General features: G+C 52.7%; 102 protein-coding genes and 1 riboswitch (2 of these 103 running past the window's edge). Of the genes, 31 read left to right on the forward strand and 71 right to left on the reverse strand.

The genetic code is table 11. The features are described from left to right. From AC0LWF_RS17035 to AC0LWF_RS17050, 4 genes are all read right to left on the reverse strand, one after another. On the reverse strand, positions 1-782 hold the beginning of the coding sequence (locus tag AC0LWF_RS17035; RefSeq protein ID WP_474652737.1) for a sensor histidine kinase. The gene continues 1000 nt to the left of window position 1, outside the view; only the first 782 of its 1782 coding nucleotides appear in the window; the start codon lies at positions 780-782; its stop codon lies off the left edge, out of view. Positions 783-816: 34 nt separating this feature from the next. After that, positions 817-1641: a carbohydrate ABC transporter permease gene (locus tag AC0LWF_RS17040; protein WP_474652738.1), complete on the reverse strand. Its 825-nt coding sequence runs from the start codon at positions 1639-1641 to the stop codon at positions 817-819. Positions 1642-1659: 18 nt separating this feature from the next. Then, on the reverse strand, positions 1660-2550 hold the full coding sequence (locus AC0LWF_RS17045) for a carbohydrate ABC transporter permease (protein WP_474652739.1): 891 nt from the start codon (positions 2548-2550) through the stop codon (positions 1660-1662). 102 nt (positions 2551-2652) lie between these two features. Further along, the gene (locus AC0LWF_RS17050) at positions 2653-4005 is read right to left on the reverse strand and encodes a sugar ABC transporter substrate-binding protein (RefSeq protein WP_474652740.1); all 1353 of its coding nucleotides are present in this window, start codon (positions 4003-4005) and stop codon (positions 2653-2655) included. A gap of 282 nt (positions 4006-4287) precedes the next feature. Between AC0LWF_RS17050 and AC0LWF_RS17055 the strand changes: the two genes are divergently transcribed. Next, positions 4288-4923 (forward strand): fumarylacetoacetate hydrolase family protein, encoded by a 636-nt coding sequence (locus AC0LWF_RS17055; RefSeq protein WP_474652897.1) that lies wholly within the window; start codon positions 4288-4290, stop codon positions 4921-4923. A gap of 497 nt (positions 4924-5420) precedes the next feature. Here the strand turns inward: AC0LWF_RS17055 and AC0LWF_RS17060 are convergent, their stop codons facing one another. After that, positions 5421-5813 (reverse strand): hypothetical protein, encoded by a 393-nt coding sequence (locus AC0LWF_RS17060; RefSeq protein ID WP_474652741.1) that lies wholly within the window; start codon positions 5811-5813, stop codon positions 5421-5423. 17 nt (positions 5814-5830) lie between these two features. Beyond that, entirely contained in the window at positions 5831-6397 is a 567-nt protein-coding gene (locus tag AC0LWF_RS17065) for an HD domain-containing protein (protein WP_474652898.1), read from the reverse strand. 105 nt (positions 6398-6502) lie between these two features. Here AC0LWF_RS17065 and AC0LWF_RS17070 point away from each other — a divergent pair, with 105 nt between their 5' ends. Continuing rightward, complete coding sequence (locus AC0LWF_RS17070; RefSeq protein WP_474652742.1) at positions 6503-7126, forward strand: GNAT family N-acetyltransferase; 624 nt, start codon at positions 6503-6505, stop codon at positions 7124-7126. A gap of 54 nt (positions 7127-7180) precedes the next feature. Here AC0LWF_RS17070 and AC0LWF_RS17075 read toward each other — a convergent pair whose 3' ends face one another. Both AC0LWF_RS17075 and AC0LWF_RS17080 read right to left on the reverse strand, forming a co-directional pair. Beyond that, positions 7181-7666 carry a hypothetical protein gene (locus AC0LWF_RS17075; protein ID WP_474652743.1) on the reverse strand — a complete coding sequence of 162 codons (486 nt, stop codon included), beginning with the start codon at positions 7664-7666 and terminating at the stop codon, positions 7181-7183. 49 nt (positions 7667-7715) lie between these two features. Further along, positions 7716-11363: an Npt1/Npt2 family nucleotide transporter gene (locus tag AC0LWF_RS17080; protein WP_474652744.1), complete on the reverse strand. Its 3648-nt coding sequence runs from the start codon at positions 11361-11363 to the stop codon at positions 7716-7718. Positions 11364-12064: 701 nt separating this feature from the next. Here AC0LWF_RS17080 and AC0LWF_RS17085 point away from each other — a divergent pair. After that, positions 12065-12775, forward strand: coding sequence for a Crp/Fnr family transcriptional regulator (locus AC0LWF_RS17085; RefSeq protein WP_474652745.1), 711 nt, complete (start codon positions 12065-12067; stop codon positions 12773-12775). Positions 12776-12933: 158 nt separating this feature from the next. Here the strand turns inward: AC0LWF_RS17085 and AC0LWF_RS17090 are convergent, their stop codons facing one another. Both AC0LWF_RS17090 and AC0LWF_RS17095 read right to left on the reverse strand, forming a co-directional pair. Next, entirely contained in the window at positions 12934-13086 is a 153-nt protein-coding gene (locus tag AC0LWF_RS17090) for a hypothetical protein (protein ID WP_474652746.1), read from the reverse strand. 90 nt (positions 13087-13176) lie between these two features. After that, positions 13177-13881 carry a pirin family protein gene (locus tag AC0LWF_RS17095; protein ID WP_474652747.1) on the reverse strand — a complete coding sequence of 235 codons (705 nt, stop codon included), beginning with the start codon at positions 13879-13881 and terminating at the stop codon, positions 13177-13179. A gap of 99 nt (positions 13882-13980) precedes the next feature. Here AC0LWF_RS17095 and AC0LWF_RS17100 point away from each other — a divergent pair, with 99 nt between their 5' ends. Continuing rightward, positions 13981-14289: a hypothetical protein gene (locus tag AC0LWF_RS17100; RefSeq protein ID WP_474652748.1), complete on the forward strand. Its 309-nt coding sequence runs from the start codon at positions 13981-13983 to the stop codon at positions 14287-14289. Positions 14290-14362: 73 nt separating this feature from the next. Beyond that, positions 14363-15073, forward strand: a complete 711-nt coding sequence (locus AC0LWF_RS17105; protein ID WP_474652749.1) for a DUF421 domain-containing protein — start codon at positions 14363-14365, stop codon at positions 15071-15073. Positions 15074-15107: 34 nt separating this feature from the next. Here AC0LWF_RS17105 and AC0LWF_RS17110 read toward each other — a convergent pair whose 3' ends face one another. Beyond that, positions 15108-15344: a DUF6953 family protein gene (locus AC0LWF_RS17110; protein ID WP_474652750.1), complete on the reverse strand. Its 237-nt coding sequence runs from the start codon at positions 15342-15344 to the stop codon at positions 15108-15110. A gap of 121 nt (positions 15345-15465) precedes the next feature. Between AC0LWF_RS17110 and AC0LWF_RS17115 the strand changes: the two genes are divergently transcribed. Next, positions 15466-16398, forward strand: a complete 933-nt coding sequence (locus AC0LWF_RS17115) for a prohibitin family protein (protein ID WP_474652751.1) — start codon at positions 15466-15468, stop codon at positions 16396-16398. A 107-nt stretch (positions 16399-16505) separates the two neighbouring features. On the opposite strand, the gene AC0LWF_RS28020 is transcribed toward AC0LWF_RS17115, so the two are convergent. Together AC0LWF_RS28020 and AC0LWF_RS17120 are read right to left on the reverse strand one after the other, a co-directional pair. After that, positions 16506-16694: a hypothetical protein gene (locus AC0LWF_RS28020; RefSeq protein WP_488656655.1), complete on the reverse strand. Its 189-nt coding sequence runs from the start codon at positions 16692-16694 to the stop codon at positions 16506-16508. A gap of 120 nt (positions 16695-16814) precedes the next feature. Then, the gene (locus AC0LWF_RS17120) at positions 16815-17105 is read right to left on the reverse strand and encodes a CD3324 family protein (protein ID WP_474652752.1); all 291 of its coding nucleotides are present in this window, start codon (positions 17103-17105) and stop codon (positions 16815-16817) included. A 376-nt stretch (positions 17106-17481) separates the two neighbouring features. Here AC0LWF_RS17120 and AC0LWF_RS17125 point away from each other — a divergent pair, with 376 nt between their 5' ends. Next, positions 17482-18048, forward strand: coding sequence for a MerR family transcriptional regulator (locus AC0LWF_RS17125; protein WP_474652753.1), 567 nt, complete (start codon positions 17482-17484; stop codon positions 18046-18048). A gap of 107 nt (positions 18049-18155) precedes the next feature. On the opposite strand, the gene pdaA is transcribed toward AC0LWF_RS17125, so the two are convergent. Next, entirely contained in the window at positions 18156-18956 is an 801-nt protein-coding gene (pdaA, locus tag AC0LWF_RS17130; protein ID WP_474652899.1) for a delta-lactam-biosynthetic de-N-acetylase, read from the reverse strand. Between the two features lie 141 nt (positions 18957-19097). Here pdaA and AC0LWF_RS17135 point away from each other — a divergent pair, with 141 nt between their 5' ends. Together AC0LWF_RS17135 and AC0LWF_RS17140 are read left to right on the forward strand one after the other, a co-directional pair. Beyond that, the gene (locus tag AC0LWF_RS17135; protein WP_474652754.1) at positions 19098-19688 is read left to right on the forward strand and encodes a DUF3238 domain-containing protein; all 591 of its coding nucleotides are present in this window, start codon (positions 19098-19100) and stop codon (positions 19686-19688) included. A 26-nt stretch (positions 19689-19714) separates the two neighbouring features. Beyond that, positions 19715-19930, forward strand: coding sequence for a hypothetical protein (locus tag AC0LWF_RS17140; protein WP_474652755.1), 216 nt, complete (start codon positions 19715-19717; stop codon positions 19928-19930). A 379-nt stretch (positions 19931-20309) separates the two neighbouring features. Here AC0LWF_RS17140 and AC0LWF_RS17145 read toward each other — a convergent pair whose 3' ends face one another. The 11 genes from AC0LWF_RS17145 to AC0LWF_RS17195 all read right to left on the reverse strand — a co-directional run bounded on the left by AC0LWF_RS17145 (position 20310) and on the right by AC0LWF_RS17195 (position 38615). Beyond that, a complete protein-coding gene (locus AC0LWF_RS17145) occupies positions 20310-23471 on the reverse strand; it encodes an alpha-mannosidase (RefSeq protein ID WP_474652756.1) in 3162 nt (1053 codons plus the stop codon). 4 nt (positions 23472-23475) lie between these two features. Then, the gene (locus AC0LWF_RS17150) at positions 23476-25785 is read right to left on the reverse strand and encodes a glycoside hydrolase family 3 N-terminal domain-containing protein (RefSeq protein ID WP_474652757.1); all 2310 of its coding nucleotides are present in this window, start codon (positions 25783-25785) and stop codon (positions 23476-23478) included. Between the two features lie 82 nt (positions 25786-25867). After that, positions 25868-27529, reverse strand: a complete 1662-nt coding sequence (locus AC0LWF_RS17155; protein WP_474652758.1) for a type 2 periplasmic-binding domain-containing protein — start codon at positions 27527-27529, stop codon at positions 25868-25870. 165 nt (positions 27530-27694) lie between these two features. Next, positions 27695-28594, reverse strand: coding sequence for a carbohydrate ABC transporter permease (locus AC0LWF_RS17160; protein ID WP_474652759.1), 900 nt, complete (start codon positions 28592-28594; stop codon positions 27695-27697). 14 nt (positions 28595-28608) lie between these two features. Continuing rightward, on the reverse strand, positions 28609-29514 hold the full coding sequence (locus AC0LWF_RS17165) for an ABC transporter permease (protein WP_474652760.1): 906 nt from the start codon (positions 29512-29514) through the stop codon (positions 28609-28611). 282 nt (positions 29515-29796) lie between these two features. Beyond that, positions 29797-32007, reverse strand: a complete 2211-nt coding sequence (locus tag AC0LWF_RS17170; RefSeq protein ID WP_474652761.1) for a helix-turn-helix domain-containing protein — start codon at positions 32005-32007, stop codon at positions 29797-29799. 96 nt (positions 32008-32103) lie between these two features. Continuing rightward, entirely contained in the window at positions 32104-33531 is a 1428-nt protein-coding gene (locus AC0LWF_RS17175; protein WP_474652762.1) for an alpha-L-fucosidase, read from the reverse strand. 34 nt (positions 33532-33565) lie between these two features. Then, positions 33566-34861 carry a glycoside hydrolase family 125 protein gene (locus tag AC0LWF_RS17180; RefSeq protein ID WP_474652900.1) on the reverse strand — a complete coding sequence of 432 codons (1296 nt, stop codon included), beginning with the start codon at positions 34859-34861 and terminating at the stop codon, positions 33566-33568. Between the two features lie 39 nt (positions 34862-34900). Then, entirely contained in the window at positions 34901-36679 is a 1779-nt protein-coding gene (locus AC0LWF_RS17185) for a glycoside hydrolase family 35 protein (RefSeq protein WP_474652763.1), read from the reverse strand. Between the two features lie 230 nt (positions 36680-36909). Next, positions 36910-37824: a GyrI-like domain-containing protein gene (locus tag AC0LWF_RS17190; RefSeq protein WP_474652764.1), complete on the reverse strand. Its 915-nt coding sequence runs from the start codon at positions 37822-37824 to the stop codon at positions 36910-36912. Between the two features lie 131 nt (positions 37825-37955). Next, positions 37956-38615 carry a glycosyltransferase gene (locus AC0LWF_RS17195; protein ID WP_474652765.1) on the reverse strand — a complete coding sequence of 220 codons (660 nt, stop codon included), beginning with the start codon at positions 38613-38615 and terminating at the stop codon, positions 37956-37958. A gap of 178 nt (positions 38616-38793) precedes the next feature. Here AC0LWF_RS17195 and AC0LWF_RS17200 point away from each other — a divergent pair, with 178 nt between their 5' ends. Beyond that, positions 38794-39255 carry a hypothetical protein gene (locus AC0LWF_RS17200; RefSeq protein WP_474652766.1) on the forward strand — a complete coding sequence of 154 codons (462 nt, stop codon included), beginning with the start codon at positions 38794-38796 and terminating at the stop codon, positions 39253-39255. Positions 39256-39381: 126 nt separating this feature from the next. Here AC0LWF_RS17200 and AC0LWF_RS17205 read toward each other — a convergent pair whose 3' ends face one another. Further along, complete coding sequence (locus AC0LWF_RS17205; RefSeq protein WP_474652767.1) at positions 39382-41295, reverse strand: beta-L-arabinofuranosidase domain-containing protein; 1914 nt, start codon at positions 41293-41295, stop codon at positions 39382-39384. A 198-nt stretch (positions 41296-41493) separates the two neighbouring features. On the opposite strand from AC0LWF_RS17205, the gene AC0LWF_RS17210 reads away from it, so the two are divergent. Next, complete coding sequence (locus tag AC0LWF_RS17210) at positions 41494-42345, forward strand: helix-turn-helix transcriptional regulator (protein ID WP_474652768.1); 852 nt, start codon at positions 41494-41496, stop codon at positions 42343-42345. A gap of 111 nt (positions 42346-42456) precedes the next feature. Then, positions 42457-45780, forward strand: a complete 3324-nt coding sequence (locus AC0LWF_RS17215; RefSeq protein ID WP_474652769.1) for a DEAD/DEAH box helicase — start codon at positions 42457-42459, stop codon at positions 45778-45780. Between the two features lie 58 nt (positions 45781-45838). On the opposite strand, the gene AC0LWF_RS17220 is transcribed toward AC0LWF_RS17215, so the two are convergent. Together AC0LWF_RS17220 and AC0LWF_RS17225 are read right to left on the reverse strand one after the other, a co-directional pair. Then, positions 45839-46222: a VOC family protein gene (locus AC0LWF_RS17220; RefSeq protein WP_474652770.1), complete on the reverse strand. Its 384-nt coding sequence runs from the start codon at positions 46220-46222 to the stop codon at positions 45839-45841. 61 nt (positions 46223-46283) lie between these two features. Continuing rightward, positions 46284-47465: a WD40/YVTN/BNR-like repeat-containing protein gene (locus tag AC0LWF_RS17225; protein ID WP_474652771.1), complete on the reverse strand. Its 1182-nt coding sequence runs from the start codon at positions 47463-47465 to the stop codon at positions 46284-46286. Positions 47466-47639: 174 nt separating this feature from the next. On the opposite strand from AC0LWF_RS17225, the gene AC0LWF_RS17230 reads away from it, so the two are divergent. Both AC0LWF_RS17230 and AC0LWF_RS17235 read left to right on the forward strand, forming a co-directional pair. Then, on the forward strand, positions 47640-48761 hold the full coding sequence (locus AC0LWF_RS17230; RefSeq protein WP_474652772.1) for a hypothetical protein: 1122 nt from the start codon (positions 47640-47642) through the stop codon (positions 48759-48761). Between the two features lie 96 nt (positions 48762-48857). Further along, positions 48858-49103, forward strand: a complete 246-nt coding sequence (locus AC0LWF_RS17235; protein ID WP_474652773.1) for a hypothetical protein — start codon at positions 48858-48860, stop codon at positions 49101-49103. Positions 49104-49153: 50 nt separating this feature from the next. On the opposite strand, the gene AC0LWF_RS17240 is transcribed toward AC0LWF_RS17235, so the two are convergent. Continuing rightward, positions 49154-49492 (reverse strand): hypothetical protein, encoded by a 339-nt coding sequence (locus AC0LWF_RS17240; protein WP_474652774.1) that lies wholly within the window; start codon positions 49490-49492, stop codon positions 49154-49156. Between the two features lie 392 nt (positions 49493-49884). Between AC0LWF_RS17240 and AC0LWF_RS17245 the strand changes: the two genes are divergently transcribed. Together AC0LWF_RS17245 and AC0LWF_RS17250 are read left to right on the forward strand one after the other, a co-directional pair. After that, a complete protein-coding gene (locus tag AC0LWF_RS17245) occupies positions 49885-50940 on the forward strand; it encodes a LacI family DNA-binding transcriptional regulator (RefSeq protein WP_474652775.1) in 1056 nt (351 codons plus the stop codon). A gap of 20 nt (positions 50941-50960) precedes the next feature. Further along, positions 50961-53357, forward strand: a complete 2397-nt coding sequence (locus AC0LWF_RS17250) for an alpha-L-rhamnosidase-related protein (RefSeq protein WP_474652776.1) — start codon at positions 50961-50963, stop codon at positions 53355-53357. A gap of 78 nt (positions 53358-53435) precedes the next feature. On the opposite strand, the gene AC0LWF_RS17255 is transcribed toward AC0LWF_RS17250, so the two are convergent. The 5 genes from AC0LWF_RS17255 to AC0LWF_RS17275 all read right to left on the reverse strand — a co-directional run bounded on the left by AC0LWF_RS17255 (position 53436) and on the right by AC0LWF_RS17275 (position 59118). Beyond that, positions 53436-54455, reverse strand: a complete 1020-nt coding sequence (locus tag AC0LWF_RS17255; protein ID WP_474652777.1) for a phosphotransferase enzyme family protein — start codon at positions 54453-54455, stop codon at positions 53436-53438. Positions 54456-54484: 29 nt separating this feature from the next. Next, positions 54485-55948: an RCC1 domain-containing protein gene (locus AC0LWF_RS17260; RefSeq protein WP_474652778.1), complete on the reverse strand. Its 1464-nt coding sequence runs from the start codon at positions 55946-55948 to the stop codon at positions 54485-54487. Between the two features lie 108 nt (positions 55949-56056). Further along, on the reverse strand, positions 56057-56938 hold the full coding sequence (locus tag AC0LWF_RS17265) for an ROK family protein (RefSeq protein ID WP_474652779.1): 882 nt from the start codon (positions 56936-56938) through the stop codon (positions 56057-56059). A gap of 85 nt (positions 56939-57023) precedes the next feature. Beyond that, complete coding sequence (locus tag AC0LWF_RS17270; protein ID WP_474652780.1) at positions 57024-57803, reverse strand: hypothetical protein; 780 nt, start codon at positions 57801-57803, stop codon at positions 57024-57026. Further along, on the reverse strand, positions 57796-59118 hold the full coding sequence (locus AC0LWF_RS17275; RefSeq protein WP_474652781.1) for a M48 family metallopeptidase: 1323 nt from the start codon (positions 59116-59118) through the stop codon (positions 57796-57798). Before AC0LWF_RS17275 ends, AC0LWF_RS17270 begins: the two co-directional genes overlap by 8 nt. A gap of 91 nt (positions 59119-59209) precedes the next feature. Between AC0LWF_RS17275 and AC0LWF_RS17280 the strand changes: the two genes are divergently transcribed. Further along, positions 59210-59368: a hypothetical protein gene (locus AC0LWF_RS17280; RefSeq protein WP_474652782.1), complete on the forward strand. Its 159-nt coding sequence runs from the start codon at positions 59210-59212 to the stop codon at positions 59366-59368. Positions 59369-59768: 400 nt separating this feature from the next. Here AC0LWF_RS17280 and AC0LWF_RS17285 read toward each other — a convergent pair whose 3' ends face one another. From AC0LWF_RS17285 to AC0LWF_RS17300, 4 genes are all read right to left on the reverse strand, one after another. Further along, the gene (locus AC0LWF_RS17285) at positions 59769-60854 is read right to left on the reverse strand and encodes a glycoside hydrolase family 172 protein (protein WP_474652783.1); all 1086 of its coding nucleotides are present in this window, start codon (positions 60852-60854) and stop codon (positions 59769-59771) included. A 254-nt stretch (positions 60855-61108) separates the two neighbouring features. Further along, on the reverse strand, positions 61109-62485 hold the full coding sequence (locus AC0LWF_RS17290; protein ID WP_474652784.1) for an ABC transporter substrate-binding protein: 1377 nt from the start codon (positions 62483-62485) through the stop codon (positions 61109-61111). 6 nt (positions 62486-62491) lie between these two features. Continuing rightward, positions 62492-64780 (reverse strand): bifunctional diguanylate cyclase/phosphodiesterase, encoded by a 2289-nt coding sequence (locus AC0LWF_RS17295; protein WP_474652785.1) that lies wholly within the window; start codon positions 64778-64780, stop codon positions 62492-62494. A gap of 257 nt (positions 64781-65037) precedes the next feature. Continuing rightward, positions 65038-66165: a tetratricopeptide repeat-containing glycosyltransferase family 2 protein gene (locus AC0LWF_RS17300; RefSeq protein ID WP_474652786.1), complete on the reverse strand. Its 1128-nt coding sequence runs from the start codon at positions 66163-66165 to the stop codon at positions 65038-65040. Positions 66166-66259: 94 nt separating this feature from the next. On the opposite strand from AC0LWF_RS17300, the gene AC0LWF_RS17305 reads away from it, so the two are divergent. From AC0LWF_RS17305 to AC0LWF_RS17315, 3 genes are all read left to right on the forward strand, one after another. After that, the gene (locus AC0LWF_RS17305) at positions 66260-66496 is read left to right on the forward strand and encodes a hypothetical protein (protein WP_474652787.1); all 237 of its coding nucleotides are present in this window, start codon (positions 66260-66262) and stop codon (positions 66494-66496) included. Positions 66497-66601: 105 nt separating this feature from the next. Next, entirely contained in the window at positions 66602-67657 is a 1056-nt protein-coding gene (locus AC0LWF_RS17310; protein WP_474652788.1) for a glycosyltransferase, read from the forward strand. Beyond that, positions 67650-67790, forward strand: coding sequence for a BclA C-terminal domain-containing protein (locus AC0LWF_RS17315; protein ID WP_474652789.1), 141 nt, complete (start codon positions 67650-67652; stop codon positions 67788-67790). Before AC0LWF_RS17310 ends, AC0LWF_RS17315 begins: the two co-directional genes overlap by 8 nt. 158 nt (positions 67791-67948) lie before the next feature. Here AC0LWF_RS17315 and AC0LWF_RS17320 read toward each other — a convergent pair whose 3' ends face one another. From AC0LWF_RS17320 to AC0LWF_RS17340, 5 genes are all read right to left on the reverse strand, one after another. Further along, positions 67949-68251 carry a thioredoxin family protein gene (locus AC0LWF_RS17320; RefSeq protein ID WP_474652790.1) on the reverse strand — a complete coding sequence of 101 codons (303 nt, stop codon included), beginning with the start codon at positions 68249-68251 and terminating at the stop codon, positions 67949-67951. A gap of 15 nt (positions 68252-68266) precedes the next feature. Then, positions 68267-68944, reverse strand: a complete 678-nt coding sequence (gene rnhA, locus AC0LWF_RS17325) for a ribonuclease H (RefSeq protein ID WP_474652791.1) — start codon at positions 68942-68944, stop codon at positions 68267-68269. Further along, entirely contained in the window at positions 68944-70179 is a 1236-nt protein-coding gene (locus tag AC0LWF_RS17330) for a sensor domain-containing diguanylate cyclase (RefSeq protein WP_474652792.1), read from the reverse strand. The genes rnhA and AC0LWF_RS17330 overlap by 1 nt, the downstream gene beginning before the upstream one ends. Before the next feature lie 262 nt (positions 70180-70441). After that, entirely contained in the window at positions 70442-70909 is a 468-nt protein-coding gene (locus AC0LWF_RS17335) for a chemotaxis protein CheD (protein ID WP_474652793.1), read from the reverse strand. A 133-nt stretch (positions 70910-71042) separates the two neighbouring features. Beyond that, positions 71043-72341: an NCS2 family permease gene (locus AC0LWF_RS17340; RefSeq protein ID WP_474652794.1), complete on the reverse strand. Its 1299-nt coding sequence runs from the start codon at positions 72339-72341 to the stop codon at positions 71043-71045. 87 nt (positions 72342-72428) lie between these two features. Next, a riboswitch (purine riboswitch) is annotated at positions 72429-72528 on the reverse strand. Positions 72529-72744: 216 nt separating this feature from the next. On the opposite strand from AC0LWF_RS17340, the gene AC0LWF_RS17345 reads away from it, so the two are divergent. Both AC0LWF_RS17345 and AC0LWF_RS17350 read left to right on the forward strand, forming a co-directional pair. Next, a complete protein-coding gene (locus AC0LWF_RS17345; RefSeq protein WP_474652795.1) occupies positions 72745-74376 on the forward strand; it encodes an SWIM zinc finger family protein in 1632 nt (543 codons plus the stop codon). Beyond that, on the forward strand, positions 74373-77519 hold the full coding sequence (locus tag AC0LWF_RS17350; RefSeq protein WP_474652796.1) for a DEAD/DEAH box helicase: 3147 nt from the start codon (positions 74373-74375) through the stop codon (positions 77517-77519). The genes AC0LWF_RS17345 and AC0LWF_RS17350 overlap by 4 nt, the downstream gene beginning before the upstream one ends. Positions 77520-77655: 136 nt before the next feature. Here AC0LWF_RS17350 and AC0LWF_RS17355 read toward each other — a convergent pair whose 3' ends face one another. The 5 genes from AC0LWF_RS17355 to AC0LWF_RS17375 all read right to left on the reverse strand — a co-directional run bounded on the left by AC0LWF_RS17355 (position 77656) and on the right by AC0LWF_RS17375 (position 80746). Beyond that, on the reverse strand, positions 77656-78150 hold the full coding sequence (locus AC0LWF_RS17355) for a hypothetical protein (protein ID WP_474652797.1): 495 nt from the start codon (positions 78148-78150) through the stop codon (positions 77656-77658). Positions 78151-78247: 97 nt separating this feature from the next. Further along, complete coding sequence (locus AC0LWF_RS17360; RefSeq protein ID WP_474652798.1) at positions 78248-78670, reverse strand: hypothetical protein; 423 nt, start codon at positions 78668-78670, stop codon at positions 78248-78250. A gap of 102 nt (positions 78671-78772) precedes the next feature. Next, the gene (locus tag AC0LWF_RS17365; RefSeq protein ID WP_474652799.1) at positions 78773-79621 is read right to left on the reverse strand and encodes a metallophosphoesterase family protein; all 849 of its coding nucleotides are present in this window, start codon (positions 79619-79621) and stop codon (positions 78773-78775) included. 2 nt (positions 79622-79623) lie between these two features. Then, positions 79624-79968: a DMT family transporter gene (locus AC0LWF_RS17370; RefSeq protein WP_474652901.1), complete on the reverse strand. Its 345-nt coding sequence runs from the start codon at positions 79966-79968 to the stop codon at positions 79624-79626. Next, complete coding sequence (locus AC0LWF_RS17375) at positions 79958-80746, reverse strand: HAD family hydrolase (RefSeq protein ID WP_474652800.1); 789 nt, start codon at positions 80744-80746, stop codon at positions 79958-79960. The genes AC0LWF_RS17370 and AC0LWF_RS17375 overlap by 11 nt, the downstream gene beginning before the upstream one ends. A 209-nt stretch (positions 80747-80955) precedes the next feature. On the opposite strand from AC0LWF_RS17375, the gene AC0LWF_RS17380 reads away from it, so the two are divergent. Then, positions 80956-81519, forward strand: coding sequence for a GbsR/MarR family transcriptional regulator (locus AC0LWF_RS17380; protein ID WP_474652801.1), 564 nt, complete (start codon positions 80956-80958; stop codon positions 81517-81519). Between the two features lie 9 nt (positions 81520-81528). Here AC0LWF_RS17380 and AC0LWF_RS17385 read toward each other — a convergent pair whose 3' ends face one another. Continuing rightward, positions 81529-82320, reverse strand: coding sequence for a polysaccharide deacetylase family protein (locus AC0LWF_RS17385; RefSeq protein WP_474652802.1), 792 nt, complete (start codon positions 82318-82320; stop codon positions 81529-81531). A 141-nt stretch (positions 82321-82461) separates the two neighbouring features. Here AC0LWF_RS17385 and modA point away from each other — a divergent pair, with 141 nt between their 5' ends. After that, positions 82462-83247, forward strand: coding sequence for a molybdate ABC transporter substrate-binding protein (gene modA / locus AC0LWF_RS17390; RefSeq protein WP_474652803.1), 786 nt, complete (start codon positions 82462-82464; stop codon positions 83245-83247). A gap of 28 nt (positions 83248-83275) precedes the next feature. Continuing rightward, a complete protein-coding gene (gene modB, locus AC0LWF_RS17395) occupies positions 83276-83938 on the forward strand; it encodes a molybdate ABC transporter permease subunit (RefSeq protein WP_474652804.1) in 663 nt (220 codons plus the stop codon). Positions 83939-84051: 113 nt separating this feature from the next. On the opposite strand, the gene AC0LWF_RS17400 is transcribed toward modB, so the two are convergent. Further along, a complete protein-coding gene (locus AC0LWF_RS17400) occupies positions 84052-85017 on the reverse strand; it encodes a substrate-binding domain-containing protein (protein ID WP_474652805.1) in 966 nt (321 codons plus the stop codon). 191 nt (positions 85018-85208) lie between these two features. On the opposite strand from AC0LWF_RS17400, the gene AC0LWF_RS17405 reads away from it, so the two are divergent. Next, positions 85209-86492 (forward strand): MDR family MFS transporter, encoded by a 1284-nt coding sequence (locus tag AC0LWF_RS17405; RefSeq protein WP_474652806.1) that lies wholly within the window; start codon positions 85209-85211, stop codon positions 86490-86492. A gap of 149 nt (positions 86493-86641) precedes the next feature. On the opposite strand, the gene AC0LWF_RS17410 is transcribed toward AC0LWF_RS17405, so the two are convergent. From AC0LWF_RS17410 to AC0LWF_RS17420, 3 genes are all read right to left on the reverse strand, one after another. Continuing rightward, the gene (locus tag AC0LWF_RS17410) at positions 86642-87688 is read right to left on the reverse strand and encodes a GGDEF domain-containing protein (protein ID WP_474652807.1); all 1047 of its coding nucleotides are present in this window, start codon (positions 87686-87688) and stop codon (positions 86642-86644) included. Positions 87689-87771: 83 nt separating this feature from the next. Continuing rightward, positions 87772-88461: a hypothetical protein gene (locus AC0LWF_RS17415; RefSeq protein WP_474652808.1), complete on the reverse strand. Its 690-nt coding sequence runs from the start codon at positions 88459-88461 to the stop codon at positions 87772-87774. A 37-nt stretch (positions 88462-88498) separates the two neighbouring features. Beyond that, a complete protein-coding gene (locus AC0LWF_RS17420; protein WP_474652809.1) occupies positions 88499-89404 on the reverse strand; it encodes an aldo/keto reductase in 906 nt (301 codons plus the stop codon). Positions 89405-89562: 158 nt separating this feature from the next. On the opposite strand from AC0LWF_RS17420, the gene AC0LWF_RS17425 reads away from it, so the two are divergent. Then, positions 89563-90405 carry a helix-turn-helix domain-containing protein gene (locus tag AC0LWF_RS17425; protein WP_474652810.1) on the forward strand — a complete coding sequence of 281 codons (843 nt, stop codon included), beginning with the start codon at positions 89563-89565 and terminating at the stop codon, positions 90403-90405. Between the two features lie 365 nt (positions 90406-90770). Here AC0LWF_RS17425 and AC0LWF_RS17430 read toward each other — a convergent pair whose 3' ends face one another. From AC0LWF_RS17430 to AC0LWF_RS17460, 7 genes are all read right to left on the reverse strand, one after another. Continuing rightward, entirely contained in the window at positions 90771-91220 is a 450-nt protein-coding gene (locus AC0LWF_RS17430) for a hypothetical protein (RefSeq protein WP_474652811.1), read from the reverse strand. Between the two features lie 19 nt (positions 91221-91239). Next, the gene (locus AC0LWF_RS17435) at positions 91240-92133 is read right to left on the reverse strand and encodes an ABC transporter ATP-binding protein (protein ID WP_474652812.1); all 894 of its coding nucleotides are present in this window, start codon (positions 92131-92133) and stop codon (positions 91240-91242) included. Further along, positions 92120-93118 (reverse strand): ABC transporter ATP-binding protein, encoded by a 999-nt coding sequence (locus AC0LWF_RS17440; RefSeq protein ID WP_474652813.1) that lies wholly within the window; start codon positions 93116-93118, stop codon positions 92120-92122. Before AC0LWF_RS17440 ends, AC0LWF_RS17435 begins: the two co-directional genes overlap by 14 nt. 27 nt (positions 93119-93145) lie before the next feature. Then, entirely contained in the window at positions 93146-93991 is an 846-nt protein-coding gene (locus tag AC0LWF_RS17445; RefSeq protein ID WP_474652814.1) for an ABC transporter permease, read from the reverse strand. Between the two features lie 4 nt (positions 93992-93995). Next, a complete protein-coding gene (locus tag AC0LWF_RS17450) occupies positions 93996-94946 on the reverse strand; it encodes an ABC transporter permease (protein WP_474652815.1) in 951 nt (316 codons plus the stop codon). A 71-nt stretch (positions 94947-95017) separates the two neighbouring features. Next, positions 95018-96682 (reverse strand): ABC transporter substrate-binding protein, encoded by a 1665-nt coding sequence (locus AC0LWF_RS17455; RefSeq protein ID WP_474652816.1) that lies wholly within the window; start codon positions 96680-96682, stop codon positions 95018-95020. A 218-nt stretch (positions 96683-96900) separates the two neighbouring features. Beyond that, positions 96901-97674 (reverse strand): C40 family peptidase, encoded by a 774-nt coding sequence (locus AC0LWF_RS17460; protein WP_474652817.1) that lies wholly within the window; start codon positions 97672-97674, stop codon positions 96901-96903. A gap of 273 nt (positions 97675-97947) precedes the next feature. Between AC0LWF_RS17460 and AC0LWF_RS17465 the strand changes: the two genes are divergently transcribed. Together AC0LWF_RS17465 and AC0LWF_RS17470 are read left to right on the forward strand one after the other, a co-directional pair. Then, complete coding sequence (locus AC0LWF_RS17465) at positions 97948-99726, forward strand: sensor histidine kinase (RefSeq protein WP_474652818.1); 1779 nt, start codon at positions 97948-97950, stop codon at positions 99724-99726. Next, positions 99726-100511: a response regulator transcription factor gene (locus tag AC0LWF_RS17470; RefSeq protein ID WP_474652819.1), complete on the forward strand. Its 786-nt coding sequence runs from the start codon at positions 99726-99728 to the stop codon at positions 100509-100511. Before AC0LWF_RS17465 ends, AC0LWF_RS17470 begins: the two co-directional genes overlap by 1 nt. Before the next feature lie 216 nt (positions 100512-100727). Here the strand turns inward: AC0LWF_RS17470 and AC0LWF_RS17475 are convergent, their stop codons facing one another. From AC0LWF_RS17475 to AC0LWF_RS17515, 9 genes are all read right to left on the reverse strand, one after another. Continuing rightward, positions 100728-102350, reverse strand: coding sequence for a type 2 periplasmic-binding domain-containing protein (locus tag AC0LWF_RS17475; protein ID WP_474652820.1), 1623 nt, complete (start codon positions 102348-102350; stop codon positions 100728-100730). 131 nt (positions 102351-102481) lie between these two features. Beyond that, positions 102482-103363 carry a carbohydrate ABC transporter permease gene (locus tag AC0LWF_RS17480; protein ID WP_474652821.1) on the reverse strand — a complete coding sequence of 294 codons (882 nt, stop codon included), beginning with the start codon at positions 103361-103363 and terminating at the stop codon, positions 102482-102484. A 19-nt stretch (positions 103364-103382) separates the two neighbouring features. Further along, positions 103383-104282, reverse strand: a complete 900-nt coding sequence (locus AC0LWF_RS17485) for an ABC transporter permease (RefSeq protein ID WP_474652822.1) — start codon at positions 104280-104282, stop codon at positions 103383-103385. Between the two features lie 87 nt (positions 104283-104369). Beyond that, positions 104370-106160: a type 2 periplasmic-binding domain-containing protein gene (locus AC0LWF_RS17490; RefSeq protein WP_474652823.1), complete on the reverse strand. Its 1791-nt coding sequence runs from the start codon at positions 106158-106160 to the stop codon at positions 104370-104372. A gap of 66 nt (positions 106161-106226) precedes the next feature. Next, positions 106227-106538 carry a 2Fe-2S iron-sulfur cluster-binding protein gene (locus AC0LWF_RS17495; protein ID WP_474652824.1) on the reverse strand — a complete coding sequence of 104 codons (312 nt, stop codon included), beginning with the start codon at positions 106536-106538 and terminating at the stop codon, positions 106227-106229. Beyond that, on the reverse strand, positions 106525-107838 hold the full coding sequence (locus tag AC0LWF_RS17500) for a DUF455 family protein (RefSeq protein ID WP_474652825.1): 1314 nt from the start codon (positions 107836-107838) through the stop codon (positions 106525-106527). The genes AC0LWF_RS17495 and AC0LWF_RS17500 overlap by 14 nt, the downstream gene beginning before the upstream one ends. A 221-nt stretch (positions 107839-108059) precedes the next feature. Then, complete coding sequence (locus AC0LWF_RS17505; RefSeq protein WP_474652826.1) at positions 108060-108572, reverse strand: acyl-CoA thioesterase; 513 nt, start codon at positions 108570-108572, stop codon at positions 108060-108062. Then, positions 108550-109323: a polysaccharide deacetylase family protein gene (locus tag AC0LWF_RS17510; protein WP_474652827.1), complete on the reverse strand. Its 774-nt coding sequence runs from the start codon at positions 109321-109323 to the stop codon at positions 108550-108552. Before AC0LWF_RS17510 ends, AC0LWF_RS17505 begins: the two co-directional genes overlap by 23 nt. Positions 109324-109504: 181 nt before the next feature. Continuing rightward, positions 109505-110542, reverse strand: coding sequence for a phosphodiester glycosidase family protein (locus AC0LWF_RS17515; RefSeq protein ID WP_474652902.1), 1038 nt, complete (start codon positions 110540-110542; stop codon positions 109505-109507). A gap of 293 nt (positions 110543-110835) precedes the next feature. On the opposite strand from AC0LWF_RS17515, the gene AC0LWF_RS17520 reads away from it, so the two are divergent. After that, on the forward strand, positions 110836-111117 hold the full coding sequence (locus AC0LWF_RS17520) for a hypothetical protein (protein WP_474652828.1): 282 nt from the start codon (positions 110836-110838) through the stop codon (positions 111115-111117). A gap of 20 nt (positions 111118-111137) precedes the next feature. Further along, positions 111138-111488: a spore coat protein gene (locus AC0LWF_RS17525; RefSeq protein ID WP_474652829.1), complete on the forward strand. Its 351-nt coding sequence runs from the start codon at positions 111138-111140 to the stop codon at positions 111486-111488. A 167-nt stretch (positions 111489-111655) separates the two neighbouring features. Here AC0LWF_RS17525 and htpG read toward each other — a convergent pair whose 3' ends face one another. After that, complete coding sequence (htpG, locus tag AC0LWF_RS17530) at positions 111656-113554, reverse strand: molecular chaperone HtpG (protein ID WP_474652830.1); 1899 nt, start codon at positions 113552-113554, stop codon at positions 111656-111658. A gap of 165 nt (positions 113555-113719) precedes the next feature. Beyond that, positions 113720-115343: the 3' portion of a methyl-accepting chemotaxis protein gene (locus AC0LWF_RS17535; protein WP_474652831.1), read on the reverse strand. 254 nt of this gene lie beyond the right edge of the window; only the last 1624 of its 1878 coding nucleotides appear in the window; its start codon lies beyond the right edge, outside the window; its stop codon occupies positions 113720-113722.

The following is a 115343-nucleotide window of genomic DNA, read 5'->3' on the forward strand; positions in this document are numbered from 1 at the left end:
ATGAGATTGCCATCATTCTCAACAACGACAGGCACGCCCCCATTGGGCCGAGGCAGGGTCGACATCCATTGATCATCCCAGGTCTGGGAGGTCGACGAGATCACTTCCCCGTTGCTCGACATCAGATAAACCTGGCTATGTACGCCGAGCTTCAAGTTTTCCATTGCATTCACGATCGCCTGCGAGCTCGTCTCGAAGAGAACAACGCCGACTTGGCGGTGATTGTTAAGGTCGTAGATCCGGCGCCCGAAAGCAAACACAGAGCGGCTCTCGACCTGATCAATGATGGAACGCTTATAAACCCCGAGCCATACCATACTGCCGCTGGACCCTTGAATTTCTTGATACCAGTGCGATTTGGTGTAGTCGGGGTCGATCACATTGGCATAATTGCCATAATTGTATACTTTCCCTTTATCCGTCAGGACATGAATGCCGATCAGATCTTCCTGCGAGAGGAAGACGGCGCCCAGAATATTCGTAATGGCCCGCTCATTAAAATAATCGACAGCAGGGCTGTCGACTGTAGGCGTGCTCATAATTCGGGAAAAATCATTGTTGCCGATGACAGATTTGGACATGCTGTCATAGCTTTTCAGAAGAAGATCGAAGAGACCTGCCGTCTGCGAGACGTTCTGCTTGGACAGGCCGCTTACCTTCTCTTGAAATTGTACTGTTGTCCGGTTGTAATACAGGATGCTGACAATAAGTACGATAGCTGACATGCTGATCAGAAACAGCACGAATAGCCGATATTGAATGGAATGAAATCCCCGTGACATGTTCGCTCTTCGCCCTTTCCTCCGGGCTTTGCGCTTATCCTTTAACCGCACCTGCAACCATGCCTTTTGTAATACGCTCCGAAAGGATGAAGTATACAAGAAGCACCGGCAATGCGCCTAGGATAAGGAAAGCACCAATTGCGCCATAGTTAACATTGTATTGGCTGACAAAAGTATATACGCCGAAAGGAAGAGTTTTCAATGCTTCTTTGGAAATGAATGTCGCTGCCATAATGTATTCATTCCAGATCGTAATGAACGTTAGAATACATACAGTCATAATCGGCGGTACCGAGATCGGCAAAATAATGCTGCGGAAGATCCGATACACGCTTGCGCCATCCATGAATGCCGATTCTTCGATCTCCGCTGGAATACCGCGCATAAATCCGCTCAGGATAAAGACGGCAATCGGCGTGGAGAACGTAATGTAAGGCAGAATCAGCGACCAGCGCGTGTTCAAGATGTGCATGTGTTTAAAAATAACCATGAGCGGCAGCAGCGTAGCCTGCATCGGAATCATCATCCCTAGCAAGAACACGAGCGTTACAACCGGGCCAAGCTTCCATTTGAACCGAGAAATGGCGTAAGCAACCATCGAGCTCAGGATGATAACGCACAGCAGCGTAACAGACGTTACAAGGATGCTATTGCCAAGGTATTGCAAGTAATGTCCGCCTTTATATGCGGCTTTATAGTTACCCCATTGCGGTGAGCTCGGCAGTGCGAAGAAGCTTGAGCCGAGAATTTCTTCATTCGTTTTGAGCGAGTACATGATCAGCCAAAACAATGGGTAAATTTGCGTAACGACAAGGATCGAGAGAAGCAGATACACGAGCCCTTTTTTAACACTTGCCATGATCTATTGTTCTCCCTTCTAGGTGTATCTTGCTTCGACTTTTTTGAAGACGAAATTGATGAAGACTGTGAATACCAAGCAGACAAACACGAGGAATGTCGCAAGGGCGCTACCGTATCCATACTTGAAGGATAGGAACGACATGTTGTACATATGTGTGGAGATCGTATCCGTCGCGTGCGCCGGGCCGCCGCCTGTCATAACCCATACAAGGTCAAACGCCTGCAGGGAACCGATGAACGATAGGATGATCGAGATTTTGAAGATCGGGATAACCATTGGGTAAGTAATATACCAGTCTGCTTTAAAGCCTTCAGCGCCATCAATCTTCGCTGCTTCATACACTTCCGTCGGAATGTTCTGCACGCCTGTGTATTGAATGAGCAAGTGATAGCCGAAATATTGCCATAGCGATACAAAATACAAGCAAAACATTGCAATCTTAGGCTCCGTCAGCCAGTTATGTGTCCAGCTGTCCAGCCCTAGCGATGTCAGAATGCCATTAAGCATGCCGCCCATATCAGTCGGGTTGTAGATAGTCTTCCAAAGTTGGCCGATAATAACGACCGACAAAATAACAGGTACAAAGTACAGAGAAACGAGCGTATTCGCTTTACGCACATAGCGGTTCATAAGTGCTGCTACAAACAAACAGATTGGAATTTCCAACATAGAAAATACCGAGTATCCAAGCGTGTGACGCACCGAAGGCCAGAAATTCGTATCGTGGAACAGCATCGTTTTAAAATTATCGAGCCCGATAAATTTCGCCTTATTGATGCTATCCCAGTCCAGCAAGCTGTCATAAACAGCTACAAGGATTGGTACGAACACGAGGCCGATGTAGAGAATCAGACACGGCAGGACGAAAACTGCAATTGTACGGGCCGGGACTTTTAAAACATTCACGTAGGTTGCCTCCTGAGTCGTTATTAATTGTAAAGAAAGCCGAATGCGGATGGAGATCAGCTAAGTGCCTCCACCCGCAAACGACTATTTGTTATTTAGAGCTTACTTGTTAGCGTCGTATGCCGATTGGTGCTCGTTAGCAACGTTCGCTGGGTCAACCTTTTGCACGAACATGTTTTGGATGCTGCTCAGGTGAGCTTGTGCAATTGCCGGTTTCATTGTGTTATCGAATGCAAGGTCGCCGCCTTTAACGTTCTTGAACAGGTCAAGTACTGCGATTGCTAGATCCGAGTAACCAGCTGCTTTGAAGTCGCCAGTCATGATTTGACCGCTACCTACTGCATTTTTCAGTTCGAACTGCTTCTTAGGCATTTCTGTCATGAAGTAGTTCAGGAAGTCTTTCGTTTCTTTCAGGTGTTTGCTGTTCGCGGAAACCGCGAATGCGGAACCTGGAGCAAGCATGTATTGGTCTGGATCGCCTTTGCCTTTAACAGTAGGGAATTTGAACACGCCTACTTTGCCAGCTACGGACGAAGCGTCGATTGCGCCAGTTTCCCATGTACCCATGATGTACATTGCAGCTTTACCTGTTTTGAAGAGGTTACCGCCAGTGTTGTAATCGACGGAAGTTGCGCCATCTGGGAATGCTTTTGCTTGAATCAGGTCTTGGAAGCTCGATACTGCATCAGTGAATGCCGGATCGTTAAATGTTTTCTTGCCAGCCAGTACGTCGGACAGGAAGCCCGGGCCGCCGTTTGTGCGAAGAAGAACGTTCATGAACAAGAATGAACCTGTCCAGGAGTCTTTCTCGCCGATCGCGATAGGCGTGATGTTCTTCGCCTTGAGCGCTTTAACGTCAGCTACGAGATCTTCGAATGTTGTTGGTGGAGCTGTAATGCCTGCTTGCGTGAACAGGTCTTTATTGTAGTAAACCACTTCGATGTTGTTACCGTCTGGCAACGCGTATACGTTGTTGTCGAAGCTGTAAGAGTCAAGAAGACCTTTTTGGAAAGTGTCTTTCAAGCCGTTCTGATCGAGCATATCGTTCAGTGGCGCGAGCAGGCCTGCGTCAACATATGGCTTCATTTGTGCGGACGGGTTCACGATTGTGATGTCCGGAACTTCTTTGGAAGCTGCTTGCGTCTTCAGCTTCAGTTTTTGTTGGTCTGTGTTCAGGGAATCCAGCTCGATCTTCACGTTCGGGTGGTCCTTCTGATATTGATCAACGATTGTGTGAAGCATTTTGTAAGAAGGTGTTTCTGGATCTGGGTAGATGTTCTGGAACGTAATGGTTACGTTCTCAGCAGCTGGTTCGTTCGTTCCAGCGTTAGTGCTGCCTGTATTCGTTGTATTGTTTGTGTTGTTTTCGTTTTTGCTTCCGCAAGCTGTTGCGCCAAGAAGCAATGCCGCCGCTGTAACCGCGACTGCAGTTGTTTTTAATGCTTTGTTAGCCATTTCTCTAATCCCCCTCGGGTTGGTATACGCTTATTATCATGCACTACGTCTTTACCAACAATGCGTGAAATTAGGGATTAAGGTTTGCGTTTTCAAGATCGATATAATTAAAGTGTAAACGGCTGTCGCCGTCTTTTTCGGCAAAAGCTTACGTTTCATGGAGACATTATAGAAATTAATAACTTGTGAACCTATTAATTTCTATAATTAAAAATGATGCTCGTGTTATGATAAAATATATAATTCACCAACCTATTTGGAGGAAAATAGAACATGTCATCGATGGATTCGATTCGCAACATTTACTGTGTGGGACGCAACTATGCCCATCACGCCAAGGAGCTTGGCAACGAAGTACCGGAGGAGCCGATGATCTTCTCGAAGCCGACGCACGCGCTGCATCCGGCAACTGGAAAGCTTGCGCTGCCGGGCTCGATCGGCGAGATTCATTATGAGCTCGAGGTCGTTGTACGTGTAGGCGCGAGCTATCGCCCTGGCATGAAGGTGGACGAGCTCATCGACGGCATCGCCCTCGGCATCGACCTGACGGCGCGCGATGTGCAGTCGAAGCTGAAGGAGAAGCGCCACCCTTGGCTGCTTGCCAAAGGGTTCGTCGGCTCCGCGGTGTTGACGGAGTTCACGCCTTTCGGCGGAGAAGCGGAATTCGCGGCATTAAATTTCAGTCTCGTTAAGAATGATGAGGTCGTGCAGCAAGGCTGCCCAAAGGATATGATCTTCCCGCTGCAGCAGCTGGTCGACTTCATCGGCTCGAACATGGGCCTCGGCGCCGGTGACGTCATCTACACCGGCACGCCGGCAGGCGTCGGCCCGCTCGCGGACGGCGACACACTGGAGCTGCGCATTGCCGCTGGCGGCAATGAAGTGACCTATGGTCCACTTTATGTGGACATGGGGTAGGAGCGCTGGAGGCGCTGGAAGTGCGGTAGTGCCGGAAGTGCGGTAGTGCCGGAAGTGCGAGTGCGTGAAAAAGCCGAGAGATCAGGATGATCTCTCGGCTTTTTTGGGTTATGTGGTCGCAGCGAATTTTGGGGTGCAAGCGGGGAAAAGACCGCTTCGAAGGGGCAGGCGATCTCTGAGAGAGGCTTGTTCCTCTCTCGCCGCGGGATACCCGCGAATCCAAGGGCCGAGAGGGGCTTTTTCCTCTCTTCGCATACGACCCACGTGCGGCAAGCTGGTTTGCTCTGCTCTGAGAGATCATATATGATCTCTCGACTGCTTTCCGGGTTAGTTTTGGAGCTGAGAGAGCATATTGGCTCTCTCAGTTCCATTTTCTCGCGGCGAGCGAGTTCGCTTTACGATGAGAGAACGTATATGTTCTCTCAGCCATTTTTCTGGTTAGTCTCGGAGCCGAGAGAGCACATTTGCTCTCTCAGCTCCATTTTCTCACGGTTAGCCTACCGCTGCTCAACCACCGTAATCCGACTAGGGATGTTCGCCAGATTCGTGCTGACAATCTCGACTTTATGTTCGGCATGCAGCGTCTCCAGCACCTCGGGCACGATGATTCGATACCGCTTTAGCTTTCCATCTTCTCGTAATACGTGAATGATCTTGCCTTCCTTGTTAATAATTCGGCCCTGGATCGTTCTCCGCGCTTCCGTCAGCAGATCAATCAGCAGCACGACAAGAACACCGAAGAGGACCAGGCTCACAAGAAAATAAATGAAGCCTATAAAAGCTGGCATCCACTCCTGATTCGTCGTAAATAACCGAAAGACCGCAAGCGACAATTGCAGGACACAAAGCAGAATAGAGACAAGCAACGTTTTGCGCGGCTTCAAATACATCCCCTCACTCCTGTCCGTTACGATTCCTTGAGAATTCCCTGATCCACTGACTTCCGCACCAGCTCCTGCGCATAATTCCACAGCTTATCCGAAGCATCAGCAATCTCCCGATTGCGATTAAGCACCTGACCGCTCGTTATACCGTACTTCAACCACGTATCGCCATCGTTATTGTAATTGTTAATGAGCGGCTGCAACCGATCGAGCGCGCTCGCAAACTTCGCTTCTTGACTCTCTTTACGTTCAAACTCCAGCCACAGTTCCATGAGCTCCGCCGCCTGCTCTTCTGGCAGCAAGCCGAAAATCCGCTTCGCCGCATTCAGCTCTCGCTCATGCTTATCCTCGTTGCCCTTCGTGTCGTACGCAAACGTATCGCCAGCGTCGATCTCAACCAAATCGTGCACGAGCAGCATCCGAATCACCTTAAGAAGATCCACTTCCGCATTGGCGTGACCTTGCAGAATTAGCGCCATCATAGCGAGATGCCACGTGTGCTCCGCGTCATTTTCGAGTCGATCTCCGCTCATAATTTTCGTCCTGCGTTCCACTTGCTTTAGCTTGTCAATCTCAACTAGAAACTCCATCTGCTTGCTCAGCTTGTCTTCCACAATGCCACTCCCTATCTGCCAATTCAAAGCCTACCTTGGTAGAATTTAGTACAGTATACATGATTGCGAGGCGACAGACGAATGGATGTAACGATGGAGAAAAATGTGACCCAAGGTGAGCGAACAGCAGAAGCCCTCCCGGCTGGCTATACGTTTAGATCTATAACGCGTGAAGAGGGCTATCTGTGGGAAAAGGTGATGGACGCCGCTTTCGGAGACTATCAGGCAGGAAGTTTCGAGAATGTGATGGTCTATAACTACTCGTATTTACCCGAGCGTGTGCATGTGCTGTTTGACGAAGCAGGCACACCTTGCGGAACAGCGACCGCTTGGAGCCAGCCTTGGCGGTGGGGCGAGAACGATGGCTTTATTATTTTCGTAGGCGTCATCCCAACACATCGAGGTAAAGGTCTTGGCACTGCAATGGTGCTGCAACTCTGCGATGTTATCGCGTTTAGAGGCCAGCAAGCCGTACTACTCGGCGTCGACAGCAACAACTTACCTGCGATCAAAAGCTATCTGAACGCCGGGTTCCGACCTCGATTAACCGCTGCAGATGAACAACAGAGGTGGAGCGAGGTTTTTCAGCAGCTGAACGTCGAGCCCGCCGTTTATAACACAGAACTGCGTCCGCCCATGGATAATCCGCATCCACCGCGTCCGTATTTATTGGATTTGCGAGTGCAGGGGCATACCGTTCAATAACAATAATAAAAATAAAGCCCACCACAGGATCACTCCCGCTGTGGGCTTTGTCGCTTATTCGTATAGCTCCAGCGACGCCAAGTTGATGGCGACCACTTTATCATTCTTCAGCTTAAAATCCAGCGACAGCTGCTTCGTCTTGTCGATATAGCCGATCGACTCGCCTAGCGTGTAATATGCATCGCCGTACTGTTTCAGCACTTGCTCCTTCGAGTCGCCGAGCTTCACGCCTCGTGCCGTTGCCGATTCTGGCCCGATCGAGTACCCGAGCACCTTACTATCAAGCGTTGTATACTGATAGCTCTCGTACATGAGGAGGAACGTTCTGCCTTCGTTCAGTGCCCTCTCCGGCTTGCCCAGCTTGTCCACAAGCTCCTTCTCGGTCATGCCGAGCTCCGCCGCGCCGCCCTTCTCCGCACTTAGATCGGTCGTGCTCACCTTATCGCTCACCGACAGCGGTGTCTCCGTCTTCCCTCCGCATGCAGCAAGCAGCACCACCAGACCGCACAACAAGACAACCAACTTCATAAACCGTTTCACCGTAAAACCCCACTCCTTCAAGACGCAACCGGCCACTAGCCAGCAAAATTTACAGCATGCCCCGCAGACGGTCCGCAAGCACTTGCATCATGCTTCTCAATACGCCGATATTTTGGAAGCATAGCGCAAAGACTTGGTCGCGGTGCAGCTGCAGCAGAAGCGTCCGACCTACCGCCGTACAGTCTGCTGAGCGAAGACCGCTGTCGATAACCGCCATCTCGCCGAAATACTCGCCTTCGCCAAGCGTCGCGAACGTCTCGCTGCCTTTATGAATACGAATGCTTCCTTCTATAATACCGTACAACGTATCGCCGTAATCATCAACTCTGCAAACCGATTCACCAGGTGCATACTCCACTTCTTCCACAACCTGCGCGAGCTTAATGACATCCTCCTGCGACAACCGCGCGAACAGCTCGATCTTCTGCAGAATCAGAACCCGCCGCAAAATCGTTTCACTTTGCATCAAATGCGCATTCGTCGCCTCAGTCTCCGCCGATTCCGCCGCTGCCGCCACCTCCTGCTCCGCTTGGGATGCAGGAGCCGCCGCCGTGCGCGCCAGCTTCGAGCGCAGCCGCCGCGAGAGCAGCCGCATCATCTCAAGCGCGATGCCCGTGCGGTCGAACATGACATCGTAGAACGCAGCCGAATCGAGCCGCAAGAGCACAAGCTCTTCTTCGGCAACTACCGTCGCCGTGCGCAGTCGGTGCGTCAAAATCGCCGTCTGCCCGAACGTCTCGCCAGCGATTCGCTCGTTCACCTTCTCGCTGCCTTGGTACACGGCGGTTCTACCGCCGCGAATGATATACAGAGCGTCGCCGGGATCACCCTGACGGAACACCGTGCTGCCCTGCGGATAGACAAGCTGCTCCATCCGCAGCGCAAAAGCTGCCAGCTCTCTGCCCGTCAGTCCTTCAAACAGCGACACCTTCTTCAGCATCTCGATGCGCTCCATCTGATCGCCTAGCCATGCCTCGTCCACCTGCGCCGCCGCTGTCGCATCGCCTGAGTCTCCTGCATCAGCTCCGGTCGCCTTCCCGAGGTCAATCCGCTCGCCGCGCCTTGCCGCAGCGAATTGAATGACCTGGCACAGCCACTCATCGCCCTGATCGTAGAGCCAGTCCAAATTCGGCAGCGACTGCTCGCGCGAAGCTGCCGCACCAGCGCCAGCCCCTGCCGCACTCGGCGCTATAATCCGAGGCGCAGCCATTAGCTTCGCCAGCTCCATCCGCAGGTTGCCCTGAACGAGCTGATCGATCACTTCCGCCGCATTCGCCTGCTGGCGCGCCTGCCCCTCCGACCAGTTCACGTATACCGCACTAATCGTGCTTGCATCATACATAAAGCCAAGCAGCAGGAAGATTCGCTTGATCATCTCAAGCCGCGACTGCTCAATCGCTTCGGCAATCTCGCCGTAGCCTTCAGCCCCGCCCATATCCCGCTGATAGGCGGTAAACTTCCAGTACAGATCGAGTTCTAGATAGATATGCATCTCAATTCGCTTCGCATCGATATAAGAGATGCCCTTGCGCATGCGAGCCATCGCTTCAAGCAGCTTATCCCGCAGCTCGAAGCCCGATGCCGGATACCGCTCCACCAATGCTTCGAAGGCTGCTTGTCCGCCGATTCGCTCGAATACTTTTGGCAAATAAAGCACAAACGCGTCCACCTCGAAATACGGCGCAAGCAGCGGCAAAATCACTTTCTCCTCATAAGCCGCAAGCGCCTCCACCGCAGGCTCCCTCGTCTCATTATGCGTCAAGAGCGGCACGATGTGCGGCACAAGCTCCGTCACGCCAAGCAGCGCAGCCGATTGCACCGCATACTTACGCACCTGCGGCGAATCGTCCCTCAGCAGCGGAATGAGCGGCTTGTAGAACCCGCGGATTCCGATCTGACCGAACAGAATCGCCATCTTCGTCCGTTCGTCCTCATGCGAGCTCTCCATGAGCTGCTTCAGCGTACCGACGGCACGGAACATCCCCTCAATGCCGTAATACTTAATGAGCCCGGCAATCGCGGCGGATTTCACATCCATATCCTCCGCGCTCAGCCGTGCTGTGATCTCGTCAAGATACTCTTCCTTCGCATACGCGGACAACGCCAGCACTGCTCCAGCTTGCACGAGGCTGTGACCCTCTTGCTGCATTTGCGCAAGCAGCGTCTCTTCCTGTCCTGCCGGACGGACCTGCTCCATGTACCGAAGCGCCTCCACGCGCACCTCTTGCGCCGGATGCTGAAGCAGTCCTTCCATATGCGGCATCAGGTCAAACCCGTCTACCTCTTGCAAAATCTTCAGCGCATACAGCACCTGCCCCTTCTCGGGATTCGCCAGCGTACCTGTCAATACTGCCAGACTGGCAGGGTCCATCAGATCGAGCTGCCTCTCCTGCAGATCATGCCCCCTTGCCTTCAATGTCGACAAGAGCGCCTGCAAGTAAGCCCCCTTCACCTTCACCGCAGCAAAGATGCATACGGTCAGCAGTGCTAGAATGACATAGCTGAACTGCGGTGTCGTCAGCAGCTGAGACAGAGCGATAAGGCTGATCGCCGCCACTCCTTTGGCACCGTTGCGGACAATACCGTCGAGGAAGCTTTTTGCCTGGTTGCGCCATTCTGGAGGAACCGGAAACATAATGAGCTGATTGACCGAGGAATTGATCGTGTCGCCGAGCACCTTGTCGCTGCCCTTCACAATGACGACCATCGCGAGCACTGGCATGAGCAGCACGCCGAGACTACCTGTGAACAAGGCAATCGGGAACACCAGTATCGCCGCCATAACCCCGAACCGCGTCAGCAGCTTGCCCGCGATGAACAGCTGGACGAACAGGGCAAGGAGACCCGAAAAGCCGTAAAAGCTTCCCATAAACCCAGCGAGCTCATCATTTTCCAGCGTACTCTTCAAGATGACCTTGAACTGATAATCAATAAGCGTCAGCGTAATGACGAGCGCCGCCGACATGATTGCGACGTATTTCAGATGCGGTACGTGGTGGAACATGCCGCCTTTGCTTTCTTTTGCCGGCTGCTTCTTCTTCGCCCCGGTATTGCGCTGCTGCTTGCGGACTGCGAATACGCTCACATCCGAGCGGCGAGTCAGCTGGACAACCGCCACCAGCGCGATTAACTGCATCCCCGCATAGAAGAAGATGAGGTTCGAGGTGCCCACAAGCGGAGCGACCGCCTTTAGCCCGAAGCCGCTTACAATGCTGCCGATCAAGCCTCCGCTGCCGACGAGACCGATCGTTCGTTTCACTTTCCGCTGATCGAGCACGGAGGTCGCAAACTGCCAGAAGCAGACGACCATGAGGAAGTTGAACACGTCGTAACCGACGTAGATGACCGGATACACCCATTTGAAATCCAGTCCAACGCCTAGCCTGGAAAGAAGCGCAAGCGATGAAAGAGCAGGAATCAGCACATAGAGCAGCTGGTCCATTCGGAACCGCGGGCTGATCCGTTGAAACAGGAATCCGACCAGTATAAGCGCGGCCGATTGAGGCACGTACATAAACGACAGCTGCGAGGCGCCAAAATGGGACAAAAACAGCGCATCCGCCGCCGTTCGCCCAATCGTTGAAGCCGACGTAATGGCAAATAAATAGATGACAAGGAACAGCACCTTCGAGTATTCTTCCTTGTCCTCACCGAACCTCTGAAACGTTCGGGCAATCATCCCCGATTTGATTTTCATCCTCGCAGCTCCTTAACCTTCTCCAACATATTTCTCTATTTTATACCAAATTTCTGGTTCTAGGGAACTAGATAAAATAGAGTAGGAACTACTGTGGAGTAAAAGTTCCTGAGGCGCGCTTCGAGCGGGTTGAGCGAGGGGAAGATAGGCAGCATAGTCACGTTGACTAATCTAAAATTTGAAGATTATACTGTACTGAACGAGGACTCAAAGAAGCAGTTCGTCGTGAAGACCTCGGACGGATACTTCCTGTTAACCAATGATCAACAAAAATGGAACTGCCCTCTCAGGCAGTTCCATCATGCATCATATATTGTGCGCTAATCGTTTGTCGATGTATCCGATTCTTCCTTCTCCGTTAGCTCCCCTGGCGAGACAAAGCCGGGATCGCCGACTTTGCAGTCCTCACAGATCCAGTTCCGTCAGACCTCACCATGACCGTTCACCTTTTTGCATACCTCGCATGTAATGGTCCGCATCTTCAGTCCCCTTCCAGACGGATTGACGTGTAAGTTCCATGTTCTACAACGTCTATTAAAGCATAGCAACTCCAAACCCGCTGTGATGTTGATCACAACCAGGCCAGATTATATTATCGAATCAGTCCGCGTTAACAAAGTTCTGTTTGTGTGACTTCCATCACAGCTCAGAGTTGTGATTTGAATTATGATATAGGCAAAGCGTTTTCGGGAGGGCTAAGCTTGGTAAACGGACAAAACGTAGAAACGTCGAACACGGCGTGCTTCTCAAGCGGACAGCTTGCCAGAATGAAATCCGCAATGCAGAAAAGCAAGCTTGCTGCAGGCTCATACGTATACAGGGAAGGCGATCCGGCAGATAAGCTCTATTTTCTACTTCATGGCAGTGTACGGATCACGAAAGCGACTGACGATGGGAGACAACTGACCATCTACTTGCATCGCGATGGCGATTTGTTCGGTCAGATCGATCCGTTCAACGAATCCGCTCACTCGTTCGGTGCAGTGGCGCTAGAAGATGCAACAATCGGAATGATCCCGCGCAAGGCTTTGGAATCACTGGTGTCGCAATACGGGGATTTTGCCGTGGAATTTATGAAGTGGATGGGTCTCATGCATAGACTGACGCAGACGCGTATTCGCGATTTGATACTATTCGGGAAGACAGGAGCGCTATGCTCGATGTTGATTCGGCTCGGTAACACTTATGGTGTAGAGATAGAAGGACGCCTCAAAATTACCAAGAAGCTGACCAATTCGGAGCTGGGCGATATGATCGGAACAACTCGCGAGAGCATCAACCGGATGTTGAGCGATTTGAAGAAAGATCAGGTCATTTCAAGTGATAAAGGATATCTGGTCATTGAGAACATTCAACATTTGCGCGATTTGTGCTACTGCGAGAATTGCCCAAAGGAAATTTGCCGCGTATAAAAATATAAAAAAGGCGTGCTCAAATGCACGTCTTTTAAGCAATTAAACGCCACCCCGACCAACCGACGAAAAAAAAAGCACAGCCCCGGCCTTATGCGGAGTCCGTGCTCTAAAGTTTCATCCTATCCCATTACTCGCAATTGCCCACTACTTGTTCTCTACTGCTCGCCCTGCGACTCGAACCGCTCCGCGGAAGTCTGATACGCGACAATAACGATGTTGTTGTCCGATGTCAGCTGCCTCAGCTCTGCTTCAAGCTGCTGCAGACGCGCTAGTGCTTGGCCGTCCAGCTGTGCCGGTCTGTAATTCAAGAGAATCCCCTCCATTTACTAGAGTGATAGATACTCCCTATTGTTGACGGCAGCGGAGCAACTTATGCAGCCCTTATGGCCAGCCAATTGTTACGGCAAATCAATCAGCATGAACTGCCCGCCGTTCTCCGACGTGATCGCAAGCTCGGTTACATCCGTTATGCGCGCTGCATCGCTGCGGTTCAATCGTTCCGATCCATTCAGCGTAATGTCGCCGCTAATGACAAACAGGTAGATTTTGCGGTCAGGCGCTTGGTTAAAGGTAACGGTCTTGCCTGCTTCCGGCTTCGACAGGTAAATCGTTAGATCCTGATGGATGGTCGTGATCGACTCGCCTTGGATGCTCTTCGATACGATTGGAAGCAGCGCATTAACCATAGCGTTCTGATCGAATGCCTTCTGCTCATATGATGGCGTAAGCCCCTTCTCCTCCGGGAGGAACCACAGCTGCATAATGTTCGCAACTTCCGTGCTCGACGGATTGACTTCGGAATGCAGGATGCCCGTTCCAGCCGTCATCCGCTGCACTTCGCCCACACGCAGAACTTCTTTGCCGCCCGTGTTGTCCTCATGTGCCAGCTCGCCGCTAATGACTACCGTGACGATCTCCATATCGCGGTGCGGATGTGTTCCGAATCCTTTGCCAGGTTGAATATAATCCTCGTTAAATACCCGCAGCGGGCCAAAATTCATGTTGTTCGGATCGTAATAATCCGCAAAAGAGAAACTAAAATTAAACTGGAGCCAGCCCATATCACCCGAGTAACGCGATGAAGCCGGATACGTCGTAATCATAAATAGAACACCCCTTTATATAATTGAAATTTTGTATATCTACTTACTTTATGTAAGTATAATAGTGTGCTATAGTAAGCTTGTCAAGGAGGGATCGCTATGGATCATTTGTACATTCGCCACACCGTTGGCGGCCGCTTATTTCTCGATTCGAAGAAGCATGAAGTGAGCTTTTCCATTACGCCTGCGAGCGACCGCGAAGGCTGGAAGCTGACCATCGACCTGGCAGATACTGCAATTGCGGAGGACATCTGTCGTCACAACGATGAGCTGAATATCTTCTTGATTGAGAGCGGCACCGTCGACAAGAAGACATGGTATTATTCTACACACGGAATCGTCGATTATAACAACGCCGAAGCGAAACTAACGATTCACGCCGATGGCAAAATAGACTACGACGTCTAAACCGGATGACACTTCGGACTCGCGGTTACACTAGTGGAACACTCTGTTAGCTGCGAGGAGTACAACAAGCCCAATGAATACAACAGTCGAGACGATCATCCGCTCTATCGCCGCATTCGTTCTTATCATGATCATTGCGCGCATTATCGGAAAACAAACGTTAACCCAGTTAACCTATCACGACTTCGTATCCACCATTACACTCGGGGCCATTACAGCGAATTTGGCGTTCAACACCGATCTGAAATCGTGGAACCAAATTACAGCCCTGCTGACTTTCAGCGGAATTGCTTTCCTTATTGCATTCGTCTCCCTTCATAGCCGTTATCTGCGCAAATGGTTGTCCGGCAAGCCGACGATCATGATCGAAAACGGCAAAATCCTCGAGCACAACCTTCGCAAGCTGCGCTTCTCGCTCGATACGCTCAATCAGGAGCTGAGGGAGAAAGATATTTTCGACATTCATGAAGTCGAGTATGCGGTATTGGAGCTGAACGGCAAGCTGTCGGTGCTGAAGAAGCCGCAGTTCCGTCAGGTGACGAAGAAGGATCTAGGCGTGAAGACGCCTGCTGAGAGCCACTTCCCCGTCGAGCTCATTATGGACGGCAAGCCCGCCATTACCAATATGGAGAACAGCGGGCTTGATATGGATTGGTTAAACAAGCAGATGCGGCGCCGTGGACTGACGCTTGACGACGTGTGTTATGCCGTGCGTGGAACCGACGGTTCCGTATACTTCGATCTGTACCATGATCAGCTTAAACATCCCATAAACTCGGAATAGGGCTCGTGTTGCGCCTAATAGCTCTCGCTCCGTCTTATGTCCACGCCCAGAAAAATCCGTCCCGCTCCCAAGCTGCGCGCCCGCCGTGCAGCTTTTTAAATGCCTTCTTCACTTCTTTGTCAATCGACTCATTGCCGTTCTCATTCACGTAGATGAAATGCTCGCCGTAATGCGCTTTAATATGCGCGACGACTTGCTCCTGACGCAGAATGCCCACCGCTTGCAGCTCCTTCATCATCCATTCCGCCACTTCCTGTGCTGTATGCTCCATTGCCCTGTTCCCCTTCCTCTCGTGCTAAATCTATTGTTACCATTGCCTCGATAATCCGTATGTATCCATAACAAACGCATACCTATGAGTATCAAAAAAACGATTGTGGAGGGGTTCATGCATGCATGTCGTCGAACCGAATACGAAGAAAGTGAACTTTAAGCCTTATATCTGGCTTTCGGCTCTTGTCGTCGTCGGCCTCATTATCGCTTTTAACGGCTTTGCCACCGTCCAATACGGCAACGTCGGCTTATACAAAACGTTCGGCAAACTGAATAATAACATACTAGCGCCAGGCATTCATATGAAAATCCCGTTCGTGCAGAGCATTATCCAAGTGAACGTGCAGGTGACCAAGGCCGAGACCGATACGTCGGCTTCCTCCAAAGACCTGCAGCCGGTGTCCACGCATGTCGCCGTTAACTACGCTGTTGATAAAGCGGCTGCTTATAAGCTGATGAACAACGTCGGAGGCTCCTTCGATAACGTCATCGTTAATCCGGCGATACAGGAGATTGTGAAGGAAGTGACGGCACGGTACCCGGCGGAGGATCTGATTGCCAAGCGTGACATCGTTGCAGGCGAAGTGCGGGAGCATCTAACGACGCGGCTCGCCAAATACAACCTTATCGTCGCCGATATTAACATCGTGAATTTCAAGTTCTCGGATGCGTTCAATCAATCGATTGAGGCGAAGCAAGTGGCGCAGCAGCAGGCGTTGAAGGCGGAGAACGATCTCAAGCGTGTGCAGATCGAAGCGAAGCAGAAGGTCGCGCAGGCGCAGGCGGAAGCGGAATCGCTTAAGCTGAAGAAACAGGAAGTGACGCCGGAGCTCGTTCAGCTGAAGCAGATCGAGGTGCAGGAGATGGCGGTCGATAAGTGGGATGGTCGTCTGCCGAGCGTAACAGGCGGTGCGACGCCATTCATTGATGTGAATTCGCTGGCGGGCAGCAGCAGAGCCGCGAGCGAGCCAAGTGTGAGCGCGAACGCTTCAGATAAAGCAGCGGATGATGCAGCCGCTTCGGATAGCGCGAACGCGAACGAGAGCAAATAGCCTTAGTGGAGGGAAGACGGTACGGCACCGTCGTACCGCGCGAACAGCAAAAGCGGCGCAGGAGTTTGATCCTGCGCCGCTTTTCGTTATAAATCAGATACTGCATCCTACGACTGAGTACCGTCCAGCTTCGCTTGGGACGCATTACGGCAAAGCTTGCATACTTTTATAATTTTTCCGTCCGTTCTGGACCGGGAGTATAGCAGCTTGATTCTGGTCGTCCCGCATGCTGGACATGTTCCGCGCCCGTGGGACGGAGTGTTCCAGAGCGATTTTCCGCGTGTCGTTTTCGGCATGGTGTTGCCCCCTCATCAATCATTTATTCATATGAATAAGGTTATTATAGGGGATGGCTTTATCTGGATATATATAACAAATGGTTAGAGCTATTTATGGCATAAAAAAAGTCGCATCCATTAGTCCGATGCGACTTTTGCCGGTTTGCTCCGGTTATAGACAATTTTTTTGATACTATCGCAAGAGAGACAATAGCGTGACGAAAGCTCGTCTATTGTGACGCCAGCGGAGAACTGTTGGCATATTTCTTCGTTTCTGCGCCTCAACATCTGCTTGCTGCCGGAATTTTCTCCCCATTGCTTCTTCGAACCTTCAGGCGTTGGAATGTAAACCATGCCGCCGCTCACATACTTCTGTATTTCCTTCAACAACTCTGCTGGGAAAATAACATCTGCTTTTATATATTTCATATTCGCTCTGCTCCTTAAAATAAATTCTTTAAGGTAGCAAAGTCTATCCTATAAACTAGGCGGTAGATCTTGCGAAGCTCCATACAAACAACCGCTGTTGTTTATAGTGTAGACCTTGCATAGAGCTTCCAGTCAATCGTGACATATACGCATACCCTCCTCTCATTCAATCAGAATCGGTAATTTTTCCTACTATTTCCATTGTTCTCATTCGCCATCTCCGCATGATCTCCTGCTTCTACTCCTTATCCAACGCAATAACTAGCGCAAAACCACTATGTTTAGCGAATGAGCACTTCCTTTGTCACCCGTGCAGGGACACGCATTTATAGCTCGAATACTTCGTTATATACCACATCTGAACGGAGTGATTGGAATGATGGAACTTGTTAAAAGCAAGGATGCAGCTGAGTCGCTGAACGTGAGCCAAACAACGGTCAAACGCTGGGCCTCCCACTTCCCGCACTACTTCCAAAAGGACCGCTTCGGACACTATATCTTCACGCAGCAGGATCTTGCCATGCTCGGACTAATCAAAACAGCGCTCGAGAATGGCGAGACGATGGATCAGATCGTATTGCCTGAACCGGAGCAGGCTCAAGCGCAGGCAGCGCAGCAGCCCATGAATCAAGCTATGCTGGAGGTCGCAGTCTCAGTCGCGGCTCCCGAGGAAACCGAACTGCTGGCGCGCATCCGCACGGTCGAGCGCAAGCTGGAGCAGAAGGCCGACGAAGTCGTCGCCGCCCAAGTGCTTCAGCACCGCGAGGAGCTTGACGAGCTGCGCCGCATGGTCGAGCAGCTTGCCGCGTCGTTCGAGACGGCCCGCAAGCCAGCGTCCCCGATGGCGGAGCTCGGCGACGCTGCCGCTGAAACAGCTGCAGCCTCAGCCGGCCTGCCTTCGCGCAAGCGCGGCTTGTTCCGATCGTTATTCGTCTGGTTCTAGAACTAGAGAACTCTTTTCCGCTATGTTTGACGAAGAAGCTTAACCGTATAAATAGCCCGGTCCTCCTCGCAGTAGGAGTACCGGGCTTACTATTTTGCCACCAATAATTAATAACTCTTCGTCGCAAGCTCATTCAGCGGCTTGAACGTATAGCCCTGCTGCCGCGCTGCATCGATAATCTGGCTGAGTGCTTCCGTGTTGTCCTTCGAGACAGAATGCAGCAGAATTACCGCACCTGGATGCAGCTGCTTCATCACATTGTCATACGCATAACGCCAACCCTTCTGCTCATTCGGCTCCCAGTCCCGGTAAGCGACCGACCAGAACACGCTCGTATACCCTTGCTCTTTACTTACAGCCAGCACCCGACTGTTGAAGATCCCTCTCGGAGGACGCAGATACGCCATATCCTGCTGTCCCGTCAGCTCAGCAACCGCCGTCTTCACTTTCGCAAGCTCCGTATGGATTTGACTGCTGGAAATGACGCTCATGTCCGGATGGCTCCAGGAATGATTGCCAATCAGATGTCCCTCCGCCGCCATTCGCTTCACGAGCTCCGGCTTATCCTTCACATAGTGACCGGTCACGAAGAAGATCGCCGGCACGCCTTTCTCCTTGAGCACATCTAGAATCCGGCTCGTGTAGCCGTTCTCGTAGCCGTTGTCGAAGGTCAAGTACAGCTCCTTCTGCTTCGTATCCCCTAGAAATATCGCCCCATGCTGCTCCAGGATCGGCTGGAACCCCTCCTCCTTAATGGAAGGCAGCGCACCCCCAACGCTTTTCTTAAATCCAAAATGATACGGCCCGCCATGCGGCGCACCAATCGCACTTGCGGCTGAACTCGCTAGCAGCAGCACCGCAAGCACCGCTGCTATGGTTATGCCGAGCAAGGCGCGTCGTTTTCGCATATTCATGATCATCAATTCCCACTTTCATGCTTGGCTTTGCCTGTATAAGTAGGATTTCACCGTGCTCGGAAATTTATGTGAGCCGCTGTTCTATGTTAGAATAAGCGGAGCAAATGAAGTGGAGAGAGGCGGCGTTAAACGATGGCTACAATTGTAAAAATCCGCGGCAGCGTATTTATTGGAGGGCTGCAGTGGCTTCCAGCCATAACAGATCCGGAAACTGGTATCATATATGAATATGCAGGTGATGCACGTGAATTTTCGCCAGCGACGGTCAATACGGGACGTTCCCGCGTCGAGCAGGAGGTCGTCGTTGACTTTGTGAAGCGCAAGCTGTTCACGTTCGCGAATACAGGCTATACGACTTTGCGGCAGACGATGCCTGGCGGCGTATCGGAGATGAAACAAGGCAAAGCGCCGACTGACGGGGTCACGGTAGAAGATGAAGCTTGGGGAGCGATGTCTTGCTCATTCGTCATGAAAGCGAGCGCAGCCAACCCGCTTCGTGCGGATGCGCCGACGGTGGATTACGAGCTGCACATTACTGTGCATGGCGAAGACGGCAAGGTTGAGGTGCGAGGCAGCCATGACGGCTTTCCTTGCTTCGAGTTTTATAAGCAGGTCGATTTCGGCGATTTCGAGCAGCTGTATACGCATGATTTTCGCGTGACAGGCGACACGCCGGCAGCGATGGCCGGCGAGATGGAGTACCATTTCGAACGTAATCTATAACTACTGATAAGGAAGGAATGGCGATTATGGCCTTGTACCGCCGTTTAGTGACGGATGAAGATTTCACCGAGGCGATGGAGCGCCAGTTCCGGCTTCGAGTCTACAAAGACGATCATATCGTCGATTCGGGCGGCGTCATTATCCGCTTCGACGACACCACCGTCGTCAGCCAATCCAGCGTCAGCGACGTGGCGTACCACGACCGCTCGGCCTGCGAGTTTTTTGAGATTCGGCGGCGCTAGGGACGCGACGACCAAGCGCCCTATCGTGTTGCGGCTGCTGAGAGCAGCAAGAATAAGTGAGTTTTCGCGCTTATTTGGCTGGGTTAGCGGAGTTTCGATTGAGATAAGTGTAAAAACCCACTTATTTGCAACTCAATCCCGGATAATCAGTCATTCTGCCGATAATAAGTGGTTTTTCGCACTTATGAGCAAGCATTGCCGAGGAAATGCTTCGGATAAGTGGATATTCGCACTTATTCCAGCTGGTTGGTTCCACGATCGGGATCGGAAACACCAGCCCGCGCGTTAGGCAGCAGCTGAACGCTCGGACCACAACGCCAAAAGAACCTTCAGCAGCCACGAATCACTCGCGGTGCTGAAGGTTCTTCTATTTATGCAGCTATTCCACTCTAATCGACTTGATCTCATACGGCTTGAACGTCAACGTGATCGTTCCATCCGCACTGATGCTGCACGGCTCGAGCTCTTCTTCGAGCAGGTTGACGATGCTCGCCTGCTTTATTGATGCCGGCAAGCGCAGCGTGATCCGGTCGCGGCTGCCCGTTGACTCGTAGAAGCGAATAATCGTACCCGCCCCGCGCTCCTCCTGCTTCACGGTATCGAGAATGACCGAGCGGCTGTCCAGCTCCAGCAACGCTTGTACCGACGGCAGCGCCTCTGCGTTCGTACCGCTAGCGCTCTCCGAACCCTCGCCCACAACCGCAACTGCCGGGCTGTTCAGTTCAGCTGCCCTGCGAACGACACCTGCCGAGCGCCAATCACCAGCATGCGGCAGGAGCGAGTATGTGAACTCGTGCTCGCCTTGATCCGCTGTCGCATCCGGCCATTTCGGCGCACGCAGCAGCGACAGGCGAAGCACGCTGTCCTTCACGTCATAGCCGTACTTGCAATCATTGAGCAAGCTGACGCCATAGCCGCCTTCAGAAACATCGGCCCAGCGATGGCTGCACACTTCATACTGCGCCTGCTCCCAGCTCGTATTGCGATGCGTCGGACGCTCCAAGGCGCCGAACGGAATTTCATAGGTCGCTTTCGTCGCCAGAACATCGACTGGGAACGCAACCTTCAGCAACTTATGGCTCTCGTGCCACTGTACGCGTGTCTTGAAATCAATCCGCTTCTCATTATGATACAACACCAGATCCTGCGTAATCCGCGAATCGTTCAAGCGCCATTCGAAGCGAAGAATATCAAGCGCCTCGCCGGAAACAACGACTTTCCGCTCCAGAAGCTCAGCTTCTCCCGCGCGCTGCTGCTCGTACTTCGCATCGATATCCCATGCATCCCAGTACAGCGGTCTGTCATGGAAGAATTGAAGCTCGTTCGCCTTCGCGCCTTCCGGCAGTACCTCGCGCTCCGCCGCTTTATCGAACAAGCGAGTGATCTCGCCACGCTCATTAAACTCTAGCTTGTAGTGAGGCGTTTCCCACACAGACATACAAGGCAGCTCTCCAGCGCCAACGCCAGTACCAGCACCTGCCGCTTCCTTCAACCAAATCGTCTTATAGCCAAAAGCAGGGATTCCCGTCACAGCAATCGCCAAGGCCGGCTTCAAGCCATCCGCCCCTGCGATCCAGTCCGACGCAAGCAGGTTGCCCGCATCATCGAACGCGCTCAAACCTGCCAGCTCCAGACCGCCCTCGATTAGAACGGTCTCGTCCCGCTCCCAGCCGAGGCTATTGAACACGACATACGGCGTGCCTTCGCCAGTCTCCTCAGAAGATGCCGCCGAAACCTGACCTGCAATCGCGCGAAGCGCCTTATCCAGCTCCTGATTGCCAAGCGCGAAGACCTCTCCGTATTCAGCAGCAGAGGTCACATACGATTCCGTAATCGCCGTTCCCGGAATGATATCGTGGAACTGGTTCAGCATCATCAGCTTCCAACCTTTGTTCAGCGCCTCTAGAGCCGCATCCCCGGTTACCCCTGCATATAACCTTGCGAATGTGCCCCAAATCTCAGCGTTACGGTACAGCACCTCAGCTTTGCGGTTAGACCGTTTGTTCCGTCCGTGCGTCGTGAGCGTACCGCGGTGCAGCTCCAAGTAGAGGTCGCCATGCCACTCCGGCAGCGTATCCTCAATCTTCGAGACGGACTCGAAAAATGCGCCCGCCGTACTGAAGCGGCTTACTGGAAGGCCCGGCATTAGCTCGGTGCGATGCACGAATTCCACCATCTCGCGCGTAACGCCGCCGCCACCGTCGCCATGCCCATATAGGAGCATCAGCTCGTCCAGCTTATCCTTCTGGCGGTAAGCTTCCCAGTGTTCCTTCACATCTTTGGGACGCGTATGCTCATTAACGCCGTGATTCAAGTATGAGATGATCGGGGTCCCATCGATGCCTACCCAGCGGAACAGCTCATGCGGGAACTTATTCGTGTCGTTCCAATTGAGTTTCGTCGTCATGAAATAGTCGATCCCCGCCAGCTTCAACAGCTGCGGCAGCGAAGCGCTGTAGCCGAACGTATCCGGCAGCCATTCAATGGTCGCGCGCTTGCCGAACTCCTCGCTGTAGAAGAGCTGACCGTGCAGCAGCTGACGGACGAGCGACTCCCCGCTCGGGATGTTGAGATCCGGCTCAATCCACATACCGCCGACGAGCTCCCAGCGGCCCTCTGCGATTGCCCGTTTGATCTTCGCATAGAGTGCAGGATCCTGTTCCTTCACAAAATCATACAGCAGCGGCTGGCTCTGCGAATAAACGAAGTCCGGAAATTCCTCCATCAGCGACGTCATTGTCGAGAACGTGCGGCTCACCTTACGGACCGTCTCGCGGACAGGCCACAGCCACGCAATATCAATATGCGATTGGCCGACCATATGCATCTTTCCTTGCAAAGGGCTGGCAGGGAACTGTTCGCGCACGCGTTCAGCAAGCGACTGCTCGATCTCCGCGATCCGTCCGCCTTCAATCCATTGCGCCTCAATTAAGGACTCTGTTTCTCGCATTGTTCGATATAGCAAATCCAGCATCTGCTGGCGAGCAGCATCAGCGTCCGATTCCGGCAGCAGCCGCATCGTTTCATATACAGCCTGCACGCTTCGCAGCAAGCTCTGCACCGGCTTGTTCACGCGAACAAGCGTAATGTCATACTGCGTAATCGGCTGGGCCTTCGTCTCTTGATTGTTCAGCGGATCGAACGGCTCAGGAATCGGATCGTACAGCTCAATCTCAAGCAGCGGCGTATGGCCTACTCCGTCCAAATACAGCGGTACAAAATTATGATTGCGATCCAGCCCCTGATAGGAATCACCGTTCACGCGCAGCAGCCCTTCCCCGCCGCCGCTAACCGTTAAACCAGCCGTTCCGTGCTCCCACTCGGCAGGAATCGTAATTTTCTTCGTCAGAAAATAAGTAATGCCATGCTTTCCGTCGAGCTTCATATCGCTCAGCAAGCTTGTCTCTTCACTGCCCTCAAGCGGCTCATATTGCCCAGGCAAAATATAGTTGACCTTCCGCATGTTCCAATCCCGAAGCGGCACCATCTCCGCCCACTGACGTTCCGATAAATTCCTTATAAACCGATGAATACGATACAATTCCTTACACCTCTTCTGCTACGACAAGCGTCGTTCGTAATACGTCTTCTACGTTCCGTCCAACCATAATTTCGAATTCTCCCGGTTCTACAACCGGCTTCAGCTGCCGATCCAGCATTTGCAGCTGTTCTCTACCAATCGTGAAGCTGACCTTACGAGTCTCTCCCGGCTCAAGCGCCACGCGCGCGAAGCCCTTCAACTCCTTCGCTGGACGCGTTATCGAGCTGACTTTATCGCCAATATACAACTGAACGACCTCAGTGCCTGCTACCGTGCCTGTATTCGTTACATTTACCGTCGCGACAGCCTCGCCGTCCACTGAGATCTGCTCCGAAGACAGCGTCAAACCGCTGTACTCGAATGTGGTGTAGCTCAGTCCGTAACCGAACGGATACCGAGGCTTCACATCCATCTCCAGGTAACGCTTGCCCCGGCTGCGCTTGCCGTAGTAGTACACCGGAAGCTGACCGACGTGCTTCGGTACAGAGATCGTCAGTCTGCCGGACGGATTCACATCCCCGAACAGAATATCAGCAAGCGCTGCGCCGCCCTCTTGGCCCGGATACCAAGCTTCTACAATGGCATCGGCATGCTCGTCAATCCACGGCTCCACAATTGGGCGGCCGTTAATGTACACCACGATGAGCCGCTTGCCGAGCTGATGAATGGCCTGTGCCAGCTCCAGCTGTACGCCCATAAGATGAAGGCCCGTGCGATCAATGCCTTCCCCGCACTCCATTTCGCTCTGCGCAAGTCCCGACACGACCGAAGCGCCTGTGCGCAGGTCGATCGTTCCTTCGCCGAAGTCGCGCGCGCTGGACCCGCCAAGCGCAAGCACGACGACATCCGCCTGCTCCGCCGCTGCGAGCGCAGAAGCGAAGCCCTCGCGGGAGTCTCCTTGAATGCGGCAGCCCGGCGCTAACAGCACACGGTCCGCTCCGTTCTCGCCAAGCGTCTCCCGGATTCCGCCAAGCAGCGTAACGATGTTCTCCCGCGGCTGCGGTGACGTGTAATCCCCCAGCTGATTGTAGGTATTGTCCGCGTTCGGACCGATGACCGCAATCTTGCCAGTTCCCGCTTTCGAGAGCGGAAGCGCGCTTGCCTCGTTCTTCAGCAACACAATACCTTGACGCGCAATCTCCCGCGCCAATTCGCGATGCTCCTTGCAGCCGATAATCCGCGCAGCTAGCGCTGGATCTACATAAGGGCGATCGAACAAGCCGAGCTTGAACTTCGCCGCAAGCACTCGGCTTGCCGCACGGTCCAAGTCCGTTTCCGTAATTAGTCCCTGCCCCAGCGCCTCCTGCAGATGAACGCCGAACATCGCCCCGGACATCTCCATATCAATGCCCGCCTTCAGCGACATCGCTGACGCTTCAGCGCCATCCTTCGCGACATCATGGCCCCACGCTAGCATATTGATGGCGCCGCAGTCCGTAATGATGAACCCGTCGAAGCCCCACTCCTCACGCAGCAAGCCGTTCAGAAGCTCGTCGTTCGAGGTGCATGGCACGCCGTCGATCTCGTTATATGCTGGCATAATCGACATCGCGCCCGCTTCCACGCCTTTGCGGAACGGGTACAAGTCGACCTCATGCAGCTCCCGCTTGCCGATATGCGCAGGACCGGCATTGCGTCCGCCCTCCGAAGCGCCATACGCAACAAAATGCTTCAACGTCGCAATCAAGCTGCCTTCGCCATCAAGCCGATCTCCTTGCAGCCCTTGAACGGATGCCGTCGCCAGCTCGCCAATCAAATAAGGGTCCTCGCCGAAGCACTCCTCCGTACGACCCCAGCGTGGATCGCGAACGACGTCGAGTACGGGCGAATAGGTCGCCGCCCCGCCTTGGCTGCGCGTCTCAAGCGCAACTGCGCGGCACATCTCCTCATATAGCGGCACATTCCACGTGCTGCCAATCAACAGCGGAACCGGGAATACCGTCGCGCCAATCGCCATATGGCCGTGCGAGCATTCTTCCCCGAACAGAATCGGAATGCCGAGCCTGGACTCCTCCACTGCGTAACGTTGGATTTCATTGACCGCACGCACGCCTTCCGCCGGGGACAGCCCATTCTCAAGCGTCACTTCCGTCCACGGATCCGCACGAAGCGTACCATAGAGCGAGCCGATGCCGCCCTTGCGAACCTGCTCTTGAAACTCAGCGCTGAGCGCAATGGCGCCGCCTTGCTGCTTCTCGTACATTTTCCAACCGAAAGGCTGCGTCAGCTGACCGATCTTCTCCTCCGTCGTCATTCTCGACAGCAGATCCTTCACCCGCTCCGCAGGTGGTTGCGCCGCATCCTTGTATCGCATAATCGCTCTCCCCATTCTCCCCAAAATAATGACAGAAGGAAGTATGCCTGATGGCATACTTCCCGATCTGCCCTAACTATTGTTACTTCTTCTCGATCGCGTTTTGATAGATCTGGATATACTGCTCAAGGTTCAGACCGTCGAACCCTTTCACATAACCATCCCAGTCTTTCTCAATGTCCTTATCGCCGATAATGAACTGCGCCATGTTGGAGTTAACATAATCCTTGATGGATGTCGCCAGCTGTGCAATTGTATCCGTGTCTTCCGGTTTCACATAGGCGCCAGACGGATACGTTTCCTTCGGTGCATAAGGTGCATAAGCTGCCGTTGCGTCAGCAAGACGCTTCTCGTAGCCTGCGCCTGTCAGCGGGTCTTGAGCCGTTGCGAACAGATCACGGAATTCTTTCGACAGATCTTTCGGTCCAAGCAGCGACCAGCTGTCATTGCGTACAACATTCTCGTCTTGCTTTTGCAGGTTAGAGAAGCTGTATTTAGCAGGCTGACCTGTAATATTCAGTTCACCAGCGTCAGCTTTCTTCCAGCCAATGCCTTCCTTCTGGCCGTATTCGCTGAACAGGGCGCCTTCTTCGCTGTATGCATAATCTGCGATTTTGATCGCAGCAATTTGCTGCTCTTCGCTTGCTTTGTTCGTAATTGCCATTGGGAATTCGCTGATGCCTTGCGACATACCAGCAAGCTGTACGCCTTCAGGTCCTTTGACCGGAGGCACGATAACCCAGTGCTTCTGACGCTCGTCTTTATCTTCATAAGCTTTAACAAGGTAGCTGATAAGCGCTGTCGTGATAGAGCCGACGATTTCGTCGCCCTCACGCTGGCCAAGCTGACCAACCGCTTGGTCGTTCTGTGTGAATGCCGCTTTGTCGATCAAGCCTTCGCTGTACAGCTTGTGCATGTAAGCGAGACCTTCTTTCCAGCCCGGCTTATTCGCGGCAAAATCAACTTTGCCGTCTGTTACAGTCAAATACTTGTCATTGTCGTTGTAAATAAAGGAGTTCATGATGAACGCATCGATGTTGCCGTTCCAAACCGATTTGTTTGGTGCGCCAGTAAGCGGAATTTCGTCTGCTTTACCGTTGCCGTTAGGGTCTTGCGTCTTGAATGCTTTGAGCACAGTATATAGTTCATCCGTCGTTGTAGGCACTTTCAAACCAAGCTTGTCGAGCCACGCTTTGTTCATCCAGTACTTCTGCGAGAACGTACAGTGGTAGCACTCGTTAAGACGCGGGAGGCCGTAGATATTGCCGTCTGGCGCTGTCATCGCTTCTTTCATGTAAGGCTTTTTCTCCATCATGGCCTTAATGTTCGGCGCATACTTGTCAATCAGATCGTTAAGCGGAATGAGCACGCCTTGTTTGCCGTAAGTCGTCAAATCCGAAGTCGTGAATTTACCCTCAAGGAATACTTCCGGGTAGTCGCCGCTCGCAAGCAGCAGCTGTCTGCGGTCAACAAGCGCGTCCGTTGGCGCAAGGTCCCACTTAATTTTGACGCCAAACTTCTGTTCGATCAGCTTCGTATATTCGTTATCTTCAAGCGGTGCTTTGCCTTGTGGAGCGAAGAAGCCAAGATTTACTGGCTCAGTAGACGTCTCATTCGATGCTCCGGCATTGCTGCTCTTATCTGTGTTTGATGATGTGTTGTTGTCTTTGCTGCTGCCACATGCGGACAGTACGATGCTGCTAATTAGTATAAGCATTAACGATACCAAGATTGACTTTTTCAAAGCGCTTCCCCCTTGTGATTGGTCTAAAGTTTGCTGCACCTGCCTTGAAGTCGCCTTCAGACAGTTCCCCCTGCTTCTTGTAACAATCAACTTGACTAATGATACAGGCGCTTCCGCGCTGCCAACCTCACCTCCAGCCAGAATTCACATGAGCTGCTATGATAATCAGCCCTTCAAGGAGCCGATCATAACCCCTTTAACGAAATGCTTCTGCACGAACGGGTACATAATGAGCACCGGCACGCAGGCAACGACGATGAGTGCATATTTCAACACTTCTTCAAAGCCTTTGTCCCGCAAGCTTTGGGCGGTATTCGCCAGCATTTCCGGATCGGCCGCATTCAGAATGAGCAGGTTACGCAGCACATACTGCAGCGGGAATAGATTCTCTGATCTTAGATAGATCAGTGCATCGAAGTATGCATTCCAATGTCCAACCGCATACATAAGCGTCATAACCGCTAGTATAGGCTTGGAAAGCGGCAGCGCGACGCTCCACAGGTAACGCATATCTCGGCAGCCATCCATTTGGGAAGCTTCCTGCAGCTCCGCCGGAATGGAAGACATGAAGAATGTTCTTGCAATGATAACCTGGAAGATTGAGAATGCTCCTGGAAGCCACAGCGCCCAGCGCGTATCTAGCATGTGTAAATTTTTTACCAAAAGGTAAGTTGGTATGAGTCCGCCGCTAAAAAACATCGTAATCATCATTAGAAGCATGAAGTACTTGCGGCCTGGCATCGTCCGCTGCGAGAGCGGGAAAGCCATTAATACGGTAAATGCAACGTTGATGAACGTACCGACTGCCGTGTAAACAAGGCTGTTATAGAAGCCTCTCATCAGCTGCGTACTTTGGAAGATCGACTTGTAAGCCCTTGCCGAGAACTCAACGGGGTACAGCCAGACCTTGCCGGACACGACCGCATCAGGCGAGCTAAAAGACGAGCTTAAAATGTACAACAACGGGTAAAGGACCGTCAGTGTCAACAGGCCAAGCAATGTGTAGATGATGCCAAGTAGAACGCGATCGCCGAACGGTTCTCTGATTTTTTGTTGAATTAGCATGTTCGTCCGCCTTTCTACCACAAACTGTTTTCAGAAACTTTACGAGCAATTGCATTGACAACGATGAGCAAAATCAAGTTGATAATCGAGTTGAACAATCCGACCGCGGAGGAGAAGCTGAAGTTCGCCCCGAGCAGACCCACCTTGTACACATAAGTGGAAATAACCTCGGATGTACTCATGTTAAGCGGATTTTGCATCAAATAGATTTTCTCGAATCCGACCGCCATTACGTTACCAAGGCTTAGAATGAGCATCGTGACGGTAATCGGGATAAGTGTCGGCAAATCGATATGAAGGATCTTCTTGAACCTGGATGCACCGTCCATGCGCGCTGCTTCATAGAGCGAAGGATCGACGCTTGAGAGCGCTGCGATATAGATGATGGAAGCATACCCCATCTCCTGCCACACACCCGACCAGACATAAATCGATTTGAACAACCCCGGCTCACCCAAGAAGTTGATATTCGAGAAGCCAAGGAAACTGAAGATATGATCCACGACGCCGACATGCGGCGAAAGCATTAAGATAATGATGGATACCATAACGACCGTCGAAATAAAGTGAGGCGCGTAGGTAATCATTTGGACCGATCTCTTGAAGAGGCCTGTCCGCACTTCATTCAGTGCAAGCGCCAGTAGAATCGGCACCGGGAAGCCAGCTATTAAAGAATAGAAGCTGATGAGCAGCGTGTTCTTAATGAGCAGCGGGAAGTTCGGCGAGTGGAACAAGTTTTCGAAGTGCTTGAACCCAACCCACGGGCTGCCCATGATCCCTTTAATGATGTTAAAATCTTTGAACGCGATGATTACCCCGAACATCGGGATATACTTGAAAATAATAAGATAAGCAACCGGAAGCAGGACGAGGAGATACAGTTCCCAGCTTCGCTTTACTCGAGTCCATGTCTGAACCATCGGCATAACCCCTTCAGTCAGTATCGTTCACTTCTTGTGTAGCTCGATGATAGCCCGTCCATCGCAGTGGCAGCAATTCGTAAGATTCCGTAAATCCACGATTTTCGCAAAACGCGTCAAATCAAGCTTTTTAGCACTGCGAAAGATGTGTACTCCTCTTTTTTCTACAGAACATGATTTTCTCTAAGGCATGACCTAACAGCAAAAAAACCTTGGAGCCGCCTGCTGTTGCTGGCATAACCCCAAGGTTCGTAGTAGAAATAGGTGGTGTAGCGAATGATACTAGCCTGTCTGCTGTTTGCGATAATCGCTTGGCGAGACACCCGCGACGTTCTTGAACGCACGATTAAAGGAATTGTAATTGAAGTATCCGACCTCTGTGCTTATTTCCTGAAGCGAGCGCTCCGTTGTGAGCAGCAGCTGCTTCGCTTTATCCATCCTCAGCCCGATCAGAAAATCGACGAAGTTGTACCCGTACGCTTCCTTGAACAGCTTGCTAATGTTCTTCGCATGGATCATGAACTGATCGCTTAAATAATCGAGCGACAGCTCCGGATTATGATAGTTCTCTTCGATAAATGCCCGAATATCGCTAATAACGGCACGGGTCCGTTGTGAATCCTTCAGTGCCTGCAGCTTGCTTGCCATCTCCTCGAAGACGCGCAAACAGCCTCGCTTCAATTCTTCCAGCGTCTCCCAGCTCCGTCCGAGTTCAAGCAGCTCCGCCCCGCTGTCCTTCCACACGCTGCGATAATCTTTGGACAGCTCCAGAAATACCCGGTTCAGCTGTTGATGGAGAAATTGCAAGAAGCTCTCGATCTCCTTGCGCGATGAGATCGAATCTTGCATCTGGCTGAACAGCTCTTCGATGTGCCTCTGCCATGCCCCGTCTGCGATCCGAACCGACTGCGATAACGCATGGATCGTCCCGAAATAGTCATGTACGCGCTGCTCGGAACCTTCCATCTGTGCGGGACGAAGGAGCCGGCCTGTACCAAGCACAGCCTTGTACTGCAGCAGGTTGCCGGCGATCTCATGGGAGCGGCGGATTTCCTCCAAATTCGAAGCAAAGCCGTGAACCCCGATGGTGACCGTGAAGCTTAAGTTGCTCTGAACCCACTGTACAATTTGTTCCCCGATCTGCACGCTCAGCTCATCGCCGTCAGCGTCATCCGGCACCCAAATAATGGCCGACAGCCTGCGCTCCGTTATCCATTCCGCCCAAGTCGTTGCATTTCGGAGACCAGCCATCTCTCCGGTCACGCTGGATAAGACGAATTTCAGAATCGATTGATCTTGACGGTGATAGGCTTCGATAAACTGCTGATAACGATCGATCTCGACCACAAGCACGAACGCTTGCGTACCGACCGGATTCACCTGCAATGCAAGCAGATCCGCCATCCATTCCGATTCACGAATGGGGACAATGCCCTCCACCGCTTCTTGAAACCGATGCTTCTTGCGGAGAATAATGGCTTCTTGGTTCTGCTGCATCGACTTCGATGTCTCTTCCAGCAGCTGCTCCAGAGCACCTTGAATAAAGCCGAACTCATTGCTGCCCGACTGTCCCTTATACGGATTGATTAAAGCGCTAGTCCGAATAAGCGAGACAAGCTGACTGATCGGTTTATAATTGCGACGGGTTATATGGACAACCCAGATTACGCCCAGCAATACCGCAATGAGGGCAATAATGACCCAGATGTTGTAGAAATTGAGCGCAACGTGAGCAAGTCCCCAGCCGGTAGGACCACTATCCACAGCCCAGCCCGTATAAGGGGAAATATAGTGAGACAATATGCTATTCTCGCCATCGGCCCCGGAGTCAGACATCAACGCAGCGCCTTGTTCATCGATCATTCGCACGTAGGTAAGCTTTGGATTATACATCGGCATTATCGACTTCTTCAGCTTGGATAAGCTGACATTGACGACAATATACCCTGATTTGACGGTCGAGAAATGCGGAAAACCTTGCACAAGTGTAATCACATCCGTCGGCTTCTCCACCGCATACGGGCGGAAGCTTCGCTTCCCTGTCCATTTGCCGGCTGTCGCCTTCTGACTGATATATGTCTGGATGAATGGCTGATCGACGAATTTAGTTGCTTGTCCCGAGCCGTCGCCGAGGACAAAGTTATCTTTTAAGCGGATGATATAGACCGAGTCAATGATCGGATTATTCAGCTTCCAATCATCCATCAGCTTCGTTGCTTGAATATTGAGATACACATCATCGTTGTCCGAACCGAAGAAGAGCCGAAGCTCCTCGGCCGTAAGCGTGTCTCGCAGCACCTGATAGTTCAAGGTCTTCAGCGAATTATCCGTAAACAGGACGACCTGCTGCGTCAAAAACTCGTTCGCTTTAATCGCTTCTTTGCGGTTCTGTTCATTCAAAGATTGGAAGAAGACAAAGAAAAGAATCGTAACCACGACAAAAAACACGGGAAGATAAGATAAAAGCAATTTGCGGAACCAGCTGCTATTCATGTTGACTCCTCCTTTATCTTTTCCCGTGTTGGTCGTCTAAGACAATTATTTTACATGATTTGTCGAATAAATGCGATCCAGATCCAGTCTCTACGTTTACTTTGTCGAAATTCTGAATACATGCGCAATCGGCGCCTTGCCCTGAAGCTCGCTAGCCGGAAGCTGAATAGTCACTCCTTCGCTGTCTTGCGTATAGCCGATCGGCTCATCCGATGCAAGCAGCTCAATGCCTGTAATGGGCTCGCTGTATGGGATACGGATCTCTGCTGTCAGCTCCGCATCCTCGCTTGCGTATAGATATGTGCAGTATACCGTGTCGTCTTTGCGCGTGAACGCGCATTGACCGGTGTAATATGGTGCACAAATCCGCGTGCCATATACGGCTTCGCCGTAAACCTTCATCCAGGCGCCAAGATCTTTCATGCTCTTAAGTGCCCCTGCAGGCAGGCGTCCATCCGGTTGCGGTCCAACATTAAGCGCAAGGTTGCCGCCCTTCGCGACGGCTTCCATCAAGATATGCACAAGCTGACGAGCCGTCTTGTACTTGTCCTCGAATTTGAAGGAGAACGAAGTGCCGATCGTGATGCAGCTCTCCCATGGCACGTTCAGCGGACGAGTCGGAATCGTCTGCTCCGGTGTCACATAATTCTCGTAAGCGCCGCCTACCGTGCGGTCCGCCGACAACAGCCAAGGCTGCGTCTCTCTTGCGCGCTCGACAAGCTCGCCTAGGCGAATGTCTTGGCTAACACGGCCACCTTCGCGAACCCAGCCGGCATCAAGCCACAGAATATCTATGCGGCCGTAACGCGTCATCAGCTCCATAATTTGCTCATGCGTGAAATCGACGAACTTCTCCCACAGCTCCGGCTTCTCCTGCGGGTTATAGGAAGGTCCGCGCCACGTATGGTTGCCGCGCTCCATGCCAGGTGCCCAGTAATGCGGCGTATGCCAGTCAGCCTTCGAGAAGTATGCTGCGATCGCGATGCCTTTGTCACGGAACGCATTGAAGACGTTGCCCGCGATATCGGCGTTCTTATGCGCATGGAAAGGCGTATCCTTGCCGGTAATCCGATAATCCGTCGTATGCGTATCCCACATGCAGAAGCCGTCGTGATGCTTCGTCGTGAAGATCAAATATTTGAAGCCGCCCTCCGCAGCCGCCTCCGCCCATTTCTCCGGCTCGAAGCGGAACGGATTGAACGTCTTGTTCAGGTCAAAATATTCACGCTTCATCTGCTCGTAATCCGTCGTCCAATCCACATCGTCACGTGCCCAGTCGCCATCGTCGTCACTAAGAATCCACGATTCCACCATGCCAATCTGGGAATAAGGACCCCAGTGCATCATCAAGGCGAGCTTCTGGTCTTGGAACCATTCCAGACGCTCAAGCGTAACCGGATTTTCCGGTTTCACCCACTCCGCTTCACTGCTGTAATTATGCACACCATTTTCGACTTCAATCTCGACTTCTTCTACAACTTCTTCTACAACTTCATCTACGACTTCATTTACGTTCTCACTCATCTATTAAACCCCCTTAATAAGTTAGGCAAAAGGATTAGGCCAGTATTTTATGCAGCTTATTCTCTTGCATCAGCTTCAAGATCAGCTCGCCGAACAGCGTATTCGCCCATGCGAACCACGATCTTGTGAACTGAGTTGGATCATCCACATGGAACCCTTCGTGCATGAAGCCGGTATCGCCGTCGGTATTAATCAACAATCGTACCAGCTCGGCAACTTCCTCTTCATCCTTTGCTGTAAGCGCCTGCATAACGAGGCTGATATGCCAAATATAGCGATGCGGCGTATGCGGACTTCCAATTCCCCGGGCAATACGGCCTTCGTAATAGTACGGGTTGTCCGGGCTTAGAATAAACCGGCGCGTGTTCTGGTAGATTGGATCTTCCTTCGCCGTGTAGCCAAGGTACGGAATGGACAGCAAGCTTGGCACATTCGCATCATCCATAAGCGTATAATTGCCGAGCCCATCCGTCTCGTACGCATAGATATCGCCGTAGATCGGATGTTTATAGATGCCGTAGTTCGCGATGCCTTCGTCGATATCAGCCTTCAGCGCCAATGCTTCGCTCTTCAGCTTGTCATCGGACAGCACATCAGCTGCGATCTCCGCCAGATAGCCCAGAGCAACGCTTGCGAACATATTCGCTGGCACCAAATAGCCGTATGCGCAAGCATCATCGCTTGGCCGGAAGCCTGACCAGGTCATGCCTGTATAGGCGACAGGAGCACCAAGTCCGTTATTGTGAATCGTGTCGCTCGACGGTCCCGATGTACGGGTGAACCGGTACGGCGACTGGTCCATATGATGCTGCTCCACGCGCCACAGCTGCACGATGCGCTCCGCCGCCTGCCGGAACGTGGCATCGAACGCCGTTGTACGGCCTGTCTGTTTCCAGAACAGATACGCAATCTGGATCGGATAGCAGAGCGAATCGATCTCGTACTTGCGCTCCCAAACCCACGGATTCGGCTCCGCCAGCTCCGTAATATCATTTTCCCAGCGGTTGTTATTGGCTTCTTCATTGAACGCATTGGCGTAAGGGTCCATCAGAATGCTGGTGAACTGCCGCTTGAGCAGACCTTCTATAATGTTGCCGAGCGCTTCATCTTCGGTTGCCAGCTGAATATAAGGACGAACCTGAGCGCTGGAGTCCCGCAGCCACATCGCTGGAATGTCGCCGGTAATAACGAATGTCGAACCGTCCTCTTTAAGCCGCGTCGTCGTCTCGAGCGTATTCGGGAAGCATTGTTTGAACATATGCGCAAGCTTCGGATACGGCGCAAGCTCCTTCTCTGCTTTGGCAAGAACCTCTTGAATGGATGAAGTCAATTGCAATATAAACACCTTCTTCTATTGGATTAGTTGAAGCTATAACGAACTAGGAGGCTGATCAAGGATCGGCGAGTCCGCAAAGCAGACCGCGCCTTGCTCTGACCCATGCAGTTCAAAAATAACAAGCTCATTGTCGCCCTCGCGAAGCAGCGGTGCTGGGACATATAAGGTCCGCTGCGGCCCTTTATTCCAGTAACGGCCGAGGTTGAAGCCGTTCAGGAAGGCGACCCCCTTCGTCCAGCCTAGCATGTCAAGGAACGTGTCTGCCGGAGAGCCTTCTATATGCAGCGTTCCTTTGTAGAACTTCGGCCCAATCGTTTCTCCGGAATCGCCGCCGCTATTAAAGGACAATCGCGATAAGTCCTCCAGCGGAAGCGGACGGATCGTCCAATCGAACAGGTATTGGAAGCCGAGCCTTACCCCTTCAGTAATGCCTTTATGATCCTTCAAATATGGGCCATAGTTGATTCTGCCCATATTCTCGACGAGAATGTCAAGCTTCGCCCCGCCTTCAGGCACGCTAATCGTCACGGATTGCGGCACCGGATCGCGTTCTATGATGCCTTGATATTCGCCGTTCAGGAAGATCAGCGCCCTGTCCCGGACATCATGCAGATACAGCTGCTCAGCCGGACGCGGTCCAGAGATCCGCGTCGAATATAGAATAAAGCCATGTTGCTGGCCCAGCCGCTCCATCGGAAGCGGAGTAACAGATTGCATAGGCGCGGATAAGGCAGGCAATTGCTCGAACAAGGCTGCTTGTTCTGTCAGTTCGACTCGGCCATAGGCTTGCTTCGGAATTGCTGGCGGAAGCTCCAATTCGCCAATGGGCATGTAACGGGCAATCACTTGCCGCGCTGCAAAATATTTATCCGTCGGTTCGCCTGTCTCATCAAGCATCGCATCATAATCGTAGCTCGTAACGGTCGGCTCATAACGATCCGGTCCCTGGCAGTTTGCCCCGTTATAGAAGCCAAAGTTCGTGCCGCCGTGGAACATATAGAAGTTGAAGGAAGCTCCGGCCTTCAGCATGTCATCGAGCACACTAGCCGCATCAAGCGCGCCACGAGTATGATGAGCTTTGCCCCAATGGTCGAACCAGCCGTTCCAGAATTCCATACACATAAGCGGCCCGTCCGGCTGATATTTCTTCAGCTTGGCGAATGCCGACGCAGCATCCGAACCGAAATTGACGGTCGACAGCACGCCAGGCACAGACCCGCCTTGCAGCAGTGCGTCGGTTGGGCCGTCTGAAGTGAATAGAGGCACATTGATGCCGCGTTTCATGAGCCCATCCTTCAGATGCTCCAAGTACTTCGCATCATTGCCGTAGCTGCCGTATTCATTTTCAATTTGCACCGCGATAATCGGTCCGCCGTTCGTACACAAGAGCGGAGTAAGCCGTGGAATCAGCTCATCGTAATAGGCATCCACCTTGGCAAGAAACGCCGGGTGGCTGCATCTCAGCTGTATATAAGGATTGGCCAGCAGCCATGCCGGCATGCCGCCGAATTCCCACTCTGCACAAATATACGGGCTTGGCCGAACGATGACATGAAGGCCGAGACTGCCTGCAAGCTCCACAAAGGCAGCAGCATCAGCTATCCCTTCGAAATGAAATTCGCCTTCCTTCGGTTCATGAATGTTCCAAGGGATGTACGTCTCCACCGTGTTCAGTCCGCAAGCCTTCAGCTTGAGCAACCGATCCCGCCAATAAGCCGGCACGGTTCGAAAATAATGCATCGCTCCGGAGAGCAGCCTAACAGGCTTACCATCGTATACGAAGCCAGATTTTTCTATTGAAAATGAATGCAACCCGCTCGCTCCCTTCCTACGTATGTAGACAAGAATATACGCGAAAAAAGCACAGCTCAACGGGATTTTTTCTAGCAGTTCTCCTTTTTCCGCCTGCGAGCAGCTGCGCTGCTCCACAATTTTCGCAAGAAGCGAATTCACGCGAAAAAAGTAAAGTGCGCAAAAAAGCGCACTGCTCTAGGGCAGCACGCTTCTCCTCTATTACAAGCGCGGATCTCATGCCTTGACCCTTACGCCTCTTTACGTTTCACCGGAACATAGATGTCCATGGACACTTCATCCAGCCCCTGACCGCAGTGCTCCTCGTCATAAAGCTCAAACTCGGTCGTGCCTGCATGCTCATAGCCGGAGTGCGGGAACCACTCGCTGAAGATGGCCCCCCATGTGCTTTGAATCGAATTCGAGAACTGAGCCATTGGCACCTTCGGTGTCGTGAACACCGCATATTCTGCAGCTCCGAACTCGCGGCAGACCAGATCGCTATCCTCGATGCCTTCGAATGTGTCGACTTCCATTCCGATCGTATATTTGAACTTGCCTGATTCCATATCGAAGCTATGGCAGAGCCCAAGCTCAACCCAGCTGTCCTTATGAACGCGATTCGGAATTCGGCGGCCCCAGCCGCCTTTAATGTACTCCTGCCAGAATGCCGGAATTTGACGTTGGTTCTCACCATCACGCGTTGATGTATCAAGATCGAAGCCAATGACTTTGAAAGCAGGTTTCGTTACTAAACGATAATCCATTCGAATGCCTCCCAAATAAGGATTGAATTTGCCTTGCAGGACGTTCAGCTTCGAGTAAGCGATAGGCTTGATCCCTTGCTTGCGATAATCCGCCGGCGTTACATCGAACATGCGCTTGAAAGCGCGCGTGAACGTTTCATGATTCTGAAACCCGTGAGCCAGTGCAATGTCGAGCAGTCTTGCATCCGTGTTGGCCACTTGATAGGCTGATTTCGCCAGACGCCGTTTGCGCACATAATCCATCACCGTCTCGCCAGCCATCGACAGAAAGACGCGGTGAAAATGAAAGTCGGACAGCTTCGCGATTCGGGCAAGATGCGCTAAAGAAAGCTCCTCCGAGATATGCGCCTCCACGTAATCAATGGTCATTTGAATCTGCTTCAAGTAATCCTGCCTCATGGAAACTTGTTACTCCTCTCAATTGCTGTTTCCATTGTACCGCACGAAAGTCCGCTTATTCTTGATGTTTCTTGCCATAAATGAAAAAAAACCGCCAGCATTTCAGCCAGCGGCGCTCTAATTTAGTTAGGTTACTTAAACTTGTCCGGGAATTGCTTAATAATGCCGTTCGCCAGCGTATCCGACAGCATGTAGAGATGTGTCAGCCCATCGTCGAACGCTTTGATCTGACCGTCCCAATCCTTCTTCAGCCCTGTTGTCAGCAGCGCTGCAACGAACTCCAGATGGCGGTCGAGCAGCGATTTGAGCTCCTTTTGCGACCAGTTCGGATTCGCACCGCTCAAGAACTTGGCGATATCATCCGCATTCTGATACCACGCCTTATTGAATTTTGCCAAATCCGCTTGATTGCCGCCCATGGCTGCACCGACGATCTGTCCCGCGAGCTGAATATGCTCCGTCAGCAGCGCCGCCAGCTTATTGCCAGCTTTCTCGCCATAATAGGGCTTGATTGCATTGCCGATGTCCTGTTGGTTGCGAAGCAGCCGCTCCAGCACTTTATCTTTGTCCGGGAGATTCGAGGTTGCGCTGACAATATAGGATTGCGTGTAGATCGCGTGATCTGTCCACAGTCTTCTCATGTTGTCCTTCAGCTGCCACATGGATGGAGTCCAGCAAGCTTGGTGATGGTGGGAATGGTCGAGTGCCCTGCTTGCTTGTACACCAGCTGGAGCTAGACCTAAGGTTAGCGCCAGGCAGAGCATTAGCACTTTGATGCAGCGATTTCGCATGTTGTCATTCTTCTCCTTTGTTTGAAACGCCAGTAGTGGAAAGCCCCTTATATTGTGGACGTTTCCACTCATTTCATGCATGTGGAGGCAATTAACCCGTGCCAAACTGCTCCCTACCGCATGTAATAGTACGAGTGTGCGGCAGTATGCCGCTATCAAGGGAGGCTTGTAGATTCATATGGTAAGGGCGACAAGCAGCGCAAGTAAGATGACTAAAGGCTGTACAGGCTGCAAAAGAACTCCGGTTCGAGCTGTATTCACCACAGGTATTCTCCGGCGCAATCCGGGAACGAATTTTGCCTTGGTCGATCTGGTCAATCTAGGCAAAACGATCGCGCGCGAGATGAGGGTGCAGGTGTTCGACTGGTCCAGCGGGCTGCCCGTTCCGCTTACATTATCGCCTTGCAACACGACGACTTGCCTCGTATCGCTTGCTCCGGGCACGTCAAACTTCGTCTACGCCGACGTATCGAACGTGAAGTTCAGATATGAGGTTCGCATCACCCGACGCAGCGTGAACCGCAACGTCATTCTGAACGTGACCGGCCTTGGCGAGCAGCCGACATTAACGCCGCAAACGGGCAATAACGTGCTGCAGCACGGGCTTGTGCGGCTGAAACGGAGACATGGTTGCAAATAAGCGTTTACGTGTTACGGCTAGCTATACAGAGCTAATCATAATCCGTAATCGGCCTCCTCTACCGCAACAAAAGCCTCCCCCAGCCATGATGGCTGAGGGAGGCCCGTTGTTACTACGAGAATGCGATTATACGTGCTTCTTCCAAGCTTTCTCCCGCTCGCCGATGAGCGGGAACTCTCCGATGCGCAGGCGCGCGCTGCCATACGGCACGAGCGTCAGCTCGGCGAATTCTTGATTCGCCGTCTTTGGATAGATCGGCGGCGTACCTGCATTGTTGCCTTCCATCTTCCACTCGCGGATGAGCTGCCCTGTCGCCTTAAGGCGAACCGGCGCATGCTCCGCATCGAATGGCTGGTACGGCACGTCGGAGAGGGTAGCCTCGTACTCGTTATTTGCCAAGAGGCCGTATTTCCAAGGCGATCCCGGGTAGACCTCCCAATCGTGAAACTTCTCCCGCTTCGTCAGCAGCTGCCAGTTCTCCTGAATCGGAAGCGCGAACACAAGCGGCCCTCGCTCGACGCTAATCGCATACAGATTGCGAGATACGGCGCGAACTTCCATCGGCAGCGTCAGCGTTAGCTGCTCGCCATTCGCCCACTCCCGCTCCACGCGCGCGTAGCCATTAACGATGTTAAGCTCCTGCTTAACGCCGTTAATCGTCAAGCTTGGCGCCTCGCACCATGCCGGGATGCGCAGCGAAATCGCGAAGGTTGCGCTCGGGCTATTGAGCGCCACATCCATCTTAACCGTGTCGCGGAACGGATATTCGCCGCTGACCGTGATCGTAGCCGCTGCGGAAGCTCCGTTGCCAACCGGCGCTTGCACGGTACATGGCGTATAGGACACTGCCGCCAGACCGCCGCGGTTGTCGCTCATCCACAGATGCGAAGCCAGCTTCGGCCAGCCCTGGTGCATGTTCGCCGTACAGCAGCCGAAGTTCGGCTCAAGACCGAACAGATTCGCCTCCGGACCGTTGCTCCAGTTGCGCGGCGCTACGTTACATACAACTTGATTCACCTGCTGGTCGTATTGGTGCGCGCACCAATCTTTTGAGATCGTCGCAGGCAGTGCGTTGAACGCAACCTTTTCGAGAATATCCCCGAACCGCCCTTCGCCGAATACCCGCGTCAGATTCTCCATCGAGTACATATATTCCACAACGGCGCACAGCTCGACGCCTTGGCTTGGATGCGTGCCGGACAGCCATTCGTCTCCGGAGAACATGCCATGCGCTTGTCCATGATAGGTCATTAAGCTGTCGATGCCGCGATGCGCGGCTGCACGCTCCACCTCTGCGCCGCTCAGCTCATAGCGGATGCCCGGCGTCTTGATGCCCATCGCCACGTTGACGACATGCGTCGTCCAGTCCCACTCTTCAACCTTGCGCCAATACGGGAAGTCGTGAAAAATATCCGTCCAATCATTCGTCTGCTCCGCGACAATGTCAGCCAGCTCAAGCAGCCGCGCTTCACCTGTTTCCCGGAAGAGCCATTGAATGCACAACAGCATCTCGGCGCCGCGCGCCTTTGCCCATCCTTCAAGCGGCATCGCTTCGATCTTGCTATGGACATAGCCGAAAAATTTCGTTAAGAACGGTACAATGCGCGGATCGCCCGTTGCTTCCTTATACTGCGTCATGACCTTCAGCATAATCATGTAGTGCCACCAGTCATGCTTCTTGTTAATATCTTGATTCACCGATTGAATCGTGCCGACAGGTCCGAATGAGCCGTCCTCCCGCTGGCTCGCTAGCGACCATTCAATCCAGCGCTGCGCCTTCGCAATAAGCTTCTCGTCCTCTAGCAAGTAAGCAAGCGGCAGCATCCCGTCCAGATAGTACGGACCACGCTCCCAGCTCTCGCCGCTTCCGCCAATCCAGCCGTTATCCGGCCCAACGTCCCCCCATTGCTCCTCAAGGTGCCCCGTCAGTCCGTCAGCTTGAATGCGCAGCTGGTTCCGCAGCCAGCCTGCCGGTTTAATCGCGCCAAGCGGCAGCGCCTGGAACGCGGTATCAATTAGCTTCCTCATGGTCGATTCCATTCTCGCACGTCTCCCTTTGCACATCGAAATCTGATAATCCTTCCAACCGAATATAGCACGGAGACAAGCGGGCAGCCGATACCCGAACACAACAAATAATTGTCTAATTACAACATTTATATTGAGAATCAGATCTAGTGCATCACTCCCAAATCACTTATTATAAAAGCAATCCAGTACGTGAAGGAGTCCATTGCAATGTTCCGATTCACCTCTCCCCCAATGCCCCACCATATTACTTGCGGCGAAGACACCTATGCCCCTGGAGCTAGACATCCCGAGCGCGCCAGCATTGGCGTATTCGACCTGCTCATCGTCACGAAGGGTTGTCTATATATGGAGGAAGAAGGAATGACGCTGACGATTCCTTCCGGCCACTATGCGTTTCTTCGTCCAGACCGTTATCATCGGTCGCGAATGCCATGCACGGAGGTGACGCATTTCTATTGGCTGCATTTCCAGACGCTTGGCAGCTGGAGCGAAGTGAATGAACAAGTGCCTTTCACGTCGCCGGCCAGCAATGAACCGTTTATGCAGATTGAGACCTTCGTTTATCATATTCCGCGGATCGGCGAGCTTCGTACGCCGGAGACGGTCTATAGCTGGATGCGCCAGCTCATGGCGCTCCGCCATGAACCGTCGGCGGCGAACAGCTTCCGCCAGCAAGGCATCTTCCTCGACCTGCTGCTCCAGCTGCAAGAGGAAGGCGGCGAAACGGCGGGGGACGCTCATCTGGCTGTAGCCGACGAAGCCGCCGCGTTCCTGCGCCTTCATTACCGGGAGCCAATTAGCTATAAGGGGCTGTCGGAGCAGCTGCATTTTCACGCGAACTATATTGCGCTCTGCATGAAGAAGGCTTTCGGCTGCACGCCGCTCGAGTACTTGAAGCGCTACCGTATCGAACAGGCGAAACAGCTGCTGATCCATACGAACGAGCCGATTGGCGCCATCGCCGAAGAGACCGGCTTCCTCACTTTCCCATACTTCGTCCGCTGCTTTGGGAAGCATACGGGGACGCGTCCGAAAGCTTTTCGCCAGCGGTACCGGTGATCCGGCAATCGCCGCTCGCGGGCAACAGCCCCCGGGCGGTATAATAAATGCAAATGCGTCTGATGGAAAAGAAAGAACGAGAGAAAGAAAGAATGAAAGGAATTTGCGCCTGTGAGCAACCCATTATCGCTGTCCGCAATCCTGTCGATGTGCGGACAGCTTTCGTATAAGAAAGGCGAAGCCGCCTTTCGCAGCGGCAAAGTGACGATTACGCGCTATGAGCCGGACGGCTCGCGCTGTGAAGCGATCGTCAAGCTGCAAGAGCGCTTCGACGTAAGCGTGCGAATCGACGCCGACGACGGAGATGTCGCTGCAGCATGCAGCTGTCCAACGTTATCCTCGTACGACAAGTATTGCTCCCATATCGCGGCGGTGCTGCTTCAGCTGCACGATGCGCAGCAAGCAGGTCGCCAGCCAGGCAGCGCGCGAACCCACGCATCTTCGCCTGCGCGAGCTGAGCGATCCGTTGATGGCGAGCTCGCAGCAAGCTTGCTCGGGCTATTCGCGCACAAGCAGCCGCGGCTGCCAGTCGGCTCGCGCTCAATCGTCGAGTCCCGCGCGCTGCTTGACTTGAACTTCATCTGCAAGCCGTTCGCTTACGGCAAAGGAAGCGTGAAGCGCCTCTTCGGCATCGAGATGAAGGCGGGTTTGAATCGCCCGCTCATCGTGCAGCAGATTCGCGACTTCCTCGCTCATATTGAACGTGGCGAAGCCTATCCGCTGTCGAAGACGTTCACTTACGATCCGGTGCAGCACAGCTTCCATCCTGCCGATTATGAGATCATCAGGCAGCTCATTGCTATTCAGCGCCACGATAACCTATACCGCGAGACGACCAGCGCATACACGATGCATGCAAGTCCGATGAGCGGAGAGCGGATGCTGCTCGTGCCCCCTTACGCCTGGGAAGCGCTGCTGCCAGCACTGACGAAGACATCTTCGGCGATGTTCGAACAGGAGGGCGCTCAGTTTGAAGGCATCGCCGTTTCAGACGAACGACTGCCCCTGCAATTCAAGCTCGATCAAGGTGAGGGTAAGGACAGAAGCACGGGCATGGGAAGCAGCTATATGCTTGCGGTTGAAGGCCTGAATCGGATGACGATTATGGAAGACTACGGTCTTGTAATCACAGACGGAGGTAAGCTTGTTCCATTGCCATCAGAGGGCTGCCGCAGGTTGACCGAGCTGCAGCAGCTGCTCGAACATTCCGGTGCGCGCGATCATGTCGCGATTCGCTCCGAACAGATCGAGCCTTTCATGGAGCGCGTCATCCCCGGCCTGCTGAAGCTTGGCAGCGTTCATATTGCCGAAGCGGTCGAGAACCGCGTCACCCACCGGCCGCTGAAAGCCCGGCTGTACTTGGACCGCGTGCGGGACAGGCTGCTCGCGGGGCTGGAGTTCCATTACGGCGAGCTGATTATTAATCCTCTCGATGCGGATACAGACATCCAGAAACGCGGCGGACTTATTCTCGTTCGGGACGGTGAGCGGGAACGGCGCATTCTCGCGCTTATGGAGGAAGCCGTGTTCGCGAAGACGGAAGCCGGTTATTTCATGGAGGATGAAGAAGCGGAGTATCAGTTTCTGTACCACATCGTCCCACAGCTCGAGAAGCTGCTGACGGTTCATGCCACTTCAGCCGTTAGGACGAGAATCCATACCGGCGGTCCGCCGCCGAAAGTAAATATTAAGATGAATGAGCGGACGCATTGGCTCGAATTCGAGTTCGACATAAGCGGCATTCCGGAGACGGAGATCCGCCGCCTGCTGCAGTCGATGGAGGAGAAACGGCGATATCACAAACTGCCGAATGGCGAGCTAATGCCGCTCGAAACCGCCGAGCTGCAGGAGATGATCCGACTCTTTAACGAAGCTAAATTCACGGTGAAGGATCTCACGGCAGCGGGCATTCATGTCCCTCTGCTGCGCGGTCTTCATCTCATGGAGCAGCATCGCGGCAGCAAGACGATCACGATGGACAAGTCGTTTAGGAGACTGCTCGACAACCTGCGAAGCCCAGACAACCTCGAGTTCCCGGTGCCGGACAGCTTAGCGAACGTACTGCGGGACTATCAGGTTTACGGCTATCAGTGGATGCGCACGCTCGCGCATTATCATATTGGCGGCATTCTGGCGGATGATATGGGCCTTGGCAAAACGGTGCAAGCCATCGCGTTCCTCGTCTCTCAGCTGTCCGAAATCCGTGAACAACGACTCCCTGCCATCATCGTAGCGCCCGCTTCGGTCACGTACAATTGGCTCCACGAGCTGCGCCGATTCGCGCCGCAGCTTCGTGCTGTCATCGCCGATGGCACGAAGACGGAACGCAGCCGAATTGTGAAGGGAGCGTCATCGGACGCCGACGTTATCATCACTTCGTACCCGCTGCTGCGCCGGGATGCCGAGCTGTACGCGAGACAATCGTTCCATACGCTTATTCTCGATGAAGCGCAGGCGTTCAAGAACTATACGACGCAGACGGCGCAGACCGTGAAGCTGCTCGAAGCTCGCTACCGCTTCGCGCTGACGGGCACGCCAATCGAGAATCGGCTGGACGAGCTGTGGAGCATCTTCGATGCCGTCTGCCCTGGCCTGTTCCCGAAGCGAAGAGAATTCGCGGAGCTGACGCGCGAGGCAATCGCGAAGCGCGCCCGCCCCTTCCTGCTGCGCAGGGTGAAGACCGACGTGCTGAAGGAGCTGCCGGAGAAGATCGAGACCCGGCTCGCGACCGAGCTGCTGCCGGAGCAGAAGAAGCTCTATGCCGCGTATCTTGCGAAGCTGCGGCACGAGACGCTGAAGCATCTGGACAAGGATACGTTCCAGCGCAATCGGATTCGCATCTTGGCCGGACTGACGCGTCTGCGCCAATTGTGCTGCCACCCCGCGCTGTTCGTCGAAGACTATGCCGGCAGCTCCGCCAAGTTCGAGCAGCTGCTCGAGCTCATTGACGAATGCCGCAGCGCCGGCAGACGGATGCTCGTCTTCTCCCAGTTCACGCAGATGCTCGGCATCATTCGTCGTGAGCTGACAGAACGCGGTGTGCCGTTCTTCTATCTCGACGGCAGCACTCCTCCTTCCGAGCGCGCGGAGCTAAGCGCCCGCTTCAACGACGGCGAGCGGGAGCTGTTCCTCATCTCGCTCAAAGCCGGCGGCGTCGGCCTTAACCTGACCGGAGCCGACACGGTCATTCTGTACGACCTGTGGTGGAACCCCGCAGTTGAACAGCAAGCCGCCGACCGCGCATACCGGATCGGCCAGAAGAACGTCGTCCAGGTGATTCGGCTCGTCAGCCAAGGCACCGTCGAAGACAAAATGTTCGAGCTGCAGCAGCGCAAGAAGGACCTTATCAACGAGGTCATCCAGCCTGGCGAGGAGGCACTGTCCGCCTTGACCGAATCGGAAATACGCGAGCTGCTTATGCTTGGTCCAGCATAGCTAGCGCGAAAAACCGTATCCCTGTGGGATACGGTTTTTTCGGCTGTCACCCTCATGCTCAATCTCTCGCCGCATTCAGCTCGATCACATTATGGTCAGGGTCCATGATGAAAATTTGCGCGAAGCCGGTGATGCTGTTCCGGTTCGATTTATGCGGAATGTCGCACTTGTTCAGCCAATCAATCGTGGCGTCGAAATCAGCCACGCGAATGGCGAAATGCCCATCGCGCGTATCGATGCCGCCGGTGCGCTTCGTCTCGCCTTCGTGCATGATGAGGTGCAGCTGCTGCCCGCCTGCGCCAATCGCATACCACGCACCTGAGAAATCAAATCCCGGCCGCTCGATCTCCGCAAGCCCGATCACCTCGCGATAGAACGCTTTTGCCCGCTCGATATCCGTTACAATGATGCTTACATGATGGATGCCTTCATGCTGCAGCATATCCCTTGCCACCGCCTTTTTTTTCCACCATTATAACATCGAACCCATTCCCGTGAACGCGCTAATTTGAATCAGGCAGCCCGAACAGCTTCGTCCACTTCGTGCCGTTGTTGATCGTCTTGTAAATGCCAGAGTTCGATTCGCTCGTCACCGCCATATAACCGCTTGAAGGCGATACGAAAGACAGCTTCGCTTCATACCCTGGTACGCCGCTCGGCAAATTCTTCCACGTCTTGCCGTCATCGACAGAACGGCCGAATTGAACCTGATCCAGCGCACCGCTTCCAGCAGCCATGTAGGCTGCCGAGTGGCCAATAACAGCCATATCCGTTGGTCTGCCCGCCGGCCCAGGCAGCTTACCTACAGGTACTTCAGGACCCGGAGCCGGTCCGCCTCCTGCCGTCGTATTGGAAATGACCTGCTTCCAATGCGCGCCGGCATCGGTCGTATGAAACACGGAATACGAAGTCTGCGACATGCCGGAAGCGCCGTAAAGCAAGACCCACACATCCGAGCTATCCGTGCCATAGATCGCGCCGCCGTAACTCACAGACGATTTGACCGAGAGCGAATTTACCCACGATTTGCCGCCATCCGAAGTCTTCATGACTTCATATCCGCCGGTTGCTTTTACAATAATCGCCCATGCTTTATCCTGCGAGATGAACTGGACATACCTCGTGTTCGGCGGCGTCGTCACCTTCGTCCAATTCTTCCCGCCGTTCGTCGTCTTGAATGTAAATTGGCGAGTGAACCCATAACCGACGTTCTCATTCAGAAATTGAATGCGGTCGAATCCATACTGCCCAGTCGGAACCCACGTGTAGCTCGTGCCGCCGTTTGTCGTCTTGAGCAGCGTGTTCTGTTTCTCCGCACTCGTCTTCGCGAGCACATAACCGACCGAATTGGTCAGAAACTGCATCTGGTTAAAGCTCAGCTTGCCTGTATTATAGATCGACTGCCAATGACAGCCTCCGTCCGAGGTGCCTATCATAAACCCGTTGCCAGCCGCACGGCCGATGTTCGCGCCAAGAAACTGAATCGCTTGCACATGGGCGCTGCCCGTATCCTTCATCGCCGCAAGCTTCAGCCCGTGATCATCCGTCCGACATCCGGCAGGAGCCGCAGCCGTAGCCGCAGTTTCAGTTGCAGCCAAAGCGCCGGCAGGCGCGGCCAAACCGCTAATCAGCGTGCCAGTCAGAAGCGCAGCAGCCGTCAGCGTGTTCATTACCTTCTTCATCATCAATTCACCTCGTGCTTTCTTGTAGTGCCCTTCCCTTTATCATGCTCTCTCTCATCTCTTTCGACGAAGGAGCCGCAGCTTAAGTTGCAGGGCCTTTCTACACTAGGCAAGTACCGCAGCTCTGTTATAAAATTTCCTGTATCTGTTATTTCTAACCAAGAGGAGAGGCGACAAATGAACAAAGGGCTGCACCTTGCCGGCATCTTCATCCTGGCAGTCACATTACTAGGGACGATTGGCGGCACAACAGCACAGGAAGCATACGGCGCTTCGTTGTTCAAGCCTGCGTCAGATGGCATTCTAAACTACTCGCCACTCACTGCCTATATTCCCATTAACGGCCGCGATGTCGCTTTGCAGCTTGGCATGACCAAGAGCGAGGTCGATCGTCTGCTCGGCAAGCCGCAAGCAATAAAGACGCTAAGCAGCGATTATTATCGCTACGGGGAAGACATTATTATCGGCTATGCAGGCGAGAGAGCGGCGATGATTGATCCCGGTATGGAAGGCTCCCTTCGCAAGCGAGTAAAGCCTGGCCAGAGCTGGGAGCAAGCTGAGAGGCTTCTTGGAGAACCGTCTCTAGCGTCAGGAAGCGACCGTATCTATAGGTATCAAGCGAATTCGTATTTGTTCAAGCAGCTGCGAACAGCGAAGGAATTGGCCGCAGCTGGGGGGCGCTCTGATGTTTATGAGGTCATCGTATCGCTCAACGCATTCGGAGAGATCAGCTCGGAAGTTATGTTCAAGGCTTCTTACAAACGTGATGTAGCTAGAAAAATACAGCTCGCAAACAGCATCGACGGACTCCCGCTGAAACCTGCCCCGTTCGTGATGGACGATCTTGCCGTAACCGACGAGCTCGGGCGCACCGTCCGGCTAGGGATGGAGATGGCAGACATAGACAAGCTGCTCGGAAGCTACGAGAGCTATACGATGTCGCTTCCAATCCATGAATATGACAGCATGTCTGTCTACTATCGCGGCACGAAAGCAGTTGGCATTAAGCTGAGAGAGGACCCCGCTCATCTATTCCGAACGCCGCGCGGCATTACGATGCAGAGCTCCGCAGCCGTCTTGGAGCGACTGTACGGCAAACCGACAGCAGCCGACCCGCCAGGCTGGACTTACTATTTTTCAGAACATGCATCAGGGTTAGAGCTTCTAAACGAACTTCCAGCAAGACCTACCCGTATACCTTACGATTACGGAATCAGCGTCATTCTGAACGACGGTCCTTCGCCTGTCGTCACCTACTTGCTAATCGGCGATGCAACGTTCCTTCGCGAAATGAAATAACAAATTTAATACTCGTTTCACACTTTCCAAATCTCCCGTTAATACTTGGCTGTTACACTAAGTTCAGCTAAGAGGAAGGGAGTGTGAATACGAATCATGAACCATGCACCTGCCATTGTGTATGCCAATCGTCTGTGCGACAGCGAAACGATGACGAACAAATTGATTTTCCAAATTAAGCAGGACAGACTCTCGGCAAGCGAGCTAGACAAGCTGCAAGCAAGATGCAGCGCCGAGCTGAGCGAGCTTCGCCAAGAACTCAATGAGCTGCTGAAAGAGCTTCGTGCAATTGCCGACGGCAGCAATTCCCCCGCTGCTCTTCCACGCCGAACCGCAGCATAACAAAACCGACTTTACCTGTATATGGGCGAGTCGTTTTTTTTTATTGTTCGTTATGTAGAGGCAACTTCCCAGCGACTGCGGTACTCCGCAAGTCTCGGATGCAGCACGCTCGGCTCCATCGGCAGCAGCAGCCTCAGCTTCACGATCCACTCTTCGAAGGATTCGAACGAAGCGAATAGATTGGCAGTTTCAGGACTCATGTATACAAAATAGGGCGAAGGATACGTCTGTGTCAGATGCCGCAGCGCGGTGTCAATCGGTGTATACTTCTTCCGCTTGCCCTCGAAGCCTTCAATGATGATGCCAGCTCCGCCGCTGCTGTGCTCGCGCTTCCACTCGTGCAGCTGATCGAGCCGCTTATGGTAGGCGCGGACCGGCTCTTTTGTCATCCTTCTCACCGTTTCCTCATGCAGTGGATACAGCACGAGCCTTACGAACGACCGCTCGCCGGCAAGCTGCGCTGCAAAGTCAAGCTCCGCATCCGATGTATGCTCGAACGTATCGTAATAGATCAGCGTTCCTTTGCCCGTCGTCGTCTTTGAAGGCTCGAAGCCGAATGGAATGGCATGTGTGATCTTCTTCTCCTTAATGGCGTAAACCTCCTTGAGCAGTCATGGATTCCATTCGAGTATACCCTGACCGCGGCGAACTGATAAGAGCGAAGACTGTTCTTCATACAAAACGTTTTTATTATATTGGGCGTGAAAGCGCTCAGCTAATTGACGGAAAATGGAAGTCATGCTACGTTTACGATATAAAACGTTTTTAGAGGGTGCGTGCGATGAACAAAGAGGGCCGCAGCGTCACGATTAAAGATATTGCGCGGGAAGCCGGCGTATCGATCTCGACCGTTTCATTCGCCTTCAACGGGACTGCTCCCGTCGCGCAGGAAACGAAGGAACGCATATTTGAGGTCATTAAACGACTGAACTATCAGCCAAACTCAGCCGCCCGCGGGCTTGTCACTCGCAAAACGAATAATATTTGCTTATTCACGCCTCATCCCGCTTCCAACTTCTTCTCCTTCGCTGGCAACAGCGTCTTCTCGCATCTTCTGCAAGGCATCGGCGAGGTGCTCGACCAGAAAGACTACAACCTTCTTATCTCCTGGGACAATATCGGTCATAAAGCAAAAACACCCAAGCTGATTAAGCTTATGCGCGAGCGTGCCATGGATGGCGTGCTGATCTGTTTGCCGAATCATGATTCATCGATCATCGAAGAGCTGTCCGATCATCATTTTCCCGTCGTCATCATTGGCAGTAACGGGCTGAAGAACCAGGTTAACTCGGTTGACGTCGACAATTATGATATCGCTTACCGCAATGCGCAGCATATGCTTCAGCTTGGGCATACTCGTATTGCCTTCATAAGTCCAGGTCCACTCGAGTTTCTCGTCTGCGAGGACCGGCTGGAGGGGTATCGCGATGCGCTTGAAGAGGCGGGCATTCGCTACCGAGAAGACTATGTATTCATTGGCGATGAGAAGGAACGAAGCGGCTATCAAGCTGCCACCGCGTTCATGACGCTGAAAGAGCCACCGACGGCGATCATATCCGGACGCGATGTTCAAGCGGTCGGCGTCATTGAATATGCCCGCGAGCAGGGCTTGTCCATTCCGCGCGATGTCGCGCTCATCAGCTTCGAGAATTCCGAGCTGGCGGAGAAGTATGGCATTACGTCAGTGACGACGGACCTGTACGAGATCGGCAAGGAAGGTGCGAAGCTGCTTCACAAGCTGCTCACCCGCAAGAAGGACCGCGGCGCACAAAATATCGTCATCCCGTCAGAGCTGATTATCCGCGCGAGCTGCGGCGTCGCTCGGCCGAATATATAGTTACATGGAGGGATCTTGAGTTGAAGTTTGCAAAAGCACAGCCGATCTGGCCCGCTGGCCTGGAAACGGCGATGAATATAACCGGCGGCTTCCGCGCTCAGCTTATGAACGCGGATGGCAAGCTGCCGGACAGCTGCCTCATACGAATTACCGCCTCTGCGCGTTACCGCCTGTACGTAAATGGCATCTTCGTTGGTCATGGACCTGCAGCTGGACCTCATGGCTATTACCGCGTCGATGAATGGAACTTTAATAATGACGTATTTGCGACCGGACAGCCGAGCATCGTCGCGATTGAAGTCGCTGGTTACAACGTGAACAGCTTCTACACGCTGGATCAGCCTTCTTTCGTGCAGGCGGAGGTTGAGGCGGATGGTGTTATTATTGCTGCGACTGGCTGTGGCGGGAATCGGAATGAGAACGATGGCGTCGGCGAATTCGAGGCATTCGTGCTGCCGGAACGTGTGCAGAAGGTGCAGCGATACAGCTTCCAGCGCCCATTCATGGAAGCGTATCGGCTGACGCCAGGGATGCACCACTGGCGTTACGATGAAGAAGCGAAGCCGTCTGCGCCGGCGGAAGCAGCTGTGGCGGAAGCGAAGCGGCTGCTGCCTCGCGGCGTAAGCAAGCCTGCGTTTGGTTTGGTAACGCCTGTGTCCGTCGTGGCACGGGGCTCGGTTGCACGACGCGATGAGGCCGTGGAGCCTTGGCGGGACCGAGCTATTAGCGATATCGGGCCGTTATTGAAAGGCTTCACAGTCGATGAGCTGGAGCTGCTGCCGACCGATGAGCTTGGCCAGCTGCGGACAAGCTGGCAGGAGCATTGCGAGCCGAAGCTGCCTTGGGAGCTGCACCTGGAGCAGCATGGCGCTGCGATCGTCGAGTTCGACTGCAATCGTACCGGATTTATCGGTATCGCTTTCCGGTGCGAAGTGCCTTCGCGAATTGCACTGACCTTCGATGAAATTCTTACCGATGGAGATGTCGATCATCTGCGTCTGGAATGCTCGAATGTCATTTATTTAACATGCGAGCCGGGCGCTTATGATTTCGAGACCATCGAGCCATACACGATGAAGTACTTGAAGCTAATTGCACTTGAGGGCAGCTGCACGATGACGATATGCACGCTCCGGGAGTACACCAATCCCGATGCGGACCGAGCCGGATTCAGCTGCTCTGACGAAGCTCTCGGCGCAATCTTCGAAGCGGCGCGTGAATCGTTCCGACAGAATGCGGTCGACAACTTCACGGACTGCCCTTCCCGCGAACGTGCAGGCTGGCTGTGCGACAGCTTCTTCGCCGCCCGTGTCGAGGCCGATCTGACTGGCGATCATGTGCTTGAGCATAACTTCTTCGAAAATTTCCTCCTTCCTGAACGGTTCGAGCAGCTGCCGGAAGGGATGCTGCCGATGTGCTATCCTGCGGATCACTATGACGGCACGTTCATTCCGAACTGGGCGCTCTGGTTCATTATTCAGCTGGAGGAGTTTCAGTCCCGCGGCGGCGATGAGCAGCTGATCGCTTCGCTGCAGCCAAGGGTCGAAGCGCTTCTGCACTATTTTGAAGGCTTCCGAAATGAGTTCGGGCTGCTCGAGAACCTTGAAGGCTGGGTGTTTATTGAGTGGTCGAAAGCGAATGATTTCGTGAAGGGGATTAATTTCCCGAGTAATATGCTGTATGCCGGCGCTCTTGAAGCTGCTGCGCGGCTATATGGCACCGAGTCCTATTACGATGATGCATCGATGGTGAAACAGATGATAAGAGAGCTGTCTTACGACGGCTCGTTCTACGTGGATCAGGCGATGGAGGACGCGGATGGCGTGCTTGAGGTGACGGATAACCGTACAGAGGTGTGCCAGTATTACGCCGCCTTCTTCGGTATTGCCGATCCACAGGAACAGAACGACTGGTATATGAGTCTCGTGAATGATTTCAGCCCGATTCGCGTCGCCAATGAACCTCCTCTTGCCGGCATTAACGGGATTCATCCGGCGAACGCGTTCATCGGCTATTATTTGCGCATGGAGCTGCTGTCGCAGCTTGGCCTTGCAAAGCAGCTGCTCGCGGAGGTCAGAGCATTCTTCAGCGTCATGGCGGAGCGGACAGGCACGCTGTGGGAGCATAACCGGACGACGGCGAGCTGCAATCACGGCTTTGCTTCGCATGTCGTGCGCAGCCTCTACCGGGACGGGCTCGGCATCGCCTCCGTGGACCGGAAGCAGCAATCGCTCGAGATTGCCTTCATGGACACGGGGCTCGCTTGGTGCAGCGGCAAGCAGCCGACGCCGGATGGCCCGATCGAGCTGGATTGGCGCATCGAAGGCGATGAACTGCACTACCGATTAATCGTGCCGCAGGGCTATGCGGTCACAATCGAGAACTACAGCGGCAAGCAGCTTGTAAGCGAGCCGTAAAATAATCAGTATCACCATAAAAAAGTATCACCATAAAAAAGGGATGCCCGTTATGGGCATCCCTGAACATCTGGCAAGTTATTGAATAACACTTCTAATGTTTGGAATAATCGGTTCACCGGCAAGCAGATGTACGAGATCATTCTCGGTTAACCTTTTCAACGTATCGTAAACGTAAGTATTCTCCGTCTGTAAGATGAATTCTGCAATAACGCTCAATATAAACAACATTTTGAATGCCTCAATGGAAACGATATCGTCATGTGTAAGTTTGCGTATAGAGTGGTAGCCTTTAACGATTTGCTCGCAGTAAATGCTGCCCTCCCCTCCCATATGCGCGCACATTTCTCCTAAGTCATACAAATGATAGCCGTAGATGCATCTCCCAAAATCTATAGGAATTACATTCTCCCCATCGGTTAAAAAATTCGCATCACGCAAATCGGTATGAACGATACCGAGATATTCAGAGTTTTGATCCATCTCGTCCATTCTACGTATGATGAAATTGAGCGCATCCTTAACAATCGTGTATTGAGCGGTTGTAATCGTACCGACGTCAATGCCGCGTTCTATGGTATTTATTATTTTGCTTACATACTGCTGCCTATGAACAGGTCTGTTGTTATATTCGTCCTGCATATGTTCTATCGAGCATTGGTGCAGTTTAGCAGCTGCGACGCCTGCATCATAAGCTTGATTTGTATATTCTGGCGAGTACTGCACCAGTTCAACGCCGGGAATAAAATTTCTTACCAAACATTGCGTGCTTGTTCCATTGACCGTTATCGATGACAGCAATTGACCGTCCTTATTCGGCACAGGGGATGGAGATTTAAGCTCTGGATACTTCTGATTCAAAATATGGAGGATACGCGCTTCAGATGCGATGGCTGCAGGCGTATAGTATTTATGGTTATCATCATTTGAAGTGCTATCTTCCTGCTCCTTCTTAACGAAGAGATCAAACATATATTGTTCCTTGTTTGCACTATGAACCTTATAAACCATTTTGCCACTGTAAGAAATGAATTCGATTTGCTCAGCAACCATTGAATATTGTTCTAGTAATAGATCATTTATGAGATTATCGTACATGATGCCTCCTAGATATATGAATAGTATAGTTAAGCATTAATTTCAAAACTTTTGAATGGCACATTACGCGAGGTTTCGGTGGTATCGCCAAGCTGTCCTTGGGTATTTCTCCCCCATAGCCAAACGCTTCCATCCTTGTCAACGGCCATCGCGTGCTTCGTTCCTGCAGCAATATGGATGATATTCGATAAGCCTTGTACCGGTTTCGCTGATCTATTATTCTCGTAGGATCCGTCTCCAAGCTCACCGAAGGCGTTGCTGCCCCATGCCCAAACGGTACCATCCTTGCAAAGCGCCAAAGTAAAACGTCCCCCTGCCGCAACGGTTTGAACATCGGTAAGTCCAATGACCATTCTTGGCATGATCGAGCATTTGGCATCGAATGTTTTATCTCCTAATTGCCCTTCCGGGTTGAAGCCCCAAGTCCAAACGGTGCCATCCTCTCTCAAAGCCGTACCGTGACAACCACCTGCAGAGATGTGTATGATTCGATCAAGCGAAGGAACTTGTGTAGGCGTCCAGACCTCATCTCTAATCGGGTAAGGGTCTGTGCAATCTCCATAGGCGCCCCATCGCCAAACCGTTCCGTCGTTTTTTAACGCCATGGAGTGAAAACAATTGGCTGCAACTTCTTTAACGTCGGCTATTCCCTCTACTCGCACAGGAGATATTCTTGAATCAACGGTTCCGTCTCCAAGCTGGCCGTACCAATTGGGCCCCCATGACCAAATCATGCCGTCTTTTTTTAATGCTAACGTATGAAATACGCCCGCCGAAACCGCAGCTACATCTTGAATACCTTCCACTTGAATGGGAGTGTCGACATAATTGTCGATCGTACCCGTGCCAAGCTGACCGTGTGTATTCTTCCCCCATCCCCATACGGTCCCGTCAGACTTTACAGCGAACGAGTGGTAGACTGCGGCAGCTATCCCTTCAACATTGGATAGTAATTGGATTAATGTAGGCTTGCTTCCGTCTTCACTCTTCGCCTTGCCAACGCTGCCCCATCCCCAAACCGTACCATCCACATTGACAGCTAATGTATGCTCCTTACCTAATGCAGCGTATTTGTTCTTGTTGGCTTCGATCGCCTTAGGATCAAAACCAGCGAACATCTCTTTAGCACTCATTGTATACCCGCCTTCCATAGAGTGAATCGATTTGGCCACGGTGTCAATGATGTCCTCCAGACGCTTCTTTTTCTGGAACAGCAGCTCTTTATGCTTTTCTAGTGTTCGTTTGCGGTCATAGCCGGGACTGTCCATGATGTCTTTAATCTCGTGCAAGGAAAGTCCGATTTCGCGAAAGAACAAGATTTGCTGAAGCCGTTCCAATTCCCTGTCCGTGTAAAGACGATGTCCAAATGGGTTCACGGATTGCGGCACTAGCAAAGTGATTTCATCATAATGGTGTAGGGTGCGTATGCTAATGCCTACCATTTCGGCAACTTCCTTAACTTTGTAAAGCACATCATCACCTCGTACCTTCATCCTAATGCATCACGCTACGTGAGGTGCAACAGTTTTTTATGAGCCACAAGAAAAGGACTCCTGCCACAACAACAGGGCATGAGTCCTTTTCTTTTTTCATATCCAATACTACTTCGACTCTTGCAGCGCACGCAGGCCGAGCGCGAGCGAACCGCACAAGCCCGCGTTGTCGCCAAGGCCTGGCGGCACGATGTAGCTGCCGATGCCGTCCAGTACGGCTTCAGCGCTGATGTAGCCCTTCAAGTTCTTGCTCACTTCCGCGTGGATAAGCGGGAACAGCTGCTCTTGATGCATGACGCCGCCGCCAAGAATGATCTTCTTCGGCGACAGCAGCAGAATCGCGTTCGCTATCGCTTGTCCGAGGTAGAAGGCTTCCATCTCCCAAGCCGGGTGATCGACGCCGAGCTCGCTTCCCTTGACCTTCCATCTGCGTTCAATTGCAGGTCCAGCCGCCATACCTTCCAAGCAGTCGCTGTGATACGGGCAGGAGCCTTCGAACGTATCCTCCGGATGACGGCGTGTCAGCACATGGCCGCCTTCGGGATGAACGAGACCGTGCACCATTTTGCCCTCTGCATAGACGCCAACGCCGATACCAGTACCGACCGTATAGTACAAGCAGCTGTCGAGACCAGCCGCCGCACCCCAAGTCGCTTCACCAAGCGCAGCCGCGTTAACGTCAGTATCCCAGCCGAATGGCACGTCGAATACTTTGCGCAGCTCCGGCAGAACCGGATAGTTGCCCCAGAGCGGCTTTGGCGTCGTTGTGACGTAGCCGTACTGCGGGCTAGCTGGATCAATATTGATTGGTCCAAACGAGCCGATACCAATTGCTTCAACCTTTTTATCACGGAAATATTGAATGACATTAGCAATCGTCTTATCCGGCTCTTCCGTCGGGAAGCTCACCCGATCTTGAATGATGCCGTCCTCGTTCCCAATCCCACAAACAAACTTTGTTCCACCCGCTTCAACTGCTCCAATCAACATGCTCCCCAAGTCCTCCTAGTCAGCTTACCAATAATAGCGTTATCTTCTACTATGCAAAATAGCAAAATAACCAGCCAGCGGCAAGCTATATTTTGCCGCGCAGCCATTCCCACACGGCATGCAGGGTCAGCCACTGGTTCGATAACCCCATTCCATTGACGTACGGAGCCTGCTCGCGAAAATAATCCGGGTGCCATCCGACAATCGGCACTCCGCAAGCGCCAGCCGGGCCGTACTTATTATGGTTCCAGCCCGGAAACGAGCGGCGCGGCGCTCTGCCGGCGAAATCTCCGCTGCTGCCTCCGCCCCAGCCGCCGAATGTCCCCAGCTTGCAGATCATGTCCGCAATTCTGCCGCCGGACGATGGTGTCCCGGCAGGAGTCGCATACACGTACAGCACCGACTGCCGAAGCTGCGCCGGAATGCGGCAGCGCGGCGAACCAATCATGACGACGAGCGGACTTCGCCCTTCGTCGCCTTGCTCCATTAGCTGCATCGCGGCATGCACCGCTGCGACACCGCCGCCGCTGTGGCCAACGAGAATCGTTCTGCCTCCGCCGGAAGCAGGCAGACCGAGGCGGTGCCTACTCTCGACAATTGCCGCCACCGTGCGCCTGCCGCCGATCGAGCGCCCCGTCTTGTGCGGGCTGCGCCGCATGTCCCGGCCAATCTCCCAAATCTGCGGCACGACGCGACGACCCCAATTCCCGTAAGGGAACAGCAGCTCGGATGTAGCCACCTCGTACCCTTCCCGTCCCAGCACGCCATGCAAGGCGGAACGGAAACTTTCCATAAACAGCGGAGCCGTCGCCAGTCCGCTGAGCAGATAGAGCGATACCTCTCCTCCCGCTGCGCCGCTAGTCACTTGAAGCGGCCCCTTTGACAGCGGCGTCGGTCTCAGCCGCTGCACGCGGATGCGCCTTCGCGAACTCCATCGCAGCGACAATCCGCTCCATATCGCTCGGATGCGTGTCGCGGAACCAGCGAACGAGCAGCGGCGGATTCATATCGCTCAGCGTAACGAGTGCGGTCTTCTGCTGCATCGATATCGACCCGTCCGCGGTGCCCAGCAGATCCATGGCGTACGCATCTGCCGCCGATTCCGCTTGGCGGGACACATAATTGCTCACCGGAAGCGACGCGAATGATAACAGCGACAGGATAAGCAGCAGCAGCGGCAGGGCCGTTATATCCGAGCGGCTGCGAATACCAAGCCGATCTCCGAAGCGGCGGATCGACCAGATATAGATCCAACCGCCAATGACGATCACGACCAGCGACGAGCCTACCGCGCCCAGAGCGCTCCATTCGAGATGATGCATCGCATAATGCCCCATCTCATGCGCCATGATGAGCAGAATCTCCTGCTCGTTCAGCTGCTTCAGCGTCGTATCCCAGAGAACGATACGCAAGGATGAGCCGATGCCAGTGACATAGGCGTTAATGGCATTTGTTTTGGCGGACATATCCACTTCATAGACTCGGCTCGCGGGAATGTCGGACTTGGCAGCGAGCGCAAGAATCTCCTGTTCCAGCTGCGGATCGGACAGACGCGTGAAGTGATTATACAGCGGGTCGATAATAACCGGCTGCACGTACATCATGAATGCGGTAAAAGGCACCGAAATGAGCCACAGCTTCAGCCACCAGCGTCCTCTGCGCGACATTATCCAGAACGCGACAGCCGTAACAGCGAGTAAGGTGATATAGCCGACGCCGAAGGCAACGAGCTTATCCCGAATCCAGCCGGGCCATGGCTGTGTCGAGATGCCATACGACTTGGACAAGGCAAAGCTAAGCGCCCGCAGTGGCAAGTAGAGCACGAACGCAGCGGCATCTACAAGCAGCACGTAGAGTGGAAACCGTACGACAAGCGGCAATCTCCACGACTCCAGCGCATCCCGCCAATAACGAGCGAGCCCGCCGAACAGCAGAAACAGATAGATGAGCCACTCCCACGGCGCGCTGATGAAGAAGATCCAATTGCGCATCGCATTCAATCTCGCGCTATCGGCGAGCTGCTTACTTGAGAAGAACGTAGTCGGATCAGCTGCTGTTCCGGTATACGAGGAAGGTACATTATTCGGCGACGTGTACCAGACATAAGCGGTCACGAGCGCCGCATACACCACGAACCATATGAACCATACGAACCCTTTTGAACGACGGCGTCTAGGCATCGAAACATCTCCCACTTTTCCAAAGATTAGGGTAAACTTATCATAGCATGTTTCGCCTTAGGAACGTAATTGAGCAAGGGAGTGTAATCAAATGGGTATCAAAATCTATGCATATATCATGATAGCTCTAGGGCTGGTCTGTATGACGATTGCGTTCATCCCTCCATACGTCAGCACCCTTCGTACCGTGCTTTATTGTGCCGTTGGTTTATGGTCCATCTATAACGGCGTTAAACGGCTTCGCAGGTAAGCAAAAAAAGCCGATTCCCTAGTGAGTCGGCTGGAACTGCCTCTTCATGGCGAGAATCGGAAAACCTCCGGGTGTCGCTCGAGGTCCCGCGTGGGAGAGCACATACACGTGCTCTCACCACCCTCAACCTACCCAACTAACCAACATTTTATAGCTGAGAGAATACATACGTGCCCTCAGCAGCTGAAGCGGCGCTTTCGCACTCCGAGAGAGAATATTTCCTCTCTCAACACACGATTACCCCTTTTTCGGCTTCCGAGAGCGGCTTTTCCTCTCTCAATACCAGCTACCGGCCTACACGTCCGCTTTCGCACTCCCGCATCTCCCGAATGCAGCACGAAACAGAGCCGACTCCCCAATGAGTCGGCCCTGTCAGCTCTGCTTGTCCAATCAATCGAGACTAAATCACTTCACGCTCATCATTGCCCGGAAGCTCTGGGAATGGTGCATGCGGCTCTGCCTGGTACCAGAACGTCGTCGATGCGATGTCGCTCTGTTGCGGCAGGTAGCGTCCGCCAGAACGCCAGCCGAGATCTTGTATCGTTACGCGCAGCTCCGTCTCGAAGCGAATCGGGTCCTGCACATGCCAACGATACATGCCGAAGCGCTGCTGGCTCCGGTACAAGCCGTCCGGCTTGATAACCTGGTGCATGCCGAGGAACGGTGTCGAGTACACGCCGTACTGCCCTTGCGGATGCTCCCAGTTCCACGCGCCGCCGAAGTAATCTTCCGTCCCCGTGCCGCAGATCGTCGGATATTCCGTATCGCCGTCCATGTAGAACTTGATCTCGCCTTCGCCCCACCAGCCGGTATTGTTCACCTGCCATGCCAGGTATGTTCCGACGTAGTGACCTTTGCCCGTCACGCCGTCAATTAAGGTGTGCACATCTTTATAAGCAACCGGATTGCTTCTTCTCCACTGCGCGTGGAAATAAGCCATATCCTCCGGCACTTCTGTAAGCGTATAGTCGATTTGGTAGTACAGCACCGCTTTATCGGTCTTAGACGTATTCTCCATCGTAACGCGCGCTGCGCGGCGGAAAGGCATCTGCCAATAGCTGTTCATTCCGCCTGCCGGATTGACCGCAATCGGGAACGAGTTCACATTGCAGCGCTCCTGCCAGCCATTGCAGAAGAAGTCGCCGACAGGTACTTCAACCGAAGGTGTCTCCTCATTGTCCCAGTAGAAACGAATAATCATATTTCGCCACGAACCCGGGAAGCAGGTCAGCCAAATATGTTGAATCGCGCCGGGACCTTCAATGTCAGCCATCGTCAATGTAGCGCCAGGCTCAATCTCCACCGAAGGCGATACTTTCCAGCCTAGACCTAAGTCTCGCGCGCAGTTCTTGCCGGTTCCTTCTGTCGCCATGCCGCCTTTGCCCGGTTCTCCTGTAAAATTCTCCGGACTGATTGATCTTGTCTTCGCATTCGATAAACGTGCTAAGTTGCCAATCCCCATATCAAGGCCGTTAAAGTTGTACAAGTCGATGCCCTCTCCCTATCACATTGGTATGCAAACGGTTACTTCATGAACATGGCACCTATGCTACTCTCTTTTCCCATATTGTGTCAACGCCTACTTTTCGACCAAGTGAAAACGGCTGTCGCCGTCCATACGGCAAAAGCTTACGTTTCGCGGAGAAATCTAAGCAAAGGATATCGAAAACTTATACTTTCTTAGATTTAAAAATAAAGCAGCTCCATCCTTCCGGATAGAACCGCTCTCTGCCTTGCCATCTATTTGCCCTGCATCAGCCGCTGCTGCTCCTTCCAGTACGCATCCCACTTTACAAGCGTCTCCTGAACCGTGGCTTTGCCAAGCAGCATCTCCTGCTCCGTCGTTGTTGATACTTTGGACCATTCATTATTACCCGGGTACTTGATCGGTGTTTGATAGTATAAATAGGTTTCCGGATCATTGGTCATATCGAGCAGCGTTTTATACGGGCCTGATATGAAATACGGATCATTCGCTGCCGTCGTATGGATCGGCACAAGCCCATATTTTTTGCTGAACACCGTGTTCTGTTCCGAACTCGATAGGAATGCGATCAGCTTCCATGCCGCATCCTTGTGCGCGGAGTCTGACGGAATGCCCCAGCCTGCTGCGCCGACCGTAATCAGCGACTTGCCGCTTGGGCCTTTGGGCATCGGTACGGCCGCCCATGTACCAGGCTTCATCTGAGTCTCCAGCGTCTGAATGACGTCGCTGTCCTGCAGCAGCATCGCGGTCTGACCGGATGTGAATGCCTTCACCTGCTCATCAAATCCCCAGTACACCGATTCCTTCGGCGACGCATTCTCATACAGTTTCTTATAGAGCGTCAGCGCCTCGTTCGCAGCCGGCGTTGAATAGATCGTGGAGCCGCTGTTTAGAAAAGCGCCGTCCGCCAAGTTCATAGCCGTTCCGTTGTAGGTGCGGATCATGCCGTCGAAGACACCGTTCGCGCCCTTCGCGCCGCGGAAGGAGAAACCGTATTGATTACGCGCGGGATCAGTCAGCTTCACAGCGGCGTCATAGATCTCGCCCCATGTAGACGGCGGGACAATATTCGCCTGATCAAACCAATCTTTGCGATAGTAGAGCTGACGCTCGTACAGTCCATTCGCCAGAAAATACAGCTTGCCGTTCACGCTCCCCACGTTAAGAGGAATTTGCTGTACCGTGGAATAATCCTGCCAGCTGGCGGTGTATGCATCGAGCGATTCGATATATTGCTTGTTCACATAGTCCGCAACGTTAATTTCACGGACTTCAACCACGTCAAGGTCTTGCTTTGTCGATAGCATCGTCTCTATGGTTTCATCCGCCTGGTTAAACGGCGGCGAGATCAGCTCCACTTGAATCGTTGGATACTCCTGCTCGAATTGTGCAATGAGCGACTTCAGGATTTCCGTTCGCTGCGGGTTCGTCAAGCTTTCCATCATCCGCAGCTGCACATCGCCCTCCGCCGTGGCGCTGTTCTCCTCTTCGCCGCTAGTCGCCTGTGCATCCATTACTTGGGCGTCCCCTGTCGACTTCGCATCTTTCGCGCTGCAGCCTGCCGCCATAACAGTCGTCGCCACTAGCAAGCCATGCAGAAGCTGCATTCTTCCTCTTGCAGTTATCTCCATTGACGCCTACCCCCTGACCGCATAAGTTGCATTCTCGGCTAATCGTTCGGCACAATCGTCAGGCAGCAGCGGACGGCTGTAGTAATACCCTTGCGCGTCGTCACAGCTCAGCTCACGCAGCAATTGCACCTGCTCCGCTTTCTCCACACCTTCAGCAGTCACTTTAAGGCCAAGGCTGTGCGACATGACAATGATGGACCCTACGATGGCGCGTTCCTTCGGACTTTCAATCATATTATCGAGGAAGGACTTGTCCACCTTCAGACGTTCAATTGGGAAGTTCTTCAAATAACTGAGTGAGGAATAGCCGGTGCCAAAATCATCAATGGATATTTTGACCCCCAAATCCGACAAGCCTTGCAAGGTTCGAATAACCTGCTCCACATCATGCATCGCAATGGATTCCGTAATCTCCAGCTCCAGCCACTGTGGCGCAAGCCCCGTCTCGCGCAAGATGCTAGCGACATTATCGACGATGCCGGGACTCTGGAATTGATGAATTGACAGGTTGACCGAAACATGAACCGGTGACAGGCCGTCCTCTTGCCACGTTTTATTTTGCTTGCATGCGGTGTACAGAATCCATTCGCCGATTGGGATGATAAGGCGTGTTTCTTCGGCAATGGGGATAAAGTCAGCTGGAGAGATCATCCCCTGCTCATGATGCTTCCAACGAACGAGCGCTTCCACACCTACGATTGTGCCAGATTCCATATGAACCTGCGGCTGATAGACGAGCAGCAGCTGCTCCCGCTCCAGCGCCTTGCGCAAATCGCGCTCCAGCTCGAACTTTCCATACGTCTTCTTGTCCATCGCACTGTCGTAGAAGCGATGACTGCTTCGTCCGCTTTCCTTCACGCTGTACATGGCCATATCCGCGTTCTTGATCAACGACGGTCCGTCATCGCCATCCTGCGGATACATGCTGACGCCGATGCTGGCAGAGCAATACAGCTCTTTGTCCTGATAATAAATCGGCTGCTGGATGAGCGCGGCAAGCTCGTGAATGATCAATTCAACTTCCCCACCATCCCTGATGTTCGGCATCAGGACGAGAAACTCATCACCGCCGAACCTTGCTGCCGTATACTCCTTCGGAAGCTGCCGCTTCAGCTTCGTCGCAATATCGACAAGCAGCTTATCTCCAGCGCCGTGCCCGAACGTATCATTAATGAGCTTTAGCCTGTCCAAGTCGATGAAGAGTACGGCAAATCGCTGCCCTTGCTGCTTCGATACAACAACTTCCCGATCCAGCAGTTCATTAAACAGATTGCGGTTCGCCAGATCGGTCAAGTGATCGTGATAGGCCATATAGCGGATCGCCGCACTGCTTCGTCTGCGCTGATACAAGTAATTGACCAGAAATGTCGCAATGCCAATGAAGACGATACAGATCAGCATCGTGTTGCGGAGCTTCGCTGTATCTTGAATCAGCTCGTTCACCGGCACAACCGCCTCTATAGTCCAGCCTGTCGAGGCTAGCTTGCCAGTGACGACCAGCTGTTGTTTGCCATCAATACGAGTTACAGCGTTCCGCATCAAATACTTCGACTCATCCCGATTTGCTTTATCCGGCGCAAGCAGAGGAATCCGGTATTTATCGCCGGTTACGCTTTGTCGCGACTGGCTGAGCAGCCGGTTCTCATCGTTCAGCAGGACCATTTCGCCTGTTTTGCCAAGAGTGGCTTCAGCGAGCGCGCTGTTGACGTCTTGTGTGCTGATTTCGACGAATAGAATAAACTTCATTCCGGTCGGCAGCGTTAATATCCGGCTAATGGCAAAGGAGGGCTGCCCGCTTCCCAGAAAACCGGTCCGTCTCGTTTCGAGCCAGACATTGCGTCCATTTCCGGCAATCGCCTGCTTGTACCAATCGCTATTCACATAGGCGAGCCTTGGTTCGGAAGGGCCGACTGTCGAGATCTCATTAACGAAGCTATCAATCGGGAAGAAATGTACATCTTTAATGTCAGCTTTGCTGAAGAACCGCACGGAGAGGATCGACTTGATCTGATTTGCGGCGTTATAGCGATCAAGTTGGTCGCCTTGCATGTCGCCGTAGATTTGAAGACTGCTGAGAATCCCGGCGTCTGTAATGACGTTGTAGGTGAGGTCTTCGTAGGTACGCAGCATAAGATTAAGCTCATCGACCGTTTGCATAACGGTCTGCTGGGTAGATAGTGTCATTCTTTCCTTCAAAATCACTTTGGACTGTGAGTAGGAATAAAGGCTGATGCCTGCCACAAGCACAGTCGAGATGAACAGTATAAACAAGAAGGGTCTAAAGCTTTGTGTCAACGTCAAGCCTCCATTCGCACCACGTCCACAGACCCTGTACTATAGGTCAGTAGAATCATTATATTACCAATTTAGCATACAGCCGTTAGTAAAGTTATTTATAAGTGTTAGATTTATATATGGTTCACGCAAAATAAAAGCGCCCCTTCGAGTACGAAGGAACGCTTTTTCAAAACGGAAGGCCCGCTTCGGTCGGGATGAGGCATTGCCGGTATTGTAAACAGCCCCGCTGCCGCGAAGTATAGCGACAATTCCTTTTAGACAGGTGTATCCACTTGTTTCGCACTCTCACTCTCTGCGAGCGCGTGCACCTTCGCTTTCAGCACCTCTTCCAAATAGGCTTTGTTATGTAAGACTGCGGCGTCAGCCGGCCGATAAGCACGGGCGCGCTCGTTGTGAACGAAGGCTCTAGCGGGATCGCCGAGCTTGTCATAGCAGACGCAAAGCTGCAGATGGGGCAGCCACGTTGCGCAGGCGTTGTTATGCAGCGCCCAGGAATGCTCCGGCTTCGGCGCGTTTAACGCCGCTTCATACCAATACGCCGCAATCGCATACGCTCCCTTTTGCAAATGCCAGTATCCGATGCGGCAGCAGAAGTCAGGCCGAGGGCTGCCGTATTTGAACGATCGCAGCGCGTATTCCAGAGCCAAGTCGTCTGCGCCGAGCGCGGCGTAGCTGTCCGCTATCTTCCCGCAAGCAGAGATATTATCCTCCACCCAGCCTTCCCCAGATAGCAGAAACCGGCTGTAAGACATAATTGCTTGTTCATGACGGGCATGATCGCTAAGTTCATTAGCGTAGTAGAACCGGTCTCTGGCACTGAACGATTCGCCTCTTGCGAGCCGTTGCTCGTAGATCCGCAAATTCCGGTCGCTGTCATGCCGGAGACTGGCGTGCGTGACCGCGATGTCAGAGGCATGCGAGACGCCGTACACTTCCAAGTATTCATGGACGGCGCCAATCCATCGGAATCCGCGCTCACGCTTCACGAGACGATTCCTTCGCAAGGCGCTTGTCACGGTGCCATACTCGTCCTTGGCCAAATGATAATCCATCGAGACCGTGTCCACATCGGGCGACAGCGTGCTTTTCAACTCGAGCAGCTTATTCAAATCCGGCTCCAGCAATACGTCGTCGGCATCCAACCACAGGATGTACGCCGAGGTCGCTTTGCTGAATGCATAATTGCGGGCCGCCGCGAAGTCGTCGATCCACTCAAAATCATAGATCGCGTCCGTGTACGTCGCTGCAATGTCTTTGGTGGCATCGGTCGAGCCCGTATCCACGATGACGATTTCATCAACGGCTTTCTTTACAGAATCCAAACATCTGGCAATGACATCTTCTTCGTTTTTCACGATGAGACATAGACTGATAGCAATCACGTTTGACGCGCTCCTCTCCAGTTAAACCGCACGAATATTACTACTCTATGGTTCATAAAGATCAATATTCCATTATTTGGGGAGGGTGATATGGTTGACCGTTAGGCGCATTCTCATCGGCAGCCCCATTCGTCAGAAACCAGAAATTCTAGCCCTATTCCTTCAATCGCTTGAGAGGCTGCGTCGTACAACATGGCAAGCTGATTATGTATTTATCGACGACAACGAAGATGCGGCAAGCGTGATGCTCGCCCAATTCAAGGAAGCCATTCATGCTCAAGGCTCGTCAACCGTCAGGCTCATCGCAGGCAACAAGACGTCTTCTGACTAAAAAAGAGACGAAGTCACGCATTATTGGAACGACGAGCTAATCGGAAAAGTCGCGAATTGGAAGGATCACTTCATCCAGTTCGCGAGGGAAGAGCAGTACGATGCCTTGTTCCTCGTCGATTCAGATCTGCTGCTTCATCCCGAGACTCTGGAGTCGCTGCTGGAAGCGGATAAACCGATTATCTCCGAGATTTTCTGGACGCGGTGGCAGCCGGAGGGGGCGGAGCTGCCGCAGGTTTGGCTCAAAGACCACTACTGGCCATGGCAGTCGGACAAAGCTTCGGCAGACTTGCAGCAGGAACAGCTGAAGCTTCTAACGATGCTCCGCTTGCCGGTTGTCTACGACGTCGGCGGCTTGGGCGCCTGCACACTGATTAGCCGCGAAGCGCTTGGACAGCCCATCTCTTTTCGAACGATTCCGAATCTGTCCCTTTGGGGGGAAGATCGGCATTTTTGCGTGCGCGCAGCTTTGCTTGGCATCGGGTTATCCGTAGATACCCACTATCCTGCGTTCCATATTTATCGCGATACGGATATGCCGAGAGCGCTTCAATATTTCCGCTTTACAGCACCACAAGAACAGGAGCCCCGCCGAGCGCCGTATTTCTTCGTGAAGAATGCTGGACCGAAGCTCGTGCTCTCAATGACGGCGCGCAACGAGGAAGGCCGCTATCTGGACGAGGCGCTGCAGCGGCACCGCGAATATATTGATGCGGCGGTCATCATCGACGACGGCAGTACCGACGCCACACCGACGATCATCCACGAGCGGCTTGACGGCATTCCGCTCTTCTACGTGCGCAACGAAGTATCGCGATTCGCGAACGAAATCGAGCTGCGGCGGCAGCAGTGGGACGCGACGGTCCAGCTGCGACCGGAATGGATTTTGAACCTGGATGCGGATGAATATTTTGAAGACAAATTCGCGCTTGAAATCTCTTCCATGTTGGCGAATCCGCTAGCGAGCTGCTATTTATTCAGACTGTACGACTTCTGGAACGAGCGCCAATACCGTGATGACCAATACTGGCAAGCGCATCAAACATACCGCCCTTTTCTCGCTAGGTACACGCCTGGCTTTCCCTACCAGTGGAACGAAGCAAGGCAGCATTGCTACTCCGTCCACGCCATCTATCGTAGCACCAGTCTTATCCTTGTCTGAATTTAATAACATGGTCATCTTGACGTTGAGCGCGGGGTCGACAATTACGCTGCAATTCTTCGGCTTACTTGGAGCCGCGACACTTATCGGCGGAGCCGCTGGTGCGGCGCTGACCATCGTCAAGCTCTCTTAACACTAGCCCAAATAGCCACTCTAAAAGAGGAGGCGCACATCGCGCCTCCTCTTTTTTCAACAACCGTACCAAACGCAAAGAAGGCTGCCATTACTTAGCAGCCTTCTTATACCTGAGAATACCCCGTCCTTTGGACTTCCCAGCTGTATACCATGAAGTTATTTTAGCAGCCGATACAGCGTATCGACGGACTGCATGGCGTACTCCATTTGAATGGGCTCACCCGCTTCGGTCAGCACTAGGCACGGCACACTCGCAACCTTCCACTTCTCCCGCAATACCGGCGCATAGTTGATATTAATTAAAAATACCGGTGTCGATATGCCAGCCGCTTCGGCAATTTCGAGCATCCGCAGCCCGATCTTGCACGTCCCGCACAGCGGCGTAAAGAAGAACACCGCTTCCTTGCCCTGCAAAGCGGCATCCTGCTGCAGCCATTGCTGCTCGGTTATTTCCTTCATGCCCATAATGGCACCCTACTTCCGCCCATAATCCGCTTTAATCTCGCCCCACTGCTTCGTATGCCACTTCAGTACTTTATTCGAGTACGTATTGGTTTGCAGCCAGCGGATGGCGCGGTCGACCATAAGCCAAATCTCGGTGGTGGACTCGTCGCGGACGAGCGTGGAGGAGACGGCCTTCTCTCTGACCCATTTGAGCGCATTGACCGAATCGCTGTAGACGGTCTTGTTGCTGCCCAGCTTCTTCAAGTGCGCGAGCCCGTGCACAATGGCGAGGAATTCGCCAAGATTATTCGTCCCTTTCGAAATGGGTCCCACAGCAAATATCACTTCACCGGTTTGTGTATCAACGCCCTTGTACTCAACAGGACCTGGATTGCCATTCGTACCGACATCGACGGAGATGCTATTGTAGTCAATCTCCCCTATTTCTTCAGCAGACGGAGACTTGCGCTTGTAGAAGGAGCTTTTGCCGCCCGAATTGCCGCCAGCACCACTACTTGCACCAGCGCTTCCTTGTCCCCAATGCTTCTTCCATCCGCCCTGATAGGCTTCCTCAGCCGCCGCACGGCTCTCATACGACTTGAACTTCGCATCGTCGAATCCGTTCGTTTGCAGCTGGCAGTCTGCCCAGCTTGTATATACGCCAGGCTTGCGCCCTACCCAGACGACATAAAATTTCTGCTTCGCCATTAGATACCTTCTTTCATCAAAGATACATCATGCACCTGCACCCGGTTTCGTCCAGATTGCTTCGCCTCATACAGAGCTGTGTCCGCCTGCCGAATGAGCATGTCCAGCTCATCGCCTTCCGATGGCGTGAAAGATGTGACGCCTGCGCTAATGGTAACGACCGAACTGACCAGGGACGCACCGTGCGGAATTCCAAGCTCCTTCACTGCTTCACACAGCCGGACACCGATATCGGCAGCCTCTTCCGCACTCGTCTCAGGCAGCAAAATAATGAATTCTTCCCCGCCATACCTAGCTGCGAATCCGCCGCTCTGCTGAGCGAGCTTGTCGAGCACACCTGCTGTCAGCTTCAAGCAGCTGTCTCCCTCTTGATGACCATATGTGTCATTATACGCTTTAAAATAATCGATGTCGCACAAGATGACCGACAGCGGAAGCTCTCCCGACAAGGCGAGAACCCACTCCTTCTCCATCATTTCATCGAAAAATCTGCGGTTCGCGATGCCGGTCAATCCATCGAGCGACACAAGCTTCATCAGCTGCATATTCGACTCCTGCAGTTGAAGCTCGGCCAGCTTACGCTCCGTAATATCGCGAAAAATAATAATAACCGATGGCGCTTCTTGATACAGCATATAAGCCGCCGTAACTTCCACGTCGATCGGCTCACCGTTTAGCTTCACATATCTGGACTCATACGGGCTGAGTACACCTTTCGTATCAAGGACCTGCTGAAGATGCTGCCTTGCCCTGCTCAGAAAGTCAGGGTGGACGTTCTCCTGGATCGGCCTTACCAAGAACTCCTCCAGGCTGGAACCGCCCAGCACCGCCATCGCCTTCTTATTCATAAACACGATCTGCCGATTCGTAACAACGAAGATAGCATCCGGAGACAGCTCTACCAGCTGGCGATAACGAGATTCGCTTTCCTGCATGGCCTGCTCTGCTTTCTTGCGCTCCGTAATATCGCTGCCTGCGCCGATCAATTCAACTGTCTCGCCGTGCTCAATAACCGGAGTAAGACTGTTCAGGTATATAAGACCGTTCAAGCCTGATTCATACTGCACAGTCTCTCCCGCCCATGCGCGGTCGTAGATATCTCGAATATAATCTTGCCGGTGTGGTGGAATCAATTCTTCCATTCGCTTACCGACATCATCCTGCGTCAGGCCTAGCATGTAGTACAGCTTCCCTTCAAACATGAGATAACGGTACTCCCCGTTAATCTTCTTCACTTTAAATGTAATTCCCTGCTGTTTCCGCAGTAGATCGGTATACTCCAGTTGTACGAGGGCCAATTTGGCCTTAACGCGAGAAAAGCGGCTCCAAAGGAGAGCCGCTGTTAGTATGCTTATGAAAATAAGTAGTAGTAAAATCCAGATCAACATGATGTTAGGCACCTGCTTGGTATATTCGGATTCATCGTTATATTTCGACGAAATTATCGTAAGTCCTCTAGGTGTCTTCTCAATTGATGCGTTGGTCTACAAATAAAAATCAGGAGCTAAGCGGAAGTGTGGACAGCGTTACCTCACCTGTCTCAACGCTCATATGAAGTGTACGACTGACTTGGCCGCCTACCTCTGCCTTAGCCGCTCTCATTTGAAGACGCGCTAACATCGACTGGATTTGTTCTAAGTTTCTGCTGCCGATTCGGTAATAATCGCGGCGCTTCGGCTGTGCTCCTCCGTATAGCTGAATAACGAGATCGCCTTTACGGCATCCGTACTTCTCCACCATCGTTTGAATGAGAAGCGGAACGCCTGTTGTTGCGAAATGTCCCGGACGTTTCTGTTCATCCCGGCTCGATAACGGCTCAGGAAGAACGATGTGCACAAGACCTGCTGCTTTCTTAACTGGACAGTATGCAGTAACCGCCACGCAGGTGGATAGGGCGAATGTCATTATGGTGTCGATCTTGTTGTTTGAACTTTTCCATTCGCCTAATCCAACGACTTTGTTCATAGATGCCTGACTCCTGCCCTTCGTGGCGGTTACTTTTCTAAGCTGCAACGTCAGTATAGCAAGCAATTGTTAGATTTTTTTAGGGTTATCAGCACTTCCAGCAAAAATTTTACTCACACTTTATTTACATTTATTAATGGCTGAAAAAAACGATCTGAATAAAGAACAGCACGGCGAACAAATAGAAGATCGGATGTACGTCTCTCGCTTTGCCGCGAACCAGCTTCAGTACCGGATAGACGATAAAGCCGATGCCGATGCCTGTTGCGATGCTGTAGGTCAGCGGCATAAGGACGACGATCAGAAACGCCGGGAACGCTTCTTCAAGATCGCTCCAGTCAATCTTCCGCAGCACGTTCAGCATTAGGAAGCCAACAATGATTAACGCTGGTGCGGTAATCGCCGGAATGCTCGCCAGCACCGAAATAATCGGCGAGAAGAACAACGTTGCAGTAAGCAGCACGCTGACGACCACAGCCGTAAGTCCCGTACGTCCGCCAACCGCGACCCCTGCGCTCGATTCAATATAAGCCGAAGTCGGGCTTGTGCCGAGAAGCGCGCCGACAGAAGTGCCGACAGCGTCGGCAAGCAATGCGCCTTGGGAGCGCGGGAATTTGTTATCCTTGAGCAGACCTGCCTGCTCTGCAACGCCGAGCATCGTGCCCGTTGTATCGAACAGCGTAATGAGCAGGAAGGTGAAGATGACCGAGTACAGCCCTTGTGTAAACACGCTGCCGATATCAAGCTGGAACGCCGTTGCGTTCAGACCGCTTGGCAGAGACACGATTGAATCCGGCATATGCAGCTGACCTGTGAAGTAAGCGATAATTCCGGTAATGAGCATACCGACGAACAGGAACCCTTTAACACCGTAAGCCATTAGAATGAGAGATATGATAAGGCCGACGACGGTAAGCAGAGTCATAGGCTGGGTTAAATCGCCGAGTGTAAGCAGAGTTGCTGGCGAATCTACGATAATCTTTGCATTTTGCAAGCCGATGAATGTAATAAACAGTCCGATCCCCGCCGTAATAGCATGTTTGAGGCTGGATGGAATTGCATCTAGCAGCATGTAGCGGAAAGGAGTGAGCGACAGCAGGACGAACAACAACCCGCCAACGAATACAGCGCCAAGCGCAACCTGCCACGAGAATCCGCTTCCACCAACGACCGTGTAGGCAAAATAAGCGTTCAGTCCCATACCTGGAGCGAGCACGATCGGATAGTTCGAGAACAACCCCATAATGAGAGTAGCGATCACACTAGCAAGCACTGTCGCTATGAATACGCCGTGAAAATCCATGCCAGCCTCGCTCAGAATGCCCGGATTCACAATAACGATGTACACCATCGTCAAGAACGTCGTAATGCCCGCAATTACTTCGGTGCCAACAGTCGTTCCTCTTTCTTTCAGCTTAAACAGCTTGTCCATGAAATAAAGCGCCTCCTATATCCAATTCAACGTAAAATTAGCATCCCCCAAATAAAAAAACCTAACCTCGGGCACAGGGGTACACGCATAGACGTGTCCTGTGCTCGTAGTTAGGATTCTTCGGCTCCTTGTAGAAACCCTCAAACCATATTATTGAGGATATACGAACATGAATGGCAGATTTAATTAGTGAGGCGAAACCTTTACTAGATTAATGGTTAATGTGCGTAGTGTCAATGGCTTTTGTATGATTTCGACGAAAATTCCCGAACTATCTTACATATGTACATGATAACGTTCGGTTTTTAGACGAAGCACGACCGTTACCTCCTTCCGTCCCCCGCAAACCTGATATAATAGAGAGCAAGCTATAATTATCGCTCTTTAGGAGATACGACGAACGATGATGACGAATCTTGAGTATGCGATTGACGATGCACAGTGGCAGCAGCTGCTGGAGCAAGTTGCGAAATATTTTGACGACCTGACGATAAAACGGGGATTTCAATATTATAAGCAAGGCGCTGTCCTTAGCGTAACGATGCCGCAGGCGGATCGGCTGAGGGCCGTGGTTGAAGGTGCCGAGCATTATTCGGTGTCGCTGGAGCTGCCGAGTCTGGAGCAACGATCCTGCACCTGTCCGGCGAGCAAGGGCTGCAAGCATATGACTGCTGCCCTGCTTCAATATGCCGCGCTACAGGAGCGGTCAGTTCCTGCCCTCGTCAATGCTGCTACGGCAGTACGCGCTGGTGCTGCTGCCAAGGCGAGCTCCGCTGGGAAGAACGCTGTGAGCACAATGAAACCTGCAAAGCCTTCGGTCACTGCAGAGGAATTGAAAAAGATGGCGGTATCCGACTGGCATCAGCTATTCGCCCGTGCGATGGGTCCAATTAACCAGCATGTAAGGTCGATGCATGAGGCAAGGGAGATTTTGGCCGTCATCCATGGCCTCAAGCCTCCGTTATCGCTTCTTATGGATCAGCTCTACGAGGTGCATGCGCATTTGTTTACGCTGGAGAAGCTGGTCAAGCCCGCGCAGGAGGATTGGCGGCACTCGGGCCTGTTCATTGGCTATCACACTCAGCTCGCGATGGATGAGCTGCTGGAAGTGACGATGCGCGGATTCGCCGGTGGGCTGTCTATCGCGGAAGAATCCGAGCTTTGGCCTCGTGTGACGGAGACGCTGCACTACTTACGAGAGCAGATGTTGAAGGAAGATAAGAGTTTGAACTGCTTCTTCAAGCTGTATCACGCCTGCTGGCGGTACTGGTTGAAGCCCAATCTCGCAGAATCGCGGCGCGAGTTGATTGAGAGAGAGCTGCAGCAGCTGGAGGCAGCAAATGAGGAGATGGGCAGCACGCTGTCCAAGCTGCCATGGACTTTTGCCCAAAGCTTGATGTACTTGTACTTGGAACAGGATGAGGCGGCGTGGGAGCTGCTTCGAGGCGCAGGCGTCCTGCTTCCGGGGCAGGCTTCACTGCTATTCGAGGCGCTCTTGCAAGAGCAGGCTTGGTCGCGGCTGGCAAACTGGCTCGTGGAGCTCGGACCGCTGCTCGGCAGCTTCCGAACGGATGAGCTTGACGGCACCTATGGCGATTATTGGGGCGCTGTACTACAGCATGTGCCGGATGCGGAATCGCGTATGTGGACAACGCTTGTTGCGATGCTCCCTTATTCGCGCACTCTCTATGAGGATGCTCTTGTCGCGCACGGGAAGTGGCGGCTGTGGATCGACTACCATATGAGCTGCGGCAGAGAGCCTTTGGACTTCCGCGCTACGATGCTGAAGCCCATTGAGAAGGATGCGCCGGAGCTGCTGCTCCCCTTCTATCATCAGGCCGTGGAACGCTACATTCTGCTCAAGAACCGCGACAGCTACAAAGCAGCGGTAAAGCTGCTGAAGCGGCTGCTCAAGTTGTACCGCAAATTGAAGCAGGAGGTTCGATGGGAGCAGTTTATTACCGCTTTTGCCGCTCGCCATAGCCGCCTTCGGGCATTGCAGGAGGAGCTGCGAAAAGGAGGACTATTGCCGTGAATTCGTATACGGACACGTTGATTATACAAGTGAGTTTGACCGAGCATGGCGATGCTCTTATATATGGCGTGAGCCCAAGTGGCGGGTACGTGTCTGGGATGATGGTAAAGCAGCGGCTGTTCGCTTGGCATGAGCCGTCCTTCTACGGTACCGAGCTCGAGATCGAGAAGGTGCAGGAGCTGGAGCTTGTCGTCCTCCCATCGGAGCAGGTCATTCCCTTCTTCGCCGAGCGGCATTTGCTCACGCATGTCGAATGGGTGTGGGAAGGCGATGCGGCGAAGCTTGCCGAGCTTGCGCCGCTGGTTGCCGCGAGCATCGATGCGCGCTCCATCGTCCCGAGCTTTGCCGCTTACCGCAAGGGGAAGCTGGAGTGGAATTGGGACGAAGGAGCGCTTGAGGCCACCGCGGCGGCGAAGCTGCGGAAGGTATTGGATGTGCGCGGTAGGAGCGGAAAAGGAGAGCAACGCGGCCGGAGCCCGAGTAACGACGGGCATGGCGATGGCGGGAGTTCGAACAGCGGCGGAGATAGCGACGGGCATGGCGATGGCGAAAGCTGGAACAGCGGCGATGATGGCGGCTTTGCAGCCGGACTTCGCGCGGCGTTCTCCGCGGCCGTGTTCGAACGCCACTTTGGCAGCGAGGAAGCGGCCGCGGATTTGCGCCGCGATTATCCGCTGCTGTTCGCGCGGGAGCACGGTGGCGTTGCAGCGGCGGGCATGGACGCGCGCGCATGGCTCGTCGCCATCGGCTGGAAGGCCGACACAGCGCCGTTCCGGCCGCTGCTGCAGCTGCTGGAGCCGAGCCCCGAAGGGGCTGAGCACGGCGACAGCGAAGCATGGCGCCTTCAGCTCGTGCTGCAAGATCGGCACGAGCCTTCCATGCTTGCGCCGGCGCGGCTAACGCTCGCCGGCGAAGCGCTGGGCTCGTGGCCGGCGCCATGGTCGGCGCACGTGCATGAGCGATCCGCCGCATGGCTATCGCAGCTGCAGGCGAATTTGCCTGCAGCGCGTCTCGCCGGCGGCGGCAGCGATTTATTGAACAGCCCGCTCGGAGATGCCGAGGCGTGGCAGTTCTTGACTGAGGACAGCCAGCGGCTGCTCGCATCTGGCTGGCAAGTGCTGCTTCCCGGCTGGTGGGAAGCAGCGAGCAAGCGCAAACCGCGCCTGCGGGCGAAAGTCCGCTCCGGCGAGGAAGAGCGCAAAGGCGCCAAGGGCGGCGGCGGCTCGCTGTTCGGACTCGATTCGCTCATTGATTTTGACTGGCGAATTGCGATTGGCGACAGCGACCTGACCGAGGCGGAATTCGCCGAGCTCGTCGCCCGCGGCGAGCGGCTCGTCCGATTCCGCGGCGAATGGGTGCCGCTTGATCCGGCGCTCATTGCACAGATCCGCAGCGCGATGGCGCGGGTTAACAAGAAGAACGGCTTGTCGTTCCAAGAGGTACTTCAGCTGCATTTGCTTAGCGGTAACAGCGGGCAGTGGCCTCGGAAAGCAAATGGTGAGGAGAAGGCCTCGAATGAAGGTGAGGATGAGCGCTCCGAGGAGCAAATCCAGCTTGAAGTCGAGCTGAACGGCCATTTGACGAAGCTTATGAACCAATTAACGCAGCAGTCCGAGTGGCCTGCGGTAGAAATTCCTGCTGGTTTGCAGGCTGAGCTGCGCAGCTATCAGCGGGACGGCTTCGCTTGGCTTGCTTTTCTGCGCCGCTTCGGGCTTGGTGCTTGCCTCGCCGACGATATGGGCCTTGGCAAAACCGTTCAGTTCATTACCTATTTACTCCATGTGAAGGAGCAAGCGGAACACGGAGGCGCGCGAGGTCCTGCCCTGCTCATCTGTCCGACTTCCGTCCTCGGCAACTGGCAGAAGGAGCTTCGCAAATTCGCGCCATCGCTGCGTATTATGCTGCATTACGGTAACAGAAGGCTCACTGGCGATCCGTTCTGTGAAGCTTCGCTGGAGGCCGACATCGTGCTCACCTCTTTCGCGACAGCCGCGCTCGATCAAGAGACGATCAGCAGCTTCCATTGGACCGCGATCTGCCTGGATGAGGCGCAGAACATTAAGAATGCAGGAACGAAGCAGTCTGTAGCCGTGCGCAGCTTCCGCGCCAAGCACCGCATTGCGCTGACAGGTACGCCGATCGAGAACAGACTGTCTGAGCTGTGGTCGATCTATGACTTCATTAATCCGGGGTATCTGGGCAGTGCGCGAAGCTTCAACGAGCAGTTCGCGCTGGCGATTGAGCGGGAACGCGACGAGGAGCGGACGCAGGAGCTGCAGAAGCTCGTGAAGCCATTCATGCTGCGCCGCAAGAAGAAGGACCCTTCGATCCAGCTCGACTTGCCGGATAAAAATGAGATGAAGACGTACATCCATCTCACCGCTGAGCAAGGGGCTCTCTACGATCAGACCGTCAATGAGCTGATGGAGCAAGTGGCGAAGAAGGAAGGCATTGAGCGCAAAGGCGCGATTCTCTCTGCTTTGACTCAGTTGAAACAACTTTGCGATCATCCGATTCTGCTGACGAAGGAGCCGATTCCTGAAGTTAGCGAAAGTGGCGAGTTCGAGAGCGAATCGCTCATCACCCGCTCCGCAAAGCTGGAGAGGCTGCTTGCGATGGTGAGGGAACTGCGGGAGGAAGGCGAACGTTGTTTGATTTTTACGCAGTATATTGGCATGGGTCAAATGCTGCAGCGGGTGCTGGCGCATGAACTGCAGGAGAAGGTGCTCTACTTGCACGGCGGCACGTCGAAGACAGCGCGCGACCGGATGATCGATGAGTTCCAATCGCAGACGCTGCCCGCGGATGAACAGCCGAATATATTCATTCTGTCCATCAAGGCGGGCGGTGTCGGACTCAATCTGACGGCAGCTAACCATGTGTTCCATTTTGACCGTTGGTGGAATCCGGCTGTTGAGAACCAGGCGACGGACCGCGCATATCGGATGGGCCAGACCCGCGATGTGCAGGTGCACAAGTTCATCTCGCTCGGCACGCTGGAGGAGCGGATTGATGAGATGCTGGTGAACAAGCAGCAGCTGAGCGACAACGTCATCACAAGCTCAGAAGGCTGGATTACCGAGCTGTCGACGGATGCGCTGAAGGATTTGTTCACTCTGCGGCGTGATATTATGGATAGTTGATTGCATAGGAAAGGCGGCCTCGGCGGCTGCCTTCCAAGTGTCCGAGAAAAGAGGTCATTGCGGCTTCCTCTCGGGCACTTTTTTGTTGTTCTCCTTGACCGATTTTCCGCTTATGTAGCTGGTCCGCTGGACCTCTTCACTTCACCTCAATCGCAAAATAATACTCCGCGCTCCCTTGGTCCAGAAACCATTCGCAGTAGATGCTGTACTCGTAGATGCCCTTAGCTTGCGGGACGTAGTACGAATCACCTGTGATCCTTTTGCTCATGTTGGTCAACGTCAGCTCCTTGATCCGCTCCGGTGCTTTGATTTGGATCTGCGAGCCGCCTTTCGCTACGACTGGCTCCATCTGTGCAATTGAGGCATCTACGCTTTGGCAGCTTGCGGTATCCGCTCCTGCTGGTTTGCACCACGAGTAGCCGCCAAGCTTCACCTTCATCGGAACCCCGTCCACAGAAACAGCCGGCATTGGTGGCTCACCCTCTTTGAGCCACTGAGACTGCACCGTTTGCGCTTGCTTCTCAGTCTGTTCCCCTTTGCTGTCATTCCCCACAATATAGCCCCCATAGAACGCACAACCGAGCATAATCAAAATAATGAATGCCATTAATCCTCTCTCACGCATCATCATCCCCCCTTACCACCCAAGACGGGGAAGGCGCAGGTAAGGTTGCAGACCAAAAAGGCCGCATGCACGCGGCCTTATGTACACTTATGTACAGAACAAACTATACCTTCTCTACCTTAAAAACAAACTTCCACTTTGCGGTATTGCCGGAGTACCTGCCGCGATTCTCGACGACAGTGACGTTTAGCGCTTTGGTGACGCTTTTGCCGATAGAGGATACCTTCACTGATGCGGTAGCTGCGCCATCATCCGGGTATTTATCCTGCTCCTGCGCCTCTGCTTTCAGATTAACGGAGCCGGAAGCACTTACGTTCAGAACAACAGATTCACCATCTCCAAGCTCCTTGCCGTTCACGAAGCCGCCCCACCACCATTCATTGCCAACGTGGCTGTTCGAAATCATGTCCGCGCTAACGAACGTCACTTTAACCTTTACCGTCTTGCCAGCAGCCGACAGCGATGGTGCCGACACAGCTAACACCAGCATCAAACAAAACAAACTTTGCAGCAGCTTCCTATACACCGAACTCTCACCCCCCCCCCAGACATCTCCCTGAATATACCACAATAGGAAGAATCGGTATATTTCCTTTTTTTCATCTATCACTTATGCTGCAATAGCCAATCAAACTCCACATTTCACTTCAAACTGCGCACCTTCCACCCATTCGCCGCGCTCGAAGTCTCTTCCTCTCACGAGCACTCGGTCTGCGTACACCTCAACATAGAAGCCCTGGCTGCCGTCTTTATGCTCATCCTCATCTGTCCATAAGTAAGCGACCGATGCTGCGTTGAACATCGCCGGAAGCGTGCCGCCGCCATCGAAATACGTATGCGGAGCATCAAGCTCCCAGTGGGTGTGTCCAGTAAACATGATAGCTTGCCGATGCTTCGCCAGCACCGCTTTTAGCTCCTCGTCCTGTGTAACGCCGTACCAGTTCTGCGCCTCCAGGGAACCAGCTACTGTATTTTTGAGCGGTTGATGCAGGAAGACGAAGACCGGCTTATCCGGTGCAGCCGCTTCTCCGAGCTTGGTGTCTAGCCAAGACAGCTGCTCATCCGACAGCGTACAGTACAGGCCAATACCCTCTTCGGTCCCAAGAAATATAAAATGATATCCGCGGGCCCAATGATCATGGTACATGCCTGTCATCCCTGTCTGCGACATGAAGAGAGGAATGCAACGCTGCCAATCGTCGCAGATGTCGTGGTTGCCGCTCGTCACGAACAGTGGCGGCAGCCCTTCCTGATTGCGTTGCCAAATCTGCCGAAACATCTCATACTCCACCAATTCGCCGTTATCCGTCACATCGCCTGAATGCATAATGCCGCTGCTCTCCGGCGCGTTCGCCGCAATATCCTTCAGCGCACGGTCCAAATTCCGGTTATGCTCATGCTCCATGTCTGCCACAATATGCGTATCCGTGATGACCTGGAACGACAATAGCAGCTTATCATCTCTACTATTCACCATACTTAGCCCCCTCCATTGCTTGTGACTTTGAGCCCGATCACTCCGACTAGAATGACACCGATCCATAAAACCGAAGAAACCGGAAGCCGTTCGCCAAAAATAAAATAGCCTGCCAGCGTAATCAACACGATGCCGACACCCGACCATACGGCGTACACGACACTCACCTGCAAATAGCCAAGCGCATAGTTGATCAGTGTGAAGCTCGCAGCATAGCAGACGAACATAAGCACCGACGGCACCAATTTCGTGAAGCTCTCGGAGAGCTTCATGGAGATTGTACCGGACAATTCAAGTGCAATCGCAATCGCTAGTAGTATCCAGCCCATCGTCGCCTCACCTTTCATCTGCACCAATAGCGAACCCAAGCTCTTCATAGGAAATAATGATGGCGTCCGCATCAGGCAGCTTGGATGCAGCAGCAGCCCCGCTCTCTGGAGCGATGCCGATCGCAACCGCCGCCTCGGCAAGTCCAGCCATGCGCATATCGCCATTCGTGTCGCCAATGACCGCTGCATCCGAAGGCTGAATATCCAGCTCGCGGCAAGCGAGCAAAGCCATATCAGGGAACGGCTTGCCCCGCTCTACGCGGTCCGTCCCAATGATTACGTCGAAATAGGAGTCTAGTCCGAGCCACTTCAGATGCTTCACCGCGGGTGCTGTTTCATCTGCGGTCACGACGGCTAGCTTCAGCCCTTGCTCGCGGCACTTCGCCAGAAACTCGACTACGCCAGGCAGCGCTTTGGATGCACGTGCAGCTTCAAGCTGCTGATCCGCATGCTGTCTGCATTGCTGCACAGCGATCTTCGCCTCCGCCCAAGACATGCCTGCCAGATATCCCTGCCATGCCAGGATGGCAGCCAAATCCTCGATTGTGCCCATCGCGAGCGGGCCGTTCCGGTCATAATCGACAATAGCATCGCCTTCATGGCGCGTGCCCCAGAGCGACGCAATATCTGCGCTAATTGGCGGCAGTTCACGCGCCTTCAGTTGATTCGCGAATTCGGCAAGCATATGCTCGCTCCACTTGCCCCATGTATAGATGAAATCGATGAGCGTTCCATCCTTATCGAACAGAATCGCCTTGATTGGATAGGTCGCACCTGCTGCCGTTAAATTCGCCACACCATATCCCTCCTCTTTTCATTAACTATAAGCGAAGGGGCATCAAACGTTCAATATTTTTTTAATACATTGGGTATTTAATCGATAAGTTGGGATATTACATATAAATTCAATATTTATTGAACGATAGAGCCAAGGTGACTGCCATTCTGCTCATGGGTTTGGTATAATTCCACTTAATTGAACGGTTTCGTGAGGGGCGGTATACGATGAAGAAATCGACTTCGGGGAAAATGAAAGAGCCTAGCTCAAAGCGCGAGGAAATTCGAGCACAGGTTATAGATGCGATTGCCCAGACGATGGACTTATATGGGGTTAATTATTCATTTGGTCAATTATATGGCATCCTGTTCTTCGAGGATCGGCCGATGACGCTCGATGAGATGCAGGGCAGCATGAATATGAGCAAGAGCAACATGAGCTATGCCGTCCGTTCGTTGATGGATTCCAAGATGGTGTCCAAGCTGGATGAGAAAGCCGATCGCAAGGACCTCTACACGGCGGAAACCGACTTCTTCAAAGCGTTCCAGCTATTCTTCGCCTCGAAGCTGCAGCGGGAAATTGATGTGATGAAGACCGCAATTGAGCCGGTTATTCAGCCGTTGTCCGAGACGATTCTCGCTCTGGAAACGAGCGAAGAGGAGCGGAAGCTGTGCTTGCAGGACCTACATAAGCTGCGGCATGCGGTTCGCTATTACGAATGGCTGCAGCAGTTCGTGGACAAGCTGCAGGAAGGCGAATTCTTTGATGGCAAGCAAATTGGGGACGACTAATAATCGCCCCTAATACTCCATCTTCCGCTCGAACGATTGCAGATCCATGTCGCCTTTAATGAAGAGACGCTTCAGCAGATATGGGTTTTGTGAGGATGTCGTCATGCCGTCGTCGAACGTAAATGCATACGTATAACCGCTTTCAGCCACAATATCTACTGTCTCTGCACTGCGCAATCCGTATGGATATGCAATAACATTTGCTGGCACCGGCAAATGCTTCTCGAGGTCCTGCTTGGAGCCAGCAATTTCTTCACGCTGTCCCTTCGCCTTATGCAGCGGCAAGTACGGATGCGTTCGCGTATGCGACATCATGTCCCACCCCGCACGGTACAGCTCCCCCGCTTCGCTCCAATTCATATAACTGCCCCCGCCAACCCAGCTAGTAACGAGGAACTCCGTCGCTGTGAACCCATATTTGCTTAGAATCGGATAAGCATTCGTGAAGTTGTCGCGATAACCGTCGTCGAACGTGATGAGCACCATCTTGCCGTCATTCTTCAGCTTGCCCTTCATGAGCTGGTCGAATTGCGCCAAGCTAATGCTTCTGTAGCCATGCTCGTGCAGCGACTTCATCTGAGCCTGAAACGCTTCCGTGCTGACGATATATTCACCCTTCTTCGCGTTCGTTATCGAATGGTAGCAGAGCACCGGAATGCGTACCTCAACGGAGGAGCTGGACGAAGCAACGGCTACCGCCTTCTTGAAGACGAGCAGCTGGTCGACTGTTATGGTAAGCGTTGCGAGCATAAACATGCCGATTGCAAGCGATAGATATAGTTTTGTTTTGAGCAAATGCACTCGGAAGCACCTCTTCATCCATACTAAATATCATTAAACATAACTAAACCATACTACTTATAAAATAAACCATTCAAAATAATAGTCGTCTATGTTACGATACATTACATAATTACTAGTTTGAATGGAGTGAAGATCATAATGAAATTGAAACGTGCCACTTCCATGATGCTGCGTGCAGCACTGCCTGCTGTATTGCTCGCTCTAACGGTTGCACAACCGGCTTTTGCCGCACCGAAGAAAACAGAGCTGCTCGTATCCGCAGCGGCAAGCCTTAAAGATAGTCTTGCAGTTATTGAGAAAAGCTATGAGGCAAGCCATCCGAATATCGATCTTGTCTTCAATCTTGCTGCATCCGGCACTTTGCAGAAGCAAATCGAGCAAGGCGCTCCGGCAGACCTGTTCATCTCCGCAGGTCAGAAGCAAATGGACGCGCTTGTAAAAGAGAAATTGATTAGCCGCAGCACGGCTTTGCTGTATAATGAGCTTGTTATGGTTGTACCTTCGACTTCCCGTAAAACATTCACAACCGTGAAACAGCTGACAGACAAAGATATTAAGAACATCGCCATCGGCCAACCTGAGTCCGTGCCAGCCGGCCAATACGCGAAGGATACGCTAACGACGCGCAAAGTGTGGGATTCGCTGAAATCAAAGCTTATCTACGCGAAGGATGTTCGCCAAGTGCTCACTTATGTGGAGACAGGCAACGTAGATGCAGGCTTCGTCTACAAGACGGACGCGCTTACGTCGAAGAAAGTGAAGATTGCGCTGCGCATCATTCCCGGCGTGCATAAGCCAATCGTTTATCCGGCAGGCATCGTCGCTGAAACGAAGCATTCCAAGGAAGCTGCACACTTCTACGCTTACTTGCAATCCAGCGCTTCAGACGCGGTGTTCGCGAAGTACGGCTTTAAACTGTCATAATCTATTTCATTTCTTAGGATGATCATTTATGGATTGGCCTACGTTCTATGAACCGATAAAGCTATCGATTCAAATTTCGCTCATTGCGAGCATCGTCATGCTGCTGCTCTCCTCCATTATCGCATGGCGGATGGCGAAAGCCCGTTTCATCGGCCGGAGCATTCTCGATGCGCTGTTCATGCTCCCGCTCGTCCTGCCGCCGACGGTCATCGGCTTCCTGCTGCTCGTCGCGCTTGGACGCAGAAGCTGGCTCGGGAAGCTGTATGAAGCGTTGTTCGGCGGACCGATTATTTTCACATGGGAATCTGCCGTTATTGCAGCGGTTGTGGTCGCCTTCCCGCTTGCTTATCGTACGATGAAAGCTGGCTTCGAGGGAATAGACCCCGCGCTGGAAAATTCGGCAAGGGTGTATGGCGCCTCGGAGTGGCAGGTATTCCGGTACATTACGTTCCCGCTCGCCTTCCGCTCGGTCACAACCGGCTACATTCTCGGCTTTGCTCGCGGGCTCGGTGAATTCGGCGCTACGCTAATGATTGCGGGCAACATTCCCGGCCGGACGCAGACGATTCCGACAGCGATCTATGTCGCGATGGACGGCGGAAGCATGAAGCTCGCTTGGGCTTGGGCCGGATCGATGGTGCTGCTGTCGTTTATTATGCTGCTTGCGGTTAATCGGATAACGAAAGATTAACGCAAGACATGGCTAATGAGTAGCTAATGAATAGCTAATGAATAATGGAGAATGCCCTTCGCGCCGCGGAACTTGACCGCAGCTTGCGAAGGGCATTGTTTGTTAATAGCAGGCTATGTGTCCAGCAGCACACGGCCTGTCTCGGACAGATCGTAGCCTTGAATCGTACGCAGCTCGTTCTTGAAGGCGTCCGACTGGATCGTATGCAGCACCGTCTCGATCCATTTCATATTGTCCGGCCGCTTCAGCATGACAAGATCGTATCGCTCCGCGATCAGCGGAATGAAGTCGATGCCGCCAACAATATTCGCAGCCTTCTGGATGCCGATGCCGACATCGGCTATATTGGCGGCGATTTTGCCAGCGACGGCGAGATGGCTGTGCTCGACATCGGCGTAGCCGAGCAGACTGCCGGCTGCGATCCGGTGCAGCCGCAGCTGCTCATCGAGCAGCACGCGCGCTCCCGATCCTTGCTCGCGGTTCACGAGCTTCAGCCCTGGCTTGCTCAGATCGCTCCAGCCGTGCAGCTGCTTCGGGTTTCCCTGCCGCACATAGAAACCAGCGGAACGCGTCAGCAGATGGACGACGACGATCGGCAGACCGACCAATAGCCGGCGAATGTACGGCAAATTGTACGTATTCGTATCGCCATCAAGCAGATGCGTGCTGACGATGTCGGATTCGCCCTTGTACATGGAGATCAGGCTGTCCATGCTGCCGACGAATGAACGCAGCGGGCGCATACCTGGAAGCTGCTTCTCGATATGCTTGCTCAGAATGTCGAGGCTGACATCGTGGCCGGTAATGACGAGCGGCCTTTCGGGCGATGCTGCATGTGAAGGCTGCATGCTTGGAACGGCAGCCGCCCGCTCCAGTTGCTGTTGCTGCTGCAACGGCGTTACGGCGATGCCTTTGGCGCGTTGCTTATACGCTTCAATATCCGATGCATCGACACGGATCTGTTTGCCGACGCGGTACGAGGGCAGCTCGCCTTTCTTAATGAGATCGTATACGGTGAGCTTTGATATCTTCAACAGCGTCGCTATTTCTTCGGTCGTATAAGACGTATCGCTAGACATGGACACCTCTCGCATCAGTTCTAAGTAAGTTGCTCGTACCTTTCATTATAGCAGAGCCGATTTGGAGAAAGCACGAATCACCCATCCATTTTCCAAAATGATACGCCACTGCACGCCTTGTCTCCTCTGACGCAAAGGTAGTATGATGGTACAGCACTTAAAGCATCTACAACTAGAAAGATAGGGCACTCATGAAAATTAAAGATTGGGATTTAAACTTAAAAATCCGCCTCGGCGGTGAAGCGGCATTCAATGTCATCTTCTGGACCTTCTTTCCGTTCTTGTCGATCTATTTCTCCGATCAATTCGGCAAAGGCTGGACGGGCACCTTGCTCGTCATATCGCAGCTAATGAGCGTCTTCGCGAACCTGCTTGGCGGTTACTGCGCAGACAGATTCGGGCGCAAACGTATGATGGTACTCGCCGCATTCGGACAGGCTTTCGGCTACGGACTCTTCTCGCTCGCCGCGTCTCCGCTCTTATCGATGCCGTCTATCGGCTTCATCGGCTTCACGATAGCAAGCTTCTTCGGCGCAATCTACTGGCCTGCCAGTCAAGCGATGGTCTCCGACGTCGTCGAAGAGAAACATCAAGCAAGCGTCTTCGCCATCTTCTACACAGCTGCCAATGTCGCGGTCGTTATCGGCCCGCTGATCGGCTCGCTCACCTATACGGAAAATCCGTACCCGGTTCTGGCAGCAGCAGCGGCAGTGTGCGCAATTCTTGCGCTCGTGATGAACGCACGGTTACACGAGTCGCGTCCAGCTCGAGTGGCAGAACGCACACAAGCCGAGGAAGGCCAGCCGTGGTACAAGGCTATCGGCACACAACTGCGCGATTATCGCGTCATCGCAACAGACCGCGTGTTCCTGTTGTTTACTATCGCAGGCATCCTGTTGTCGCAAACGTTCATGCAGCTTGATCTACTGTTCCCGGTCTTCCTGAAGGAAACGGTACAGCTGTCAACGATATTCTCGTTTGGCGACTGGAATCTGCAAGTGAACGGACAGCAGCTCTTCGGTATCATCGTCTCGGAGAACGGACTGTTCGTCGCATTGTTCACCGTCGTCATTACGAAGTGGATTGCGGGCTTCCGTGACCGTTATGTCTTCATCGGAGGCGCTGTGCTCTATGCAGCCGGCATCTATATGTTCGGCTTGATGTCCTCGTTCTGGGGCTTCACGCTAGCAATCGCTGTCTTCACTATCGCCGAGCTCATGTCGGCAGGGCCGCAGCAAGCGTTTGTTTCGCGGTTAGCGCCGGAGCATATGCGCGGGCAATATTTTGCCGCAGCGAGCCTACGCTATACGGTCGGACGCACCATTGCGCCACTGACCATTCCGCTGACCAGCTGGATCGGCTTCCCGTGGACGTTCGGCCTGCTCGCACTGCTCGCGATCGCATCCGCGTTCATCTACAACGTCATGTTCAACCGCTTCGACCAGCATTCCGTGCCGATGAATGAAGCGGCATAAGTAAGTCGCATAAGAAAGTGCAACAACAAAAGCCCACGCCTTCGATGGCGTGGGCTTTGTTGCGTCGTGCGCTGTGCTAACGGACTCAGGAAACGTTATTTGGACGATCCGTTAGCGCCGACGCGGGGTGATGGTGAGGTGCTGCGGATCTAAACGACACACTTCAAACAGATGACGCAATTGCGTCCCTGCCGCTTCGCCTCGTATAGCGACTCGTCGGCTTCTTTGATCAAGCCAGCCACTGTATGCTTATCGAAGACGGCGAACCCGAAGCTCATCGTCACTTGGAAGCTCTGCCCCTCCTCCGAAGTAAACTTCAGCTTCGACAATTCCTCTTGGAACGATGATAGCCGCTCCTTCACTTCATCCCGGTTACCCGTTTGCATCGTAATCGCAAACTCCTCGCCGCCGTACCGATAAGCCATGCCGCCGTGCTCCGCATTGAACGTGCGATTGAGCATCGCCGCAACCTCCCTCAGCACCTGATCGCCGACAAGATGGCCGTAGCGGTCGTTAACCGATTTGAACCAATCGATATCGCCCATGACCAAGGTCAGCTTCCCGCCGCCATGGACCAGCTCTTTCACCTTCTCTTGGAACGTGCGATGATTGCTTAGCCCTGTTAAATAATCATGCTTCGCCATCTGCTCGTAACGGCTTTTCTCACCGAGATGCTTGCGCCCCCGCGCCATGACGATGCCGCCGCCAACTCCCATCAGCAGCAAGCAGATGAAGTTCATCCTTACAGTAGCCGCATGCTCATGCAAGGAATCTGCACTTCCACCTAGCAGCACAGCTGTATAGCACGCGGCAAGAATGAGCATGGAAATAACGCCGCCTCGAAGCCCCCAATACACCGCCGCATGCAAAATAATAAAATAGGTAACCGGGAACATCGGACTTCCCGCCCCGCCAGTTAGCGCGAGCAGCGCCGTCACAGCAACGAAGTCGAAGATGACGCCCATCCGCGTAATGAAATAAAAGGCTCTGCTCTCCATATTTCCCTTGGAGAGAACCACCTGCGTCAAAGCTATATAAGCACCGCCCCCGCATAACAACAGCACGAAGCTGCCTTGCGACTGCGGCGATTGGTAGTACTCGAAGTAGATCCATCCGGCTGCGAGCAGGAAGAACCAGCGCAGTACGGAGAAAATCGTTTCCAGCACATGATCGCTTTTCAGAGATGTATTCTTCATAATTCGACACAACTCGCCATCATAGTAGGTTATAACGCTATTGTACATTATGCTGCACCCCTATGATAGTCCAGACTTTCGCTTCAGTCATCGCTACTCTCGTAGTGAAAAAGCTCCTCCAATACGCACCAAAGCCGCTCTGCGTCTGACTTTTCAGCCCATGGATCGAAATGCGGCTCCATCACTTCGCCCCAATTCAAAGGTGAATTTTTTGTCGAAATCCGTCCTATCCGTGGTTGCTCGACCGTTGACGGCAGCTCTTGATAGGAAAAAATATAGCTCCCGAAGCTGCCGATCGTATAATATTTGTTAAACTGCCGCGGCTTCTCTTCCTGCAGTTGGTAGTGCAAGAAGACATAGCTGCTGTACATGTCTGTCTTTAATCTCGCCAAGCTCCCGACTCGCTGCTCCGCTCTATACCCTGGACGTCTCCAGGGCACGTCGTCCATAGGGCAATCGTCGTGAAAAATATCATTCATACGCATCTCGAACTTTACCGTCGCCTCGCCTTCAAGGGTAGGCCAAGCCTGCAACAGCGGTGTCAGCGCCTCATTCCAAATGCTGCCGATCGGCTCTTCTCGCTCATCCGCTCTCTGCTCTAAATAGGCAAACAGATGGCTGCCTTCGCGGAACACGCTGCACACCAGCACGCTTTGCTTTTCCAAGCTGCTCTGCAACTGCTCCCGCTGCACCTTCAGCTCCTGAACGAATGCCGCTTCCATGCCCGGCTTCAGCGCAGACACCCACATGAACCGCTCGATATTTTGCCTCATCGTCTTGATCACGCCGCCTTTGGTTAATGGAGTAAACTCACGCAAATAAGGACGGAGTATCCGCAAAAAGTGACAGCACCCGTTCGTGGTCCTCCGGCGCGAGTCCGACGCCGTCGCAGTACGAAGCGTTCGCGCGCAGCGAGCGACTGGAAGCCGTGCCCGTCAGCGTCACATGAATATCAGGGTTCTGCAAGCTGAAGCGCATGCCCGGCTCGATGAGTCCTTTCGGCTCAGAGCGCCGCAGGAACGACAGCTTCTCCATCCGTTTCGCTGCTTCGGTACGCATATCTTCACCGAGAAACTTGGCCGGCGACTCGGCGAGCAGCCCCATGCCGAGCACGCTGCCATTAATAATGGCGATATCGTTCTCTCTTGCCAGAGGGATGATCTCATTCGCCGCAGAATAATCGAGCAGCATATAGCGGGCGTAGAATTGGATCGCATCGAAGGCTCCTGTCTCCATGTAACGCTTCAGCAGAGGCAGATCGCGGGTAGTGACGCCGAGGAAGCGGATTTTGCCCTGCTCCTTCAGCTTCAGCAATGCCGGAATCGCCTCATTAATAATGAGCTCAAACGGCTGTTTCTCGACATCATGCAGCTGCATAAGATCAACGCAATCGGTTTTTAACCGCTTTAAACTTTCTTCAGCCGAACGGATGACATTCTCATAATTGTAGGGGAAATCGTACCGGACCGCTTTTGTCGCAAGCACTACTTTATCCCTTCGTCCGCCAGTGAGTGCCCTGCCGATTCTCTCCTCCGACTTGCCGAGTCCGTAGAGAGGTGCCGTGTCGATAAAATTAATGCCGAGGTCGAGCGACTCATGCACAACTCGTTCAATTTCCGCCTCATCAATATCCCGAAAATCGCCTCCGATCGGCGCGCCGCCGAGGCCAAGCTTGGATACGCGAAGTCCCGTCCTGCCAAACGTCGTATATTCCATTGCCGCACTTCTCCCTCCTAATAATGACTGTCCTGTCCGAATATATCGTTTTTGTTATTTTCCCTGTACACAAACTCAATATATACTATTAATAAAAGGAAGAGGATACCTCGTTTTTGCGATTGATATCAATATTTTGCGATAAGGGGACAAGAGCCGTGTATGATGCGCATTTTACCGCAAGGCCGGATTTCGATCGTTTCCCCGGCTTCCCGCTTGGCATTGGGCATATCCAAGACGAGCCTGAGCATTCCGTGGACGGTACGACCTATCAGCCGGGCTTCTACAATGTTCATTTCGTTGTAAGAGGCACGGGCTGGATGCAGACCGAGCACGGGACGGTCCAGCTGAAGCCTGGAATGGGCTTTCTCTATGGCGGCCATCCGCAGTATTTCGGCACGAATGGCGATGATCCGTGGGAGGTATGGTGGATCTATTTCGCTGGCGAAGGCATGAGCCGTCTGCTGGGGGACAAAACGTTGCGGGATGTATGGGCTTTCTCGTACGGGGAAAACGATCGGGTTATGGCGCTCGTGCAGGAGCTGTGGACGACTGCGAGGCTGAACGACGCGAGGCAAGTGCCGAAGCAAGCCGCTCTGCTGTATGAGCTTATGCTGGAGCTGCTGCTGCACGCCTCCGACCTGAACGCCTCCGGAGAGCGAAGCTTATCGCAAAGCATCCGGCGCGCAGCCGAATATATGCGCATGAACTGCGCCCGCAGCCTGCCCTTGCAGAAGCTTGCGGACCTATGCGAAATAAGCCCGGCGTACTTCAGCCGGACTTTCCATGAAGAGATGGGCGTTCCGCCGCTGACCTACTTAAACCATCAACGCATCGAGCTGTCGAAGCAGATGCTGATGGCCACGGCGAAGCCGGTCAAGCAAATCGCGCTCGAGGTCGGCTTCTCGCAGCCGAGCTACTTCATCGAGCGATTCCGCCTCGCCGAAGGCGTCACGCCGACGATGTTCCGTGCGGGAGCGGTGCGGAAGAAGGAGGGGTAGGATGGGGAAGACGAGCCGGAGCGGAACTCCTTCCTTAACCGTCTCCCCATACCTCCTCCTCCGCCGTCCTCCTCACTCCGCTACCTCTAACGAATCGTAATGCGCTTATTCGTCCAGAAACCGCCTCGTCGAATCGCTAACGAACTTCAGTAACCTTATTGCACCCGAATCTGGCAGTTTTGCTTCATTTAGCTACGAATAACGCGTCTGGGGTTCTTTACAGGTGGAGATGGGCAGATTTCAGCCAAATAACGCGTCTGGAGTTCGCTAGACGTCTGAGTACCGCAGAAAACCGACCACACACAAAGAAAAGCGCCCTAATTAGGACGCCTTACTGTATATCTACAACAACGAGCAGCTCCAGCCTAGCCCTGCGGCACAATCACATACCGCGAGGCTTCTTCAGCCGCGCCTGCATGTTCGCCTTGAATGACCCAGCCATGCGACAAGACGGACGCGAGGCGTTCCTTCTGCGCAAGGGTAAGCTCCGCAATAACCGACTCATTGCCCGCATCGAGCACGAGCTCCGGCTCCAGCTTGTACGCAATATGAATCCAGCTGCGAATGCCGCGGATCGTATTGTACTTGATCTGGTAGCCTGTGCGCACCGCCGCTTCGAATGTCTCCGAAGCTTGCGTCGCGAATGCCGTTAGCTCCTCGTAATTGAACTGATACATGCTCGTGTCATCCTTCGGCAGCTCGCCTTGCAGCGTCCGCTGGATGATCTCGTCATCCGACCAGCCGAGCACACGTAGAGATTCCATCAACAGCGCATCCCATTGGGATAGTTTCACTCGTTCTTTCACTTCCGTCATCCCCTCGTCCTCCTCCTGCTCACAATGCTACAAAATGTCCCGGGCTCACTTCTCGCAAGTCCGGAATCGCCGCGCCTGCTTCTCTGACCCATTCTACCCGCTCGCTCACAACGTGAGGGTCCGGTACCGGAATGGAAGATAGCAGCGCCTTCGTATACGGGTGAAGCGGATTGTCGTACAGCTCATCGCTTGGCGCTACCTCGACGAGGCGGCCGCCATACATAACGCCGATGCGGTCAGAAATGTGCCGCACCATCGACAGGTCATGCGCGATGAACAGGTAGGTCAGACCAAATTCGCTCTGTAAATCTTCAAGCATGTTAATGACCTGCGCCTGCACGGACACGTCGAGTGCGGAGATCGGCTCGTCACAGACGACAAAATCCGGTCGCACAGATAAAGCCCGCGCAATGCTGATCCGCTGGCGCTGCCCGCCGCTGAATTCATGCGGGAAGCGATTCAGATGCTCGCGCTTTAAGCCCACTCGCTCTAGCAGGGAAGCAACGAATTCCTTGCGCTCCTCGCCGCGCTGCAAGCCATGAATATCCATCGGCTCCCCGATGAGCTCAAGCACATTCATCCCCGGATTGAGCGATGAGTACGGATCTTGGAAGATCGACTGAATGCGGCTGCGGAACGGCTTCAGCTGACGCTCGCCCAGCGCGGACAGATTATGTCCATCAAAGTGTACTTCACCGGATGTATAGTCATAGAGCCGAAGCAGACAGCGACCAACAGTAGACTTGCCGCTGCCGGACTCGCCGACGAGACCGAACGTCTCGCCGCGCTTAATCTGAAAGCTGACGCCATCAACGGCTTTCAGCACCTCCGTCGGCCGGCCCCAAATATCCCGGCCCTTCGTAAAATGCTTCTTCAAATTGCGCACATCAACCAGCCATTCATGCTCGCTCATCTTGCAGCGCCTCCTCTCCACCTTCTGCTAACCAGCACATATACCGGTGGCTCGGCGATACTTCCGTCACCTTCGGCAGCTCCGCACAGCGCGCCGATGCATGTGGGCAGCGCTCCATGAACGGGCAGCCTGGCGGCGGGTTGAGCAGATTCGGTGGCGTGCCGTCAATCGGCACGAGCCGCTCCTTGAAGCCGCTCTCCCGTTTCGGCAGGGAGCGAAGCAAGCCCTGCGTATACGGATGCTTCGGACGATAGAAGATGTCCTCTACCGTGCCTTCCTCCATCACCATGCCGCCGTACATGACGACGACGCGGCTGCATACCTGCGCCACAACGCCAAGATCATGCGTGATCAGCGCAACTGCTGTGTTCGAGCGCTCCTTGAGCTGCCTTAACAAATCCAGAATTTGCGCCTGAATCGTCACATCGAGCGCCGTCGTCGGCTCATCCGCAATAAGCAGCTCCGGCTGGCAGGAGAGCGCCATCGCGATCATAACGCGCTGGCGCATGCCGCCGCTGAACTCATGCGGATATTGGTTCACGCGCCGCTCCGGCTCCGGAATGCCAACTTGGCGCAGCATCTCAATGGCTTCGCGCAGTGCCGCCGATTGCCCAAGACCACGATGGCGGCGAATGACCTCCACCATCTGCTTGCCGATCTTCTGAACGGGATTCAGCGCCGTCATCGGGTCCTGAAACACCATTGCAATCTGGTTGCCGCGCAGCTTGCGCCAATCCTTCTCCGAGAGGCTCGACAATGACTCGCCGCGAAACTTGATATCACCCTCGACCATCTTGCCCGGTGGAGGCGTGAGCGCCATGAGCGCTTTGGCCGTGACGCTTTTGCCACTGCCGGATTCACCAACGATGCCAACCGTCTCGCCTGCATCAATATGAAAACTTACGCCGCGAACCGCTTGATTCTCGCCATCGCGGGTAAAGAACGATACTTTCAAATTTTCGACGGACAAGAGCCGTTCTGCCATCTGTGTTCACTCCTTTATGTCCACCGCTTAGCGCCGGTTCAGCTTCGGCTCGAAGCCGATACGAAGAATATCACCGAGCACGTTGAAACTCAGAACCGTTAACAATATAAATAAACCTGGGAAAACCGCCAAGTATGGCGCGTTTCCGAGAAAACCCTGCGCATTGTTCAGCATGCTGCCCCACGTTGCTTTCGGCAGCTGCACCCCGAAGCCGAGGAAGCTAAGGGAAGATTCAAGCATAATTGCGGAGCCAACCAAATTCGATGAGCCAACGATGATAACAGGCATCAGGTTCGGCAGAATATGCTTGATGATAATACCAAGCGAGCTCTGGCCGGAAGCTCTCGCATAGAGCACAAACTCCCGTTCCTTCACGCTCATCGTCTCCGCTCTAATAATTCGGGCAATGCTCATCCACATTAATAATGCAATAATGACAACGATGCCGCTTACGCTCGGCTTCAAGAAAATGCTGAGCAAGAGCAGCAGCAGGAACGACGGGATCGACATGAACACTTCGACTGCCCGCATGAGCACATTGTCTAGCCATCCGCCAAAGTAGCCGCTCACGACGCCAATAACGACGCCGATCGTTGTTGCGAGCAGCATGGAAGTGACTCCGACCATCAGCGATACACGGCCGCCATAGAGCGCGCGCGAGAAGTAATCACGACCATAATCATCAGTGCCAAACCAATGTGCCGCACCGGGCCCCTGCAGACGCTCAAGTACATTCAATTTATTCGGATCATAAGGAGATAAAAAAGCCAATGCGGCACCTACCGCGAAGATAGCAAGAATAATGACGGCCGCAATACCCCATTTATTCGAAAACAGCTCGTTTCGTACATTTCTCCATTTGGTGCGATTCATGAGGTCACCTCGTCTGTTTGATTCTTGGATCAGCTACGCTGTACAGCAAGTCGGCAGCCAGATTTCCGATCATGAGCATAAAGGCAGAAAATAGTGTAACGCCCATTATAATCGGATAATCCATCCCCTTCGCAGCAGTCACCGTGAGCGAGCCGATTCCCGGCCAAGTGAATACGGTCTCCGTAACAATCGCACCGGCGACAAGTTCAGCGAGCGAGAGCCCAAGAAGCGTAATGACAGGCAGCAGCACGTGCTTCGTCACATGCCGGAACAGAATCGCATATTGATTCGAGCCGAACGCATATTGAATTTGAACATAATCTTCTTTCAGCTGGCCAATCGTACTGGAACGAATATAACGCACATAGCTGGACAGGAAGCTGATCGCCAGCACCGAGCAAGGCAGAATGCCATGCTTAATGACATCAAGCGCCGAATCCTTGCCAATCGTGTGCATTCCCATACTTGGCAGCCAGCCGAATTTAACGGCGAAGAAATACATAAATAGAATACCCAGCCAGAATAGAGGCACCGAAATTCCGATATAGGCGAGTAAATTAACGAGCTTGTCTACCCAGCGGTTCCGATATGCGCCTGCGAGCATCCCGAGTGGTATCGCAAGCAATACAGCTATGGCAATCGAAACGCCCATAAGGCCCGCGGTAGCAGGCAAACGCTCCAGAATTTGATCCATGACCGGCTTATGATTGACGAGGGAATACCCCAAGTTGCCAGTCAAGCATTCCTTCAGCCAGTGGAAGTATTGAACATAAGCCGGCTGATCAAGCCCTAGGTTATGCCGGATGCGTTCAATATCATCCGCGTGCATGCTCGGTGTAACAAAGTTAAGCACCGGATCGCCCGGCGCCATCTTAATCATAGCAAAGCAGACAATCGATACGAAAAACAGCATCGGTATCGTCTGCAGCAAACGTCTGGCGATGAGTTGTCTCATTCGTGAAGTCTCCCTGCTTTGTGTAGCAAAAAATAAGCTGGTGTCACCCAGCTTATTTTTTGAAATTTTTCTTATTTAAAGTACAGTTTTGCCGGATCTTCAAAGATTACGACCGGCTTCAGAACCGCTTCGTCCACACCGCCAAATTGCTTGTCGAATGCAACGATTGTTTTCGTGTAGCCGATTGGGTAAATTGCAGCATCACCAGCGATAATTTCTTGGATCTTCTTGTAAACTTCACCACGTTTTGTTGTGTCAGCTTCAGTCGAGCCTTGTTTCCACAAGCCGTCTGCTTCTGCATTTCCGTAGTGGAAGGAGTTGTACGAGCCGTTTGTTGTGTACAGCACGCTGTATGCATCAGGATCGGAGCCCATAATATATCCGCCAACAAACAGATCGAAGTCAGTTGCTTTCGGATCGTAAGCTTTCGCGCCGAATGCGGATGAATCCAAGCTTTGCACCTCAACGTCAATGCCGATTTCTTTCAGCTTCTGTTGCGTGTATAGGGAGATTGCTTCTTGTACTTTATTGCCAGCCGTTACGATGAAGCGCAGCTTCAGGTTGCTAACGCCTGCTGTTTGCAGAAGCTCTTTCGCTTTCGCAACGTCGTTATCGAACGTTGGTACATCATTCGTGTGGTACAGCGTATCAGGCGTCAGGACCGAGTGAGCCGGATCTGCATAGTCTGCGGAAGCATATGCAGCTTGGATAACCTCTTCACGGTTCAAAGCATAGCCAATTGCTTGACGAACTTCTTTCTTCTTTAGCACGCCAATGTCGCTGTTCTCGTTGAATGCGAGGTAGGACAGACGGCCTTCAGCGTATGGCATGATGTCGAACTTGCCAGTGCCTTCAATCGTCGAAACGTCTTGTGGATCCAGGTATTTCACGTTAATCTCGCCGTTCTGAAGGGCAAGGTTAGCAGCATTCGTGTCTTTTGCAACGCGGTACGTGATGGAATCAAGATGCGGCTTGCCTTCGAAATAGTTATCGAAGCGCTCAAGCGTTACATACTCGCCTGTTTTGTACTCTTTGAACTTGAACGGACCGGAACCAACTGGTGCCGCGTTCTTCGTGCTCTTCTGAATATCTGTTTCTTTCTCGAAAATATGCTTCGGAATCGGCGTCAGCTGTACAAGTGTTGCTTCGAAAGCTGGGTTAACTTGCGGCAGCTTGAATTCTACCGTCAGATCGTCGACTTTCGTTACTTGAACCTGCTTATCTCCGAATACGAGGTAATCGCGGAAGAAGCTGTTCTGGTTCTTGTCGAGAATTTTATCGAATGTGAAGACAACGTCATCAGCAGTCAACGGTTGGCCGTCGTGCCAAGTAAGGCCGCTCTTCAGCTTCAATGTATAAGAGAGGTTATCAGCAGATGGCGTCAGGCTGTCTGCCAAGTAGTATGTTTTCTTGCCGTTATTGATTTGGAACAAAGGTGCGTACAGCGCTTGGTCAATCGTCAAGCTAACGCGGTCGCCGGCGTAGATTGGGTTAAGTACATCAGGGTCAGCAGCTACAGCAATAATTAGGTTGCCGCCGTCTTTCGGCTGCGAAGCGTCAGTCGATGTGTCCGTCGCTGCGTCGCCGCTGTTTGCAGTGCCAGTGTTCGTTACATTCGAGCCTTTATTCGAATTCTCAGTCGAATTATTGTTCGCTGAATTTCCGCCGCACGCGCTAATTACGAGTGTCAATACGGCTAAAACAATTACTACGGATAAACTTCTTTTTCTAATCATGCTGTCAGCCCCTTCAGAAATGATGCGTGTTATTTTGTTAATTTGAATTATACATCGGAATACTCGGAATTACAATAACCTATCGAAACATTTCACTAGATTCATAGTTTATCTACTGAATTATACTCGAATCCTCCCAAATAAAAAAGCGGTAGCATCCCTTGAAAGCATTGGGATACGACCGCTTTTAAAAAAAAGTTCATATGATTAACAAAACATTACCGGTTATTGCGGTAATAAGGCTTGTCCGTGTGATATCCATCGTTGTTCGCTGCATCGGATTTGACCTGATCAACCGTGCTCGTCACTTCATTGGCAGTACCCGAATCAGTGCCCGTGTCTGTGCCAGAACCTGTGTCGCCACCGACGTTCACATCAGAACCATTGTCAGTACCTGTGCCAGTCTCGCTGCCATTATCAAGAACACGACGTGCCGTAACGAAAGTACGGTCCCAGGCGCTTCCTTTAAAATCAGAAATCGTCACGCCGACGCCGACGCGATACGTCTGCAGCAGCTTGTCGTCGCCGATGTAGAGGCTTACGTGATTGATTTTGCCGTCTTTGTTCGTGTCCGTGAACACGAGGTCACCCGGTTGCAGATCCGCTTTCTTTACCGGCGTGCCTACCAGCGCTTGCTGCCTGGACGAACGCGGCAGATCGATGCCGTTCTCTTTAAAGATATATTGCATGAATGAAGAGCAGTCGAATGCGCTCGTGATGCCGGATTTAGCGCCGAATTTATATTGTACGCCTAGATATTGTTCGCCTGTCGCAATAATTTTATCCACCAAGCTTGTTCCCGTCGCAGCTTCTTTAGAGGCTGTTGTCGTTGTCGTCGTCGTTGTCGTCGTCGTTGCCGTCGTCTTGGAAGTTGTCGCCGCGTGCGTTGTGCCTGGTGCTGCGAGCATGCTTCCGCCAATCGCTACGAATACGCCCAGCGTGATACCGATCATTTTAGCATTGAAACGTTTATTGTTAGTTGTTGTTGTCATGTGTAAGTTCCTCCTGATGTCTGTATTTGTAGGTTAGGAATCGCTTTGCCTCGCTTGCCTAGAAACACTATAACACAGCGAAAACTCCCACTATTTTTCAATGAGCACCGAGTCCTTAGGCCCTCGCCGTTCACGCCCGTTTCTGAGAAAATGATGAGAAAAACTTAATAAAGCGCATATTGACGCCGCCGCGAAGGCAGTCTCTGTATATTCACGGAAAAGTCCTTTATAATGAGGTACGAAAGATTCGCTTACAGCTAAGAAGGTGAATGCATGTTTCGCAAGTTTCGCAAATTCCGAGTTGGGCTCGCGCAGAAAATGATTATCGGCTATGTCGTCATTATTTTGCTCCCGACGCTGCTCATTGGCTCGTTGTATTATAAACAGCTTCATAATAATGCCGTGAAGGATTACGCCACGAACCGTGAATACCTTATTCAGCAGGTCGGCTCCACTTTCCTGATGAACTTAAGTCAGATCGAGATGATTCACGACATGTTCCAGACGAACCGTACCTTAAGCGGCTTGCTCTCCGGCAACTATACGACGGCGTCCGAGCAGGTATACGTCTACTTGAAGGACCTCGTGCCACTGTTCTCCTTCTATAAGAATAGCTCAACGTACATTGACCGAATCCGCGTGTACAAAATGAACCCGAAGGTGCTGAACCTCGGTGCCAGCATCGTTGACAACGCCAGCAGCATTGCTCCCGAAGTGGACAAGCTGAAGCTTGGCGAAGGCTACTGGCTGCAGCAGATCGTCGATAAGAGCCCGGATGCGCTTCTGCTGACGTATTATAAGAAGCTGTATAATGAGGATTTCACGCAGGAGATCGGTATTCTGGAGATTCGTCTTAAGCGGAATTTTGTCAGCAGCCTGCTCCATTCGAATGACCCGAGCGGCGCGAATGCGCATTATTTCTATGTTACCGATAAGAGCAACGTGCTCGGCACGAATCTTGTCACGGTCTCAAAGCCTGACATGCCGCTTACCGCAGGCGATCAAGAGCAGATCCTCTCTTCGATTAAGATGCCGCGGCCGTATCAGTACTTCGAAGCATCCGGCGGAGAGCTGCTGATGAACAAATTCCAGGTGCCGAAGATGTCGGCGACCATTATGGCGCTTACGCCAACGGACGAGCTCTTCCAACGGACGAATAGTCTCGTGAGATGGTATGTACTTGTCATTGCAGCGCTGCTCGTTATTCTATCCGGCGCTTACTTCGTCACCTTCTCTACAGTCGTTCAGCGTATTCTGAAGCTTGGACGACACATGCGCACGAACCTGCTCGCACGCTACGATGAAGATCGCGGCAGCGATGAGATCGCCTTCCTCGTCTCGTCGTATAATACGATGATTACGCGCAATGACGAGCTGATGAGCAAGATCGACATCTCGCAGCTCAGGCAGAAGGAAGCGGCTTACTTGGCCCTTCAAGCGCAGATCAATCCGCATTTTATCTACAACGGGCTTGAAGCGATCCGGATGGCTGCCGAGGAGAACGAGGACCCCGACGTTGCGAAGATGCTCTATGCGCTCGGACAGTCGATCCGTTACAGCTTATCGCGAAGCAGTCATGCGACACTGAAGGATGAGCTATCGCATATTCGCAGTTATTTGGAAATTTACAAGGTGCGTATGGAGGAGCGGCTGCAGTACGATATCATCGTTCGGGATCAAGCACTGCTTCTGCGGGAGTGCCCACGATTTATCATTCAGCCGCTCGTCGAAAATGCAATCATTCATGGCATCTCGAAGCGCAGCAAGACCGGGGTTCTGCATATTGAAGCATGGCTCGAAGGCGAGCTTGCCATCGTCGAAATTCGTGACAATGGCGTCGGCATGACGCCGGAGCAGCTAGAGATGCTGAGGCGCAAGTTAGATGGCGAGATTAGGCCGCAAGAATCCGAGAAGCCCGGCGGCATCGGAGTCATGAATGTGCATGAACGAATGATCAGCAAATTCGGGCAAGCCTACGGGCTAAGGATTACAAGTGAGCTCGGGGAAGGGACGACCGTTGCCTTGTACATCCCGAGAAAGGGGGAATCATAATGAGGCTGTTAATTGTAGAAGATGAAGCGCCGATTCTGAGGGGTCTGCTGCGCAAGGTAAAGGCGCTTGACCTGCCGTTTCATGAAATTGCAGGAGTCTCAAGCGCAGAGGAAGCACTTGAGGATTTGCGCCAGCATCCGGCAGACCTCGTCATGACGGATATTAATATGCCGCAGATGAACGGACTCGAGTTCATTCAAGTCGCCCAGAACGAAGATCTATGCGGCAGATTCATTATTCTGACTGGCTATGATGATTTCTCTTATGCCCGAAGCGCGCTGCGCTTGAAGGTCATCGATTATTTGCTGAAGCCGATTAACGATGAACAGCTCGGTGAGCTGCTCACCAAGATTGGCGAGCAAATTCAAGCGGAGCTTGATCTGCAAAGCGACCATGAGGATGAAGGGGAAGTGGAACTCAGCGAAGACAGCTTCCCTGCCGAAATGGACAAGCCGGATGCCGGCAAACAAATGCTCGAGTATATTGAAACGAATTATCAGACCGATCTGTCGCTTAGCTCCGTGGCAGAGCAGGTCGGCCTCCATCCGAACTATGTCAGCTACCTGTTCAAGAAGGAGACCGGCATGAACGTTCTCGCGTACATCCATCAGCTGCGGGTTGTGAAAGCGAAGGAGCTCATCGTGAAGCGTCCGAATTTGCCGCTGAGCGAGGTAGCGGTTCTGACCGGCTTCGAGAATCCGCGGCACTTCTATAAAGTGTTCAAGAAGCATACCGGCATGACCCCGCGCCAGTTCGGGGAGTATAGCCAATCGAATCCTTCATGATTTTTGTCCGCCAGTGTGCGGTGCCCGCGGCTAAGCGCTTTTGAAAATGTAACGGACTCCAGCGACGTTTATTCCGATGAATTCAGCCACTTTAGGCAGAAAAAATGGGAAATAGCGCTTCTGGAGTCCGTTATTTTTTTGAGCGAGCTGCTTCTGGAGCTGAGAGATCGTATATCGGCCGTCAGCTTTCAGGTGGCCAGTGGGCAGTGCCACCTTCTATTTCTGCGATATCGCCGCATACTTGCTGCTCATCCACTTCTCGAGCTTCGAGAGGCCAAGCTCCTCCGCCTTGCTCACCATCAAATTAAATTGCGCCACGCATGCTTCCTGCGTATCCGCCAGTATAACGTTTGTCTGCTCACTGCTAATGAGGGCATCCACTTCTCCCGCGATGCCCGCCTCCTTCGTATCGGACGGCGGATTAACGCGCGCGAGCAGCGGCTCGTAGACCGTGTGTTCCTTCTCTACGCGTAGCGCCTCCATCATTTCCGGCTGGGCAGGGTCATAGGATGCTTGATTCGCAATATTGCCGTGTACGCCGAATGCCCAAACCGCGACGCCGTACTTCTGTACCCACTGTTCATAGCTCGCATACTTGTCCTGCAGAAACTGCTTCTCAAAGACCGGGTAGCCCTCCTCTGACATATGCCAGTGCACCCCTTCGATGCCCCAAGCCATCAAGCGCTGCCCTTCCTCGCTCCGCAGATATTGCAGCAGCCGGATCGCCACATCTGGGTAACGGCTCTTCTTCGTTACATATGTGCCGGCCCAGCCGCTCGTATCGTTCACATGTACGAAGGAGTCTGACAGCGGCGAGGTAACCAGCTTGGCGTGGGCGCTCATACCCGCAGCCTTATAGGCGCTGTTCGCCGAATTCGCATCGTACACATTACGAATGAAGGCGAAAGCCGCGCCCGTATCGCGCTTCTCGATATATTGCTCGTGGTTGAACGTAAAGTTCTCCGGCAGAATAAGCCCTTCTCTGTACAGCCGGTTCAGAAACAAATAATAGTCCAGCGTCTTCGGATTCCGAAGCTGGCTCTGAACCTTGCCATCATGCTGATATAAGCCTTCCACGCCGAACCGCTCTTTGAAATACTTGCTCCACTGCGAATTTTCATCCAGCAAGAGCGGAATCATACTCGGATACTTGGCTTTCACCCCAAGCAGAATCTGCTCCAAATCCGCCAACGTATGTAGCGGCGGGCTGCCGAGCTGCTTCATCATGTCGTCGCGAATGGTAAGCGCAGCCGTCCCCGGCCCTGCAACCGCATACGGATTAAACATGTCGACTTCCCTCTGGTAGTAATTGCGGATTGTATAGAAATGCCCGTCCGACGAAGCGTTCAGCCGCTTCTCCTCGTCCGAGACAACGAATTTCGGCGTATAGGCATTCATTAATAAGTCCCACGCATAGCTCGTTTCTTTCGTTGCCAGCCGGTCAGCTAGCCGATCCGAATAGATGATATCCGGCAAATCGCCTCTAGCCAGCATGGCAGGCAGCTCTTTCGTATCCATACTGCGGATGATGTTCAGCTTCACACCTGTCCGCTTCGTCAGTTCTTCCGGTATCGGCCCAGTGAACGAATCGACCCAGAACCAGGGCATATCCACGTAGACGGTCAACGTAATGGGGGTATTATTGGTAATCGAAGTTGAATTATTATTATTATTATTCGTAGTCGTCGGCGGAACGCTGACTGGCAGCTCATTCACAATCTTCGGTGGCTGCTCTTCCTCCGTACGCTTGCAAGCGGTGATCTGAAGAATCACGCTGGCACATAGCAAGGTGACAAGCAGTATCCTCCACCTGCGCGCGACAGCTCCAGCAATCATCATCAACACCTCCTCCCATAAGCACTCTTCTCATTGTAACCATTTTCGATCACGTTCGACAGCATCAGCTATAAAAACAGAAAAAACAAAAAGCCGACCCCTGTAATAGAAGTCAGCTTCTTGCCCTTGAAGAACTATTCTTTAACTGCACCGATCATCATGCCGGAGACGAAATACTTCTGCATGAACGGATATACGAACAAGATCGGAATCGCGGCGATAAACACCTGCGATGCTTTAATGGTACGGTCGGATACGCGGCTCATCAGCTCCGCATTCTCTCTCGTAATAACCCTTGAGTTGGAATCGAGAAGAATCGTCTGCAGGTAAGACTGCAGCGGATAGCTCTTCTGATTGCTCATGTAGATAATACCGTCGAACCATGCGTTCCAGTGCGTAACCGCCGCGAACACGACCAGCGTTGCGATAATCGGCATCGACAGCTGCAAGTACAGCGACACCAGAATACGGACGTGACCCGCGCCGTCAATGAACGCGGACTCTTCAACTTCCTTCGGAATATTCCGGAAGAAGTTCGACAAGAGAAGCACGTTGAAGACGGAGATTGCGCTTGGGATAACGAGCGCCCAGATCGTATCAAGCAAGTGCGTATTTCTAACAATCATATAGGATGGCACGAGACCGCCCGAGAAGAGCATCGTCACAACAAGATACCAAGCGAAGAACGATTGATGCTTGAAGTGGAGCTTTCCCTTCGACAGCGGGTACGCAGCCAAGATGGTCAGAATCATGCTAATCGAGACACCGAGAATGACACGCTCCACGGAAATACCCATCGCATGCCAGAACTCGGAGTTTTTAAGGATATATTCGTACGACTTCGTCGAGAATTGCACGGGCCAGAAAGTAACCTTCCCGGCTGTAACTGCCGTACTCTTACTAAGCGAAATCGCCAATACATGAACCATCGGAATGATACAGCTTAGCGAAAATAAGATAAAGATCAGGCTATTAATGACTGTAAATATACGTTTGCCTAACGAACGGTCTACCACTTACGTCCCCTCCTGTCTCCTAGAAAATGCGATGATCCGATATTTTACGGGCAATCAAGTACGATACGGTAATCAGAACTAAGCTGACCACTGAACGGAACAAGCCAATTGCAGCACCAAGTGAATATTGGGCTTGCTGAAGACCCATACGGTATACCCAAGTATCGATAACATCGCCTGACTTATACACGGCCGGAGAATACAACATAAGCACTTGCTCGAAGCCTGCGTTAAGAATGTAGCCAAGGCTAAGCGTAACCATCAATACAATCGTCGACTTCATGCCTGGAAGCGTAATATGCAGCGTTTGTTTCCAACGGCTTGCGCCGTCCATAACAGCGGCCTCGTAAAGCGTCGGATCGATTGTCGTAATGGCAGCCAAGAAGACAATCGTACCGAAGCCGGTAATTTGCCAAGTCTCAGTACTTACAAGAATATACGGGAACCATGATGCCTTGGATAAGAAAATAATCGGGTCAACGCCGAACTTTGCAAGCATTGTGTTAATGAGGCCCTCACGGGAGAGCATGTCGCGGAAAATACCGCCGAGAATAACCCAAGATAGGAAGTACGGGAAATAAATAATCGTTTGAACCGTGCGTTTGAATACTTTCGACATAATCTCGTTCAGCAGAATTGCAACCGTAATCGCAGCTAACGTCTCTATAATGATTTTCATCGTAGCGATGAAGAGCGTATTAGCTATAACTTGCTTTACATCCGGGATGTGATACAGACGTTTAAAGTTATCGAACCCAACCCATTCGGAATGAAAGAAGCCGAGTGTCGGTTGGTACCGTTGAAACGCCATGACAACCCCGAGCATTGGGAGGTAGGCATATATAAACAACACAACAACCGGGGGAATCAGCATGAGATACAGCGCTAGCTGCTTCCTAGGAATTTTAAATGCATTCATAAGCTCGCTCCTTACTACTTTTAATTGCGTTAAAGACCAGAGAGTGCGGATGCATGATCATCCGCACTCTTCATGCCTTTAAATGAATTATTTTTTCTCGTCGAACCAAGTTTGAACGGATTCACTGTTTTTTGCTTTGAACCAGTCGTTAACTTCCGGGTTTACTACAGAGCCGTAAAGCGAATCGTATTGTGCCAGGAAGTCGTCGTAGCCGCTGATGTCGCCGCCTTTAACAACATTCAGGAACATAACATCCCAAGCTTTCTTGATGATTGGAGCGTTGTCGAGCATATTTTGCGTAGGCATATCAGTGTACTCATTCATTTCGAAACGCTTCTCTTTGATGTACTGGTCAACTACGCCTTCACTACCTTTGCTTGTGTAAGTCAGGTAAGGAGGGAAGCCATTTTTGTCGTTCTTGTCTTGGTAAGCTTTTGCTTGATCATAGAACGTTTTGTACGCTTCAGGCAGCTTGTCGCCTTGACCGTCTGTGAGCGCTTGTTGAACTTGCTGGAATCCTTCGTAGTTAAACGATGGGTTGTACACGTGCATCGGGTACAGTTGGAACCAGCCGAAGCCGCTCTTAGGATCCGTGTTATATTTGCCGAATTGCATCGTCTCTGGATTGTTGTTCAGGTCGTGGAACAGGTTCTCCATCTTCACAAGCGCCTCAGGGTTCTTAACGCCCTTCTTCGCTACGTTTACGCCAAGCAGCATCGTTGCTGTAACCGAAGACTTGCCCGGTTGATCGTCAGCGGAAGGAATGGCAACTGGCTCCCATTTTGCATCCGGTTTTTGTTCAAGAATTTGGTTCAGAGGCCACCAAGAATCCCACATGCCGCCGAACACAACTGTCGACTGGCCGTTCACAATTTGCTCGTTGTACTTCGTGTCATCGAGTGTTGCGAAGTCTGGGTGGATATAGCCTTTCTTGTAGTACTCTTGCAGCTTCAGAAGCGCTTTACGCGTATTCTCGCGGGACTCTTCACCGAACATACCGTTCTCCAGCTCGCCCTTGCTGTTCTTGATCCAGATATCCGGGTAGGAGTGGAACATATTGAAGAACGCGGCGCCGATACCCCAGTTTGTGGAGTTCAGGTTTGCATCGGCAAGCGGAATCGGATACAACGTTTTGCCTGACTTGTCATAATCGTTTTTCTTGAATGCTTCGAGAATCTTGTCCAAATCTGCTACCGACTTCGGAGCGGACAAGCCTGCTTTCTGCAGATCATCTTCACGAATCCAGAGCATGTTGCCTTGGTCATGGTATGTCATACCGTTAGGGATACCGTAGATTTTACCGTTTCTTGTCACGCTTTCAAGCAGACCTTGGTAATCGCCTGTCAGGTATTTCTTCATATATTTTGTCGCGTAGTCTTGCACTTCTTCCGTCATGTCTTCGAGCTGGCCTGTGGATACCAACTTCTCGAATTGCGAAGGCGATACGTAGAAGAAGTCTGGCAGGTCGCCGGATGCGATCATCAGGTTCATCTTCTCTTCAGCCTGGGAGTTCGGCGCAGACCAGTTATACTTCAGCTTGATGCCAAGCTTGTCTTCCCAAGTTTGCGTATAGATGTTCTTCTCGATCGTTGAACCGTCCGGCGCGTTCTTCGCGACGCCGTTGTCCGTGTGAACTGTCGTTACTTCAATCGCTGGAGAGAACTTACCGAAAGGATCCTTCGCAGGCTCTGCGTTCGCATCAAGCAGCTTCGAAACATCCGTCGTTTCATTACCATTGTTTGACGAACCGCTGTTGCTGCCAGTGTTTCCAGTGTTTCCAGTGTTGCTGCTGTTATTGTTGCCGCATGCTGCCAGCGATACAGATAACGAAAGAATGAGAGTAAGCGATGCAAGTTTAATGCCGTAATGCTTTTTCATCTTAATCCCCCTGTTAAACTTATTGTAATCTTGCTTAGGATTACCTGAACTTTAGTTGTTTACTGCTTAAGACTGAACGGCAAGCTTCTTCGGAAGTTTGCGAAGCGGTTCAATAACGACATCGCCGGACGCAGTTGCCAGGCAGATCAAGCGCTGGCCCGCTGCAAGCTCGCTTGGCGAGATCAAGCAATCCTCGACATCGTGTTGTTCAACTTTTCCATCGACGACCGTGCTGATGCAAGTCCGGCACGTGCCGTTACGGCAGGAATATGGAATGCTGGCTTGCTGCTTGATTGCAGCGTCCAGGATGAATTCACGCGGTGCGACCTCAAACGACACACCTGTTGCTTGTATGGTTACGCGATTATTGCTGCTCATTGTAATCGCTCTCAATCCTCTTCATTTTATCTGCAATCCGCGACAGGAACGGCTCGTAATCCCATACTTTGTTGATATCTTCAACGTACTGGTTATACCAAGCGAGTGTTTTCTCCATCACTTCTTGCATCTTCTCATAATCATTATCAAAGCGGTGCATGAGCCACTTGTGACCATATTTCAGGTGAATGGCTTCATCCGCCCAATCATAGTCAATGTGGTGTGCGGTTTGCAGATCGCCGAATTGCTCGAACTCCTGCTTCGCTTTCTCACGGTTGGCTGGACCATCAATCTCGAATCGGTGCAGCAGCGCCATGAGGTCTAGCTCATTACCGCCATTCGTCACTTGTGATGCGTACGTTTCTTCGTAGACCGGAACGTCTATACCGATGTCGAAGCCCCATTCGATCAGCCTCAGCTCACCCATCTTCACATGCCTTGACTCGTCGTATGCCCAGCGGGACAGATCAAGGTAAAATTCCCACGGCATGTCGTCCCACGTCCAAATCGCAAGGCCTGGCGCTTCCGCCGCCCATATTTCGGTCAGATGATAGATCGCCTGCAGCACTTGAATTTCAATCGGGGATTCGGCTCTCTTCGGCGGGATGGAGCATGGCGCCGGGACGAATCTCGGATCGCGCGCGGCTTTCGCCGGCATCTTGTAGGGTTGCCTATTCGCGATAATCCATGCATCAGCCGCTTCAGCAGCCATCGACTCTTCACCTGTGACACCGTTTCCAACAATGCCACCAATACCTTGCAAATAGGTGCGAATGGCGTTTCTCCACTCACTTACGTCTTCCTTCGGCAGCAGCTTATTCCGAATCTCGCTTACTTGATCGATCTGGCACTGAATCTGCTCCGGGAACTTCCACATAAAGGCAATTGTCGGTGCATCGCTAAGCTGATCCGCTTGCTGCAGATAAATCTGATATTGCTGCATGAGTTCTTGCTTCACCACGTCGTAGACGCCTGCCAGAAGCTCGTTATCGCCTTGGCAGCGAATGAGGAGCGACAGCAATCGGCTAAGCTGCGGATCGTGATTGCCGTCCACATCGCGGCGCGGATAACGCAGTTCCATAATGCGCGTGCGAAGCGCGTCGGCCCGAAGCGAATCCTGCCATAAGTGATGCGGCAAATCTTTATTTAGCTCCCAGTTCGTTACGCTGATTAGGAAACCGCCGAGAGTTCTCATTATTTCCTTCTCAACTAAGTAGAAACGTTTCAACAATGCTGATACTTCTTCGACTGTTCGCGTGTGTTGATGCTTTCCAGCGAAGAGCGCATGACTTGCTGACATCCGCCTCACCCCCCATAAGGAACTATATACACTATACATGAAGCGCTTTCAGGATTTATACGGATCATTTTTTATATCCTTGTGTCCATTTTTAAGATTGAACACTGTCGAACCGTTTCAAATTAACAGGTAAGTAGATGGGTGTAAACGAAGGAAAAATTGTTCATGGAGGAGCGGACATAGAAAAAGAGCCTCGGCAATGATGCCCAGGCTCCTCGCATCTATTCCCACGGATATTTCGTAACCAAATAATCTGCGAATTTCTTACTTTCCTCCCGGCGGTGCTTGCGCATGAGCGCCCGCTGTTCTGCCGTTTCGTGCAGCTTGTGCTCCTCCTCGGTCTCCGGCACAATCTGCGGGACAGGCGTTGGCTTGCCCAGCTCATCGAGTGCGACGAAGGTTAGGAACGAGGTCGCTGCGATTTTGCGTTCGCCGCTTTGGAGGTCCTCGCGAATGACTTTCACGAATACTTCGACCGAGCTCGTTCCCGTCCACGTAATGAATGACTCGAGCGACACTGAATCAGTAGGGCGAATCGGCTGCAGGAAGTCGACAGAATCCGTTGAAGCCGTAACCGCCGCCGAGCGGCATAGCTTCGATACCGAGATCGATGCGATGTCATCGATGTATGACATCAGCTTCCCGCCAAACAAGGTGTCATGGTTGTTCACGTCTGTCGGAAATACGCGCGATACTTTAAAACATCGTGTTTCACGGGTGTACTTCGGTTCCATGAGTCATTCCGCCTTCTCCCATATTCATCATTTCCTTCGCCTTATCATGAATAAGCTCCGATACGGTCACGAACCGAAACCCCCTCTCAGCAAGCTCCGGCAAAATCAATCGCAATGCTTTAACTGTATGTATATTGCCCGTCACATAGTCATGCAGCAGCACGATATCCCCGCTCCGCGCATTGTTCAGCACCTTCCGTACGATAAAGCTGACGCCCGGACTGCGCCAATCCTCCGTATCCTGATGCCAAGACCAGAGCACTGTCGTATAGCCAAGCCTCTTCGCAATTTCAACCGTCTGCTCGTTGTAATATCCGCCTGGCGGACGAAACAGCTGCGGCTTGCGCCCAGTCAGCTCAATCAAGGAGTCTTCCGTGCTTACAATCTCCTTCTGTACCGTTACCGCCTTAATACCGTTCGTGAAGAAGACATGATGGAACGTATGATTCGCGACCTCATGCCCCTCAGCCACTTCGCGCTTGATGATGTTCGGAAACTGCTTTACTCGGTGACCGAGCACGAAGAAGGTCGCCTTCGCATTGTATTCCTTCAGAAGATCCAGAATCTCTTCTGTCGCTTTCGGGGACGGCCCATCATCAAAGGTGAGCGCGATGTCCTTCTTCGCCATCGGCAGCTCCCATATAATATCGCCTCTTTGCTCATAGAATGAGCGCCCTTTCGCCGGCCTGTCGAAGCCGCATAACAGCATGATGCACAGCAATGCTGCGAATAACCGCCAACTTACAACCACTCTTGTTCCTCCTGTTTTTCCACTTGAGCACCATTTACTATGTGCCTGAAGGGGTGATTTTATCCGAGACAAGTTGAAACGGCTGTATTCGTCCTCTTGGCGGCTCCACGGTTCCAAAAAGAAAACGAGCACCCGACCGTTGCCGGTCAGATGCTCGTTCTATTAGGTGGATGGGAAGCGATTAAGCTGCGTCACTGCTGTGTGACCGTTTCTTCGAGGAATCAAAATTGTTCATATTGATCCCGCTCCAGATATTCAAGGCATTCACCTGATCTGGATGGTCGAACACGAGGAAGGCTGTAGGCAAGTAGCGCGGGCCGTATTTGCTCGACGGCTTGTTGACGACTTGATCGTCCTTTACGAGAACGGTCGATGAACCACCGTCGAGGTTAGCTGCTGTTACAGCGCCCTTCTCAAGCAAAATGTTCTGCACATCGTACAGTGTCGCACCGACCGAGTAGCCCGGCTGACGACCGTCGATCACGACGAATACAATCGTGCCGTCCTTCAGCTGCGCCATTGATGTACGAGGCGCAATGCCCCAGCCGTCGGCTTCGCTCTTAATAAGCCCTTTGCCGTTCACGATAAACTTCGGCTGGAACGTTACCGCTTCGGAGACGCCCATCTTAACCAGCTGGTTCGGCGTATAGCGACCTGCAATCATAAGGCCATTCTTATCAATGCCGACTACATTCACTTTGGCATTCATGCCATTGCCTTTGTACAGCACCTTACCGCCGGACATGACGATACCGGCCGGCTTGAAGCCGTTCCCTTCCCAGTTCGGGTCATCGAATGCGCCGCCGTTCACACCGGCAATCGCACCCGTGCGCTTCACCATGCTTAGTACGCGCTCCCCTTCGCCAACAATGTTCGTTGTGACGACACGGATCATTTTCGGATCGTGCACATACATGAGGTAGCCTTTGAAGGTTTTGTGCGAGATGGGCTCAATCTCTACGCTACCCTCTGGATGAGCCGCCAAATTGATGTTGTGATTGTCCTTCACATCCGCCATCTGGTCGAACTTCTTGTTATAATCGGCGACCCGCTTGTCCAGCTCCTCCTGGCCAATGAGGTACTTCGCCAAGTAGCGGTGCTGGCTCGTAATAAGCGTATCTGCCATCATATAACGCAGATTCGAGCCCGACGGCGTCAGGTAGAACCATCCGCCTCCTAATAGAATGAAGACGATTAACAGCATGAACAGCTGCATCATTCTGCGCTTCAAACGCTTAGGTTTTACAGGCTTTAGCTTAGGCGCATGCGATCTATTTAAACGTGTTTGTCTCGATAATTGTGTCTGTTGCTCCACGCATTCATCTCCTCACTATCATCATTTTAGTAGCCGTGCGAGGCGCTCCAACTACTATAAGGACGTAACCTTAAAGGAAGCTTAAAAGCGTTCAAATCTACCAAGGCAAATGATGGGGACAAAGAGAAGTCACCGCGGTTAATTTCATCAGGATTGCGGTAAGCTAAGCAGGACAATAGGCAAAGGAGGTCACTTCATTGCAACAAACGCAATCGCAAACCCAGCAGCAAACTGCAAGTATGCAGACGCCGCCAAACGTGATGACAGTCAAGGACACGCTCTATGTGAAAGATCAGTTATCGTGGCTTATTCTCGCCATGAAAAAATGCAGCCATTTTGCGAATGAATGCTCAGATCCCGAGATCAAGCAGGCCATCAATAAAGCAGGCCAAATGCATGAACGCCATTACAAGCTGCTCTTGAAGCATCTGCAGAACAACAATACCGCGCAGATGCAGCAAGTGCCGCAGCAGCATTAGAAAGGAGGAGCGTCTTCAACATGAGTCCGAACAATAATAATACGATCGCCAATCCGAAGCCTCCCTACGAGCCGCAGGTGAAGGGACCCGAATTATCCGACCGTGACCGGATTAACGACGTACTGGCGACGGAGAAGTACTTGGCCGACAGCTTCGGCATCGCCGCCCGGGAAGCGAGCCATCTATCGCTGCATCAAGACATTATGACCGTGCTGAACGAGACCCATCAATGCCAGCACGAGATATTCGAAGTGATGTTCCGCAAAGGCCACTACAAGCTTGAGGCCGAGGAGCAGCAGAAGCTCGATCAGGCGTATCAACAGTTCAACGGCTATTCGACGCAGTTCCCGTATGGCGGGACGCTGCAGTAACTTCGTCAGTTAAGATGAGAAAAAAAGCAACAGAGCCGCGATATTCAATCGCGGCTCTTTGCATTGGGTAACCTATGCAAATCGGGGAACGCTAACTTTGCCTCTCACCAAACAAAAAATCGCCCACTGCTCAAACCAAGCAGCGGGCGATTTTGCGTTCTCTCAAACTATACCATCACTTTACAAATGTCGTTCGTAAATGCAACTGGATCCTGAATCGGCAGTCCCTCGATGAGCAGCGCTTGGTTGTACAGCAGCTGCGTATACAGGTTCAGCTTCTCCGCATCCTTCTCCGCCGCGTCCTTCAGCGACTGGAACACCGGATGGTTCACGTTGATCTCCAACACTTTGTCGGCTTTGACATCCTCGTTGTTTGGCATCGCCGCGAGGATCTTCTCCATCTCGATCGACAGCTCGCCTTCGCTCGTGAGGCAGACCGGATGGCTCTTCAGACGCTTCGACGCCTTCACCTTCGTCACTTTGCCGCTGAGAAGCGTCTGCATTTGCTCGAACAATACTTTGCTGCCGCTCTCTTCCGCATCCTTCGTCGCATCATCTGCTTCCGACTCGATGCCAAGGTCGCCGCTCGATACGTTCTTGAACTGCTTTTCCTTGTAGCTCATGATCGTCTTGATCGCGAACTCGTCGATATCGTCGGTGAAATAGAGGATCTCATAGCCTTTATCAAGCACTAGCTCCGTCTGCGGCAGCTTCTCAATCCGCTCGATTGAAGTGCCTGTCGCATAGTAGATGAACTTCTGATCCTCCGGCATGCGGGAGACGTACTCATCCAGAGTCACCTGCTTACTCTCCTTCGAGGAGTGGAACAGCAGCAGATCCTGCAGCAAGTCCTTGTTCATGCCGTAGTCGCTGTATACGCCGAACTTCAGCTGTCTGCCGAACGCTTTATAGAACGTCTCGTACTTGTCGCGCTCGTCCTTCAGCAGGCTCTGCAGCTGACCTTTAATCTTGTTCTTGATATTCTTCGCAATAAGCGTCAGCTGGCGGTCATGCTGCAGCATTTCGCGGGAGATGTTCAAGGACAAGTCCTCGGAATCGACCATACCCTTCACGAAGCTAAAATAGTCCGGCAGCAGGTCCGCGCACTTATTCATGATCAGGACGCCGTTCGAGTACAGCTCCAGCCCCTTCTCATATTCCTTCGTGTAGTAGTCGAATGGCGTGCTTTCCGGAATGTACAGAATCGCCTGATACACGACCGCGCCGTCCGCGCTAATATGAATATGCTTCAGCGGCTTATCGAAGCCGTAACGCTTCTCATGGTAGAACTGCTCGTAGTCCTCGGCTTTCAGCTCGCTTTTATTTTTGCGCCAGATCGGCACCATGCTGTTAACGGTTTGCTCTTCCACATACGACTCCAGCTCAGGCATCTCGCCTTCTGCTGCTTCGCTGCCCGCCTTCGGACGCTGGCCCTTCACGTCCATCTTAATCGGATAACGAATGAAGTCGGAATACTTCTTAATAATCGAACGCAGACGGTATTCCTCCAGGAATTCGTCGTAATTGTCCTCTTCCGTATTCGCCTTGATATGCAGCACGATCTCGGTGCCGACCGTGGCTTTCTCGCTCGGTTCGATGGAATAACCGTCCGCGCCTTCGGATTCCCACTTGAACGCTTCATCGCTGCCAAGCGCGCGGCTTGTCACCGTCACCTTGTCCGCAACCATGAACGCCGCATAGAAACCGACGCCGAACTGCCCGATAATGTTGTGGCCGTCCTTGCTCTCGTTCTCCTTCTTAAAAGCGAGGGAACCGCTCTTCGCGATAACGCCGAGGTTATTCTCGAGCTCTTCTTGCGTCATGCCGATCCCTGTATCGGAGATCGTCAAGATGCGATTTTCTTTATCCGCGGTCACTTTGACATAATAGTCCGCTTGGTTGAAGACGAGGTTATCGTCCGTTAATGCTTTGTAGTAAATTTTATCAATGGCATCGCTGGCATTGGAGATAAGCTCCCGCAGAAAAATTTCACGCTGCGTATAGATGGAGTTGATCATCATTTCGAGCAGACGCTTGGATTCCGCTTTAAATTCTTGCTTGATCATTGGCTGTAATACCCTCCCAATTCATGGCTCAATATGGTTTAGCACTCTAAGCTTCCGAGTGCTAATTCTACCTAATTTATAGCATAAATAGGAGGTCCGACACAAGCCCGTAAGCAAAAAGAAACGGCCGCCGCATCAGCATGCAGCGAGCCGTCACCATCCAGCTTAATATTTAAACGTATCCACCGATCCTTGCAGCCTCACAGCTAATGTGGCTAATTCATGAGAGGCTGCGGCTGTTTCTTCCGCCGCTGCCGCCGCTTGCTCGCTAATCGCCGCAACAGACTCGATCTCGATCAGCATCTCGGACGCCCGCTTCGTCTGATTCTCGCTCGAGGAGGTAATCTCTCCGACCATCTGATACGTATCGTTCACCTTCGTCACGATGCCGTCGAATGAATGCTGTGTTTGCGCGAACTGCGCAACCCCTTCGCCAACCGCATGTACGCTGCGAGCGGCGTTATCCTGCATGTTCTTAATAATCGCGCCGATCTGCTTCGTCGCTTCACTGCTTCGTTCCGCAAGCTTGCGTACTTCATCGGCAACGACTGCGAAGCCTCTTCCTTGCTCACCCGCACGAGCCGCTTCAATGGCCGCATTCAAGGCAAGCAGATTCGTCTGTTCTGCGATACCGTCGATTACTTCAATAATGTCGCCGATCTTCTTGGAGTCGCTCTCGAGCAGCTCCATCTGAGTGTTGGCACGCTCCATCTTATCAATCGATAAGCTGATTGTTTCCGTACCTTCTCTTGCGATCTCGACCGCTTCTTGCGACAGCTTCTTAGCGCTGTGCGCGCTTGAAGCGACGAGTTGGATCGAGCTCTCCAAGCTCTCGAACACATGCGACATCGTGCGCGAACGATCGGCTTGACTGACACTGCCTCTGGCCACTTCATCGGTGCTCGCCGTAATCTGCTGCGCGGATGCTGCGACGCTTTCCGACGCGGAAGTCACCTGCTCGATTGTCGATGACAAGGAATCCACCATCTCGTTGATGTGATCCGCCAGTATGCCGAGCTCATCCTTCGAGTTCACCTTCAGCCGCGGCCGAAGATCGCCTCTCGCAAATACGTTCACCATATCGGAGATGTACAAGATCGGTCTTGCCAACGCTCTGGCAGAGAAATAGACGAGCACAAGCGCAGCCAGCATCACGATAATCGCTGTTACGATAGTCGTTTTCATCATGGAATAGATCGGCCCCAGCAGCTCTTTCTCCGGAACAGCCATTTGGATAACGAAGCCGCTCTTCGTCTTAGCGGCATACCCGATCTTTTTAATCCCTTTAAAGGTGTAGGTATAAGACGTATCCTTACCAGCCTCCGCTGACTCATAAGCTGCAATTATCTCAGGAACGTTCAGGTCATAGACCGTCTTCTTCATTCGAAGCGCCTCGTCAGGATGGTAGACCATGATGCCACCGCTGCCGAGCATGACCGCGTAGCCGGTGTCGCCTATCTTGGCTTCCTTAATATCTTTAGTCGCAGCATTAATATCGTAACCGGCAGCATAGAAGCCTACTGCCTTACCGTTATTCATTAACGGATACACTAGCGGAACGATCAGTTTAGTCGGGTCAATCTTTGGAGCCGCAGGACTCCCAATGCCCTGTTCGCCTTGAAATACCTGCTTCAAGACTGGAACAGCCGAATAATCAACCTGCATTCCTGCATTGTTATATCCGACTTTGCCGGTCGGATCAAGCGAGAACGCTGACCCGACGAGATCCGGGTTCTGTTTGGAGAAGCTTGTAATAAGTGCTTGATGCTTCTGGAGATCGGTCCCGTTC

Source organism: Paenibacillus sp. sgz302114 (assembly GCF_056120345.1).

What these genes read in the sequence shown, in the direction of transcription:
- AC0LWF_RS17040 (WP_474652738.1), bottom strand. Translation starts at nt 1,641, where the DNA reads ATGGCAAGTGTTAAAAAAGGGCTCGTGTATCTGCTTCTCTCGATCCTT.
- AC0LWF_RS17050 (WP_474652740.1), bottom strand. Translation starts at nt 4,005, where the DNA reads ATGGCTAACAAAGCATTAAAAACAACTGCAGTCGCGGTTACAGCGGCG.
- AC0LWF_RS17055 (WP_474652897.1), top strand. Translation starts at nt 4,288, where the DNA reads ATGGATTCGATTCGCAACATTTACTGTGTGGGACGCAACTATGCCCAT.
- AC0LWF_RS17060 (WP_474652741.1), bottom strand. Translation starts at nt 5,813, where the DNA reads ATGTATTTGAAGCCGCGCAAAACGTTGCTTGTCTCTATTCTGCTTTGT.
- AC0LWF_RS17065 (WP_474652898.1), bottom strand. Translation starts at nt 6,397, where the DNA reads ATGGAGTTTCTAGTTGAGATTGACAAGCTAAAGCAAGTGGAACGCAGG.
- AC0LWF_RS17070 (WP_474652742.1), top strand. Translation starts at nt 6,503, where the DNA reads ATGGATGTAACGATGGAGAAAAATGTGACCCAAGGTGAGCGAACAGCA.
- AC0LWF_RS17080 (WP_474652744.1), bottom strand. Translation starts at nt 11,363, where the DNA reads ATGAAAATCAAATCGGGGATGATTGCCCGAACGTTTCAGAGGTTCGGT.
- AC0LWF_RS17095 (WP_474652747.1), bottom strand. Translation starts at nt 13,881, where the DNA reads ATGATTACGACGTATCCGGCTTCATCGCGTTACTCGGGTGATATGGGC.
- AC0LWF_RS17100 (WP_474652748.1), top strand. Translation starts at nt 13,981, where the DNA reads ATGGATCATTTGTACATTCGCCACACCGTTGGCGGCCGCTTATTTCTC.
- AC0LWF_RS17105 (WP_474652749.1), top strand. Translation starts at nt 14,363, where the DNA reads ATGAATACAACAGTCGAGACGATCATCCGCTCTATCGCCGCATTCGTT.
- AC0LWF_RS17110 (WP_474652750.1), bottom strand. Translation starts at nt 15,344, where the DNA reads ATGGAGCATACAGCACAGGAAGTGGCGGAATGGATGATGAAGGAGCTG.
- AC0LWF_RS17115 (WP_474652751.1), top strand. Translation starts at nt 15,466, where the DNA reads ATGCATGTCGTCGAACCGAATACGAAGAAAGTGAACTTTAAGCCTTAT.
- AC0LWF_RS28020 (WP_488656655.1), bottom strand. Translation starts at nt 16,694, where the DNA reads ATGCCGAAAACGACACGCGGAAAATCGCTCTGGAACACTCCGTCCCAC.
- AC0LWF_RS17120 (WP_474652752.1), bottom strand. Translation starts at nt 17,105, where the DNA reads ATGAAATATATAAAAGCAGATGTTATTTTCCCAGCAGAGTTGTTGAAG.
- AC0LWF_RS17125 (WP_474652753.1), top strand. Translation starts at nt 17,482, where the DNA reads ATGATGGAACTTGTTAAAAGCAAGGATGCAGCTGAGTCGCTGAACGTG.
- pdaA (WP_474652899.1), bottom strand. Translation starts at nt 18,956, where the DNA reads ATGCGAAAACGACGCGCCTTGCTCGGCATAACCATAGCAGCGGTGCTT.
- AC0LWF_RS17135 (WP_474652754.1), top strand. Translation starts at nt 19,098, where the DNA reads ATGGCTACAATTGTAAAAATCCGCGGCAGCGTATTTATTGGAGGGCTG.
- AC0LWF_RS17140 (WP_474652755.1), top strand. Translation starts at nt 19,715, where the DNA reads ATGGCCTTGTACCGCCGTTTAGTGACGGATGAAGATTTCACCGAGGCG.
- AC0LWF_RS17150 (WP_474652757.1), bottom strand. Translation starts at nt 25,785, where the DNA reads ATGCGATACAAGGATGCGGCGCAACCACCTGCGGAGCGGGTGAAGGAT.
- AC0LWF_RS17160 (WP_474652759.1), bottom strand. Translation starts at nt 28,594, where the DNA reads ATGCTAATTCAACAAAAAATCAGAGAACCGTTCGGCGATCGCGTTCTA.
- AC0LWF_RS17165 (WP_474652760.1), bottom strand. Translation starts at nt 29,514, where the DNA reads ATGGTTCAGACATGGACTCGAGTAAAGCGAAGCTGGGAACTGTATCTC.
- AC0LWF_RS17170 (WP_474652761.1), bottom strand. Translation starts at nt 32,007, where the DNA reads ATGAATAGCAGCTGGTTCCGCAAATTGCTTTTATCTTATCTTCCCGTG.
- AC0LWF_RS17175 (WP_474652762.1), bottom strand. Translation starts at nt 33,531, where the DNA reads ATGAGTGAGAACGTAAATGAAGTCGTAGATGAAGTTGTAGAAGAAGTT.
- AC0LWF_RS17190 (WP_474652764.1), bottom strand. Translation starts at nt 37,824, where the DNA reads ATGAGGCAGGATTACTTGAAGCAGATTCAAATGACCATTGATTACGTG.
- AC0LWF_RS17195 (WP_474652765.1), bottom strand. Translation starts at nt 38,615, where the DNA reads ATGCGAAATCGCTGCATCAAAGTGCTAATGCTCTGCCTGGCGCTAACC.
- AC0LWF_RS17200 (WP_474652766.1), top strand. Translation starts at nt 38,794, where the DNA reads ATGGTAAGGGCGACAAGCAGCGCAAGTAAGATGACTAAAGGCTGTACA.
- AC0LWF_RS17205 (WP_474652767.1), bottom strand. Translation starts at nt 41,295, where the DNA reads ATGGAATCGACCATGAGGAAGCTAATTGATACCGCGTTCCAGGCGCTG.
- AC0LWF_RS17210 (WP_474652768.1), top strand. Translation starts at nt 41,494, where the DNA reads ATGTTCCGATTCACCTCTCCCCCAATGCCCCACCATATTACTTGCGGC.
- AC0LWF_RS17220 (WP_474652770.1), bottom strand. Translation starts at nt 46,222, where the DNA reads ATGCTGCAGCATGAAGGCATCCATCATGTAAGCATCATTGTAACGGAT.
- AC0LWF_RS17225 (WP_474652771.1), bottom strand. Translation starts at nt 47,465, where the DNA reads ATGATGAAGAAGGTAATGAACACGCTGACGGCTGCTGCGCTTCTGACT.
- AC0LWF_RS17230 (WP_474652772.1), top strand. Translation starts at nt 47,640, where the DNA reads ATGAACAAAGGGCTGCACCTTGCCGGCATCTTCATCCTGGCAGTCACA.
- AC0LWF_RS17235 (WP_474652773.1), top strand. Translation starts at nt 48,858, where the DNA reads ATGAACCATGCACCTGCCATTGTGTATGCCAATCGTCTGTGCGACAGC.
- AC0LWF_RS17240 (WP_474652774.1), bottom strand. Translation starts at nt 49,492, where the DNA reads ATGACAAAAGAGCCGGTCCGCGCCTACCATAAGCGGCTCGATCAGCTG.
- AC0LWF_RS17245 (WP_474652775.1), top strand. Translation starts at nt 49,885, where the DNA reads ATGAACAAAGAGGGCCGCAGCGTCACGATTAAAGATATTGCGCGGGAA.
- AC0LWF_RS17255 (WP_474652777.1), bottom strand. Translation starts at nt 54,455, where the DNA reads ATGTACGATAATCTCATAAATGATCTATTACTAGAACAATATTCAATG.
- AC0LWF_RS17260 (WP_474652778.1), bottom strand. Translation starts at nt 55,948, where the DNA reads ATGAAGGTACGAGGTGATGATGTGCTTTACAAAGTTAAGGAAGTTGCC.
- AC0LWF_RS17265 (WP_474652779.1), bottom strand. Translation starts at nt 56,938, where the DNA reads ATGTTGATTGGAGCAGTTGAAGCGGGTGGAACAAAGTTTGTTTGTGGG.
- AC0LWF_RS17275 (WP_474652781.1), bottom strand. Translation starts at nt 59,118, where the DNA reads ATGCCTAGACGCCGTCGTTCAAAAGGGTTCGTATGGTTCATATGGTTC.
- AC0LWF_RS17280 (WP_474652782.1), top strand. Translation starts at nt 59,210, where the DNA reads ATGGGTATCAAAATCTATGCATATATCATGATAGCTCTAGGGCTGGTC.
- AC0LWF_RS17290 (WP_474652784.1), bottom strand. Translation starts at nt 62,485, where the DNA reads ATGGAGATAACTGCAAGAGGAAGAATGCAGCTTCTGCATGGCTTGCTA.
- AC0LWF_RS17320 (WP_474652790.1), bottom strand. Translation starts at nt 68,251, where the DNA reads ATGAAGGAAATAACCGAGCAGCAATGGCTGCAGCAGGATGCCGCTTTG.
- rnhA (WP_474652791.1), bottom strand. Translation starts at nt 68,944, where the DNA reads ATGGCGAAGCAGAAATTTTATGTCGTCTGGGTAGGGCGCAAGCCTGGC.
- AC0LWF_RS17335 (WP_474652793.1), bottom strand. Translation starts at nt 70,909, where the DNA reads ATGAACAAAGTCGTTGGATTAGGCGAATGGAAAAGTTCAAACAACAAG.
- AC0LWF_RS17340 (WP_474652794.1), bottom strand. Translation starts at nt 72,341, where the DNA reads ATGGACAAGCTGTTTAAGCTGAAAGAAAGAGGAACGACTGTTGGCACC.
- AC0LWF_RS17345 (WP_474652795.1), top strand. Translation starts at nt 72,745, where the DNA reads ATGATGACGAATCTTGAGTATGCGATTGACGATGCACAGTGGCAGCAG.
- AC0LWF_RS17355 (WP_474652797.1), bottom strand. Translation starts at nt 78,150, where the DNA reads ATGATGATGCGTGAGAGAGGATTAATGGCATTCATTATTTTGATTATG.
- AC0LWF_RS17365 (WP_474652799.1), bottom strand. Translation starts at nt 79,621, where the DNA reads ATGGTGAATAGTAGAGATGATAAGCTGCTATTGTCGTTCCAGGTCATC.
- AC0LWF_RS17370 (WP_474652901.1), bottom strand. Translation starts at nt 79,968, where the DNA reads ATGAAAGGTGAGGCGACGATGGGCTGGATACTACTAGCGATTGCGATT.
- AC0LWF_RS17380 (WP_474652801.1), top strand. Translation starts at nt 80,956, where the DNA reads ATGAAGAAATCGACTTCGGGGAAAATGAAAGAGCCTAGCTCAAAGCGC.
- modA (WP_474652803.1), top strand. Translation starts at nt 82,462, where the DNA reads ATGAAATTGAAACGTGCCACTTCCATGATGCTGCGTGCAGCACTGCCT.
- modB (WP_474652804.1), top strand. Translation starts at nt 83,276, where the DNA reads ATGGATTGGCCTACGTTCTATGAACCGATAAAGCTATCGATTCAAATT.
- AC0LWF_RS17400 (WP_474652805.1), bottom strand. Translation starts at nt 85,017, where the DNA reads ATGTCTAGCGATACGTCTTATACGACCGAAGAAATAGCGACGCTGTTG.
- AC0LWF_RS17405 (WP_474652806.1), top strand. Translation starts at nt 85,209, where the DNA reads ATGAAAATTAAAGATTGGGATTTAAACTTAAAAATCCGCCTCGGCGGT.
- AC0LWF_RS17410 (WP_474652807.1), bottom strand. Translation starts at nt 87,688, where the DNA reads ATGAAGAATACATCTCTGAAAAGCGATCATGTGCTGGAAACGATTTTC.
- AC0LWF_RS17415 (WP_474652808.1), bottom strand. Translation starts at nt 88,461, where the DNA reads ATGAGGCAAAATATCGAGCGGTTCATGTGGGTGTCTGCGCTGAAGCCG.
- AC0LWF_RS17420 (WP_474652809.1), bottom strand. Translation starts at nt 89,404, where the DNA reads ATGGAATATACGACGTTTGGCAGGACGGGACTTCGCGTATCCAAGCTT.
- AC0LWF_RS17430 (WP_474652811.1), bottom strand. Translation starts at nt 91,220, where the DNA reads ATGACGGAAGTGAAAGAACGAGTGAAACTATCCCAATGGGATGCGCTG.
- AC0LWF_RS17435 (WP_474652812.1), bottom strand. Translation starts at nt 92,133, where the DNA reads ATGAGCGAGCATGAATGGCTGGTTGATGTGCGCAATTTGAAGAAGCAT.
- AC0LWF_RS17440 (WP_474652813.1), bottom strand. Translation starts at nt 93,118, where the DNA reads ATGGCAGAACGGCTCTTGTCCGTCGAAAATTTGAAAGTATCGTTCTTT.
- AC0LWF_RS17445 (WP_474652814.1), bottom strand. Translation starts at nt 93,991, where the DNA reads ATGAATCGCACCAAATGGAGAAATGTACGAAACGAGCTGTTTTCGAAT.
- AC0LWF_RS17450 (WP_474652815.1), bottom strand. Translation starts at nt 94,946, where the DNA reads ATGAGACAACTCATCGCCAGACGTTTGCTGCAGACGATACCGATGCTG.
- AC0LWF_RS17455 (WP_474652816.1), bottom strand. Translation starts at nt 96,682, where the DNA reads ATGATTAGAAAAAGAAGTTTATCCGTAGTAATTGTTTTAGCCGTATTG.
- AC0LWF_RS17460 (WP_474652817.1), bottom strand. Translation starts at nt 97,674, where the DNA reads ATGACAACAACAACTAACAATAAACGTTTCAATGCTAAAATGATCGGT.
- AC0LWF_RS17465 (WP_474652818.1), top strand. Translation starts at nt 97,948, where the DNA reads ATGTTTCGCAAGTTTCGCAAATTCCGAGTTGGGCTCGCGCAGAAAATG.
- AC0LWF_RS17470 (WP_474652819.1), top strand. Translation starts at nt 99,726, where the DNA reads ATGAGGCTGTTAATTGTAGAAGATGAAGCGCCGATTCTGAGGGGTCTG.
- AC0LWF_RS17475 (WP_474652820.1), bottom strand. Translation starts at nt 102,350, where the DNA reads ATGATGATTGCTGGAGCTGTCGCGCGCAGGTGGAGGATACTGCTTGTC.
- AC0LWF_RS17485 (WP_474652822.1), bottom strand. Translation starts at nt 104,282, where the DNA reads ATGAATGCATTTAAAATTCCTAGGAAGCAGCTAGCGCTGTATCTCATG.
- AC0LWF_RS17490 (WP_474652823.1), bottom strand. Translation starts at nt 106,160, where the DNA reads ATGAAAAAGCATTACGGCATTAAACTTGCATCGCTTACTCTCATTCTT.
- AC0LWF_RS17495 (WP_474652824.1), bottom strand. Translation starts at nt 106,538, where the DNA reads ATGAGCAGCAATAATCGCGTAACCATACAAGCAACAGGTGTGTCGTTT.
- AC0LWF_RS17500 (WP_474652825.1), bottom strand. Translation starts at nt 107,838, where the DNA reads ATGTCAGCAAGTCATGCGCTCTTCGCTGGAAAGCATCAACACACGCGA.
- AC0LWF_RS17505 (WP_474652826.1), bottom strand. Translation starts at nt 108,572, where the DNA reads ATGGAACCGAAGTACACCCGTGAAACACGATGTTTTAAAGTATCGCGC.
- AC0LWF_RS17515 (WP_474652902.1), bottom strand. Translation starts at nt 110,542, where the DNA reads ATGATGCAGCTGTTCATGCTGTTAATCGTCTTCATTCTATTAGGAGGC.
- AC0LWF_RS17525 (WP_474652829.1), top strand. Translation starts at nt 111,138, where the DNA reads ATGAGTCCGAACAATAATAATACGATCGCCAATCCGAAGCCTCCCTAC.
- htpG (WP_474652830.1), bottom strand. Translation starts at nt 113,554, where the DNA reads ATGATCAAGCAAGAATTTAAAGCGGAATCCAAGCGTCTGCTCGAAATG.